Below are 112,783 nucleotides of genomic sequence, written 5' to 3'. Positions count from 1 at the left end.
CCAGCAGCACCCGGGCCTCGGCATCGGCCATCTCCGCGACCAGGGCCACGGGCACCGACGTCGGGTCGACCGCCGCCAGCGCATTCGACAGCTCGTTCTCGGCGGCCTCCCTGCCGTGGCGCGGAGCCCGCTCGGCGGCGTCGGCCAGCGCGGCCAACCGGCGTCCGGCGGAGGCGTTCCCGTAGGCGTCGGTCGCCACGGCGCGGGCCACCACGGCGCGGCGAGCCAGGATGCCGTCGAGAGCCTGCCAGGACAGGTCGTAGCGGACGTGCAGACGGTCGAGTCGGTGCGCGGTCTGGAACGCCCAGATGCCGCCGATCAGCAGCACCGCCGCCATCAGCACGAGGGCGGCGACGACCAGCCAGGTGATCACGCCATGTCCTTGGCGGCTTCGCGCTCGGCCTTCGCCGTTGCCCTCGCGGCGCGACGGCCGGGCGGCTTGGCCGCGGTCGGTTCGCCGTCGACCCTGCCGTTGTCGTGGGTGCCCTCGACCCGGACCTTCGCCCCGGACCCCGACACCGTCTCGTACACCCGCAGGATCTCGTGCGCGACCACCGACCAGTCGTAGCGGCGCACCGCCCGGGTGGCGGTCTCGACGTACTGCTCGCGGGCGGCGTCGTCGCCGAGTATCTCGACCAGGGCCACGGCCAGGGCCGCCGGGTCCTCGACCGGCACCAGACGACCCGCGGCGCCGTCCTCGAGCACGCGCCGGAACGCGTCGAGGTCGCTGGCCACCACCGCGGTGCCCGCCGCCATCGCCTCGACGAGCACGATGCCGAAGCTCTCCCCGCCGGTGTTGGGCGCGCAGTAGACGTCCGCGCTGCGCATCGCCGAGGCCTTGCCGGCGTCGTCGACCATCCCGAGGAAGCGCATATGGCCGGCCAGGTCGCCCGCCTCTTCGGCAAGCTCCTCCTCGTCGCCACGGCCGACGACGAGGATCTCCACGTCGGGGAACGCCTGCACCAGGGCCGGCAACGCGGCGAGCAGCAGGGTCATACCCTTGCGCGGCTCGTCGAAGCGGCCGAGGAACAGCACCGTCCGACCGGGTCGCGGGTAGCCGTCCAGGGGCGGGGCCGAGGCGAAGGAGTCGACGTCGACGCCGTTGGGGATCTCGACGGCGTCGGAACCCAGCGCCTCCATCTGCCAGCGCCTGGCCAGGTCGGAGACTGCGATGCGCCCGACGATCTTCTCGTGCCAGGGCCGCAGAATCCCCTGAAAGACGCTGAGCGTCAACGACTTCGTGGTCGACGTGTGGAAGGTTGCGACGATCGGCCCCTCGGCGATCATCAGGGCCAGCATGGACAGGCTGGGCGCGTTGGGCTCGTGGATGTGAAGCACGTCGAAGTCGCCGTCGACGAGCCACCTCTTGACCTTGCGGTGCGTAGCCGGGCCGAATCGTAGCCGCGCCACCGACCCGTTGTACGGAATGGGGATGGCCTTGCCGCCCGAGACGACGTAGTCGGGCAGGCGAGCCTCCGGCGAGGACGGCGCCAGCACGCTCACGTCGTGGCCGTAACCGCGCATCACCTCGGCGAGCTGCAACACGTGGGCCTGCACGCCGCCCGGCACGTCGAACGAGTAGGGGCACACCATCCCTATCCGCATGGCTAGCCCTGCCCAAGCCGGGCGCGACGGGTGTCCGACAGGTCGGCGATCCACTGGGGCTGCAGCATGTGCCAGTCGGCGGGATGGGCGGCGATGTTGGCGCCGAACCGGTCGGCCAGCGCCTGCGTGACGGCCTGGACGTCTCCGGAGGAGGTGTCCAGCGGCGCGCTGATCTCGGTGACGGCGACGTCGGGGGTGTAGTAGGAGTGCACCGGCAGCAGCGCGGCACCGGTCGCCATGGCCAGCTTGGCGGGCCCGGCGGGCAGCATCGTCGGCTCACCGAAGAGGTCGACCCGCACACCGGCCTTGGTCAGGTCACGGTCCGACATCAGACACACCAGCCCGTTGCCGCGCAGCCTCTCGGCGAGGACCTCGAAGGGGGGCCGCTCGCCACCGGTCAGCGGCAGGACCTCGAAGCCGAGACTCTCCCGGTAGTCGAGGAACCGCTTGTAGAGCGACTCGGGTTTGAGGCGTTCGGCGACGGTCGCGAACCGGCCGTAGGTGTTGGTCAGCCACACCCCCGACAGGTCCCAGTTGCCGCTGTGGGGCAGCGCCAGGATCGCACCGCGGCCGGCGGCCAGCGCCGCCGCGACGTGTTCGCCGCCGGTGGCCGCCGCGTCGAGTTCGCGGGCCAGCACCCGGTGGTCCATGGACGGCAGCCGGAACGCCTCGCGCCAGTAGCGCGCATAGGACGCCAGCGACGCGCGGACCAGGTCGCCCGGTACGTCGGCGGGCGCGACGCCGATCACCCTGGCGAGGTTCTTGCGGAGCTGTTCGGGGCCGCCACCGCGGGCGGCATACAGCGCGCCGGCCTCGAAGGCGTTGCGAGCGGCGAACTCCGGCAGTGCGCGTACCAACCGCCACCCGGCGGCGTAGCCGAGGTCGGACAGTTGGCCGCCGAGGGGAACCCGGACACCACGCACCCGCGGCAACCCCGCAGACGGCGTGCTCACGGCTCGCTCGTTTCCTCTGCCGAGCCGTTGGACGGCGGACTGGTCGGGATCGGCTCGGCCGCACCCGGCGAGACGCGCACCGAGTACAGGCGCTGCCCCAGCGTGACCAGACTGGCCACGGCCAACGCCCACATGGAGACGGGAAGCAGCCACGGCACGTGCAGGAACGACACCCCGGACAGCCCGGCGCCGGCAAGCACGATGATGAGGCGCTCCGGGCGTTCGATGAAGCCGCCGTCGCCCTTGAGTCCGTTGGCCTCGGCCCTGGCCTTGACGTAGGAGATCACCTGCGAGGTGACCAGCGAGATCATCGTCGCGACGGTCAGCGAGGCGCTGTGGATCCCAAAGGTGGCCCACCACAACAGGCCACAGAAGATCGCGCCGTCGGCGACGCGGTCGCAGGTCGCATCGAGGACACCGCCGAAGGGCGTGCTGAACCCCCGTTCGCGCGCCATCGCGCCGTCGAGCATGTCGGCCAGGACGAAGACGAACACCGCGAAGGCGCCCCACCACAGCTGGCCGATGGGGAACAGCGTCAACGCGGCGATGACGGTTCCCGCGGTGCCGATGACGGTGATGCCGTCGGGGGTGAGCCCCATGCGCAGCGAGGCCTTGGCCACCGGCCGGCTCAGCTTCGCGTAGGCCGCCCTGGTCAACAGATAGAAGTCGCTCACGACTGAGCCGTCCACTCGTCTGCCAGCAACTGGCGGGTGTCGCGTAGCAACTGCGGTATGACCTTGGAGCCGCCGATGATGGTGATGAAGTTGGCGTCCCCGCCCCAACGCGGCACGACGTGCATGTGCAGATGCTCGGCGAGGCTGCCGCCCGCCGAGTGCCCCAGGTTGAGGCCGACGTTGAAGCCGTGCGGCCGCGAGACGGCCTTCATCACGCGGATGGCCTTCTGGGTGAAGGCCATCAGCTCCGCGCTTTCGGCGCCACTGAGATCCTCGAGTTCGGAGACCCGTCGGTATGGCACCACCATGAGGTGACCAGGGTTGTAGGGGTAGAGGTTCAAGACGGCGTAGACGAGTTCGCCTCGGGCGACCACCAGGCCGTCCTCGTCCGACATCGCCGGGATGTCGGTGAACGGCTCCGAGGAACCGGCCGAGCCCGTGCCGCCCTGCACCTTGGCCTCGGCGATGTAGTTCATCCGGTGTGGGGTCCACAGCCGTTGCAGGTGGTCGGGTTCGCCGATGCCACGGTCGGTGATCGTGTTCTCCGGGTCCACCGTCACACCGGAATCCCTTCGGCGACCAATTCTGCAGTGGGAGCTGCGTTCTCACGCCGGGCGATCCAGTCGACGATGGCCGTGACGGCGACGTCGCGCGGGACGCCGTTGATCTGCGAGCGGTCACCGAACCGGAAGCTCACCGCGCCCGCCTCGACGTCGCGGTCACCGGCCAGCAGCATGAACGGCACCTTCTGATTGGTCTGGTTGACGATCTTCTTGGCCATCCGGTCGTCGCTGGAGTCGACGTCGACGCGAACCCCGTGTGACTTCAGTTGCGCGGCAACGTCTTCCAGGTAGGGCACGAAGGCGTCGGCGACGGGAATGCCGACCACCTGAACTGGCGCGAGCCAGGCCGGGAAGGCGCCTGCGTAGTGCTCGGTCAGCACCCCGAAGAATCGCTCGATGGACCCGAACAGGGCGCGGTGAATCAGCACCGGCCGCTGCCGGCTCCCGTCGGCCGCGGTGTACTCCAGCTCGAAGCGCTCGGGCATGTTGAAGTCCAGCTGGATGGTCGACATCTGCCAGGTGCGTCCGAGGGCGTCCTTGACCTGCACGGAGATCTTCGGCCCGTAGAACGCCGCGCCGCCCGGGTCGGGCACGAGGTCCAGCCCCGAGGCCTCGGCGACCTCGCGCAGCGTGTCGGTGGCCTCGTCCCAGTCCTCGTCGGAACCGACGTACTTGTCGGGATCCTTGGTCGAGAGCTCCAGGTAGTAGTCGTCGAGGCCGTAGTCGGCGAGCAGGTCGAGCACGAACTGCAGCAGCGAGGTCAACTCACCGCGCATCTGCTCGCGGGTGGTGTAGATGTGCGCGTCGTCCTGGGTCATGCCCCGGACCCGGGTCAGCCCGTGCACCACACCGGACTTCTCGTAGCGGTACACCGAGCCGAATTCGAAGAGCCGCAACGGAAGTTCGCGGTAGGACCGCCCACGTGCCCGGTAGATCAGGTGGTGCATCGGGCAGTTCATCGGCTTGAGGTAGTAGTTCTGACCCGGCTTGCGCACGGTGCCGTCGTCGTTGAGCTCCTCGTCGACGTGCATCGGGGGGAACATGCCGTCGGCGTACCACTCGAGGTGACCCGAGGTGATGTACAGGTGCTCCTTGGTGATGTGCGGGGTGTTGACGAACTCGTAGCCGGCCTGCTCGTGCTTTCGCCTGGAGTAGTCCTCGAGTTCGCGGCGGATGACGCCACCCTTCGGGTGGAAGACCGGCAACCCCGAGCCCAGTTCGTCGGGGAAGCTGAACAGGTCCAGTTCGACGCCGAGCTTGCGGTGGTCGCGGCGCTGGGCCTCCTCGATGAGTTCGAGATGGCGGTCGAGCGCGTCCTGGGACTCCCAGGCAGTGCCGTAGATGCGTTGGAGGCTGGCGTTGGCCTGGTTGCCGCGCCAGTACGCCGCCGAGCTGCGGGTGAGCTTGAAGGCCGGAATGTACCGGGTGGTCGGAATGTGCGGTCCACGGCACAGGTCGCCCCAAATGCGTTCCCTGGTACGAGGATTGAGGTTGTCGTAGGCGGTCAGCTCGGTGCCGCCGACCTCCATCACGTCCGGGTCGCCGGACTTGTCGTCGACGAGCTCGAGCTTGTATGGCTCGTCGGCGAGATCCTCTCGGGCCTCGTCCTTGGACGAGTACACCCGGCGGTCGAACAGCTGCCCGTCCTTGACGATTTGGCGCATGCGCTTCTCCAGCGCGGTGAGGTCCTCCGGGGTGAAGGCGCGTGGCACCTCGAAGTCGTAGTAGAAGCCGTCGGTGATGGGCGGCCCGATGCCGAGCTTGGCCTCGGGGAAGAGACCCTGGACTGCCTGGGCCAGGACGTGCGCGGCCGAGTGCCGGATCACGCTGCGGCCGTCCTCGGTGTCCGCGGCCACCGGGATCACCTCTGCGTCGGCGTCGGGAATCCACGACAGGTCTCGCAGCTGGCCCTCGGCGTCGCGCACGACGACGATCGCGTCGGTGGCTCCTCGACTGGGCAACCCGGCGTCACGAACCGCCGAGCCTGCCGTGGTCCCGGCAGCGACCCGGATCGGGGCTGCTGGGGCAGTGCTGGCGACGGCGGTCATCGGTGGGTCTCCTCGTAAGGGGGTTACGGCGCGTTGGACGCGACCATGGTATCGGTGCCGGTGCGCGATGAACGCTCAAGACCCCAGGCCGAGGGGACTCTTCAGCCACGGCTGTTCGAGGCCGAACAGACCGGCGACGAAGCTGAGCGCACCGAACAACCACAGGGTCGCCACCACGACGGCCGCGGTCAGCACGACGCCGAGCACCTTGACCCACAGACCCTGGGCGGCGAACCACTCCATGACGCGGTCGTAGCGCTCCTTGGTGAACCGCAGCAGGCGGTGCGCCCATTCGAACTCGGTGGCCAAGATGCCCAGCCCGAGGAAGACGATGGCCCACCCCGGACCCGGGTAGGGAATCGCGAGGATGCCCAGGCCCAGCACCACCAGCCCGACCACCCCGACCACGATGCGGTAGGTCAGGTCGTAGGCGGGTCGTTCGCGCAGCCCGTCGCGCCACCGCGCCCAGCGGCGCTTCGCCACGGCGAGCCTGCTCACGGTTGCCCCGGCAACAGCGTGAGGAACAGCGCCTCGGCCTCACACAGCACGGCGTCGCCGTCCTGGAGGCGGCCGGTGAGGAAGATCTTCCGGCCGTCGATCCGGTCAATGCCCGCGTCCACTCGCAACTCCTTCTCCACCGGCACGATCCTTCGGTAGTCGACGTGCAGGAAGGCAGTGCGCTGCCGCGGGCTCTCGCTGAGCTTGAACGCGGTGTACCCCAGCAGCGAGTCGAACAGCAGCGCAAGTGCACCTCCGTGCACGGCGCCGTTGCGACCGAGGTGGAACCGGCGGAAGCGCGCCGTTCCCGTGACGCGGCCGTCGACGGCGCGCAGATTCACCGGCACCTGCATGATGTTGCCGCGGTTGGGCAGGTCCATCCGCCGACCCGAGGGCGACCGCCACTCGTCGGCGTCGTGTGGTGCCAGCAGCGCGTTGACGTCCTCGATCAGGTCGGCGGCCCGGGTCACGACGTCGTCGGGAGCGTCGGCGCTGCGGGTCAGGTCCTGCAGCGTGCGCACGGCTTCGACGAAGCGCCCGTAGTCGGGGCCGCCGCTGGTGGTGGGCACCGGCGGGTTGAATCCGCCGCCGGTGCGGATGTCGGATCCAGCAGGGTCGGGGTGGGGCGCCACCCGACAACCGTATTGCCTCGGCGTCGACCGCGGCTCACCCGGTTCCTACTGGTCGGTGTCGTCCAGCGCGGCGAACTCCTCGTCGGTGAGGGTGACCTCGGCCGCCAAGACGTTCTCCTCGAGGTGCGCGACCCGTGAGGTGCCGGGGATCGGCACCATCACCGGGGACCGCTTGAGCAGCCAGGCCACGGCCAGCTGCGAGGGCTTCACGCGATGTCGGGAGGCGATGCGCTGCAGCGGGCCACCATCGGCGACGAGCGGTCCGGAGCCCAGCGGCGCCCACGGAATGAATGCGATGCCCTGGTCCTCGCAGGCCTGCAGCAGCGGGTCGGCGGTGCGCTCGGCCATGTTGTAGCGGTTCTGTACCGAGGCGATCGAAGCGACCCCCTGCGCGGCCGCCAACTGCTCGGCGGTGATCTCCGAGAGCCCGATGTGACGGATCTTGCCTTCCTTCTGCAGCGCGGCGAGTTCGCCGACCTGATCCTCGGCGGGGAACTTGGAGTCGATGCGGTGCAGCTGGAAGAGGTCGATGCGGTCGGTGCCGAGCCGACGCAGGCTCATCTCGACCTCTTGGCGCAGGTACGCGGGGAAGCCGAGCGGTGTCCACTGGTCCTCCCCGGTCCGGACGAGCCCGGCCTTGGTCGCGACGACGAGGCCGTCGCGGTACGGGTGCAGCGCCTCGCGGATCAGTTCCTCGGCCACGTAGGGGCCGTAGGAATTGGCGGTGTCGAAGAAGTCGATGCCGAGTTCGACCGCGCGGCGCAGGACCCGGACGGCCTCGGCACGGTCGTCGGGTGGTCCCCAGATGCCGTTGCCGGTCAGCCGCATGGTGCCGAATCCCAGCCTGTTGACGGTGAGATCGCCACCAATGGTGAACGTTCCGGATGCACCTGCGACGGATCGAGTGGTCACGTTCTCGACGGTACAGCCGTGGGTGGCATGGTGGGGTGGGTGAAATCCTGCGACCTCGCCGGCCTGCCACTCACCTACGCCGAGGTGGGCGCCACCGCCGGTCCGCTACCACCGGGATACCACCACCTGCAGGCGTCCTCGGTCATCGGGCACGGGCGGGCGAGGTTCGACGAGGCCGCCGCGAAGGTGATGCGTTGGGGCATGCTGCGCGGTGCCGGACTGCACGTCGAGGCGACGACGGAGGTCGCGGCCGTCGGGTCGGAGGTCGTCGTGGGCCTCGGGCCCGTGCGGGCACCGTGCCGGGTGGTCTACGTCGTCGACGAACCCGACCGCCGGGGCTTTGCCTACGGCACCCTCCCCGGCCATGCCGAGAGCGGGGAGGAACTGTTCGCCGTCCGGTACGACCCGGCCGACGAATCGGTGCACGCGGAGATCTGCGCCTTCTCGCGACACGGCACGTGGTGGAGCAGGTTGGCCGGGCCGGTGGCGTCCTTGATGCAACGCGTGGTGAGCAAGCGCTATCTGCGGGCGCTCTAGGGTGGTTTCACGATGAAGGTGCACCATCTCAACTGCGGGACGATGGACTCCCCCGGTGCGCCGACGATCTGCCACGTCCTGCTGCTCGAGACCGACGGGGGGCTGGTGCTGGTCGACTCCGGGTTCGGATTGCTCGACTGCGCGGACCCGCGTCGAATCGGTCCCTCGCGCCACGTGATCCGCCCACGTTTCCAGGTGCACGAGACGGCGGCCCACCAGGTGGAGGCCATGGGCTTCGAACGTTCGGACGTCCGCCACGTCATCGCCACGCACTTCGACGTCGACCACGTGGGCGGCATCGCCGACTTCCCGGATGCCCAGATTCACGTCACCGCCGCGGAGGCGCTCGGGGCCACGAGGCCGCCGACGCGCATGGAGCGGTTCCGCTTTCGGCCGGCGCAGCGGGCTCACGGCCCCCACCTCGTGGAGCACGAACCGATCGGCGAGAAGTGGCGCGGCTTCGCCGCCGCCAAGGAACTGGACTCCATCGCCCCGGGCATCGTGCTGATCTCGTTGCCCGGTCACACCCGTGGGCATGCCTGCGTGGCGGTCGACGCGGGTCACCGGTGGGTACTGCATTGTGGCGACGCGTTCTACTACGAGGGCACCCTCGACGGTCGCTCCCGGGTGCCGTTGGGCCTGAAGTGGTCCGAAATGCTCGTCGCCTACGACCGAAAGGCCGTGCGGGACAACCATTCCCGTCTCGCCGAACTGTACGCCCACCGCGATCCGGAGCTGATGATCGTCTCGGCTCACGACCCCCGCCTGCTCGCCGAGGCCGTCGCCACCAACGGGTGACGCGCGCGTGCGGGATACTGGCGCCATGTCCGATCGCAACGTTCTCGGTGGCCCGCTGGACCCGTGTGGCACCGACCCGCTCACCGGGTTCCACCGCGACGGTTGCTGTTCGACGGGACCCGAGGACGTGGGGCTGCACACCATCTGCGCGGTGGTGACCACCGAATTCCTCGAGCACCAACGCGGCATCGGCAACGACCTGACGACGCCGATGCCGCAGTACCGGTTCCCCGGGTTGGTGCCCGGTGACCGGTGGTGCGTCACCGCGGTGAATTGGCTTCGTGCGCAACGCGATGGCGTCGGCACGCCGGTGGTGCTGGCCGCCACCCACGAACGCACCCTCGAGGTCGTGCCCCTCGAGGTGTTGCGGGAGCACGCGGTCGACGTCCCCGACGATCCCGGCGGCCTCTGACCCCGCGCGCCCGTATCCGACTTGGCCTCACCCCGAGCAGATGTCTTCGGCCACCGCGGGTCGACGCCGACACTGGGGTGGTGACCTGCGCCAACGTGCCGATGCGTCGTCCGCGGACTCGACGGCGCGGGTGCCGTCGCGGGTCCGAACCGGAATGACGCGAACGCGCGACGGCGTTGTGATGGTGTCCGTGACCGAAAGGGAGAACGCCCGTGCCCGGTAGTTCCGACCTGCTTCACCTCGCCGTCGCGTTGGACGGCACGGGGTGGCATCCCGCCTCGTGGCGCGAGCCCGACGCCCGCCCGGCCGACCTGCTGACGGCGGGCTACTGGACAGATCTGGTCACCGAGGCCGAACGTGGCCTGCTGGACTTCATCACGATCGAGGACGGGCTGGCCCTGCAATCGGAGCATCCGCTGCGGGCCGACGACCGCACCGACCGGGTGCGTGGACGGCTCGACGCCACCCTGATCGCCGCGCGGGTGGCCCCACGCACCCGTCACGTCGGCGTGGTGCCGACGGTGATCGCGACCCACACCGAACCGTTTCACGCCTCGAAGGCCATTGCGACCCTGGACTACGTCAGCTCGGGCCGAGCCGGGGTGCGGATCCAGGTCTCGGCGAGCCCCGAGGCCGCCAAGCACTTCGGCCGCCGGGTGCCGACACCAGACGGCGGAGCCGAACTCTTGAGCGAGGCAATCGATTACGTCGAGGTGATACGCCGGTTGTGGGACAGCTGGGAGGACGACGCCGAGATTCGCGACGTGTCCACGGGGCGCTTCGTCGACCGCACGAAGCTGCACTACGTCGACTTCGAGGGTCGCTGGTTCTCGGTCAAGGGGCCGTCGATCACGCCGCGCCCGCCGCAGGGCCAGCCGATCGTCGCCGCGCTGGCGCACGTCGACGCGGCGTACCGGCTCGTCGCGGCGGGCGCGGACGTCGGATTCGTCACCCCGCACGACGCCCGGGAGACGACCGCCATCGTCGAGGAGATCGCCGGCCACCGCGCGGACGGTCCGCCGGTGCGCGTGTTCGCCGACCTGCTGGTGTTCCTCGACGACACGGCCGCCGCAGCGCGATCGCGGCGCGACCGGCTCGACGAGGTCGCCGGGCGGCCGCTGCGCAGCGACGCCGAGATCTTCGCCGGGACGCCGGCCGAGCTGGCCGATCTGCTCGAGCAGTGGCACGACGCCGGCGCCGACGGATTCCGGCTGCGGCCGGCCACCGTGCCGCACGACCTGTTGCAGATCACCGACGGGCTGGTGCCTCGCCTTCAGGCGGCTGGTTCGTTCCGGCCGTCGTACGCGGGCACCAGCCTGCGTGACTCGCTTGGATTGTCCCGACCCGCCAACCGGTACTCCACCGCTGCGACCCCCTAGGAATCTCGTATGTCCAAGCCCGTGAAGCAGATTCACCTCGCCGCGCACTTCCCCGGGGTCAACAACACCACGGTGTGGAGCGATCCGGCCTCCGGGAGCCACATCGACTTCGGGTCGTTCGTCCACTTCGCCCAGACGGCGGAGCGCGGCAAGTTCGACTTCATGTTCTTGGCCGAGGGCTTGCGTCTGCGTGAGCAGGGCGGCGAGATCTACGACCTCGACGTCGTCGGGCGGCCCGACACGTTCACGGTGCTGGCCGCGCTGGCCGCCGTCACCGACCACCTTGGCCTGACGGGCACGATCAACTCGACGTTCAACGAGCCGTACGAGGTAGCCCGGCAGTTCGCGTCGCTGGACCACCTGTCCGACGGACGGGCGGCGTGGAACGTCGTCACGTCGTGGGATGCGTTCACCGGCGAGAACTTTCGGCGCGGTGGGTACCTGGCCGAGGATCAGCGGTACGAACGGGCGGAGAGCTTCCTGGCGGCCGCCCTCACTCTGTTCGACTCCTGGCGGGGTGACGAGATCGTCGCGGACCAGGCTGGCGGCATCTTCCTCGACGACGCGGCGGCCGGTTCGTTCACCTACTCCGACGCGCACTTCGACATCGGCGGCCGGTTCAACGTACCCCGCAGCCCGCAGGTCAGGCCGGCGATCTTCCAGGCCGGCGACTCCGACCGCGGCCGCGAATTCGCCGCTGCGGCAGCCGATGCGATCTTCTCGCGGCACGGCACCCTGGAGGACGGGCAGGCGTTCTACGCCGACGTGAAGGGCCGTCTGGCCAGGTACGGCCGCCGCCACGACCAACTGCTGATCCTGCCGGCGGCGACGTTCGTCCTCGGCGACACCGACGCCGAGGCTGCCGAGATCGCGCAGGAGGTGCGGCTGGCTCAGGTGTCGCCGCAGACGGCCGTCAAGTTCCTCGAACAGCTGTGGAACCGGGACCTCTCCGACCACGATCCGGACGGTCCGTTGCCCTCGGTGGATCCGGTGGTCGGCGAGAACACCATCGCCCGCGGTCGCGCGAGCGTGCGGATGTACCGCGATCCCGTCGCGACGGCCCGCGAATGGCGGGCCAGGGCGGAGGCCGAGGGGTTGACCTCTCGCGAGCTGATCGTGGAGGTCACCGGACGCCAGAACTTCGTCGGATCCGCACGGACGATCGCCGACCGGATCGACCACCTCGTCCAGGCCGACGCGAGCGACGGCTTCATCCTGGTGCCGCACGTCACGCCGGGGGGACTCGACCCGTTCGTCGACCAGGTGGTGCCGTTGCTGCAGGAACGCGGCACGTTCCGGTCCGAGTACGAGGGCACCACGCTGCGCGACCACCTCGGCCTCTCCGCGCCGGTGGGCACACTCGGCGCGGCGTCGGCCGTGTGAGACGGAGCATCCCCAGGACGGCGGTTTACGATCGGAGTTTGCCGGCCTGAAGCAAGGACACCGTGGTGCAGACGAACTCCGAAGTCATGGCGGCGCCGTCGCGGCCGGCCGGCACGAACCACACCCCCCCATTTCGCGCGGCGCTGGTGCTCGGCGCACTGGGAGTGGTGTTCGGCGACATCGGCACCAGCCCGATCTACACCCTGCAGACGTTGTTCGATCCCGCCGACCCCCACCCGGTGCCGATCAACGTGGACAACGTGTACGGCATTGTGTCCCTGATCTTCTGGTCGGTGATGATCATCGTCACCCTGACCTACATCACCCTGGTGATGCGCGCCGACAACGACGGCGAGGGCGGCATCATGGCGCTCATCACGATGCTCAAGCATGGTGCGGCCTCACGCGGCCGACGCACCGCGGCGGTGCTCGCGGCGCTCGGATTGTTCGGCGCGTCACTGTTCTTCGGCGACAGCATGATCACCCCGGCCATCTCGGTGCTGTCCGCGGTCGAGGGCATCAAGACCGTCACCCCGGATCTGCAGGACTGGGTGGTGCCGATCACGGCGGTGATCATCGTGTGCCTGTTCCTGGTTCAGCGCCACGGCACGGCGAAGGTGGGCCGGTTCTTCGGTCCGGTGATGATCCTGTGGTTCGTGTCGATCGGCGCTTTCGGCATCGGGGGCATCGTCGGCCATCCGGAGATCCTCAAGGCGATCTCCCCCACCTACGCGGTGTCGTTCATGTTCGGGCACTTTCACATTGCGTTCTTCGCGCTGGCGGCGGTCGTCCTGGCCGTCACCGGCGCCGAGGCGCTCTATGCCGACATGGGCCACTTCGGCCGGCGGCCCATCACCTTGGCGTGGTTGTTCGTCGTGCTGCCGGCGCTGGTGTGCAACTACTTCGGCCAGGGCGCGTTGATCATCGGCGACCAGCGCAACGTCAGCGCCCCGTTCTTCCTGCTGATGCCCGACGGGGCCCGGCTTCCCATGGTCCTGCTCGCCACCGCGGCCACCATCATCGCCTCGCAGGCCGTGATCACCGGGGCGTTCTCGGTGGCGGCGCAGGCCGCGAAGCTCGGTCTGCTGCCCCGACTGCGGGTCGTGCACACCTCGGCGTCGGCCTACGGCCAGGTCTACGTGCCCGCGATCAACTGGATGCTGATGGTGTCGGTGCTGATCCTGGTGTTCGCCTTCGAGAGTTCGGCCAAGCTGGCCTACGCCTACGGCATGGCGGTGATCGGGACCATCACCATCGTCACCCTGCTGTTCTTCTATCTCGCGCGCACCCGGTGGGGCACGCCGCTGTGGATGGTCGTCATCGGCGGGGGCGCACTGCTGGGAGTCGACGCGCTGTTCTTGGCGGCCAACCTGACCAAGCTGGTGCACGGCGCCTGGCTGCCACTGTTGATCGCCGTCGCGGCGTGGACCGTCATGATGACCTGGGAGCGGGGGCGCAAGCTCGTCACCGCGGCCCGGGAAGAAGCCGAGGGCCCGCTACGGGAGTTCATCGACGGGCTGTCGAAGTACGACCCACCCCTGTCGCGGGTGCCCGGCACCGCTGTGTTCCTCAACCGTGGCATGGAGACCGCGCCCCTGGCGATGCGGGCCAACGTCGAGCACAGCCACGTGCGCCACGAACACGTCGTCATCATGACCATCGAGACCGAACCCGTGCCGCGCATCCCAGTCGACGAACGCACCGAGGTCGACTCACTCGGCCTCAACGAGGACGGAATCGTCCACGTGACGGCAAGATTCGGCTACATGGAACCGTCGGACGTCCCGGCCGCGCTGCGACTGCTGACCGCCGCGGAGACCGAGGGCGCGATCGACGTCGACGAGGCGTCGTTCTTCCTGTCCAAGCTGGAACTCGACGCGAGCCCCGAGCCGACCATGGCGCCGTGGCGCAAGCGGCTGTTCATCGCGACGTCCTATCTCACGGCCGACGCGGCGGACTTCTTCCACCTGCCCCATGACCGCACGGTCGTCATGGGGTCGCGCATCGAGTTCTGAGCGCGCTCAGGGGTGCACGACTGGCGACACGTCGCCGCTGCGGTCGGAGTCCCGGGCCTGGCTCCGCAAGACCGGGGGGCGCCATCGCTGCGGCAGCCGCCACAGGACCGCGGCGAGCAGTGCGACGACGCCCACCGAGCTGGCGACCATCAGTACTACGGGCATGGCCGGCGCGAAGCTCTCCAGCAGCATGTAGACGCCGAAGATCAGGAACAGGGCGGCCGCGGAGATCTGGATCAACCGCTCGGGGAGGTGCTTGCCGGCCACCGCGCCGACGATGATCGCGAGGCCGTCGGCGGCCACCATGCCGAGGGTCGAGCCGATCCAGACGCCGACCCAATCGTTGTCCGCGGCGAGGGTGATGGTGGCCAGCATGGTCTTGTCGCCCAGTTCGGCGAGCAGGAACGAGGAGGTGACGACGAAGAACGCCGGGGCGGCCGCCTTCTGGGCGCGGCTGGCCTCGGCGTCGGAGAGCTTGTCACCCCGAAGCGTCCACAGGCCGAACACGACGAACATGACGCCGGCGATGACGCCGAGCAGATGTGTGGGCAACGCGGCGCCCAGGTAGTGCCCGATCGCGACGGACAGGATGTGCACGATCGTGGTCGCGGTGGTGATCGCGGCGAGCACCACCCACCAGCGGTAGCGCAGCGCGAACACCATCGCCATCAACTGAGACTTGTCGCCCATCTCGGCGACGAAGATCACGGCGAAACTGAGTAGCAGAGCGGCGAACACCCGGAACTCCTTGGTCGGTGGGCGTCGCGGGGGTTGGGTACCTCCGGCCGACGACCCAATGGTCACAGCGGCCGAAGGTCTCGCCCACCGGTGAGATTCCGGTCTCGGCGGCCGGGCGGCGCGAGCGCTGCCAGCATGTCGACTGCCGAGTTGGGGGCTACTCCCCTTCGTTGCCAAGAACATACCCGGCCGCATCCGGGATGTGCAACTCGGATGAGGTGAAACATCAACGGAAACAATGACTTTGGGCACCATGGTCGGTAAAGTTCGGGTACCCGGATCCTCTTCGTCGGGGTTGCCACGAGGTATCTCCGGGGGGCGAGCCGCCGGACTTCGGGAACCGACACGACGACGCTCGGTGGTGCTGACGCGACGGTTGAGGCTCCTGTGACGAGCACCGGAACGGGGGTCGTCGTGCGCCTGCGCGTCGTGCGATCCGCGGTCGGTGCCGTGCCCTATCTTGGACCGTCGGCGACGAACGAAGGGAGGTGGACGTCACGTGGACGGCGCAGCCGAGACGACGGCATCCGAGCTCCTCGAACTGAATCGCGAGATCCAGGCTTCCCCCACCATTCGACTGCTGAGCACCCTCAACCTGGGCGTGTACGGCACGCTGATGGAACGCCACCTCGGCGAGGGTGTGGTCGGCGAGCCCGACCTGGTGGTCCGGCTGGAGCGTGACCTCGAGCAGCTGGGGCGCCCCGGCGGCGAGCAGTCAGGCCTGGCGCTGATCAAGTCGTGGGCCAGCCAGGGCTGGCTGCACCGCGTCGCCGACCAGCGCTCCGGCGTCGAGCGCAACCTCTGCTATCTGACCCAGGATGCGCGCCGGGCGTTGGACTTCCTGCGCGGGCTGCGCCGCCAGGACACCATCGCCACCGGCGGTTCCATCACCGGCATCGCCGCGCGCCTCAAGCAGGTCGCGCTGCGCGTCGGCAACGACCCCGATCGGATGCGCGCTGGCATCGAGTCCGAGATCGCCGCGTTGCACGCCGCACTGGAGGCGCTCGACCGCGGTGACGACGACGTGGCCGGGCCCGAGCCCGACCTGACCGACGCCTACGACGAGGCACGCGCCATCGCCCTGCAGATGGAGCGGCTGATCACCGACATCGGCCAGTACGGCACGATGATCGAACAGGCCACCGCCGCGCTCGACGAGCCGATCGACGGCAATCTGGAGTACCGCGACCGGCAGCGCCAGATGTACGCCGACTACCAGGCGGCCTGGGATTCTCAGGGCCGCGATTCGCACCGCGCCTTCCTCCGGATGATCAACGACCCCGACCAGCGCGCCGAGTTCGAAGCCGACGTGGCGGCCGTCGCCGAGGCCCTGCCGGCGCTCGATCCGGCCCTGCGCAAGGTGATGGCGGGATTCTTCGAACTCGTCGGGCACCAGATCGACGAGGTCGAACGCATCCAGCAGCGCTGCGCCCAACGCGTGAAGCGCTTCACCGCATTCGGCACCCTCGAGCAGAGCCGCGGCGTGGCACGTCAGCTCAACGAGGCCATCGGCGCCGCCCGCACCCTGCTGAAGTCGTCGCTGACCGACTCCCGCCTCGACCTGGAACTGCCCCTGGCCCGGCACGCCATCAGCTCGGTCGGGGCGCTGAGCTTCCGCATCGGCGACCTGTCCAACCCCCGACCGGCCCGCCCCGCCGAGGGCGAGGTCGACCTGTCCAGCTTCGCCGCCCTGACGACTCAGGTCGACGCCCCGGCGATGTCGGAACTGATCAACACCGCACTCGCCGAGGGACCGCTCTCGCTGTCCGACGCCGTGGACATGCTGGAGTCGGCCTACCTCGGCCACGTCATCGTGCTGTGGTCTTGGGCCCTCAAACAACCCGTCCCCACCAGCCCGCACGCACGCACGACGGCGTCGACCACGGTGCGCTTCCAGTCCCTGGACGGTCGCGACCGTGAGATGGAGGTTCCGCACCTGATGTTCACCGAACCCGTGTCGAGTCTGCTGGGAGCCGCGTCGTGAGCGACCCCGAATCCGCGGCCCACGACTACTCGGGCTTCTCGGCACTGCCGCAGGTCGACCAGTCGGCCCGACCCCCGCACCAACGCCGGCCGCGCTTCGACGGTGACGTCAGCGAGCTGCCCGACCGCGCGTGCTGGGCACTGCAGCACCTGCTGACCCGGCGCTACATCAGCGCCGAGACCGAACGCGACCTCTACACGTGGGTGCTCGAGTACCGCAGCCAACTCACCGTCCGGCTCTCCGAACTCGACCTCGTGCTCAAGATCGTCGACGGGGTGGAGGTCGCCTTCGTCGAACAGGCTCGCTACGAGTCGGCCCGCGGGGTCAAGCTGTTGCGCCGCGAGCCGCTGGGCACCTACGACTCCATCCTGGCTCTGCACCTGGCCCAGATGATGCGCGCCTCCGGTGACGACACCGTGCTGATCAGCCGTGACGAGGTGCACGGGTTGTTCGCCGGTGTACTCAACGACGTCGACCGCGACGCCGTCACCTTCACCGCCAGGATCGACGGCGCGATCGCCCGGCTGACGGGCCTGGAGATCCTGCGCAGGAGTCGAGACGACGAGGACAGCTACACCGTCAGCCCGGTCATCACCGCGGTCATGACGGCGTCGGTGATCAGCGAGTTACAACAGCAGTTCGAATTGCTCCTGCGCGGTGGAAGCACCGGCCTGCCAAGCGAAGTGGACGTGTCACTGGATGTCTGAGCAATTTCACCTGTCCCGCCTCCAGGTCGTCAACTGGGGCGTGTTCGACGGCTACCACTCCATCCCGTTCAGTGAAGGCGGCGCGCTGATCGCCGGCGCGTCCGGCAGCGGCAAGTCCTCACTGCTGGACGCCATCTCGCTCGGGTTCCTTCCGTTCAACCGCCGCAACTTCAACGCCTCGGGCGACAACTCCGCCGCCGGGTCGAGCGCCGGGCGCCGCACCGTCGACAAATACGTCCGCGGGGCGTGGGGCCAGCGCAGCGAGGCGGGCGCCAGCAAGGTCATGTACCTCCGTGGCGACGGCGCCGCTTGGTCGGCGGTGGCGGTCACCTACACCAGCAACACCGGCCGGTCCGTGACCGGGTTGGTACTCAAATGGCTTACGGGCGAATCGCGTTCGGATTCTTCGAGCCGGTTCGTGCTCGCCGACGGCGACCGTGACGTCGAGGACGTCTGCAACCGGTGGGCGTCGAACCGGTTCGACGCGAGCGTGTTCAAGGTTCGGGGCGAGCGAAGCGACGGGGAGGATTCGGGCTGGCGATTCTCCACCAAGGTCGAGTCTCAGTACCTGGCGCAGCTGTACGCGACGATCGGCATCCGCGCCTCCGACGCCGCCCAGCAGCTACTCGGAAAGGCCAAGTCGCTCAAGAGCGTCGGCGGTCTCGAGCAGTTCGTCCGCGAGTTCATGCTCGACGAGCCCAGCAGCCTGACCCGTTTGCCCGACGCGCTCAAGCAGATCGACCCCCTCGTCGACGCCCGCGAGCTGCTCGCCGTCGCGCAACGCAAGCGCAAGATCCTCGGCGACATCGAGAAGATCCAGCAGCGGTACGGCTCGGAGTCCTCCGATCTCGGCATCATCGACCTAGTCGACCAGCCGATGGTGCGGGCCTACACCGACCACCTGCGGCTCGCACAGGCACCGGCGCAGATCGACTCGCTCGACGCCACCATCGACCAGCTCGGCAACGAGTACGAGGACGTGACCAGGTCGCTGAATCTGGCCAAGGCCGAAGCGGATTCGCTCAACGGTCAGATCAGCGGATCCAGCGCCAGCATCGGTCCACTGCAGTCGCAGGTCGCCGCAGCCGAGGCGCAGGCCGAGGAAGTCTCCCGCCGCCGGGCCACTTACGAGGCCATGCTCGCACCGCACGACGTCCGAATCCCCGAGACCGCCGACGAATTCTGGAATCTGCGCGAGGAACTCAGCACGCAGGCCAACGAGATGCTCGCCCGGCTGGACCGCGGCCGGGAGGCCTCCACCGACGCCGAGTACGCCCAGAAGCTCGCGAGGATCGCCCGAGACGACGCCGCGAAGGAGCTACGCCGGGTGGAGCACGTCGGGTCGGCGCTGCCCGAGTCGGCCATCACCATGCGTGACCACATCTGCGCCGCCGTCGGCGTGACGTCCGATGAGCTGCCCTACATCGCCGAGCTGATGGATCTGCGGCCCGAACACGGGCGCTGGCGCGTGGCCGTGGAGAAGGTGCTGCGTGGCGTCGGCTTGCGACTGCTGGTACCCGACTCCCACTACGCGGCAGTACTGCGATTCGTCAACGACACCAACATGGGCGGACGGCTACAGCTGCATCACGTGCGCGCGAAGTTCGTCGGCGCCCAACCCGTGGAAGCCGAACCGAATACCTTGGCGGGCAAGCTGTTCGTGGTCGACGACCACCACCCCTGCGCCGCCGAGGCAGCAGATGTCGTCGCCGCGGCGGGCGACCACGTGTGCGTCGACGTCCCGGACGTGTTCCCCCGCTTCCGCCGGGCGGTCACCGACACCGGCTTGTACAAGGACTCCGACCGTCTGGCCGTCAAGGACGACCGGCGCCCACTTCGCCAGTCGGACTACATCTTCCAGGGTGACGTCGCCGCCAAGATCGACGCACTCACCGTCGACTTCGCCATGGCCGAGGAGGCCTACCACCAGGCCCGTAGCGCCGCGGATGCCATCGCCGCGGAACGCCAGCAGTGGCGTGACCGGGCGGCGGCGTGCAAGGCGATCTGCGAGCAGTTCCCCCAGTGGAACCAGGTCGACGTCGACTCCGCCGACGGGCACGCCGACCGGTTGCGCGACCAGTACGAACTATTGCTCGCAGAGCATCCCGACATCGAAGCCCTCAATGCCCGCGCCGAGGAATGCTGGCAGGAGATCCAGACCTTGATGACGCGCCGCGGGGCGATTCAGACCCGTCGCGACGACCTCGACCAGAGGCGCACCCGCCTGCTCGAACTCGTCGAGCGCCTCACCCCGGCGTTCGTGTCGGAGCCGTTGACCGAGCTGTTGAACCGCTACGCAGGCGACGTGCCGGTGACGCTGGAGTTGCTCAACCCCGAGCCGCACCGCGAGGCGGTCTTCACCGCGATCCGGCGGGAACGCGAGCAGTTGCGCGAGAGCCGCCGGCGTTCCTACGACGAACTGGCCCGCATCCTCAACACCTTCGACACCGCGTTCCCCGACGCGATCCCCAACGACAGCGACGCCTTCGACGAGCGCGTGCACGACTACGTGGCACTGTGCCGTCACATCGACGAGCGGGAGCTGCCCGAGGCCTACGAGCGGATGATGCGTCTGGTCACCGAGCAGGCGCCGGACGCGATCCTGACCCTGCACCGCGTCGCCGAGCAGGAGACGCGCCGCATCAGCGAGCAGATCACCCGAGTCAACACCGGGCTGGGCGCGGTGGAGTTCAACCGCGGCACCCGGCTGACGCTGCGCGCCACCCCGCGCAGCCTGACCGCGGTCGCCGAACTCACCGACATCGTCAAGGCCATCTCCCGGCGGATCGCCGAGGTCGGGCTGGGCGACAAGCAGGCGATCCTCGACCAATACGCCGACATCCTGCGGCTGCGCAACCGGCTGGCGTCCACCGCGCCGGAGGACAAGGCCTGGACGCGCGACGCACTCGACGTGCGCAACCGGTTCACCTTCGACTGCGCCGAGTGGGACGTCGCCACCGAGGAACTGATCCGCACGCACAGCAATGCCGGCGACAATTCCGGCGGCGAGCAGGAGAAACTGATGGCCTTCTGCTTGGCCGGCGCACTGAGCTTCAACCTGGCTGCGCCCTCCAGTGTGGAATCAGACGAAGCCAACCGACCGGTGTTCGCGCAGCTGATGCTCGACGAGGCGTTCTCCAAGTCCGACCCGCAGTTCGCCCAGCAGGCACTGCAGGCGTTTCGCAAGTTCGGCTTCCAGCTCGTCATCGTCGCCACGGTGCAGAACGCCACCACCATTCAGCCCTACATCGACAGCGTGGTGATGGTCTCCAAGGCCGACGCCAGCGGCCGCAACGCCCGGCCGGTCGCGACGGTGTCGACCAAGACCATCTCCGACTTCACCGCCCTGAAGCAGGACATGGTGGCCTCGGCCGCCGCCGCGCGGGTGCCGGCGACGGTCTGAGGTCTGCTACCAGAACGGGTGCCCCGCCGCAAGGGTCCGACGGAGGAGATCGGCGCCGACGGGACCGGCCCGACGGCGGATTCGCCAGCCAGGCATGCACCGAAGACTCGAGGGGTCCGCTCGACCGACCACCACCCCTGGAGAACACGTGTCCGCCCTGTCGCGCCGCCGATTCTTGCTCGGCCTCGCCGCGAGTCCCGTCGTCTTGTCACCCTCGTGCTCCGCGGTACGCGATTCGGTTGCCGCGCCCGGTAATCGGACCCGCCCGCTGCCCATCCCACCGCTGGCCGCCTCGACCCTCGCCGCCGACGGCACCCGGGTCTTCAGCCTGCGCGCCGCACCCGGACGCACCGCGATGGTCGCGGGCACGAGCACGCCGACGTGGGGATTCAACGGCTCGATCCTGGGGCCCACCCTTAGGGCGCGCAACGGTGAGACCGTTGCCGTGGAATTCGAGAACGCGCTGCCGGCACCGACCACCGTGCACTGGCACGGCATGCACCTACCGGCGCGCTGCGACGGCGGCCCGCATCAGATGGTCGCCCCCGGCGCCCGGTGGCGGCCCGCGTGGACGGTCCGACAACCCGCCGCGACGCTCTGGTATCACCCACATCCCCACGGTGACACCGAGAAGCACGTCTACCGCGGTCTCGCCGGCCTCTTCCTCGTCGACGACGACGAGTCACCCGACGACCTGCCCCACGACTACGGCGTCGACGACGTCCCGCTGATCATCCAGGACCGCCGGTTCACCGAGACCGGCGCGTTCGACGAGTCCGACTCGACCGACGTCGGGCTCCTCGGGGACACGATCGTCACCAACGGCATTGCCGGCGCTCATCTCTCGGTCGTCACGGAGCGCGTTCGGCTGCGTGTGCTCAACGGCTCCGGCGGCCGACTCTACGACCTGGGTTTCGCCGACGACCGCGAGTTCCACGTGATCGGCAGTGACGGCGGACTGCTGCCGGCGCCGGTGCCGGTCCGCCGACTTCGGCTGAGTCCCGGTGAGCGCGCGGAGATCGTCGTCGATGTGTCGCCCGGCCGTCCGACGTCGTTGCGGTCGTTCGCATTCGAGGACTATGCGGGACTGCCGCCCGCCAAGGCCCGACGATTCGGCCTCGAGGACACCTTCGAGATCCTGGAACTGCGACCCGCCGCGACGCTGCGCCGCAGCGCCGGCCTCCCCGCCACGCTGGCGAGGTTGCCCGCGACGCCGTCACCCGACGCGGGCCTACACCGGTCATTCGACCTTCAGTGGTTCATGATCAACGGCAACCGAATGGACATGAACCGCATCGATTTCGCCGCCACCGTCGGCAACGACGAGATCTGGACCGTTCGCAACGTCGACGACTGGCCGCACAACTTTCACGTGCACGACACGCAATTTCGGATCATCGACGTCGACGGCGCGCCGCCACCGCCGCACCTCGCGGGGTACAAGGACACCGTGTACGCCCCGCCGGGACGAGCGATTCGGCTCGCGGTCCGGTTCGGCGACTACACCGATCCCACGTCTCCGTACATGTATCACTGCCATCTCGCGATGCACGAAGACCACGGCATGATGGGTCAGTTCCTCGTCCTCGCCCCCGGCGAACGTCCCGCCCCGATGGACATGCCGGGTCACTCCATGCGGCGGCAGCCGTAGACCGCGAGCTGAACACGATTTGCCGACCCGGTCTTGTCCATCAGATTCGCGACGTGCGTCTTGACCGTGCTCACCCCGAGGTGCAGGCGATCGGCGATGTCCTGGTTGGACATACCGTCGACCACCAACGGCAGCACGTCGCGTTCCCGAGCCGTCAGTGGCACCTGCTCGGGCGCCGGGTCACCGGCGGGTGTGGCGTCGACCGCGCGGTCGACGAGCCGCCGCAGCAGGTGCGGCGACAGCGGGTAGTCCCCGTCGGCCGTCCGGCGGATGGCGTCGGCGAGATCGGCGGGGCTGGTGTCCTTGACCAAAAACCCCGCCGCACCGGCGGTGAGCGCCGGGTAGAGGTGCTCGTCGTCGTCGAAGGTGGTCAGCACCAACACCTTCGACTGCTGGCGGGCCGACGTGACGAGACGGGTGGCGGTCACGCCGTCGAGACCCGGCATCCGAAGATCCATCAAGACCACGTCGGGCGCCAGTTCCGCGGCCAACCGGACGGCCTCCGCACCGTCGGCGGCCTCCCCGACCACCTCGAGGTCCTCGGTGGCCTCGCACAACATGCGCAACCCAGCCCGCACCAGTCTCTGGTCGTCGACGACGAGCACGCGGATCCTGGTCACTCGGGTGCACCCAGCGCGGTCGTCGAGGATGCCGGCAACCACGCCTCGACCACCCAGCGCGGCGGATCCCGTCGCACGTCCAACCGCCCGCCGACCAAGTCCAGACGCTCTGCCATGCCGATGAGCCCGTGCCCGTCGGCGGTGGGCGATGCCGCGTCGTCGACCGTGTTCTCCACGCGTACGGTCACACCACCGTCGAGGCCGTCGACGAGCACCTGCACCGGGTCGCCGCGATCGGAGTGCTTCATCACGTTGGTGAGCGCCTCCTGAACCACGCGGAGAAGCGTCAGGCGCGCGAGGGCGTCCAACCCCCTCACACCACGGTCGCAGCGCGACACCACCGTGAATCCCGCCGCCCGCGTCCGTGCGACGGCCGCCTCGATCTCGGTCCACACCGCCTCGGGTTCGATCATCGCGACCTCGCCGAGCGCCGGATCGCGCAGCGCCGCCTGCAATCGGCGGATGTCGGCCAGCGCGTCGGCGGCGGTGTCGTGCACGTCGGCCAGCACCGCAGACACCCGCGGGTCGAGGCCCTCGAACACGTGCTCGGTGACGCCGACCCGCACCACGATCGAGGCCATGTGGTGGGCCACGAGGTCGTGCAGTTCGCGGGCCATCACCGTGCGCTCCTGGGCGCGTACCGCCGATTCTGCTGCGAGCCTTCGCATTTCGGCATCAGCAGCCCGTTCTCGGTAGGTCGCGGCCAACCGTCGCTGCGCCCGCAGGTACAGCCCGAGCAGTAATGGCAGCCCGACGCCAGCCGCGATGGCCACTGCGTTGGCGGCGTTCCACAGCGGGGTGTGGTCGTCGAGCCAGGTGCCGATCACCATCGCCGCCAACCAGGTCGCGGTGACCGTCGCGACCACCAGGTTCCGGTCGCAGCGGGTGGCCACCTCGGCGAGGGTCAGCACGCCGAGGTAGGGAATCAGTCCCGAGAGACCCCATGCCTCGGCGGCGAACAGTGGTACCGCAAACCCCGAGACGAGCACTGCGGTCGTCGCGGGCCACCACCGCCCCAGGACGAAGACCGCGCCGGCGCCGAGCGACAACGCCCAGTAGCTCGCCGTGACCCGGAACTCCCCGGGAAAGGTGCTGGCCGACAAGCACACCGGCACCAGCAACAGCGGTATCAGTCGCCAGAGCACACCGCGCCACGACGGGTGCGACGTCACGGCCACCACCGCACTCTCAGATGTACATCGCGGGATCGATGTAGTAGTTCGGGTCGACGCCCTCTTCGCGTTGCTTCTCGGTCCGCACGCGCACGACGGCGGGGATGCCGGTGGCGATGGAGCCCGCGGGCACGTCGCGCGTCACGACGGCGTTGGCGCCGATGGCACTGTCGTCCCCGACGGTCAGCGGGCCGAGGATCTTCGCGCCCGCACCGATGGTCACGCGGTGGCCGATCGTGGGATGACGCTTGACTTGCTGCAGCGTCCGGCCGCCGAGGGTCACCCCGTGATAGACCATCACGTCGTCGCCGATCTCGGTGGTCTCCCCGATCACCACGCCCATGCCGTGGTCGATGAAGAAGCGCCGGCCGATCGTCGCGCCGGGATGAATCTCGATGCCGGTGAGGAAGCGGGTCAGCTGCATGAGCACCCGGGCGGGTCCGCGCAACCTCGGGTTCGCCCACATCCGGTGTCCCAGCCGATGGGACCAGATTGCGTGCAATCCCGAGTAGACGAGGGCGTTCTCGAGGTCACCGCGCGCGGCGGGATCGTGCGCCCGCGCGTTGCGCAGGTCCTCGCGCAGGGTCGACAGCAAGCTCACGTGGCGGTCAATCCCTGATGTGGTCGAACAGCACGGTGGAGATGTAGCGCTCGCCGAAGTCGCAGACGATGGCGACGATCAGCTTGCCGGCGTTCTCCGGCCGCTTGGCCAGTTCCAGTGCGGCCCAGATGATCGCACCGGAGGAGATGCCGCCGAGGATGCCCTCCTCGGTGCCGAGTTCACGGGCGACTCGGACGGAGTCCTCGAGCGTGACGTCGATGATCTCGTCATAGCTCTCTCGGTCGAGGATCTCGGGGACGAAGTTGGCGCCGATGCCCTGAATCTTGTGCGGCCCGGCCTCGCCCTTGGTCAACAGCGGGGAGTCGATCGGCTCGACGCCGACGATCTGCACGTCCGGTTTGCGGGCCTTCAGGACGTGTCCGACTCCGGTGATCGTGCCGCCGGTGCCGATCCCGGCGACGAAGACGTCGACCTTGCCGTCGGTGTCGTCCCAGACCTCCTCGGCGGTGGTCGCCTCGTGGATCGCCGGGTTGGCGGGGTTGGCGAACTGGTTGGCCGACACCGCGTTCTCCGTCTCGGAGATGATCTGCTTGGCCCTCGCCACGGCCCCGGCCATGCCCTCAGATCCCGGGGTGAGGACGATCTCGGCACCGTAGGCCCGCAGCATCACCCGCCGCTCGGTCGACATCGTCTCCGGCATCGTCAGGATCACCTTGTACCCACGCGCCGCGCCGACCATCGCCAGCGCGATGCCGGTGTTGCCGCTGGTGGCCTCGACGATCGTGCCGCCGGGCTTGAGCTCCCCCGACTTCTCCGCGGCGTCGATTATGGCCACGCCGATGCGGTCCTTGACGCTGTTGGCCGGGTTGTAGAACTCCAGCTTGGCCACGACCTGCGCACCGAGCCCATCAGTCAACCGGTTCAGCCGGACGAGCGGGGTGCGCCCGACCAGCTCGCTGACGTTCTCGTAGATCCTGCCCATGGCTGACCCTTCGTCATGGCCGGTCGGCACCGGCGACTCCCCCGAGTTTATGCGTGACGGATTCGTGCCAGGTTCGCGGCGTAGGTTCCGGCGGCGGCGGGAATGCCCGAGGGGGTCGCCGCGGTTGTGTCGGCACGGACGAGAGGAGCTGCGGCGTTGACCGTCACCAGTGGAGCCGCGGTGGGATTCCGCTCCGAGCGAGGGCCCGTGCTGATCTCGGTCATGCTGAGCACGGGGCTGGTGGCCATCGACTCCACCGTGCTCGCGACGGCGGTGCCGTCGATCGTCGGTGAGCTGGGCGGCTTCCACCAGTTCCCGTGGTTGTTCTCGGCCTACCTGCTGGGCCAAGCGGTCACTACGCCGATCTACGCCAAGCTGTCCGACGTCTTCGGTCGCAAGCCGATCCTGTTGCTGGGGGTCGGATTGTTCCTGCTGGGCTCGATCCTGTGCGCCGCGGCATGGAACATGCTGGCGCTGATCGTCTTTCGAGCGGTGCAGGGTTTGGGCGCCGGCGCCGTGCAACCGACGGCGATGACCATCGTCGGCGACGTGTACACCGTGGCCGAACGCGCCAGAGTGCAGGGATATCTCGCCAGCGTGTGGGCGATCTCGTCAGTGGTCGGACCGATGCTGGGCGGGGCGTTCTCCCAACTGGGAATCTGGCGTGGCGTGTTCCTCGTCAACATTCCGCTGTGTCTGCTGGCGGCGTGGATGTTCAACCGGCACTTCCACGAGACCGTCGAGCGGCGGCACCGCTCGGTGGATACCACCGGCGCGGTGTTGCTGGCCTTGGCGATGACCGCCCTGGTGCTGGGCGTCCTCGGTGGTGGCCAGAGTTGGGCCTGGAACTCCCTGCCGAGCATCGGAGCGTTCACCGTGGGCGCGGTGCTGCTCGTCGCGTTCGTGCTGGTCGAGCGACGGGCCGCGGAGCCGATCCTGCCGCTGTGGGTGTTCTCGCGGCGGTTGTTGTGCGCCACCACGATCGTCGCCTTCGGCGTCGGCGCCATCCTCATGGGGCTCACGTCGTACGTGCCCACGTTCCTGGAGGGGTCGCTGGGCGTCGAACCCATCGTCGCCGGTCTCGCGTTGGCGGCCTTGACCATCGGTTGGCCCGCGACCGCGGCGATCGCCGGAAGATTCTATCTACGTTGGGGTTTCAAGTGGACCGCGGTGATCGGCGTGACGCTGGTCATCGTCGGCGCGACGGCGTTGGTGACCACCGTCGGCCGGCCCGACGTGGCGGTCGTGGCCGTGGCGTGCCTGGTGATGGGCGGCGGCATGGGGTTGCTCGCCGTGCCCACCTTGATCGCCGCACAGTCCAGCGTGGAGTGGGCGGAGCGCGGTGTGGTCACCGGCAACAACATGTTCGCCCGCTCGCTGGGCAGTGCCATCGGCGTCGCGATCTTCGGAGCCATCGCCAACTCGATCTTCGGCGCCGGGGACATCCACGCGGTCGGGCCGGTGGCCATTCAGGCGGGTTCGGCGGCGGTGTTCACCGGGGTCCTCGCCGTCGCCGTGGCGACCGCCGTCGCCGTGATCGCCATGCCCCGAACGCCGGTGACGCCGGTGACCTCCGCGGCGGAGTAGCCCGGGGCGACCCTCACCGCACCAGCACCTCGAGTTCTGCGCGGTAGCGCGCCCGGTCCTGTTCGCTCAGCGGCGGCGCGAACTCGACGACGATGGTCTCGAGCTGGAACAGATTGTGCGACGCCGCGTAGTCCTGCGCCTTGGCCGTGGTGGCGAAGGACTTGACCCGCACGGTGTCGGTCACCACCGACTGCTGACATCCGCTGGCGACGCATTCCTGGGCGGTGGCGTCCACGGGGTTGGGTGCGCTCAATCCCGCTTGCACCAACGCGTTCACGACACCACGGGCACTGAGCGCGCCGAGTTCGCCGCCCCGGGTGGCGGTCGCGGACAACGTCGTGGACTGCGCGACGGCCGACGACGCGGGAGGTGGATAGCCCGGAAGCTTGCTCGAACACGCGCCGAGCCCGCCCGCCACCAGCACGCCGAGAACGAGGACCCGGACGGGCCCGAGATCAGACAAGGAAGTCACCACCCGGCGCGACGGCGGGCTCGCCACCGGCTCGGGTGAACGCGGTGAGCGCGCGCACCAGACCGTGTCGGTCGTCCTCGGGCATCGTCGCGACGATCTCGGCGAGGAGCCGGCGCCGTTCGGAGGTGACGGCGGCGACCACCCGGCGACCGCGCGCGGTGAGGTCGACGACGAGTTCGCGGCGGGAGTCGGGATTGGGACGTCGGTCGATGAGCCCGGCCCCGACGAGCCGTTCCACCATCCGGCCGGTCGTCGAGGGTCGGACGTCGAGCAGACCGGCCAGGGTGGCCAGGTTGACCGGCCCCCGCGTCGACAGGATCACCAGGGTGCGGAACTGGGCGATGGTGAGCGTGTCGTCGTTCTCGGCGATGGAGCGCGACGCGATGGCCACCAGCAGCCGGGAAGCCGTCAGCAGAGCGTCGGTGATCGCGTCCACCGAGTCCCGCGCGTCGACGACGTCACTCGTCGGCATGTGACCCCCTCCGTCCAACTCGGCCTCGCCCGAGGCTATGAGCAACTGTTGCATACTGCAATGGTGAACATGGACGCCGCGCCATCGCCCGACCTCGCCGCCGTCTTGGCGGCGTGGATGGCGTCACCGGTGGCCGACCTGCTGATCGTGCTCGGCGTGGGGGTCTACCTGGCCATGCTGATCCGGCTACGCCGACGCGGGCAGCGGTGGGCGCCACTGCGCACCTCGGCGGCCGCGGCCGCCGTCGTCCTACTGGTGCTGGTGGTCAACGGTCCCCTGGCGGTGTACTCGCACCATCTGTTCTGGGTGCACATGATCGTGCACTTGATCCTGATCACCGTGGTGCCGGCACTTCTCGTCTGGGCTCAACCCATTCGGCTGTTGCACGACGTCGGCGGTCCGCTCGGCGACCGCGTCGACCGCGCCCGCCACGGACGGACCTTCCGGTGGCTCATCTCGCCGCGGGTGACGGTGCCGCTCTACGCCGCGGTGCTGGTGCTCACCCACCTCACCGGATTCCAGGAGGCGATGAGCCAGCACGAGTGGATCCACGACGGAGAGCTGGTCCTCTACCTCGTCGCCGGCTACCTGCTGCTGCTGCCTCTGGTCGGCGACGAGTTGACCACCGAGCCACCCCTGGCCCACCTGCTCAGATTCGTCGTGCTCGCCATCTGCATGTTCCCCGACACCCTGGTGGGGATCATGCTGATGATGACCAGCACTCCCCTGGCACCGGCCTACGCCGCATCACGGGATTGGGGCCCGTCGGCCCTGGTCGACCAGGCGACCGCCGGGGCCGTCATGTGGTTCGGTGGTGACGGATTGATGATGGTGCTCATGGTGATCGTCGGCGGCCGCTGGGTCGCCAGCGGCGACCGCACCGGCACCAGCCTCGGGCCCTGGCTCGACGGTGTGCGCAGAGGCGCGACCCTCGGCACCGACACGACGTCTGACTCCTCGGTCGACCTGGATGACGACGATGCCGCCCTGGCGGCCTACAACGCCCGCCTCGCCGCCCTGCACGACTCGACCCGCCGCGGGCACTGACGATCGGCGCGGACCGACCACCCCTGCGGATCGCCGCGCTGCGATACCGTGAACGACGTCCGCGCTCCCGCCACGAAGGCGAGCGCGGTCATCGGTCCGGCTGGGAGGACGCATCGCCGTGACGCGCATGGCCGGGCTGGTGCTGGCCGAGCGATTCAAGCTCAAGCGGCTCATCGGGTTTGGCGGCACGGGTCAGGTCTGGGAGGCCACCGAGTTGCCGACCCGCAAGCTCGTCGCCCTGAAGATCCTGCGCGACGACGTGGCCGAGGATCTGGTGACCCAGGCGCGTTTTCGCCGGGAGGCCGACACCGTCGCCTCGCTCGACCACCCGGGCATCGCCCGCTTCGTCGACTATGGCCACGTCTTCGATCCCTCCCCGTCCGGTGGGCGGACCATCACCTATCTGGCCACCGAGTTCATCCGGGGTGAATCCCTCAGTGCGCTGATCCACCGCTCCGAGCGGCTGCCGGTGGGGCGGGCCCTGAACGTGCTGGAGGGCGTGGCCCGCGCGCTCGGGCACGCCCACGCCGCCGGGGTGGTACATCGCGACGTGAAACCCAGCAACATCCTGGTCACGAAGGACGGTGCAGCCAAGCTGACCGACTTCGGCATCGTGCGGGTGCTGGGCGAAGCCACCCTGACTCACGTCGGGACGGTGATGGGCACCGCGCGGTACATGTCCCCCGAGCAGGCTCGCGGTGACGTGGCAACCGCGGCCAGCGACGTCTACTCGCTCGCCGTCGTCGGATACGAGATGATCACGGGCACACCGCTGTTCGCCGGCCAGGATCCGCTGTCGATCGCGATGAGCCACATGGAGGACGAGCCGGCCCTGCTGCCGGACACCGCCGGCGCGCCACTGCAGGCGCTCGTCGCGCAGGCCTTGCAGAAGGATCCCCGCCGCCGGCCCTCGAACGGGACGGAGTTCGCCGAGGAGATCGCCGCCGCGAGGAGGCCAACCGTCCCACCTACGAAGCCAGCCGACGGATCGGCTCGGACGAAGCGAATACTCGAACGAATGAAGGGCTTTCGTCGCAGCTGACGTGGTGGTGGGCGCTACGTCCGCGGCCAAGTCCAGCAGCCCCGAGCCGAGGCCGCTCTGATGTGGGGGCACCTGCCCGCGGCCCGAGCGGCGTCCGTCCCGGTGGCCGAATGACCACCCCGCACGATTAGCCCGAAGTGGCGGGCTCAGCTAAGAGTTTGCCAGGGTCTCGCGCACGCGACGCTCGACCAGTAACGGCACGAAATCGCGAATCTTGCTGTCCTCGAACCGTTCGTGCGCGGCCTGTACCGCCGACTGGATGCGGTCAGCGGGCAAATCGATGTATCTGCTGGTCAGACGCTGTTCAACCTGCGACAGCGCGGCCTGTTCACTCAAGCTAGCCATGTGTCGAAGTGTGCGCCCGTCACCCCATCGCGTCAACCGAGTGTTCATCTGCCGTCCACCAAGTCTGCCATTGACGAGCAATCATTGGAATTTGGTGAGACGATGCCGACATGTCCAGTGACGCCGAGGTCGAGCAGGCGCGGTCCCTTCTGCGCGAACTCGACGACCAGGTCGAGAAGGTGTCGAAGAAGCTCGAAATCGTCGAACGCCGCAACCGGCGCCTGTCGGCACGCGGGATCGCCCACGTCCACCGCCAGCAGTCCGAACTGCGCCGCGACCTGTACGAGGCGCACCGGTTGATCGACGGCCTGCATCGCCGCTACCCGCAGACCCAGCCGAACCGCATCGCCGTTCCACCTCGCTGAGCAGCCCGTGCCCCATCGATCTGGGGTCGAAGGGTGGTCAATACCATTGCGAGACAAACGCTCTCATCGGCGTAGGCGGCTGGACGCCATCCGTGCGCCGGCGTCGGGAGGCCGGATTGCACAGTTGCACCGATCGGTGTACTTTCGCCAGCAGTAGTACACCGATCAGTTTTCCATCTCAGGAGGATCCACATGACATCGTTGGCTGGCCAGACAGTGCTCGTCACGGGAGCGAACCGCGGCATGGGCCGGGAGTACATCGGACAGTTGCTCGAGCGCGGAGTGACCAAGGTGTACGCCGCGGCGCGTGACCCGCAGTCGGTCGACGAAGCCGATCCCCGCGTGGTCGCGCTCCCCCTCGACGTCACCGATCCGGCGTCGATCGCCGCCGCGAGTCAGGCGGCGCCGGACGTCAGCGTGCTCGTCAACAATGCCGGTATCTCGCGCGCCCGATCGGTCCTCGACCCCGACACCTCTGATCTGCGTGCGGAATTGGAGACCAACGTGTTCGGACCGCTGGCCTTGGCGTCCGCGTTCGCCGACCGGATCGCCGAACGCTCCGGTGCCATCGTCAACGTCTCCTCGGTGCTGGCCTGGATGCCCATCGGCGCGAGCTACGGGGTCACCAAGGCCGCCATCGCCAGTGCGACCGACTCGATGCGCGTCGAGCTCGCGCCCCGCGGCGTTCAGGTCGTCGGCGTCTTCTTCGGGCTGGTCGACACCGACATGGCCAGTTTCACCGACCTGCCGAAGGCCGACCCGGCCGACATCGTCCGACAGGTCCTCGACGGTATCGAGGCCGGCGATCTGGAGGTCCTCGGCGACGACATGACCCGCGCCGTGCGTGCCGAACTCGGCAAGCCCATCAGCGAGCGTTCCGCCGGTATGGCGCCGTCGATCTTCTAGCGCGACGAATTCGCCGCCAAGGCGCCGGACTTCGCCGGGTAGGCCGTCGGCGACGGCTTCCGTCGCCGACCGCCGCTGCTCGAGTTGCGCACCGCCGCGATCGCCGTCCGGAGGCCCCGGCGTCGCCCGGAGGCATCGGTCCCCGCGAAGTGAGGACCGAGGCCGTCGAACATCCGCTCACTTCGCGTCTCCGGCGCGTCGTGCTCGGTGTCGTTGAGGAATCTGTCCGGAAGGGACAGCTTGGCGATGGTGCGCCAGGACTTCGCGTACTGCACCACGAAGGATCCTGTGGTGTAGGGCAAGTCGTAGTCGTCGCAGATCCGGCGCACCCGGGCCGATATCTCGTGCAAGCGGTTGCTCGGCAGATCCGGGAAGAGGTGGTGCTCGATCTGGTAGCAGAGGTTGCCGCTCATGAAGCGCAGCACCGGACCGTTGTCGAAGTTGGCGCTGCCAAGCATCTGGCGCAGATACCACTGTCCCCGCGATTCGTCGACCATGTCGGTCGTGGTGAACTTCTCTGCGCCGTCGGGGAAGTGGCCGCAGAAGATGACCGCGTTGGTCCAGATGCTGCGGGCCACGTTGGCGACGGCATTGGCGGTCAGGGTGGACCTGAAGGAGGCGCCCGGGGACAGCGCCGTCAAGGCCGGAAACGCTGCGTAGTCCTTGACGAGTTGGGTGGCTGCCTTCCTTGCGAACTCGCGGGCGCGGACGACGCCGGCCGCCCGGTCACCGGAGTTGCGCACGATCTCGCCCAACTCCACGTGCTGCAGGCCCATTCCCCACTCGAAGCCGACGGCCAGCAGGGCGTTGTAGACCAGGTTGCCCAGGTTGGCCGCGGTCCACGGTTGGTCCCGCGTGACGCGGATGACGCCATAGCCGACGTCGTCGTCCATGCCGAGGATGTTCGTGTACTTGTGATGCATGAAGTTGTGGGTGAAACGCCAGTGCTTCGAGACGTTGACCATGTCCCACTCCCATGTAGAGGAGTGAATCTCGGGATCGTTCATCCAATCCCATTGGCCGTGCATGACGTTGTGGCCGATCTCCATGTTCTCGATCACCTTGGCCACGGCGAGGGTCGCGGTACCCGCCCACCACGCCGGCCGCCGGGAGCCGGCGGCCAGCATCAGCCGGCCGGCGAATTCCAGGGCGCGCTGTGCGGCGATGGTGCGGCGGATGTAGCGGGCGTCGCGCTTGCCCCGCGAGTCTTCGATCTCACGACGGATGGCGTCGAACTCGACACCCAATGCCTCGATGTCCGCCTCGGTGAGGTGAGCAAACCGAGCAACGTCCGCGATTGCCACGCCGTCCCCTTCCGTTGACCGAACAGTGCCACCGTAGCGAGAACCCTGCCCCGGCGTCTGTGCCGGACGTCACCATCGGCGCGGCGTCACCATTTCGTCGATTCTTGGGTCGGCCCCCCCTTGCCCGAACGGTTGATATATACCATTCGGTATACTACGGTCGATCCCGATACGACTACCCCCGTCGGTATGACGTAGGTGCCGCCAACTGCGTGCACTCCTCGAAAGGATCCCGAATGACCTCCCTGCGCGACCCACTGACCCTGCCCTGCGGCCAGGTATTGCCGAACCGGGTGATGAAGGCCGCCCTCAGTGAGGGACTGGCCGACGGGCGCAACGCACCGGACCACCGCCTGGAGACCCTGTACACCACCTGGAGCCAGGGCGGCTTCGGCCTGATCGTGACCGGCAACGTCATGGTCGACGGCACCCAACTTGGCGAACCCGGCAACGTCGTCATCGAGGACGAGCGACACCTCGACGCTCTCTCGCGCTGGGCGAAGACCACCAAGGACGCCGGAGTGCCGATCTGGGTGCAGATCAATCACCCTGGTCGACAATCGAACCCGCTCGCCCTCGGGCACGTCCCGGTGGCCCCGAGCGCGGTCGCGCTGAGCTTCCCCGGCGCACCGACCCCCCGGGCGCTGACGGCGGCCGAGGTCGACGACATCGTCGACCGCTACGCCACCACTGCGCAGGTGTGCGAGACGGCCGGGTTCGACGGCGTCCAGATCCACGCCGCCCACGGTTATCTGGTCGCCCAGTTCCTCTCCCCGTTGACCAATCTTCGCGATGACGAGTGGGGCGGCGACCCTGCGCGCAGGATGCGCTTCCTCCTGGAGATCGTGCGTCGGACGAGGGCCAGGGTCTCCCCCGGGTTCGCCGTCGGAATCAAGCTCAACTCCGCGGACTTCCAACGCGGCGGCTTCACCGAGGACGAGTCGCGCGCCGTGCTGGCCGCGTTGGCCGGTGAAGGCGTCGACCTGTTCGAGATCAGTGGGGGCAGCTACGAACAACCCGCCATGATGGGAACGGCGGCGGCCAGCACCCGGTCTCGCGAGGCGTACTTCCTCGAATACGCCCGCACGGCACGCAACCTCATCGGCGACGTCCCCTTGGCCGTCACCGGTGGGTTCCGGAGCCGCAGCGCGATGTCCGAGGCGGTGTCGAGCGGGGAGTGCGACGTCGTCGGCCTCGGCCGACCGGCCGCCACCACCCCCGACGCCGCGCAGCGAATCCTCGAGGAGCGAGACGAGGTGCTGGCGTCACATCAGGTGCGAGCCGGGATGCGCGGCGTTCTGGGGCGATTCGTCGACCTCAAATCGGTCGACGGACTGCTCGATCTCAGCTGGCACACCGACCAGTTGCACCGCATCGGCGGGGGCCGGCAGCCCGACCTCGAGCGTGGTCGCATCGCAACGGCGGTCGCCATGGTGCGGCGCAACGGCCGGACCTCGTTCGGCAGCAAACGCGGACTGTAGGGACACCCCGTGGCGCCGCTGGCCCACGAGTAAACCCATCGGTACCCTGGAGTGATGACGACTCCACGTGCCACCCCCTCCCCCAGTCGGCGAGGCGGACGTGGCGCGCGTCAGCGCATCCTGGACACCGCCGCCGACCTGTTCTATCGCGAGGGCATCAACGCCACCGGTGTCGAACGACTCGCCAGTGAGGCGGCAGTGTCCAAGAGGACGCTCTACCAACACTTTCCGAGCAAGGACGCGGTGGTCGAGGAATATCTCCGGGCGTTCCGGGAACGAGTCGGCGAACCCGTCCGGTCCGATTCGACCACCGCGCCCACCGACCCACGCTCGTGCTTGCTCGCATTGTTCAAGGCGCCGTCACCCACCGGTCGGATGCGCGGTTGCCCCTTCCACAACGCCGCCGTCGAAGCCGCCGAGGACATGCCGGCAGTCCACGAGATCGTGCGCAACCACAAGCGCGAGTTCGTGGACGGTCTGGTCAGGCTGTCGAAGCAGGCGGGTGCGCGGAACCCTCGAGCCCTCGGGAATCAGCTTGCGGTGCTGTACGAAGGGGCAGCGGCGCTGTCGACGTCGCTCGACGAGAGTGCGCCCTGGACGCATGCCCGTCGGGCTGCGCAGACGTTGGTCGACGGCGCCGTCGGTCACTAAGGACGTGCGCTCACCCGGCTCGCCGCCAAACGAGCGCGTCGGCGGCGGATCGCACTAAACCGTCAGCGTTGACTGTTTGGGCATCACCGGCTAGCTTCGGCGGGCATGACCACGACGATCACTGCGCACGACGTTCGGCGTACGCAGGATGAGATGTCCCACGACACCTGGCTGCCGGAAGAGACGGTCGAGCTGCGCCAGCGGGCTCGCCGAGCCGTCGCCGAGAAACTCGCACCCGTCGCCCGGCGCATCGGCGCGCAGGAGGAATCCGTCGCGAATTTTCCCTGGGACGCCTTCCGGGGCCTGGCCGAAGCAGGCCTGTTCGCCGTGCCCTTCGACTACGGCATCGGCGCCGGACTGCGCCACCCGATGCTGGGAACCTGCACCGTCACCGAGGAGATCGCCTACGAGTCGTCGTCGATGGCGGGGGTCTACGACGGACAGTGCATCCTGGTGCCCCAAGCCCTGAGCTTCGCCTCCGAGGACCTTCGGGAAAGCTTGCTGCCCAAACTCGTCTCAGGCGAGGAGGCCTTCTCCTTCGCCACCACCGAACCCGACGCCAGCAGCGACCTGTCGGTCGCCACGCTCGAGACCGTTGCCGAGGACACGGGCTTGGGCTTCGTCGTCAACGGCCGAAAGCGCTGGATCACCAACAGCATCGTCGCGTCGTGGGCCGCGGTGCTGGTGCGCACCGGATCGCAGATGAACATGCTGCTGATCGCGCTCGACAGTCCCGGCGTGCGCATCGGTCCGCCCGACTTGAAGATGGGTCATCGCGGGCAGATCACCGCCGACATCGTGCTTGAGGACGTCGCGGTGCCGTACGAGAACCTGCTGGGCTCCCCGGGCGGTGGTCTGGCGGTGGCCTTGTCGTGCCTGACGCGGGGTCGCATCGGCATCGGGGCAGCCGGGGTCGGCGTCGCCCAAGCCGCCCTCGACCTGGCGGTCCACCGGCTGCGCACGCGCAAGGCATTCGGCGGCCCACTGGGCAAGATGCAGCACTGGCAGTTCAAGATGGCCGAGCGGGCCACCGAGATCGAGTGCGCGAGAATGCTTTACCAGAAGGCGGCGACCCGACTCGACGAGGGTGACCGGTCCGCCGAACCCGAGGCGGCGATGGCCAAGGCCTACGGAACCCGGGTCGCCGTCGACGTGGTCAGGGACGCCATGCAGATTCACGGTGGCTTCGGCTTCGCGCGCCAGATCGGCGAAACCGGCGAGTCCGTTCGGCTCGAGGAGCTCTACCGGGATGCCAAGATCCTGGAGATCTTCGAAGGGGCAAACGAACTGCAGCAGTGGGTCATTGCGCGCAAGTTGATCGGTCGCGACGTCACCGGATGACCGACCGCCGCCCGACGACGGCCGTCCGACCCCAGCGCGCCCAGCAGGAACGCAGCCGCATCGCCAAGCAGCGCATCCTCGACGCGACGGTGCGGGTGCTGGTCGACCACGGATACGCCAACACCACGACGCTGCGCATCCAAGACGAAGCCCAGGTGTCACGTGGCGGGCTGCTCAACCACTTCCCGTCACGGGATGCCCTGGTGGTCGCCGCAGTCCAGCACCTCGCCACCGAGCGAATACAGGCCCTAGGATCGCGGACGTCCTGGCCCGAGGATCTCGCGGACCGCGTCGACGAGGCGGTCGATGCGATGTGGGCGACGTACTCGCAGTCCTACTTCTGGGCATCAGTCGAGTTGTGGGTCGCCTCGCGAACCAAACCCGAGCTGCGAGAGGCACTGCGACCGGCTGAGCACACCACCGGCGAGATGGTCCGCACCTTCACCGACGCCTTCTTCGGCACGACCTTGACCGCCCGCCCGTCCTATCCCATGGTGCGCGAACTGCTCAACACCAGCATGCGTGGCGTCGCCCTGACCTATGCGTTCGAGCCGCGCGACCCCAGCCGCGATCCGCACCTCGCCACGTGGAAGTCCGTGGCCGCCAACCTACTGCTCACGGCGGATTGAGGGGCCCCCACCAGCGGTGGTCATGGTGCGATAGGCCCTCGGGCTCATGCCCTTCCACCGACGAAACGCCTGCGAGAAGCTCGACACCTCCCGATAGCCGAGCCGGCGGGCCGTCTCGGTCACCGGCACCCCGCTGGCCAAGAACTCTCGGCGAAGCCCTCCCGGATGGACCCGCGTTCTCCAAATCCGCCTACTGTTCGAGCAAGCACGCCGACGGATGATCATTCCCGGTCGCAGGACCCGGGCCGCCGTGCTGGCCAACAGGTTCGCGCCCGCCCTCGCCGACACCGTGGCGAGGCGTCGGATGGCCAAGGCGCAGAGCACGTTCCACAAGGGGCGCGACCATCCCGCCTGATGATCACGACCCGGCCGTGGCCGACTGCTCCCCCCACGTCGCGGTGGCTCCGGACTCGCCGATGCGATACACCTGGACCGCGGTCGCCACACTCGCGATCGCGACGACCGCCGCCAAGGTCCACGAGATCACCGGCTTCAGCGCCTTGCCGCGGACCTCTCGGACGTGGATGACGGCCAGCAGGACTGCCGCGACCATCAACGCGACGGCGAAGTAGATCATCGTGTCACCGAGTTCGGTGTGCACGTGGAGCAATGGTGAGCGGCCCACCTGGTCCTCGAGCCATTCCCCGGCGTCGGTGGTCAGCGGTGTCAGCACCATGGTGAGCGCCGCCAGCGCGAGCACCAGCCAGACCAAACGCTCCCGCGCGGCCCGCCACACAGGCGCACAGCACGGCCAGGACCGCCGTCAAGGGGGCCAACACGACGATGAAGTGAACCAGCAACGCGTGTGCCGGCAGACCGTTGACCGTGTTCATGTGCTCGCTCTCATCAGTGTGCCAACCCGATCGCAACACTGCCGAATGTAACACCCGCTACAGTCCACGGTGTGCCGAAGACTGATGAACTTCAGTGGCTCGTCCTCGTGGTCCGCGTGCCCGCCGAGCCCTCGCGCCATCGCGTGGCGGTGTGGCGAGAGTTACGCCGCACGGGCGCAGTCGCATTGGGACAGGGCGTCTGGATGGTGCCGGACGTGCCGGCCTTCGCCGGGGGCATCACGCGCACCGTCGAACTGGCGCAGCGGGGCGACGGTGACGTGACGGTGTTGACCGCGGTGGGACGCGACGAGGGCGATTCCTCCCGCCTGGAGACGATGTTCACCGATCAGCGGACCGAGGAATGGGCCGAGTTCATCTCGGAGTGCGGCAAGTTCGACGCCGAGATCGACCACGAGATTCGGATCCGGAAGTTCACCATGGCCGAACTCGAGGAGGAGGAGCAGAGCCTCGAACGCCTGCGGCGCTGGCATCGCGAGCTGGCGGCGCGCGACGTCTTCGGCGCGCCCACGGCTCAGGAGGCGACCCAGCAGTTGAAGCACTGCGCACAACGCCTCGACGACTACACCGAGCGGGTCTTCGCCGCGCTCCACCAGATGTGAGGCCACGCCCGTGAACGGATCGGCCGCGCTCTTCGTCACCGTCTTCGTCGCGTGTCTCGTGGAGGCCGTCGAAGCGCTGACGATCGTGCTGGCGGCGGGGACGGCCCGCGACTGGCGGTCGGCCCTCACCGGCGCCTGTGCCGGCGTGACGGTCCTCGTCGTCGGTCTGGTCGTCCTCGGGCCGGCGATCTCGCTGATACCGCTCGACGGGCTGCGCCTCGTCGTCGGCGGATTGCTGCTGATCTTCGGCCTGCAGTGGTTGCGCAAGGCGATCTTGCGCGCCAGCGGACACAAGGCAATTCACGACGAAGAGCTGGCCTATCGGTCCGTGGTCGCCGAGGCCCGGGGAGCGCCCACCTCCGCTCGGGCCATGGTGCCCGACTGGTACGCCTTCACGCTGTCGTTCAAGGGCGTGTTCCTCGAAGGCGTCGAGGTCGCGTTCATCGCGCTGACCTTCGGGGCCAATCAGGGCCGGCTCCCGCTGGCCGTCCTGGCCGCCGCGGCTGCGGTGGTCGTCGTCGCCGCCGTGGGCGCCGCGGTCCGGGCGCCGCTGGCGAAGGTGCCGGAGAACGCCATGAAGTTCGGCGTGGGTGTGATGCTGACGGCCTTCGGAATCTACTGGGGTGCCGAGGGTGCCGGTGCCCAGTGGCCGGGTGAGGACGTGGCGCTGGTGTTCTTGGTTCCCGCGGTCGCGCTCTACGCAGGAGCCCTGGTGATCGTGTTCAGGCGCACGGCACCGGCTGCCGCGGACGACGTCGTCGCAGAGGGTGATCGACGATGACGGGACTGCGCGCCGTCCTCGCCTTCTGGTACGACTTCCTCGTCGGTGACGACTGGCGGGTCGCAGCGTTGGTGGCGGTGGCATTGGCCGCCACCGTGACGATCGACCACGTCACCGGGGACGGGCCATGGTGGATCCTGGTGGTGGCGGTCATGGCGGCCCTACCCGCGAGCATCTACCGGGTGACGCGCCGGCGGCGCTGAGCCGTCCCCCTAGCCCTTTCCTCAGCCACCGAATCAACCTCGAACATGTTCCTTCGCAACCTGATTGGCGGCAGCACGATCGTCGGTGCGATGCTGGCCAGCACTACCGCAACCGCAGCTGCCGATCCTCCGAAGTGCACGGCCGCCGACCTGGCCGGCGTGATGTCCGGCCTCAACGCTGATGGTCCCGGCTGGTATCGAACCGGCGACCTTCCGAGCGTGAGATGGTTCAAGGCACAGGCGTTTTCGCTCTTCGCTGGTCACAGCGGCGCAAATCGGCCGACTTCGACCCCTCGGAGCACCTGCTCCGAGGAATTGGCACCATTGTGAACCCATGGCTCTGCCGATCGGCGCCCGATGCTCGTCGAGCGCCGTTCGACCGTCGAACAGGCCCTCCGTGTGGCCAGGCAGCTCATCGCGTCCGGCCACGCATCGCGTGCGACATCGGGCGTTCAAGCAGACACCGAGGTGTGGCCACCACCAACGGCCTTCCCGCGGCCCTACCAGTCCATGTCGCCCGACGAGGCTTAGCCGCCCCGGTCACCGTGTCGATGACGCCGCGGTTTCTGTGAGTACATGTGGGCGTCTGCCGCCCGTAGCAGCGCGTCGAGTCCCTCGGAGGTCCCATGACTCCAGCCCACCGACGCCGTGAGCCTCCTGACGACCGAGATACACGGATAGTCACCGGTCAGCTCGCGGCGAACGGCGTCTGCTTGACGACTGACGTCCTCGGCACTCGAGCCACGGCACAGCACGACGAATTCATCGCCACCGATGCGGTAGGCCACATTCGTCGGCTCCACGACACGGGCCAGCAGCCGCGCGGCGTGCGCGAGAACCACGTCTCCCGCGGCGTGCCCAAGATCGTCGTTGACGGCCTTGAACCCGTCCAGGTCGACGTAGACGATTCCCAGCGGCGACTGGCGCACCGCCCGCCAGTCATCGACGTCGTCAGCGAGGGCGTGCCGGTTGCGCAATCCGGTGAGCTGATCGGTCAAGGCGAGGCGCTCGAGTTCGGCCTCGGCATGTCGTCGTGCGGTGACGTCGTTGAACTGGGCCACGATGACATCGTCACCGCCGTACACACCGGGAACCAAGACGGCGTTGCGCTGCATCCAGATGACGGACCCGTCGCGCCGGACGTAGCGACGCTCAGATGACACCTGCGACGCCGAACCGTCCCGCAACGCCATGAGGTCGGACTCAGCAGACGGCCGATCCTCGGGGTGGACGAGATCTCGAAAGTCCCTGCCGACCAACCCTTCCGGCGGATGCCCGAGTAGGGCACACAAGGAAGGATTTATCTGCAAGATGAGCGCGCCGGTGGTGACGACCACCTTGCCGAACGGAGCATTGGCCATGCTGATCTCGAAGAGCTTGATTGCCTCGTCCCGTGCGCGCTCGGCCTCGACTCGCGCGGTGACATCGCTGACGAGCACATAGAAACCCACGACACACCCGTCCACGACGTCGGGCAGGTACGACGCCTGGGTATAGCGCGTCCTCCCCTGCTGGTCGACCAGGGTGCGATCGAACGACTGCTCCTCCCCCGCCAACGCCTTCCGGATGTACGGCAGGTTCAACGTGTAGACCTCGTCCCCGAGCACCTCGCGAATATGGCGTCCACGTACCTCCCCCGGAGTCATCCCGAAGAAGTCGACGTAGGCACTATTGGCGATGACGTTGCGCAGGTCTCGATCCCAATACCCGATCAAGGCCGGCAACCGATCCAGCACTGCACTCAAACGCCGCGCATCGTCTTGCAGACTCGCGGCGTCCCAACCATCCCCCGACGCCAACTCGCCACTCGAGCCGGGGGCCGGGGCCGTCATCGTCGGAAAATAGCCCACCGCGGACCCGGCGGCACCCTACTTCGCAATATGGTCACGGCCACGCTAGACGACCGGTCTGCGCCCGACACGCCGCAACCCCCAAGATCCCCATGACGATGTCGTGGCCTGGCACGGGTGACCAAGCGAGGTCGTCGTGACCACGTCGGCCTCGACTCCCTTCGACAGCCCTCGAGAGCGTCGGCACCATCTAGATCTGTTCCGCGCACCGCAGCCGACAATGACCCGCAGTATCAGTCGACGGTCGCGCGGACCGCCTGCGGGTCAGCGTTGCGCATGGCCAGAAACGCGGCATGTTCCTCTGGAACAGTCCGTCGCCAGACCTCCGAGAGATGTTGCGGCCACGGCAGGTTGGTGCGGTGCGGAGCGAACGTGCCGCCACGGGCCTTCACCGACGCCAACTCGTGTGGATCGCCGATCAGGAGGTCTATACCGGCTTCACAGACAGCCCTAGAATACTGCTCTTACTGGTGGTCCCGGCTGGTATCGAACCAGCGACCTTCCGCGTGTGAGGCGGACGCTCTCCCACTGAGCTACGAGACCGAGGGGCGCCCCGGTCGATGACCGGTGAACGACGTCGAACATTATCACGCACGGCCGCGGTCCCGGAATCGGCGAGCGCCCATCCCCGGCGGTAGGAAGATCGCCTGCGGCGCGGCCACATTCTCCGGCGTGCCGAACCCCCTGATGCCCAACGCCTTTTGCGCCGCGCCTGGATCGAACGGGTCGGACGGACCCGCGCGCGACCCCTCGTCACGGCGACCACGCCGCCAAACCACGACGCTCGAGGGACGGGCTTTCGGTCGTGTCGTCGAGATTTGTGATGCTGAGCGTCGATGCACTATCGTCGTGCTTCGCAGAGAGCGACGATGTCGCTCGAAGCATGCGGATGTAGCGCAGTTGGTAGCGCACAACCTTGCCAAGGTTGGGGTCGCGGGTTCGAATCCCGTCATCCGCTCGATGGTGCAGACGCATCAACCCCAGCGGTGGAGTGGCCGAGTGGTGAGGCAACGGCCTGCAAAGCCGTGCACACGGGTTCGATTCCCGTCTCCACCTCCAAGATGGGTCCCGCGCGATTAGCTCAGCGGGAGAGCGCTTCCCTGACACGGAAGAGGTCACTGGTTCAATCCCAGTATCGCGCACCAGTTAGTTGCCTGATCAGAGGCTTATGGAGCCTCAGCACAGACGCCAAGTAGGGTGTTCTCTTCCGAATCAATCGATGCCGCCTCCGCCCTATCGCGGTTTGCCCTGAGAGAGGCGACCGAATTGTGCACCGAACCATGTTGGTGGCGTCACGAACCTGTCACGTCAGTCTGCCCGCAACGTGGAATGCATGGACTGTCAATGCAGCTGCAAATGGCATGGCAACACGAACCTCTCTCAACTGGACCATGTGCGCAGCCGCCGCAGTGGCGCTCGCAATCGCGCCGACGTCCACCCTCACGTCCACCACCGCGTCAGGCCCGGCCGGCAGCTGCTACAGCGGGGCCACCAATCTCAACCCCTACGGAAACAGCTGCACACTCCCGGGTCCTGTGAGCAAGGTCCGCGGCTCAGCCCCCGACGCCAACGCCATCATCGCCTGTCGAAACCACCCGGGCTGCCTCGCCACCTACGTCAACGGCCCCTAGCCGCTGGCGGCCCGCGGACGCCACCAAACGAGACCCGCATCGTGACCCCGCGTCGGCATCAAGCTGGCGCTCGTCACCATAGACTTCTGATGCATGACCGCGTGGTCAAGTTCAGTTCCGTTATCGCGCAACATGGTTCGCTGGTGATGCGGTTTTGGCGTCATGATCGATCCTCATTGACCCGGACGGCGCCAGTCGACCACGGGTCGGCCTGTGCGGTCGCTACGCCCTGTGCCGCCGCGCGGCGTCAGACCACAGCAGCTCGGTGACGTCGTTGACGTGGATCAGCAGGATGGGGTCCGAGGCCCGAAGGAGCAGCGTCGACACCGTCGTGCGCACGGGAAAGCCCTCGGCATGAGACCACTCGACGATGGTCTCGCCGGTGTCGAGCAACGAATCCATGCACTCTTTCGCAGATCGACTCATCGAGTCGTCCGCGAGCAGGGACGGGAGTGCCTGCGCCACGAGCGACGCCACGTCCTCGAAGCCGAGCATCGCGCAGGCGGCGGCGTTCGCGTAGACCAAGGTGCCGTCATGGCCGAGTCCGATGACCGGGGTGGGCATCCTGTCGAGCAGCGTCCTGGCCGGAAGCTGCTGCAAGAGTTCGTCCGGCGTCGCGGGCGACGGCTTCCCACGCCGTTCGCGGAGCGGCTTGCCATCGTGCAGTTCGTGCATCGAACACTCCAGTTCGCCGTCGCGGACCTCACTGGCGAGCGGGTGTCTTGGCCAACCGCTTCAAACACTAACGCTCGGGAAGAACTCGGTCCACCACGATTGCGTCGATCTCGATCAGCCGAAACGCAACGAGGCGGCGCCGCGTCGTGTTCGCTGTCATCAGCCGCCGCGGTCGGGGTTCGACTACCAAGTCCGCCAATCCGGAGTGGCGTCGTCGCTGGCAACGTCGCGCCCATTGGTGGGGCGCGTGGTTCAACCGTGTCGCGGCGAAGCCCCGGCCGTGCCGGTCCGTCGCGTCGCCGAACGACGGCGCCCCAGGTGGTACCCACGCCAAACTGCCAGCAGAGTCTCAGCGAAAGAACGCGTACCTTTTGAATCGTTTCATGAAAATTCGCGTACGGTGGTGGGCGGGACATCCGCAGTCCCCCCACTGCGGATTTCCAAGCCTTTGGCGGTTCACCTCCCCCCCGAACCGCCAAAGGCGTCCCCAACCGCAGACTCGCGAGCGCCAGCCGATCATGGCCGTCTCACAATCGCTTTCACGCCGCTAGGCTCGCCCGGCGGTGCCCTGGACAGCCGTTTCGGCAAACCGGCTGCGCACTATCGCCTCGCACAATGGTGATCTCGGCTGCATTCGAGCCATCGCATTGGGGCAATGCATGGGCATCAGATTCAGCGCACGCGACGACACCACCAGGCGCGGGACGCAGGTCATCGACGCCGAACTTCGCCGGCTGGCCGCACTTCGGCGCGGCGCCGGGGTACGTGGCGGCCCACTGCCGGCCAACCACCGAATCGACGAGCTCCTCGACGAACCGACTGTCCCCCGTCGGCTCCCCGATCCGGCGGGAGCGGGCACCGTCTCGACGCTTGCGAACCTCGACGCCCTCGACGCTCGGCTGACCCGTTGGGGCGTGAGGCCCGACTGGCCATGTTTCGAACGGGCCCATCGGTGGCATCCCCACGGCACGTTCGGACGAGAGCCGGACACGATTCACCAACGAGAGGGTTGATTGTCATGAGTGCTCTGGATAAGGCGAAGAACAAGGTCGACGACTTGGGCGGCCAGGCCAAGGAAGCGGCTGGCAAGGCGAGCGGCGACAAGAGCACCGAGAACGAGGGCAAGGTCGACCAGGTCAAGGCGAACCTCAAGGACGCCGGCGAAAAGGTCAAGGACGCCTTCAAGTAAGTCCCCTGCACGCACCGGTCGGCCCGTCGCCAACATGGCGACGGGCCGACTTGCCATGTCCGGTACTTGACGCGACAACCGACGACAGGTTGACTTACCCCGCGGTAAATTCGCTGGCAGCGAACTTCAGGGGACAAGTGACTGGTGTACTGGTGTGGGGCTACCTCGGTGGCTGGCTGCTGACGTCGACGATGGCGGTCCTGACCGCGTCACGAGCTAAGCGCCCGCGGTGGCTCAGTCTGCTTGCCGGCGCCGTCTGGCCGGTCCTCGCCGTGGCCGTCGCGCAAATGGTCGCCATCGCACTCATCGCCACCCTCATCCGATCCACCGAGCAGGAACTCGTCGGCACGTCCAACGTCACGTCCGACGACCACTCGACATTTGTGAAGACGGTCTAAGCTGTCGGTCATGTGGGTGAAGAAGGCAGCGACCGCTGCAGTGCTGGTCCTCGCCGCTCTGGGCACCGTGCCCGGCACTGCGGCCGCCGATCCGTCGGACCCGCCGGCACCCACCCCGCCCCCCGACGCGGCCGCCAGCGTGGCACCAACCACGACCCCTGGTCCGGCCCCCGCCGCCGCCGCCGGAGTCCCTGCCGCCGGCGGACCCAAGACCTCCATCGACGCCGACGGCACCTATGCGGTCGGCACCGACATCGCCCCGGGCGTGTACACCTCCGCAGGTCCCGTCGGTGACGGCACGTGCTTCTGGAAGCGCCTGGGCAACCCCGATGGTGCGACCATCGACAACGCGCTGACCAAGAAACCGCAGACCGTCACGATCGACCCGACCGACAAGTCGTTCAAGACCAACGGGTGCCAGCCGTGGCAGCTGTCCGACGCACCCGCACCACCGCAGGCCTCCGGGCTGGGTCCTGCACTCGCCGGCCTGCAGCTGCAGGCCTACATGGCCCAGCTCAACGCCCGCGCCGCGGCGTCCGGACAAGCTCCGCCGCCCTAGTCCGCGCCGGCGTCTGACACCATCGACGCCATGGCCGATCGCATCGAAGTCCAACGCACCATCGCCGCACCTCCGGCAGCCGTCTTCACCGTCCTCAGCGACCCGCAAGGTCACGTGGCCATCGACGCGACGGGCATGTTGCAAGACGCCGACGGTGACCCCGTGACCGCCAGCGGTGACAGTTTCGTCGTCCACATGGACCGCGAAGCCCTCAACGACTTCCCGATGGGCAAGTACGACGTCACCGTGTCGATCACCGACTACGAGGCGGACCGACACATCGCCTGGACGATCTTCGGCAAGATCGAGCCGCCGATTGGTCACGTCTACGGGTACCGCCTCGAGGCCGAGGGCGACGGCACACTCGTCACCTCCTACTACGACTGGTCCGACATCCACCAGAAATGGCGAGACTCCGGCATCTTCCCGGTCATCTCCGAGGCGGCGCTACGCGGCACGCTCGGCATCCTCGACCGCACGGTGCGCCGGGGATACCCGCGCGGCTGACGGCCACCGAACGGGAATGAAATGAGCCCGGATGCGGTACAAGAGATCATGAAACTCGACGATTCCGCCCGCGACCTGATCGGCGCCGGGGCCGACGCCACGCTGGTCACCATCAACCCGGACGGCAGCCCGCAGGTGTCCGTGGTCTGGGTGGCGTTGCAGTCGACACCCGACGGCGACGAACTCGTCAGCGCGCACCTCAGCGAGTACAAGAAGACGCGCAACATTCGGCGTGACGGACGTGTCGCAGTCACCATCATCGGTCCCACTCCCCCCGGCCAGCAGGCGCCCTATCTGTCGGTCAGCGGCACGGCGAGAATCGTCGAGGGCGGCGCACCGGAGTTGCTCACCGAACTGGCCGAGGCCATGCTCGGCTCCAGCGAGCACTTCCCCCCGAAGGACGCGACCGGCGGACTGCTCACGCGAATCCGCATCGAGAAGGTCGGCGGCATCGGCCCCTGGGCGTCCTGAGCCCCGAACGCGCCCTCGGCGTCGAGGCGGTGTGCAATCATGCGAGGATGCGCCGCTGGTTAACGATGTTGGTCGCCGCCATGGCGGTCACCGCCGGGGTGGTCGTGTCGCCCGCGCCCGAGGCCGCGGCCGTCGCGCCGATTGGCCGGCTCGGCGAGGTCCTGCACGTGGACTACATGACCGTGGTGGCCGACGTCGCCGTCACCAGCGTGGACTTGGTCGACGTGCCGCCTGGATTCGGTTATCCCCCACGCGGACCGCGCTATCAGGTCTACCGCGCCAACATCACCGTCCACGTCATCAAGGCGCCCAACCCGTACATCACGTCGCTGTTCTTCGACTTCGAGGGCGTGACCCCGATCGCCGACGCCTACAAGCCCCGCAACACCGACGTCCCCGACGACATCCGCGCGGTGCTGCAGAACGCGCCCCCCGGTTCCACGGTCAGCGGCGGCGTGTACTGGGACGTGTACCGCGACCTGGTCACCAACGTCATGCTCCTCGACAAGGCAACGGGCACCCACCTCGCCCAATGGAACCTCACCTGACCCTGGCATGCCCCTCGACGTGACCCCGGCCCGCGAGGTCGACCTGACGGAGTTGGCCGACGTCGCCGCCCGGACGTTTCCCCTGGCCTGTCCGCCGACCACCCGCGCGGACGACATCGCAGCCTTCATCTCCGAGAACCTCTCCGCCACCCGCTTCCGCGACTACCTCACCGACCCCGACCGCGTCGTGCTCGCCGCGCGCGAGGACCAACGAATCTCGGGGTACGCCATGCTGATTCGAGGCGTGACCGCCGACGACGACGTCCAGAAGGCCGTGCCACTGCGGCCGGCCGTCGAGCTGTCCAAGATGTACGTGCTGCCCGACGGCCACGGCGCCGGCGTCTCGGCGGCCCTGATGACCGCCGCACTCGAGACGTGCCGAGCACTGGGCGCGGCCTGTGTCTGGCTAGGCGTCAACCAGCAGAACCAGCGCGCGCAACGCTTTTACGCCAAGCACGGCTTCGAGGTCAACGGCACCAAGACGTTTCGGGTGGGCGGCCGCGTCGAGAACGACTACGTGATGGTGCGCCCGCTGTCGGACTAGTGCCCACCGGCGGCGGTCAAGGCCAACAGGCGCGACGTCGCGCGGAGGTACTTCTTGCGGAACCCTCCCGCCAACATCTCCTCACTGAAGACCGTGTCGAGCTTGGTGCCCGAGGCCACCACCGGGATGCCCGCGTCGTAGAGCCGGTCGGTCAGCGAGACCAGACGCAGCGCGACGCTCTGGTCGTCGAGCGGGTGCACCCCGGTGATGAACACTTGCGCGACACCCTCGATCAGCGCCTGATAACGCGAGGGGTGCATGGTCGCCAGATGCGCGCACAGCGCGTCGAAGTCGTCCAGCGTCGCACCCGTCACGCCGGCGGCCTCGTCTCGCACCTCGTCGTCGGACGGCGGGATTGGTGCGGGCGGCAGATCGCGGTGACGGTAGTCCGGGCCCTCGATCCGCACGGTGGTGAAGATGGCTGCGAGCGTGTTGATCTCACGTAGGAAGTCCTGGGCGGCGAACCGGCCCTCGCCCAGTTGCTCGGGCAGCGTGTTGGACGTCGCCGCCACCGACACCCCGCGCTCCACCAACGCCGAGAGCAGCCGTGAGATCAGGGTGGTGTTACCGGGGTCGTCGAGCTCGAACTCGTCGATGCACAGCACCACGTAGCCGGAGAGCAGCTCGATGCACTCGACGAACCCGAACACTCCCGCGAGCTGTGTCAGCTCACCGAACGTCGCGAAGGCGGCGGGCCCGGCGTCGGCGGCCCGCAGCGCGTAGTACGTCGACGCCAACAGGTGGGTCTTGCCGACGCCGAAGCCACCGTCGAGGTACATCCCGACACCGGGCAACGCCTCTCGCTTGCCGAACAGCTTCTTCTTGCCAGCTCGCCGGGTCACGGCCTGCTCGCAGAACTCGCGGCACTTCTGCACCGCCTCCGACTGCGACGGCTCGCCGGGATCCGGCCGGTAGGTGTCGAACGCGACGTCGGCGAACGTGGGCGGTGGCACCAGACCCGCGACCAGTCGCTCGGGCGTCACCTTCGGGTGCCGATCGGTGAGATGGTCGACGTCGTTGGCCCCAGACATGAGGGAACTGTATCGACGTGCTGCAATGGTCAACGTGTCCGATCCCGATGCTGCGACTGAGCTCACAGAGCTAGGCCCCCGGGGCGGCGGGTTCGACACCGACGACGGACGGCTCGCCGCCTTCTACTCCTACCCTGAGAATCTGGATCGCTGCTGGGTGCGGGCCAACATGATCTCCAGCCTCGACGGCGGCGCCACCGACGACGGAAAGTCCGGCGGCCTGGCCGGTCCCGGGGACCGCGCCATCTTCTCCCGCATGCGACAGGAGGCCGACGTGATCCTCGTCGGCGCATCCACCGTGCGCATCGAGAACTACTCCGGTGCCCACATGTCGCTGGCCGAGCGGCGCGAACGGCAGGGCCGCGGGCAGACCGAGGTGCCGCCGATCGCCGTGGTCACCCACTCCGCGGACTTCGACCACGACGCCCGGCTCTTCACCCGCACCGAGGTGCCGCCGCTGATCGTGACCTGCCACGACACCGTGCCCGATGCCCGATCGCGCTTCGGCTCGACCGCCGAGGTGGTCGACGCCTCCGGCTCTCATCCCGACCGCGTCGACCCGACCGTGATGCTCGAAACCCTCGCCGAGCGCGGGTTGCGGCGGGTGCTCACCGAGGGTGGACCGTCGCTGATCAGTCTGCTCACCGAACACGATCTCCTAGACGAACTGTGCGTCACCATCGCGCCGATCCTGGTCGGTGGGGCCGCCCGCCGCATCGCCTCCGGGTCGGGGGAAGCCCACACCCGGATGCGTCGGAGCCACCTGTTGACCGACGGCGAGGGCTATCTGTACACGCGCTACGTCAAGGACGCGTCGGGCGGGGAGTAGCGCGCCGATCGCTAATGTGGTGACCATGCACCGGGATCGTCAGCTGCTCAGGTCCCTCTGTCTGCCCGTCGTCGCGGCCGTCGTCCTGGCCGGCTGTGCGCCGGGCCTCGCCGCCAACCCGCGCTTCGCGACCGACACCGGCGCCGGGCCGCAGGGCGCCCCCGAGACCACGCCGGCCGCCGCCGGACCGCCGGCGATCGAGAAGCCCAAGAACGACTTGAACTGGCAGGACTGCACGGCGCGGACGTTCTCCCAGGCGGCCGTGCCCGCGGTGCCCGGCGTGAGCCTGGACTGCGCCACCTACGACGCCGACCTCGACTCGATCAACGGCGCCACCGGGACGCTCACCATCGGCGTGGTCCGCGCGAGGTCGACCGCCACCCCCGCCGACGCAGGCCCCCTGGTCATGACCACCGGCAGTGACCTGCCGTCCTCGACGCAGCTGCCGGTGTGGCTGTCCCGCGGCGGCGCCGACGTGCTCAAGACCAACCCGATCGTCTCCGTCGACCGCCGCGGCATCGGCACGTCAGGCGCGCTGGACTGCCGTGACCTCTACAGCCGCCAGGAGATGCTCGACCAGGCGCAGTTCGCGGCCGGCAACGATCCCGTCGCCAATCTGAGCTCCATCGTCCAGACGGCGACGCAGAGCTGCACCGACGCGATCGCCCCCGGCGACTCGGCCTATGACAACGCCCACGCCGCCGAGGATCTCGAACGGTTGCGCAGCACCTGGGACGTGCCGACCCTCGCCCTGCTGGGCGTCGGCAACGGCGCGCAGGTGGCGCTGGCCTACGCGGGCTCACACCCCAACAAGGTGTCACGCCTCGTCCTGGACTCCCCTCTGCCGCTTGGCATCGCCGCCGAGGCACGGGCCGAACAGAAGGTCAAGGGTCAGCAGGCGGCGCTCAACGCGTTCGTCGCGCAGTGCGTCGCCTCGTCCTGCGCGCTGGGACCCGACCCCAAGGGCGCGATCGACGCAATGCTCGCGGCCGCCCGTGCGGGCACCGGCCCCGCCGGCGCCTCGGTGGCCGCCCTCACCGACGCCATCGCCACCGCCCTGGCGTTTCCCCGCGGCGACTTCGTGGCGTCGACGACGGCACTGGCCACCACCCTCGCGGCGGCCCGCGGCGGTGACGTGGCCGGACTGAACGGGTTGATCAACGACGCGCAGACCCAACGCGAGACCGACGGCCAGTTCGTCAACGGCTGCAGCGACGCCCTCAACCGGCCGACGCCCGACCGGGTGCGCGAACTCGTCGTCGAGTGGGGCAAGCTCTACCCCGAGTTCGGTACCGTGGGCGCACTCGACATGGTCAATTGTCTTGCCTGGCCCAGTGGTTCGACTCCCCCGGATCCGCAGAACCTCAAGATCCCCGTCCTTCTGCTCGGGGTGCAGAACGACCCGGTCGTCGGCAACGAGGGCGTTGCCGCCGTCGCGGCCACCATCATCAACAGCGGCGCGGCGAACCGGCGCGTGATGTGGCAGGGCGTCGGCCACGGGGCCAGCATCTACTCCACGTGCGCCGTCCCACCCGTGCTCTCCTACCTCGGCTCCGGCAAGGTTCCCGAGACCGACACGTACTGCCCCGCCTAGTTCGACACCCGCGGCGTCCGGTGTACGGTGCGCTGGTGGCGGTAGCTGACACGTTGATCAACGCATTCCGACCCCGCACCTCACCGCCGAATGTCGCGAACGTTCTGCGCTCGGTGCTGTGGCCCGTGGCCCTCCTGTCGATCGTGCATCGCAGCTATGTGCTGGCCACCAATGGGTACATCACCGACGACTTCGGTCCGGTCTACCGCGCGGTCATCAACTTCAAGCTCGGGCTCGACATCTACAACGAGCACTTCGACCAGGTAGACCCGCACTATCTGTATCCGCCCGGCGGCACGCTGCTGCTGGCCCCATTCGGCTACCTGCCCGTCGACGCGTCGCGGTACTGGTTCATCACCTTCAACACCATCGCCATCCTGCTGGCCGCGTACTTCCTGTTGCGGCTGTTCGGCTTCACGCTGGCGTCGGTGGCCGCGCCCGCCCTGCTGCTGGCGATGTTCTGCACCGAGAGCGTCACCAGCACACTGGTGTTCACCAACATCAACGGCTGCATCCTGCTGGGCGAGGTGCTGTTCCTACGATGGTTGCTCAGCGGCAAGGTCGGCCACGAATGGCTGGCCGGCGCCGCCATCGGGCTGACGCTGGTGGTCAAGCCGTCCCTGGCGCCGCTGCTGCTGCTGCCGATACTGAACCGGCAGTGGCGCCCGCTGGTGCCCGCCGTCGGGGTGCCGCTGGTGTTCAACCTGGCGGCATGGCCGTTGGTCAGCGACCCCATGGGCTTCGTGCGCAACACCGTGCCCTACATCTTCTCCGTCCGCGACTACTTCAACAGTTCGATTCAGGGCAACGGCATCTACTACGGCCTGCCGTCGTGGTTGATCCTGCTGCTGCGCGTGGTGTTCCTGGCGCTGGCGGTCGGCAGCCTGTGGCTGCTCTACCGGTACTACCGGCAGCGCGACCAGCTGTTCTGGATGGTGACGTCGTCGGGCGTGCTGTTGATCGCGACGTTCCTGGTGACCTCGCTGGGCCAGGGCTACTACTCGATGATGCTGTTCCCGTTCCTGATGTCGGTGGTCCTGCCCAACTCGGTGATCCGCAACTGGGTGGCGTGGCTGGCGATCTACGGCTTCATGACGATGGACCGCTGGCTGTTGGTGCACTGGCTGACGACCGGTCGTTTCCTGGAGTACATGAAGATCACCTACGGCTGGTCGCTGATGCTGATCGTGGTGTTCTGCGTGCTGTACTTCCGCTACCTCGACGCCAAGGCCGACGGCCGCCTCGACGAGGGCATCGACCCGCCGTACATGACGCCCGATCGCGACCGCGCTAGCGTGGAGTGATGACTGCTCCGAAAGTTCAGCTGACCGACGACGAATGGCGCACGAAGCTCTCGCCTCAGGAGTTCGCCGTGCTGCGGCAGGCCGGCACCGAGCGTCCGTTCACCGGTGAATACACCGACACCAAGACCGAGGGCGTCTACCAGTGCCGGGCGTGCGGTGCGGAGATCTTTCGCAGCACCGAGAAGTTCGAATCCCATTGCGGCTGGCCGTCTTTCTTCGATCCCGCCGATTCGGACGCGGTCATCTTGAAGACCGACGACTCGGGCGGCATGCACCGCGTCGAAGTGCTGTGCGCCAACTGCCACAGCCACCTCGGTCACGTCTTCGAAGGCGAGGGCTACCCCACCCCGACCGATCAGCGGTACTGCATCAACTCGATCTCGATGAAGCTGGTTCCCGCGACGTAGATCGCCGCCGTCAGGGCAGTCGGGCGACGAGTTCCTCGACGCCGACGCGTGGACCCGTGAAGAACGGCGTCTCCTCGCGCACGTGCCGACGGGCGTCGGTGTAGCGCAGCTTCCACATCAGTTCGACGATGCGACCGAGGTCCGGACCCTCGAAGGCCAGGATCCACTCGTAGTCCCCGAGCGCGAAGGCCGGGACGGTGTTGGCACGGACGTCGGGGTACTCCCGTCCCGCCATGCCGTGCTCGACGAGCATCTTGCGGCGCTCGTCGTCGGGCAGCAGGTACCACTCCAGTGACCGCACGAATGGATACACGCAGACGTAGTCGCCGGGCTCCTCGCCGGCGATGAACGCCGGCACGTGGCTCTTGTTGAACTCCGCGGGCCGGTGCAACGCCACCACGCTCCACACCGGCTCGCTGGCCAGCCCGAGGGGCGTGCGGCGGAAGGACGAGTATGTCTTCTGCAGGTCCTCGACCCGCTCGGCGTGCGTCCAGATCATGAAGTCGGCGTCGGCCCGGAAGCCCGCCACGTCGTACAGGCCGCGTACGACGACGCCGTGCTCCTCCTGCTGCTTCAGGAAGGTGGCGGTCTCGTCGACGACGGCGGCGCGATCCTCGCCGAGCGCCTCCGGCCGCACCGCGAACACCGAGATCATCATGTAACGCGTCATCGAGTTCAGGGCGTCGTAGTCGAGCTTGGCCATACCGACTATCGTGCCACGCCTTGCCTCGTCAGCGCCGCGGCCGCCCTGGTGGCGGATCCCACACACGCCGGAACGCCGATGCCGTCGAGGTAGGCCCCCGCCACCACCACACCTGGCGGCAGACCCGCCCGGATCTCGGCGACCAGACCGGCGTGCCCCGGCCCGTACTGCGGCAGGGCGTCCATCCACCGCTGCACGCGGCAGTCCACCGGGTCCGACGTCACGCCGAAGACCGTCGACAGGTCCTCGGCCGCCCAGGTGAGCAGTTCCTCGTCGCCTACGTCGCGCGCGATGTGGTCGTCGACGCGTCCGAACGACAGCCGCACCAGCTCCACGCTGCTGCGCCGGCCCCACTTGCGCGACGTCAGCGTCATGGCCTTCGAATGCAGCCGTTCACCGCCGGCCACCAGCACGCCCGATTGCTCCGGCAGCGGGGTGCCCCCCGGAAGCGCCAGCACCACCAGTGCCGAGGACGCCGTTCCAATGCGTCGAGCCGCGGCCGCCGTCCGCGGCGCCACGTCGTCGACGAGCGTGGCCAACCGTGGCGCCGGCACGGCGAGCACCACGCCGTCGGCATGCCAGTGCCCGCCCTCGTCGTCCACGAGGGTCCAGGTGCGCCCGTCCCGGTTCAGTCGCCTCACGCCGACGTGCATCCAGTCGACCGCCGCGTGGCGCACCAACGCGTCGAGCAGCACTGCGTAACCGCCGGCGACGGCTCCGAACACCGACCCGGGCATCGGCGGCGGCAGTGCCTCGCGGACCGCGTCGGTGAGATTGCCTGCGCCCCGGTCGAGCGCGGCTGCCAGCGTCGGGACGGCGGCCCGGAGCCCGATCGTCGCCGAGGATCCCGCGTAGACCCCGCCCAGCAGAGGGTCGACGGACCGCATCACCACCTGCGCGCCGAAGCGGTCACCGACCAGCTCCGCGACGGTGGGGTCCGCGCCGGTACGCCACGAGAACGGCCTCGAGCGTTCGTCGGCAATCCGCGCCAGCGTGGCGTCGTCGACCAGCCCCGCCATGGACGACGCCTGGGCGGGGATGCCCTGCAGCGTGCCCTGCGGCATCGTCCGCAGTCGGCCCTCGGCGAAGATCAGTGGCCGCACGCCGGTGGTGCCGATCTGCCGGTCGGCCAGGCCCAACTCGGCCAGCAGCGCCGTCACTTCGGGGCGCCGCGCCACGAAGGCCTCGGCACCGACGTCGACGGATTGGCCGCCGATGCGCTCGGTGCGCAACGCCCCGCCGAGTCGGTCGGCCGGGTCGAAGAGGGTGATCGAGGCGTGCGGACCCGCCGCGAGCCGAAGTCGGTAGGCGGCAACCAGACCCGAAATACCACCGCCGACAACGGAATAGGAGAGCGGCGAAGACGCCGGACTCACAAGGCGTGCACCAGCGCCACCGCCTCGGTGATGACGCCCGGGTCGGTGGGCGGCAACACGCCGTGGCCCAGATTGAAGACGTGACCCGTGGCGCCGGCGTCGACGGCGCGGCGCCCGTCCTCCACGACGTTGCGCACTGCCCGCTCGACGACCGGCCAACCGGCCAACAACACCACCGGGTCGAGGTTGCCCTGCAGTGCGCACCCTGGACGCACCCGCCCCGCGGCGTCGGTCAACGACGTGCGCCAGTCCACGCCGACCACCGGCTGGTCTCCCACCGACACCGCCTCGGACATGGCGCCGAGCAGCTCGGCCGTGCCGACCCCGAAGTGCGTCATCGGCACGCCCTCGCCGGCCAGCGTCTCGAAGACCCTCGCACTGTGCGGCAGCACGTAACTGCGGTAGTCGGCGAGTGACAGCGTGCCCGCCCACGAGTCGAACAGCTGAATGGCGTCGACGCCGGCGTCCAACTGGGTCTTGAGGAAGCCGATGGTGACGTCGGTGAGGGCACTCATCAAGGCGTGCCAGACGTCGGACTCCCCCAGCATCATCGCCTTGGTGCGTTCGTGGTTGCGGCTGGGCCCACCCTCCACCAGGTAGGACGCCAGGGTGAAGGGGGCGCCGGCGAAGCCGATCAGGGGCACGTCGCCCAACGCGGTGGTCAGCAGCGACACGGCCTCGGCCACCGGCGCGACCGCGTCACGGTCCAGCGGGGTCAGCGTCGCCACGTCGGCGGCGACCCGGATGGGCTGGGCGATCACCGGGCCCACGTCGGGCACGATGTCGACGTCGACGCCGGCCGCGCGCAGCGGAACCACGATGTCGGAGAACAGGATCGCCGCGTCGACGCCATGGCGCCGAACAGGCTGCAACGTGATCTCGGTGATCAACTCGGCGTCGAAGCACGCCTGCATCATCGTGTTCTTCGCCCGCAACGCCCGGTACTCCGGCAGGGACCGCCCAGCCTGCCTCATGAACCACACGGGCAAACGGCTCGGTTTACGGCCTGCGGCCGCGGTCAGATAGGGCGACTCGGGCAGGTCACGACGGGTACTCATCGACTCCCATGCTGCCATGCAGTCACACTTCGGCGCGCCTTCGCTGCCCGTTGTCCGAATCGGCTAGCGTCAAACCCCATGACCACCGTCGAGCCGGCTCAGTTCCGGGCAGCGGTGGAGGCAATGAATGCCACCACCGTCCGGCCCGAGATCGAGCTCGGCCCGATCCGGCCGCCACAGCGCCTGGCGCCGTACAGCTATGCCCTGGGGGCCGAGGTCCGCCACCCCGAGACCACCGTCGTGCCCGAGCGATCCGAGGGCGACGCGTTCGGCCGCTTGATCCTGCTCCACGACCCGGAGGGCGCCGAGGCCTGGGACGGCACCATGCGTCTGGTGGCCTACATCCAGGCCGACCTGGACTCCACCGAGGCCGTCGACCCGCTGCTGCCAGAGGTGGCGTGGAGCTGGCTCGTCGACGCACTCGCCGAACACGACGACCACGTCACCGCCCTCGGCGGCACCGTGACCGCGACGACGTCGGTGCGCTACGGCGACATCTCGGGTCCGCCACGGGCGCACCAGCTGGAACTGCGCGCGTCGTGGACGGCGACGAATCTTGAGCTGGGGCCCCACGTGCAGGCGTTTTGCGAAGTGCTCGAACACGCCGCCGGCCTTCCGCCAGCCGGGGTCACCGCCCTGGGCGCCCGCACGCGCGCATGACCGACGGCGAGAACGCCGACGATGCCCGAGACGACGCGGACACCGGCGACGGGCAGGGCACTGGGGACGTCGCGGACCTTCCGGATTCGCCAGAACCCGAGGCCACTCCCCTCCTGACCCCCGCCGACGGCGTACCCGAACTGGCCGTCACCGCCGACCAGATCCTCGCCGCCGCCGAACTCCTGGTGTCGGGCCACGGCCCGTTCGCCATCGACGCCGAGCGCGCGTCGGGCTTTCGCTACTCCAACCGCGCCTACCTGATCCAGATCCGGCGGGCCGGTGCGGGTTCGGTGCTGATCGACCCGGTCAACCACGGCGAAGATCCCCTGATGGTGATGGCGCCGCTGGCCGACGTCCTCGACACCGACGAGTGGATCCTGCACGCCGCAGACCAGGATCTGCCGTGCCTGGCCGAGTTGGGCATGGTGCCCCCGCAGCTCTACGACACCGAATTGGCGGGCCGGCTGGCCGGTTTCGACAGGGTCAACCTGGCGGCGATGGTGCAGCGGCTCCTCGGACTGCAGCTGATGAAGGGTCACGGGGCGGCCGACTGGTCCAAGCGCCCGCTGCCCGCCGAATGGCTGATCTACGCCGCGCTCGACGTCGAGGTGCTGCTGGAGCTGCGCGAAGCCGTGGCCGCCGAACTCGAGGCCCAGGGCAAGACCCGTTGGGCCGCAGAGGAATTCGAACATCTGCGGACCTACGTCGCGGCGCCCACCCGGCGCGACCGCTGGCGCCGGACCTCCGGCATCCACAAGGTGAAGAACCCGCGGACACTGGCCGCGGTCCGCGAACTGTGGACCACGCGCGACCACATCGCGCAGCGCCGTGACATCGCACCCGGTCGCATCCTTCCCGACGCCGCCATCATCAGTGCGGCGACGACCGATCCCGACACCGTCGAGAAGCTGGTCGCCCTCCCGGTGTTCGGCGGGTCGCGTCAGCGGCGCAGCGCCGGGGTGTGGCTGGAGGCCTTGGCGCGAGCGCGCACCACCGAGGACCTTCCGACGGCGTCCGAACCCGTCACCGGTCCACCCCCGGCGGTGCGATGGAGTCGGCGCAAACCCGAGGCGGCCGAACGTCTCGACCGCGTGCGGGCCGGACTCGCCGAACTCTCGCAACGCGTGTCGGTCCCCGCCGAGAATCTGCTGACCCCCGACCTGGTGCGCCGCCTGGTGTGGGACTGGCAGCCGGTGGCCCACGCCGACAAGGCCATCGACGCGTTCCTGGCCGAGGCGGGGGCGCGCGCCTGGCAGCGGGAGTTGACGGTGCCGGTGTTGACCGAGGCATTGACGGCGCCACAGACACCGTCGGCCGAGGAAACCCAGCCCTCCTAGGCATGACGCGGCGCGGACAGGGAGCACTTCGTGGACGAACCCGCGGTCATCACCGGCGACGACGTCGATCCGCGCGACGCCAGGGTTCGTCATGAACTGGCCACGGTGTCCTACCGCCTGCCCGACGCGGCAGCAGCCAAGGAGGGCGTCGACGGCTGGCTGCGGGCACCCGAGTCGCGCGGTCGACTCCTGGGGTCGTGGGAAGCCGAGCACGGCGTACTCGGCCGGGTCTACGTCCTACGCGAGTTCGACGACGACGCCGAGCTAGCCGCCGAACGGATGCGGGCCGCCCACCACGTTGCGCCGTTCGGCGCGGGCGCCCACCTCACCGACCTGACGATGCAAGGCTTCGCTCCGTTTCCCTTCATGCCGAGGGTGGTCACGGGCTCGTTCGGCTCGGTCTACGAGATCCGTGACTATCACCTCGTGCCCGGTGGGCTGCCCGCGACGATCGAGGGCTGGCGTGTGGCGCTGCCCGGCCGTCACCGAGTCGACCCGATCGCCGTCGTGATGTACGCCCTCGACGGACCCGCCCGCATCGTGCACATCTGGCCGTTCTCGGGACTCGACGAGCGCGTCGAGGTCCGTCGACGTCTCTACGAGGCAGGCGACTGGCCACCACCGGGCGGGCCCGAGCACATCATGGAGGCGACCTCGACGATGGCGTGGCCGCTGCCGGGTTCACCCCTGCACTGAAGCGCCTATGCGGTGCGCGCGCTCCACTCCACGGTGCGCTTCGGCGTCGCCTCGGCCAACGCCCGTCGGGTGGCCTCTGCATCGAAGTCCTTGCCGTACACCGGGGTTCCCGGCTGCTGACGCCAGGACTCCGAGATCGAACCGGCGTCGACGGGATCGAACCCGAGCCGGTCGACCAGGTCGTGGACGAGGTCGCGGCCGGGGCCGTCCGCACCGGCGACGGGCAGGGCGATGCGGTTGGGGGTGCCGGCGGGAACGCCCTTCTCCAGCAGGTGCTTCCACCAGATGCCGTTGAACACCTTGTACACCGGTGCGCCGATCTGCTCGGCGACCCACGCGCTCTCGACCTGGCCGTCCTCGATGCCGGCGATCTCACCGTCGCGCTGCTGCGGGTAGTAGTTGTTGGTCTCGATCACCGGGACGCCGGGCTTGCGCGCGTCGACGATTCCCTCGGCCAGATCGGGAACGTTCTTCTGCGGGATGCTGAGGATGACGAGGTCGGCGTCGGTGGCGGCATCCTTCGCCCAGACTGCCGTAGCGCCGGTCTCCGTCGCGAGTTCCGACAGCGTCTCCGGCGACCGCGAATTGGCCACGGCCACTTCGTGCCCCAGTTGGCGCAGCCGCCGCGTGAGCGTGCCGCCGATCTGCCCTGCTCCGATGATGCCGATCTTCACGAGGTGCCTCCGTTGGCTCGGTGGTGCGACGTGACCGCGGGGCGGCCACGGTGAGGTTCAACCGGCGTGCACCCCGCGCGCATTCCTCCTCGGCGCCTCAGATCGCGGCGACCCGGTCCACGTGGGCCAAGAAGTGGCGCAGGACGTCCTCGGGAGCCTCGATCTGGGGCCAGTGCGCGATGTCGTCGGAGAGCATCACCACGTCGGGATCGGGAATGACGTCGAGATAGCGCTGGGCCATGTGCCGCCCCGAATTCGGGTCGCTCGGACCGTCGATCAGACGCATCGGCACGGCGGTCTCCCGCATCGCCCGCACCCAGCGGTTGCGGTGACGGTAGCGGTCGGTGACGAACCGGCCGACCTTGTGGCTGACCCGTGCGCCGTCGTTGAAGTCCAAGATCTGATGGAACTGCTCGAGTTGGCGGGGCGTCGGCTTGGTGTTGACCCCGAACATCTCGTCGAGCGTGCGATCCACGACCCGACGTGCCAACGCGCTGCCCTGAAATCGACTGGTCATGTCGCCCAGCGGGGTTCGCGACATCAACTTCTGCAGCAGCCGCGGCGTGTAGGCCTCGTTGAACAGCCCGCCGTTGAGCCAGGTGATCGACTCGATCACCGGCACTCCGTAGGCGTTGTCACCGGCCTCGTACCGGGCGAGCAGCTCCTGACCCACGGAGTCCCCCAGGTCGTGCGCCAAGACGTGACAGGAGTCGACGCCGAGGTGTAGTAGTAGCGCCTCGTGCATGTCGGCGTGGTCGGGCACGGAGTACTCGTAGGCCACGGGTTTGTCGGAGAAACCCATCCCGATCATGTCCGGCGCGATCACGGTGAACCGCCGCGTCAGCGTCGGCCAGATGAGCGACCAGTCAAAGGAACTGAACGGATATCCGTGGATCAGCAGTAGTGCCGGACCGGTGCCCTCGACGCGGTAGAACACGTCGAAACCCAGATAGTCGAAGTACTGACCGGTGGTCTTCCAGCGCTCCAGTTCGGCATCCATGGGGCGAAGCCTAGGCCCGCGGGTAGGGGGCTACTCGACCCGGTCGCTGACTTCGGACTCTCCGATCGAGCTGCCGAGCGCGGCCACCCAACCGGTGATCTGGCGGGCGACGTTCTGATCGGTCAGGCCAAGATCGGCCAGCACCTCGTTGCGCGAGGCATGGTCCTGGAACTCCTGGGGGACGCCGACGTCACGGCAGGGCACGTCGATCTCGTTGCGCCGCAACGCCGCTGACACCGACGACCCGATACCGCCGTGCAGGCCGTGGTCTTCGAGCGTGACGACCAACTTGTGCGCCACAGCGAGCGGGCCGAGCATCTCGGGCACCGGCAACACCCAGCGGGGGTCGACGACGGTCACCCCGATGCCCTGATTGCGCAGCCGCTCGGCCACCGACAACGCCATCGAGGCGAACGATCCGACAGCCACCAGCAGCACGTCCTGGCTGAACCCGTCGGCCGGGACCGCCAGCACGTCGACGCCGTCGCGGCGTTCCACGGCGGGAATGTCCTCGCCGACGTCGCCCTTGGGAAAGCGGATCGCGGTGGGACCGTCCTTGACGTCGAGGGCCTCGCCCAACTCCTCGCGCAACCGGGTCGCATCCCGCGGCGCCGCCACCCGCATGCCGGGTACGACGCCGAGGATCGACATGTCCCAGACGCCGTTGTGACTGGCGCCGTCGGGTCCGGTCACCCCGGCGCGGTCGAGCACCATCGTGACCGGAAGCCGGTGCAGCGCAACGTCCATCATCATCTGGTCGAAGGCCCGGTTGAGGAACGTCGAATAGATCGCGACCACCGGGTGCATGCCACCCATCGCCAGACCCGCCGCCGACGTCATCGCGTGCTGTTCGGCGATGCCGACGTCGAAGAAGCGATCCGGGAAGCGTTTGCGGAACGCGCTCAGACCGGTCGGCCCGGGCATCGCCGCGGTGATGGCGACGACGTCGCGGCGTCGGGTGGCCCGCTTGATGAGTTCATCGGAGAAGACCGACGTCCAACCGGGCGCGGCGACCGACGTCGCGAGCCCGGTCTGCGGGTCGATGATGCCGGTGGAGTGCATCTGCTCGGCCTCGTCGGACTCCGCGGGGCCGTAACCCATGCCCTTGCGGGTGGCGACGTGGACGATGACGGGGGCGTTGAACCCGCGCGCATGCCGCAATGCGGCCTCGACGGCGTGCTCGTCGTGGCCGTCGATCGGGCCGACGTACTTGAGCCCGAGGTCGGTGAACATCACCTGCGGGGACAAGGCGTCCTTGATGCCGGCCTTGACGCTGTGCATGCACTGGTACCACACCTCGCCGATGAGCGGCAGCCCGCGGACGGCCTTGCGCCCCTCCTCCAGCAACCGCTCGTAGCCGGGCTGCAGGCGAAGGGCGGCCAGGTGGTCGGCGAACCCCCCGATGGTCGGCGCGTAGCTGCGGCCGTTGTCGTTGACGACGATGATGACGGGCCGCTTGGAGGTCGCGATGTTGTTGAGCGCCTCCCAGCACATGCCGCCGGTGAGAGCGCCGTCGCCGACGACGGCGACCACGTGACGGTTGCGGTGACCGCTGAGTTCGAAGGCCTTCGCCAAACCGTCGGCGTAGGACAGCGCGGTACTGGCGTGGCTGGACTCGACCCAGTCGTGCTCGCTCTCGCTGCGCGACGGGTAGCCCGACAGCCCGCCCTTCTTGCGCAGGTTGTCGAAGTCGGCGCAGCGGCCGGTCAACATCTTGTGGACGTAGGCCTGGTGGCCGGTGTCGAAGATGATCGGATCGTGCGGCGAGTCGAACACCCGGTGCAGTGCGAGCGTCAACTCGACGACACCCAGGTTGGGGCCGAGATGTCCGCCGGTGGCAGCAACCTTGTGAATCAAGAATTCGCGGATCTCGAGGGCGAGGTCCTTCATCTGTGATTGCGACAGGTTCTGCAGATCAGCGGGACCGCGGATCTCTGAGAGCATCACTTGAGTTTACGCACGGGACGGTCGTCGAGCCCGTCAAGGTTCGTAGACGTCGGGCACACCGTCGCCGTCTTCGTCGACCATTTCGCGCTGGTGAATCCGCCGGTAGACGGCATTGCGGCTGACCAGGACCACGGCTGCCAGCGCACCCGCCACCACCGACCCGACGAGGACCCCGATCTTGGCGTCGGCGCCCGTCACCGTGCCGTAACCAAAGGCCAGCTCACCGATGAGCAACGACACGGTGAAACCGATTCCCGCCAGCAGCGCGACCCCGAGCACGTCGCGCCAGGCCAGGTCGTCGTCGAGCTGGGCCCTGGTGAACTTGGCCAGCAAGAATGTGGTGCTCAACACACCCAGCGGTTTGCCCAGCACCAGCCCGGCCATCACGCCGATCGTCGCGGCGTGGCCCAGTGCGTCGCCGAGACCCGACCACCCGCCGACCGTCACCCCGGCGGCGAAGAACGCGAACACCGGAACCGCGACGCCGGCCGAGATCGGTCGCATTCGATGTTCGAATCGCTCGGCGAGGGCGTGCCGCCCGAGGACGGGCACCGTGAAACCGAGCACGACGCCGGCCACCGTCGCATGGATGCCGCTGGCGTGGACCAGCGCCCACGTCACGGCGGCCAGCGGGACCAGAACCCACCACCGGGTGAACCCCCGTTGCACCGCGAACGCGAACGCACCGCCGGGCAGCAGGGCCAGCGCCAGCGGGCCAACCGCGAGGTGATCGGTGTAGAAGAAGGCGATGACGGTGATCGCCAGCAGGTCGTCGACCACCGCCAGCGTGAGCAGGAAGGTCCGCAACGCGGACGGCAGATGGGTCGAGAGCACGGCGAGCACGGCCAGGGCGAAGGCGATGTCGGTGGCGATGGGCACCGCCCACCCGCCGAGGTTCTCGCGCTCGCCCGCGACGAGGTTGACACCGAGGAAGATGGCCGCGGGCACGGCCATGCCCCCGACGGCGGCGGCGATCGGAAGCGCCGCGCGCGCCGGGTCGCGCAGGTCCCCTGCGACGAACTCACGCTTCAGTTCGACGCCGACGACGAAGAAGAAGATCGCCAGCAGTCCGTCGGCAGCCCACGACGACACACTCAGCCGGAGGTGCAGCGACTCTGGCCCGAAGGCGAACTCCGACACGGCGCGGTAGGCGGCCGCCCACGGGGAGTTGGCCCACACCAGCGCCGCCCCCGCGGCGGCGAGCAACAGCATGCCGCCCACGGTTTCGCGTCGCAGAATCTCCGACGCTCGACTGGCCTCGGGCCACGAGCCGCGACTGAACAGACGCGACGACTTGCCGGAACCAGCCACGTTTCCCCTCGGGTAGACAGCGTCGAACGACCGCCGACCAGACTTCCCGGCACACCGGTGCCAACCCTAGACGACGCTCACCGCGCGTGGGCGACGACCGCGTCGGCGACCTCGGCCAGCTCGGCCGGTCGCCGACCGAACGCGTTGCCGCTCCGGGTTCGCACCCTCTCGAAGATCACTTCCGACGGCGCGCTGAGCAGGACGACGTGGTCGAAGCGCGGGTAGAACCCGACCTGGTTGCGCGTGGTGCCCGCGACGACGAGGACGCCCCGAGGGTCGTCGGCGGACAGCAGGTGACCAGCACGCGCTTCACGCGCGGGACAACACCGCGACGCACTCCACGTGGTGGGTCAGCGGGAACGAGTCGAACACCCGGATCTGCTCGACGGTGTAGCCGTGCCCGCGGTAGAGGCCGACGTCGCGAGCGAAGGACGCTGCCTCGCAACCGATGTGGACGATGCGCGGCACCTCCGCTGCGGCGAGCAGGTCGACGACCTCGCGCCCGGCACCGGTGCGGGGAGGATCGAGCACGGCGACGTCGGCACGGCGGCGCTGGGTGGTCAGGGCGCGGCGTACCGATTCGGTGAGCACCTCGACCCAGCCGAGGTCGGCCAGAGCGCTGCGCGCGGCCTTGGCCGACCCTCGGGACACGTCGACGCTGAGCACGTGTCCCGTCGGCCCGACCGCGCCCGCCAGCGTCGCGGCGAATACGCCTGCGCCGCCATACAAGTCCCACGCCGTCATGCCCGGGGTCAGATCCGCCCACTGCTCGACCAACGCACTGTAGGCGGGGGCGGCGTCACGGTGCGCCTGCCAGAACGCGGTGACCGGCACGCTCCACGTCCGGTCTCCGACCCGGTGGGTGGCCTCGTAGGACCCCTCGACCACCTGCGTCGAGGCCTTGCGGTCGGTCCGCGGGCCCGTCTGCACGACGTGACGGGCCCCCGCGTCGTCGAGCACCACGTGCAGTTGCGCACCTGGCGGCCACGTCGCGACGTCGAGGCCCGTGAGCATGCCGTCGGGCACCTGCGCACACGACAGGTCGGTGACCAATTCCTCGCTGTGGTAACGGTGAAACCCCGCCCGCCCGGCCTGCGTGCCACCGGTGGCGACGTCCAACCGCACCCGCGTGCGCCATCCCGTCGGCCCCGTCGACCCGACTTCTTCGGCAGCCCCCGCCCAGTGGTGCCCGCCGAGCCGTTCGAGCTGGTTGGCCACCACGTCGCCCTTGAGTTGGCGCGCGGCCTCGGGCGTCGCGAACGCCAGGTCGCAGCACCCCGATCCGTCGACGCCGGCGATGGGGCACATCGAGTCGACGCGGTCGGGTGACGCTTCGATGATCTCGACTGCGTCTGCGTGCCAATGACTTCCGCGTTCGGACACGACGCGTGCCCGGACCACCTCGCCAGGCAGTGCGTACCGCACGAACACGACGCGGCCGTCGTGGCGGGCCACGCAGCTGCCGCCGTTCGCCGCAGGCCCGACGGTCAGCGTCAGCTCGCTCAAGTGAGGAACCCGCGACGGGCGTCACCGGGCGCCGGCTGCTCGTCGACGACCTTGAGCCGCTCCGAGGAGCTCAGCTGCCACGGCACCGAGGTGACCATGACGTTGGGCTCGAAGAGCAATCGGCCCTTGAGACGCAACGCACTCTGGTTGTGCAACACCTGTTCCCACCAGTGTCCGACGACGTACTCGGGGATGAACACCGTGACCACGGTCCGCGGCGAGTCCTTGATGATCCGCTGCACGTAACTCAGGATGGGCCTGGTGATTTCACGGTATGGCGAGGCGATGACCTTGAGCGGCACCGTGACTTCGCTGACCTCCCACTTGTGCACCAGCTCGTGGGCCTCCTCGTCGTCCACGTTGACCGTGATGGCCTCGAGCACGTCGGGTCGGGTCGCCCTGGCGTAGGCCAGCGCGCGCTTGGTCGGCAGATGCAGGTTGGACACCAGCACGATGGCGTGGTTGCGGCTGGGCAGCACCACGTCACCCTGTTCGGCGGCGCGGGCCTCCAGTTCGGACGAGACGGTCGCGTAGTGCTTGTGAATCAGCTTCATGAGCCCGAACAGCGCGCCCATGGCGAGGATCGCGATCCATGCGCCCGCCCGGAACTTGGTCACCACGACCACGATCAGCACGGCGCCGGTGCACAACAGACCAATCGCGTTGATGACGCGGGACCGTTGCATCCGGCGCCGCTGGGTGGCATCGGTCTCGACCCGCAGCAACCGGGTCCAGTGCCGGACCATGCCGATCTGGCTGAGCGTGAAACTGACGAACACGCCCACGATGTAGAGCTGAATCAGTGCGGTCACCTCGGCACGGAACGCCACCACGAAGGCGATGGCCGCGAAGGCGAGGAACAGGATGCCGTTGGAGAAGGCCAGCCGGTCACCGCGGGTGTGCAGCTGCCGGGGAAGGTAGCGGTCCTGCGCCAGAATCGATCCCAGCACGGGGAAGCCGTTGAAGGCGGTGTTGGCGGCCAGCACCAGGATCAACGCGGTGACCCCCGCGATCAGATACAGGCCCACCGGAAAGTCGTGGAACACCGCGTCGGCCAGCTGCGCGATCAAGGTCTTGGGGTGATACCCCCCTGGCGCGCCGACGAGCTGGTCGACGCTGTCGACCACCTTGGCCCCGGTTGCCTTGGCCAACACGATGATCCCCATGAACAACGAGACCGCGATGGCGCCCAGCAGCAGCAGCGTCGTGGCCGCATTGCGCGACTTCGGCTTCTTGAAGGCGGGCACCCCGTTGCTGATGGCCTCGACACCGGTCAGCGCGGCGCAACCCGACGAGAACGCCCGTGCCACCAGGAACACCATTGCGAAGCCGAGCACGTCACCGTGTTCGGACTTGACGGTGAAGTTCGCCGTCTCGGCCTGCAGGTGGTCGCCGAGCACGAAGATCTGGAACAGTCCCCAGCCGACCATGACGTACATGCCGATCATGAAGGCGTAGGTCGGGATCGCGAACGCCGTCCCGGACTCCCTGATGCCGCGCAGGTTCAGTGACGCGAGCAACAGGATGGCGGCCACCGCGAAGAGCACCTTGTGCTGGGCGATGAACGGCACCGCCGAGCCGATGTTGGACATCGCCGACGCCATCGACACCGCGACCGTCAGCACGTAGTCGACCAGCAGCGCGCTGGCCACCGTCAGGCCCGCGGTCGGGCCCAGGTTGGTGGTCACCACTTCGTAATCACCGCCGCCGGACGGGTAGGCGTGCACGTTCTGGCGGTAACTGGCGATGACGACGAGCATCACCGCGGCGACCGCCAGACCGATCCACGGCGCCATCGTGTAGGCGCTCAGACCTGCCACGGAGAGCACGAGGAAGATCTCCTCGGGCGCGTAGGCCACCGACGACAACGCGTCGGAGGCGAACACGGGCAGGGCGATTCGCTTGGGCAGCAACGTGTGCCCCATCGCGTCGCTGCGGAAGGGTCTACCCAGTACCAACCGGCGAGCAGCGGTAGAAAGCTTGGACACGAGAGCCAAGAGTAAGCCCACGGGCGAATGGCTGTAGCGTTCCGAGTGCGCAGGTTCGCCACAATCCGTTTCTGCCGAACCACTGGGAGGATCGACGCGTGCGTGTAGTCGTAATGGGATGCGGCCGAGTTGGCGCGTCGCTGGCCGATGGCTTGGCTCGCATTGGCCACGAGGTCGCGGTCATCGACCGCGACGGCACCGCCTTTCACCGGTTGTCCCCCGAATTCCCCGGGGAACGCGTCCTCGGGATGGGATTCGACCGCGACGTGCTGCTGCGAGCCGGTATCGAGGGCGCGGGTGCGTTCGCCGCCGTCTCCTCCGGTGACAATTCCAACATCATCTCCGCGCGCGTCGCCCGCGAGACCTTCCGCGTCGAACGCGTCGTCGCCCGCATCTACGACGCCAAGCGTGCCGCCGTCTACGAGCGCCTGGGCATCCCGACGGTGGCGACCGTGCCGTGGACCACCGACCGACTGCTCAACGTGCTGACCCGCGAGACCGAGACCACCAAGTGGCGGGACCCCTCGGGCAACGTGGGCGTCACCGAACTGCCGCTGCACGAGGGCTGGTTCGGCCGGCGGGTGACGGCTCTGGAGTCGGTCACCGGCGGCCGTGTGGCGTTCATGATCCGCTTTGGCACCGGGCTGCTCCCCGACAAGAAGACCGTGATCCAGGCCAGCGACCAGGTGTACATGGCCGCCATCTCGGGGCACGTCGCCGAGGCGATCGCGATCGCCGCGCAACCACCGGGCGAGGACGCCGATGACCAGTGACCGACCAGGAAGGATCTCGTGAAGGTCGCCATCGCAGGGGCCGGTGCCGTCGGCCGGTCCATCGCCAGGGAACTCGTTGACGCCCACGACGTCACACTGCTGGAACGCAACCCCGATCACGTCGACACCGAGGCCATTCCGGCCGCGCACTGGCGTCTCGGTGACGCCTGCGAGCTGACGCTGCTCGAGGCCGTGGGGCTCGAGGACTTCGACGTCGTCATCGCCGCCACCGGCGACGACAAGGCCAACGTGGTGCTCAGCCTGCTGGCCAAGACCGAGTTCGCGGTGCCGCGGGTGGTGGCCCGGGTCAACGATCCCCGCAACGAGTGGCTCTTCGACGAGGCGTGGGGCGTCGACGTCGCGGTGTCGACTCCCCGGATGCTGGCCTCGCTGGTCGAGGAGGCGGTGTCCGTCGGCGACCTGGTGCGCCTGATGAGCTTCCGCAAGGGGCAAGCCAACCTGGTCGAGATCACACTGCCCGACGACACGCCGTGGGGTGGGAAGGCCGTCAAACGCCTCGAACTCCCCCGCGACGCCGCCCTCGTGACCATCCTGCGGGGCGCCCGCGTGATCGTGCCCGAGGACGACGATTCGCTCGAGGGCGGCGACGAACTGCTCTTCGTCACCACCGACGAGGTCGAGGGCGAACTACGCGAACTGCTGCTGCGCCCCCACTGATCCGTCAGTCCGACGCGGCCAGCGCCGGCGGCGGTGTCGCCCGGTCGTGGCAGCGCGCCGCGGCCTCCGGTGAGACCCGGCCCAGGTCGCACTGCCGGTTGCTGATGCCGATCGCCGACACCACCCCGGCGATCGCGAACAGCGCGGCCACCGTCACCGCGCCGAGGCGGAAACCGGCGAAGTCCATTGCCGTCGGGCCCGTCTCGCCGGACGAACCGCCCACTCCGACGATCACCCCGGTGAACGCGATCGCGATGAGCCCGGCCACCCGCGAGACCGCGTTGTTCACCGCCGAACCGATCCCGCTCTGCGCCGGGTCGACCGCGGCGAGCACCGCCGCGGTCAGCGGTGACACCGTGACCGAGAGCCCTACGCCGAACACGATCAGGCCCGGCAGCATCTGCGTCCAGAAGTCGAAGGGCATCCGGGCCGTGGCCATCAGCAGGAAACCGCCCGCCGCGATCAGCGGGCCGACACCCATGAAGATCCGGGGCCCGTGCACGCCGGCCAGCGTGCCGAAGCGCCGGGCCAGCAGAAACGACAGCACCGGCAGCGGTAGCGTCGCCAGGCCGGCCAGCGCCGCCGACAGGCCCACCGTCTCCTGCAGGAACAGGGCGACGAGCAATGTGCCGAGGGACACCGCCGCGTATAGGAACACCGTCGCCAGGTTCCCGACCGCGAAGTTGCGAGATGCGAAGAGCTGCAACGGCATGATCGGGTTGGTCACCCTGCGCTCCCAGAACGGGAAGGCGATCAGGCAGGCCACGCCGACGACGAACGCCACGACCACCGCGGGGTGCGACGGCCCGAGGCGCTGCTCTTCGATCAGGGCGTAGACCGTCCCGGTCAGCCCGACGGCGCACAGTGCCGCACCCGTGACGTCGACGCGGCCGGGTCGACGCGCGTTCAGCGCGGGGTCACCCCGCAGCCTCGACGTCAAATAGAGGGTGGCGGCCACCGGCAGCACGTTGATCCCGAAGACCCACCGCCAGTCCAGAGTGTCCACCAGCACGCCGCCCAGCGGCGGTCCCACCACGAACGCGGTGCCGGTCCACGCCGTCCAGGTACCGATCGCGGCGGCCTGCGTGGCCCCGGCGAACCGCGAGTTGATCATCGCCAGCGAGCTGGGTACCAGGAACGCCGCCCCGACACCCTGCAGGCAGCGCGCTCCGACGAGGATCCAGCCGGTCGGGGCCAGCGCACATAGCAGCGACGCGACGGCGAATACGGCCAGTCCGACGCGCAGCACCGCCAGCCGGCCGAATTGGTCGGACACCGCTCCGGCGACGAGGATCAGCGCGCCCAGGGCCAGTAGATACCCGTCGACGACCCACTGTTGCAGGGCGAGTCCGCCGCCGAACTCGGCCGCGATCGCGGGCAATGCCAGGTTGACCACCGACCCGTCGAGGAAGGCGACGAACGACGCCAGGACCGCAACGGCGATCACCGTGCGATCGGTCGCGTCGCGACGGTCGGTGGTGGTCAGTCGGCCCGCGCCTCTTCGGCGTCCGGTTGCGCGTCCTCCTCGGCGTGCAGGGCCCGCTGCGCGGTCCGGATCGCCAGGTAGGTGGCCAACGCGGCCACGGCGGTCAAGGGCCAGCCCATCGCGATGCGCGCGACCCCGAGCAGACCGGTCTGGTCGTCGTCGTAGAGACGGTTCTGCACGAGGAACCGAGCACCGAACACCAACGCCCAGACGACGGTGGCGATGTCGAACGCCGTCAGCGCGCGACGGTTGCCACGCCAGTTGCGGTCGCGCCCGTTGACCCAGCCCCAGGCGTAGCCGACCGCGGGGCGTCGAAACAGGACCGACAGCGCGAAGACGGCGGCGTAGATCAGCGACGACCAGATGCCCAGCAGGAAGTAGCCCTTGGACTCGCCGACGAGGTAGGCGATGAGCGCACTGACCCCGACGGCGAAGAAGCCGGACACCGCGGGTTGCAGCGTCTCGCGTCGAATCAAGCGCCAGACCAGGATGAGCGCGGCCACGCCGAGCGCCGCGACGATCGCCCAGGTGAGACCGAAGAACGAGGAGACGGGCACGAACACCAGGACGGGTAGAGACGAGTAGATCAGACCGCTGACGCCACCCATCTGCGCCAGGACGGCCTGAGCACTGAGCTTGTTCTCGGGTTCATCGGGCGTCTGCGCCTCGATCTCATCCGCCGACCCCGTGTCGGGGTGGGTCACTTCTGGATCTCGTAGTGCGGGTTGTAGATCGCCTTCGTCCCGTTCTCGAGGTTGCCGAGCCGACCATGCACCCGCAGGGTTCGACCGGATTCGATGCCGGCGATGCGCCGCTGGCCGAGCCAGACCAACATCACCGCGTCGGTGCCGTCGAACAGTTCGGCCCGGACGCCGCCCGCACAACCCTTGGCGTTGGTCTCGACACATCGCAGCGTGCCGACCATCGTCACTTCCTGGCCGCGCCGGCAGTCGATCGCCTTCTGCGCGCCGGTGTTGGCGGCTTCGTCACTGAGTTCCTCGACGTCTTGCTGCTCGGGGTCCTCGGTGAGGCGCCGCGTGAGCCGACGTAGATAACCTTCGGCCGTAGCCATGGTCTCTCCTACTCAAGTGGTGAATCAACCGTTGACCCACCTCTTAACCAACGCCACGGTAGACCTCTTGGTTCCGATTTGCCACGTGGCGCACAGGGTGCTCGTCTACCCTTCCGCGAGCCGTTCTAGTCCCTTCCCGTGGACGTGATCTGACGCACACGGCACGATCGGACGATGGCGGTCTCCCTGCGTGGTGTCTCGGTGGTGCTGCTGCCGGGCACCGGATCCGACGACGACTACGTCTACCGCGCGTTCCGTGACGCCCTGCACGACGTCGGGGCGTCAGTGGTGACGCCGCCGCCGGACCCGACCCGGCTCGTCGACGGCTACCTCGGAGCCCTCGACGAGGCCGCCAGGCAGGCGCCGATCGCCGTCGGTGGAGTCTCGCTCGGCGCCGCGGTGGCGGCAGCGTGGGCACTCGCGCACCCCACCAGCGCGGTGGCCGTGCTGGCCGGCCTGCCCGCATGGACGGGTGCACCGGATGACGCGCCGGCCGCGCTTGCCGCGCGGTACTCGGCGAGCGTGCTGCGCCGCGACGGGCTCGCCTCGGCGATCAGTCAGATGACGGAGTCCAGCCCTGCCTGGCTGGGAGCCGAACTGACACGGTCGTGGGTGGGTCAATGGCCCGGGCTGCCCGAGGCCATGGACGCCGCGGCCGGCTACGTGGCCCCGACGACGCGGGAGTTGGAGGGGTTGACGGTGCCGATGGGCATAGCCGCGGCCACCGACGATCCCATCCACCCGTTGGAGGTGGCCCTCGAGTGGGCGGCCGCGGCTCCCGTGGCGGCGCTGCGGACCTTCACCCTCGACCAGTTGGGCGCCGACCCCGGGGTGCTGGGGGCGGCGTGCATCGCCGCCCTGGCAGAGCTGTGATCAGCCGCCGGTGATGGTGCGCAGCTGCTGCATCGCCGTGCCCTGCTCGCTGCGGCGCGCCGCCGGTTCGGCCGGCGGGGGCGGCGCCAGCTGCTGGCCGGCGAGGCGGGCCTGCTCGGCCATCATCTGCTCGGCTCGGGCCCGCAACCGCGCAACGAGGGCCTCGGAGAGCTGCAGGGGAAGCATGTTGCGCACCGGTTGCGGGGTGTCTCCGCGGCGAACGACCGTGTCCAACAGCGCATTTCGCAGATCTCGCGCGATCGCGTCGGCGGTCTCGGGGGAACCGACCGCGGCGCCGCGCACCATCCAGCGATAACCGTCGACCCCGACGAAGCGCATCACCACGGGCTCGGGGCCGTTGGTCATGTGGCCCACGACTTCACGCCCCCACGGCCCGTCGTGGATGGCCACCTCGGCGCCTTCCTTGCGCAGCGAGTCGGCGACCTCGGTGACCACCTCGCGCCACAGGCCACCGGCCTTGGGCGCCGCGTAGGCCGTCACGTTGTAGCGGCCGTTGGACGTCACCATCCACGCCATGGTCGGGACGCCCTGCTGGTTGACTTCGACCGCGAGCTCGGCGGATTCGTTCTCGGGGATCAACACCGCACCGAGGTCGTGACGTCCGACCAACGCGGTCTCCGCATCGTCGAAGTCCTCGATGTCGAACGGTCCGTCGAGGTCGTCGTCGACGGTGGGATCGACCGCGGCTACCTCGGTGCCGCTGCCCTCACCCTGGTCGTCGCTCTTGCGCTTGCCGAATGCCATCACAAACTCTCGTGTCCGCCGGAGGAACCGTGGCCGCCTGCGCCACGGGTGGTGTCAGCCAGCCCGGCCTCGTCGAAAGACGCGACCTCGACCAACTCGGGTAGTTCGACCCGCTGAACCAGAAGCTGAGCGATGCGATCGCCGCGCCGCACGATGATCGGCTCGTCGGGGTCGAGATTTATCAGAGTCACCTTGATCTCCCCTCGGTAACCCGCGTCGACGGTACCGGGGGTGTTGACGATCGAGAGCCCGACTCGCGTGGCGAGTCCCGACCGCGGATGGATCAGGCCCACCATTCCGAAGGGGATGGCCACCGCGAGCCCGGTGGGAACCAGGGCACGCCGTCCGGGAGCGAGCACGATGTCGACCGCGCTGTAGAGGTCGACGCCGGCGTCACCGGCATGCGCCCGCGTCGGCAGGGGCAGGTCACGGTCCAGCCGCACGACCGCAAGAGAGGTGGACACGACCACGGAGATTACTCTTGGCCGGGTGTCCGACACGCGCGCAGCCACCGAAACGGTGCGTTACCACGAGCGACTGAGGGTTCCCCTGTGGTGGTGCCTGCCCGCGTTCCTGCTGGCCGCCATCATCGCCTACGAGGTGAACCTCGGCGTGCGGTCGCTGCCGAACTGGCTGCCCTACGCACTGTTGCTTCCCGTGGCGGCGGCGGTTCTGGTGTGGCTGGGGCGGGTCGAGGTCCGCGTGGTCAGCACGTCGGACGGTGACGGGGCGGCCACCGAGCTCTGGGTCGGTTCGGCGCATCTGCCCGTGTCGGTGATCTCGAGGTCGGCGGAGGTGCCGACGTCGGCGAAGTCCGCGGCGCTCGGCCGCCAGCTCGACCCCGCGGCCTACGTCGTGCACCGGGCGTGGGTCAAACCGATGGTCCTCGTGGTGCTCGACGATCCCGACGACCCGACGCCCTACTGGCTGGTGAGTTGCCGCCGCCCGGACCGCGTCCTGGCGGCGCTGCGTAGCTGACGGGTCAGGCGGCGCAGTCGGTGCAGATCATCATGCCGCCCCTCTCGCTGGCCAGACGGCTGCGGTGGTGCACGAGGAAACAGCTGGAGCAGGTGAACTCGTCGGCCTGCTTCGGCACCACGCGCACCGACAGCTCCTCGCCGGACAGGTCCGCCCCGGGCAGTTCGAATGACTCGGCGGACTCGGACTCGTCCACGTCCACGACGGCCGATTGGGCCTCGTTGCGCCGTGCCTTCAGTTCCTCGAGCGAGTCTTCGGAAACGTCGTCGGTCTCTGTGCGCCGGGGAGCGTCGTAGTCGGTAGCCATCTCATCCCCTCCTTGTCGTTCCGTCGCGGTGCGACAGAGCTTTGTACCAGCGCTGAACGCATCCGCCAAATGATTCGTGCCCGAGGCGGCGCCAGATTGATTGTGATTTATATCACGAGACAAAAGACCTGGTGACGACCGCTGAGCACCCCTGCCCTTACAGTGCAGGGGTGGTAGCGCAGATCACCTCTGGTACGGCCTTCGACAAGCACGGTCGGCCATTTCGTCGACGGAACGTCATTCCGGGCATCGTGGTGCTGGTGGCGCTCGCCGTCGTCACCCTGACCGTGTGGGTCATCGCGTTCAACCAGACGCCCGACGTGCGGCAACAGGCCGCCTGCAACCCACCGCCGCCCATGGCCGACGCCACCCAGACCGCGCTCGGGGAACCGGTCACGCCCACCACCATGATGGACGTCACCCCCACCAAGCTCGCCGACACCAAGATCCGCGTGCTCAACGCCAGCGGCCAGGGCGGGCAGGCCGGCGAGGTCGCCGGAGCCCTCCGCGACCTGGGGTACGCCCCGCCGACCGCGGGCAACGACACCGTCTACGAGAACACCCGACTGCAGTGCCAGGGCCAGATCCGGTTCGGACCGTCCGGTCGCGCCGCCGCCGCGGCGCTGTGGCTCGTCGCGCCCTGCACTGAACTCTTCCAGGACCAACGCCCCGACGACACCGTCGACCTGGCCATCGGCACCGAGTTCTCCGACGTCAGCCACAACGACGACATCGACGCCGTGCTCGCCAGCCTGCGCCCCGACGCGACCCAGCCGGCCGACTCCGCGCTCATCAAGAAGATCCACACCGCCGCCTGCTGACGCGGCCTCCCTACATCGCGCCGGCCCGGCCTCCCTACATCGCGCCGGCCCGGCCTCCCTACATCGCGCCGGCCCGGCGCAGGACCTCGTCGAACTCCTCGGCTATCCCCGCCGCCGCGGCGACGATCAGTCCCGGCTCGCGACCGTCGTCCTCGACTACCGGCAGATGCAACCTCACACCCGCCTCTTCGGCGATCAGCGCACCCGCCGCCCAGTCCCAGACGTTGACTCCGAGCTCGTAGTACGCGTCGAGCCGACCTGCGGCCACCATGCACAGGTCCAAGGCGCACGAACCGACGCGCCGAACGTCGCGGACGACCGGGATCAACCGGGCCAGCACCTCGGCCTGGATGCGTCGTCTCTCGGGCGCATACCCGAACCCGGTGCCCACCAGGGCCATCGACACGTCGACGACGGCGTTGCACTGCAATCGCGTCGTGGTGTCCTCTCGCGTCAGGTAGGCGCCGCTCCCTCGCGCCGCGGAGAAGATCTCGCCGGTCGGCACGTTCGCCACCGCGCCGGCCACCGACCGGCCGTCGACCTGCACGCCCACCGACACCGCGTAGGCCTCCAGTCCGTAGAGGAAGTTGACCGTCCCGTCGATGGGGTCGAGCACCCACGTCGGCTGGCCGCTGTGGCCGACGGCCGAGCCGCCCTCCTCCTCCCCCACGATTGGATCGCCGGGACGCAGCTCGGCCAGACGCTCGCGAAGGAGCCGTTCGGTCTCGGTGTCGACGATCGTCACGGGGTCCGTCGGCGTGCTCTTGGTCCGCGTCGCAGCGGCGGCGTCGCCCGGGGAGCCGGCGCCGAACACCTCGGTGCGGCGACGCCGGACGAACGCGGCGGCCTCCTCGGCGAGCTGTTCGGCGACGGCGCGCAGATGGTCTGGATCATGGTCGACGGTCACCCTTCCATCGCAACACATCGCTCGTGGCGAGGCACTAGGGTGTGGTTGGCGTCGCACCTGACGGCCGCTTGCAGAGGAGCGCTCAATGACCGAGAGTTCAACCCCCGCATCGAGTGACGGCGGTTCCCCGCGGCGAGGCTTCGGCGTCGACGTGGGCGGCAGCGGGGTGAAGGGCGGCATCGTCGACCTGGACACCGGTCGGCTGATCGGCGAACGCTACAAGCTCGCGACCCCGCAGCCGTCGACCCCCGACGCCGTGGCCAAGACCATCGCCGCGGTCGTCAAGGAATTCGACTGGGACGGCCCCCTCGGCGTGACCTATCCCGGCGTCGTCACCGGCGGCATCGTGCAAACCGCAGCCAACGTCGACAAGGGCTGGATCGGCATCAACGCCCAGGAGGTGATCGGCGCCGAACTCGGCGGCCGACGGGTCACCGTCCTCAACGACGCCGACGCGGCCGGTTTGGCCGAGGAGAAGTTCGGCGCAGGCAAGGACAATACCGGCGTGATCGTCCTGCTGACGTTCGGCACAGGCATCGGCTCGGCGGTGATCCACAACGGTGTGCTGTTGCCCAACACCGAGTTTGGCCATCTCGAAGTCGACGGCAAGGAGGCCGAGCATCGCGCCGCGTCCTCGATCAAGGACGCCAAGGAGTGGAGTTACGAGCGCTGGACCAAGGAGGTCACCAAGGTGCTCGTCGCGATCGAGAACGCGATCTGGCCGGACCTGTTCATCGCCGGCGGCGGCATCAGCCGTAAGGCCGAGAAGTGGATTCCGATGCTCAAGAACAGGACGCAGGTGGTCGGGGCGGCCCTGCAGAACGAGGCCGGCATCGTCGGCGCCGCCATGGCGGCCGACGCCGCGGCCGGCTAGTCGTCGGCGAGCTCTCCGGCGCGGCTGGCGAGTTCGGAACGAGTGCGGACGGCCAGTTTGCGGTACACGCTGCTGAGGTTGTGCTCGACGGTCTTGGGACTGATGAACAGTGCCGTGGCGATGTCCTTGTTCGACTTGCCCGTCGCCGCCAGCCTGGCCACCCGCAACTCCGACGGGGTGAGCTCGGACTGACCGGTGCGCGGGGCATCCGCCCGCTCGAGTTCGGCCCCAACCCGTGTGGCCCACAACGAGACACCGAGTTCCTCGAACGTGTCGAACGACTGACGTAGCATCGCCGTGGCCAGATTCTTCTTCCGCTGGCGCCGCAACACCTGGCCGAGGAACAACTGGGTGCGTGCGCGCTCGAACGGCATGGCCAGTCGGTCGTGGTGCGCCAGAGCCAGCCGCAGCGTCTCCTCGGCCTCGGCGAGGTCTCCCGATGCCGCCAGCAGCATGCTGCGACCGCGGGCACCCGAGGCCAACATCCACGGTCGATCCACCTCGGCGCCGTGCCGTTCCAGTGACTCCACCAGCGGCAGCGCCTCGTCCACGCGGCCAAGGTTGACCATCGCCTCCACGGCATCCGGCAGGTAGGACGCCGGGAAGACCACCGGCGCGACCCCGTCGCCACGGCCAGACAGCAAGGGCTGCAACACGTTAAGGGCCTTCTCGTAGTTCCCCAGCGACACCTCGAGGAATCCGAGGGCAATCAACGGCCACATCGTCAGGAACGGAGCCCCACATTGATGGGCCCCGGCGATCGCGACGCGGGCGTCCTCGCGTGCGGTCCGCTCGCGTCCCAGGTACGCCGCGGCCAGCGCGCGTTGAGTTCTGCCGACGACGACGGGGTAGCCACCGCCGAGCTGTTCCCCCCGGCGCATCACGTCCTGCGCCACGTCGGCCGCCACCGAGTACCGGCCCAGCCAGGTGTAGACCATCGCCAGATGGCCCGAGACGAACACCAGATCCGCGTCCGACCCCATGTCGAGGCACCGCCGCCGGGCGGCGACGAGACCGGCGAGCCCCTCCTCGAGTCCACCGATCCACGACAACGTCACCGCGGAGATGACGCTGGCCCGGCAGGGCGCCGAAACGTCGGGGTCGGGCGCCTCGAGTTCCTCCGCGCGGGCCAAGGCTGCGCCGTCGCGCCGCAGCCCGCGGGCGCAGTCGAGCATCACGCTCAACGCGAGCGCCTGACTGATCAGCTTTCCGTCGCCAAGCCGTTCGGCGTGGTCGACTGCGACGCTCGCCGCGGCCCGCGCCTCGTTCGGATGACCGGTCATCGAGTGCGCCCGCGACAGCAGCACGTTCGCCTCGACCAGAACCGCCGGATCGTCGGACGCGTGGGCGACGGCCTCGAGCAGCAGCGGCAGCGCTCCCGCATAGTCGTGCTCGGACATCCGGGCCTCGCCGAGCAGGTTGAGCGCCGCGGCGCGCGGTGCTCCCAGGGCGAAGCCGTCGAGGGCCGGCTCGATCGTCTTGCGGGCTCGCCGCGTGTCACCGGCCCGGAGGTGCTGCTCGGCCGCTCGAAGCCGACGGGTGGGCGTGTCGCCGCCAAGTCCGATGGCCAGCTCGTACAGATCGGCGGCCGCCGCCGCGGCTCCACGACCCACGGCGGCGCAGGCCGCGTCGTCGAGCGCGTGCAGGGTGGCCGGATCGGCGCTGGCCGCACCCAGCGCCATGTGGCGGGCCTTGAGTTCGGGCCGCTTCTCCACGGCGGCCAGTGCCCGGTGCATCCGCCGGCGGCGGGCGGGACCGGCGTGGGTGTAGATGCCACGGGCCAGCAGCGGATGTGCGAACACCACGCTGTTGCCGTCGAGTCGGACGATGCCCTCGCGCTCGGGCCCCTCCAGCAGTTCGACGACCCGTTCGACGGGCAGTCCGGTGGCCTCGGCGATGAGGTCGACCGTCGCGTCGCCCACCGAGCACGCCGCCAGCAGCATGTCCCCGACCAGTCCGTCGAAGTGCTCGGTGCGCAGCCGCACCAATTCGGTGAGGGTGTTCGGCAGGACCGCGTCCCCGAGCGACGACCGGCCGTCCACGCCCCGGGCCAGTTCGAGGGCGTAGAACGGATTGCCGCCGGACACCTCGGCGATGCGGACCATCGTGGGTCGCGGGAAGGCCTTCCCGAACCGTTCCAGGATCATGATGTGCAGGGCGCCCAGGCTCAGCGGCCCGACTCGAACCCGGTGGATCGCGCCCGGCGCCTGCAGGTGAAGCCACTCCGCCGGGTCGGGTTCGGTGGAATGCGCGCGGCCGGTCAGCAGCAGCCCGATGGACCCGCTCAGACGTCGCGCGGCGAAGGCCAAGACGGCCTGACTGGACACGTCGAGCCATTGGACGTCGTCGATCGCCAGCAGGATCGGCTGTCGGGCGGCCATCGCGACGAGGACCGCCGCCAGGGCCGATCCGGTGACCCGCTGGTCGGTGGGCGGTCCGTCGGCGTCGGTGCGGAGCAGCACCCGGTCGACGGCGACGCGCTGCAGGTCGGTCAGACCCGCCAGGACAGCTGGCTCGACGTCCTGAAGCAGGTCGGCCACCGCGGCGTAGGCCAGCACCGACTCCGCCTCGTCGGCGCGCGTCGAGAGCACCAGGAAGCCGTGTTCGCGGGCTCGTTCCAGACCGTCGAGCCACAGAGTGGTCTTGCCGATGCCCGGCTCTCCGGCGATCACCAGGGCAGATGGCGACGTGCCGGCGGCGCCAAGCAGGTCGTCGACCGCTTGGCGCTCCCCCGAGCGACTCACCGATGCCACGGGCACGCACCCATCATTGCAGCTAGCAAAGAATAGTGTGCAACCTAGCCCGAATCGACCGGTGTCGATCTCGGGGGCTTCCATATCGTCACCGGCCCGTCCATCGCGTCCATCTGCGCGCCGACGTTCCAATACCGGCGATCGTGGCAATTGGTTGTCCCACGGGGCCAACCGACGGAGACTGGCGCGAACCAGCGGCGACGCCACGCACGCGGACAGCCAATTCGTCGCTCGTAGCGGCAGTTCCCCACTCTGTCGTTACAATGGTGAACGGCGGCCTCATCACGGATGGCGGCAGGTATCCGAGCAGATAACAAACGCCATCAACTGACAGACGACGTTTTACGGTGGCGCACGCCCACGCTACCGATCGCAAGACCGAAGGGGTGCACGTGGCAGCGACGAAGGTAAGCCCGGCGATCGAGGAGCCGGTGAAGCGCACCGCCACCAAGGCTCCCGCCAAGAAGGCTGCGGCCGCCAAGGCCGCCGGAGGCGCCGCCCCCGCCAAGCGGGCCGCGAAGGCGCCCGCCAAGAAGGCGGCCGGGCCGCGGGCCAAGAAGTCCGCCGACGCGGGAGAGGTCTCCACCGGCGAGGTCCTGGAGACGGGCGAAGAACTCGAAGCCGAGCCCGACGTAGACCTCGAGGCCGACGTCGAACTCGAGGACCTCGAAGTGGTCGAGGTCGACGACGACGTGGTGGTCGAGGGGGCCGCGGCCGACGCCAAGCCCGCCAAGGACGGTGCCGACGACGCCGTGGCCGACGACGACATCTCCGAGCCCTCCGAGAAGGACAAGGCCTCCGGCGACTTCGTGTGGGACGAGGAGGAGTCCGAGGCGCTGCGGCAAGCTCGCAAGGACGCCGAACTCACCGCCTCCGCGGACTCGGTGCGCGCCTACCTGAAGCAAATCGGCAAGGTCGCGCTGCTCAACGCCGAGGAGGAAGTCGAGCTGGCCAAGCGCATCGAGGCCGGCCTGTACTGCACCCAGAAGATGGCCGAGTTCGCCGAGGCGGGCGAGAAGCTCACCACCGCTCAGCGACGGGACTACCTCTGGATCTGCCGCGACGGCGACAAGGCCAAGAATCACCTGCTCGAGGCCAACCTGCGCCTCGTGGTCTCCCTCGCCAAGCGCTACACCGGCCGCGGCATGGCCTTCCTCGACTTGATCCAAGAGGGCAACCTGGGTCTGATTCGTGCGGTCGAGAAGTTCGACTACACCAAGGGTTACAAGTTCTCGACCTACGCCACGTGGTGGATTCGTCAGGCCATCACCCGCGCCATGGCCGACCAGGCCCGCACCATTCGCATCCCGGTGCACATGGTCGAGGTCATCAACAAGCTCGGTCGCATCCAGCGTGAGCTGCTGCAGGATCTGGGCCGCGAGCCCACGCCCGAAGAGCTCGCCAAGGAAATGGACATCACGCCGGAGAAGGTGCTGGAGATCCAGCAGTACGCGCGTGAGCCCATCTCTCTGGATCAGACCATCGGCGACGAGGGTGACAGCCAACTCGGTGACTTCATCGAGGACTCCGAGGCCGTGGTGGCCGTCGACGCGGTGTCCTTTACCCTGTTGCAGGATCAGTTGCAGTCGGTGCTCGAGACGCTCTCCGAGCGCGAGGCCGGCGTCGTCCGACTGCGGTTCGGCCTCACCGACGGCCAGCCCCGCACCCTCGACGAGATCGGCCAGGTCTACGGCGTCACGCGCGAGCGGATCCGTCAGATCGAGTCCAAGACGATGTCGAAGTTGCGCCACCCGAGCCGCTCCCAGGTGCTGCGCGACTACCTCGACTGATCTGCGCCGTGATGGTGGCCGCATGACGACATACCGCGTCAACGTGTCGTCGGGTTCGGCCTTCGAAGCCGAAGTCGGGTACTCCCGTGCCGTCAGAGTGGGACCACTCGTCGTCGTGGCGGGAACCACCGCGCCGGGACCTGACGTCACCGCACAGGCGCGAGAGATCTTTCGGCGCATCGAGACTGCGCTCGTCGATGCGGGGGCGTCCATGTCCGACGTCGTTCGCACGCGGATGTTCGTCACCGACATCGCGTCGTGGCGCGAGGTCGGCGCGGTCCACGCGGAGGTGTTCGGCAGCGTGGCACCGGTGGCGACCATGGTCGAGGTGTCGGCGCTCATCGCCCCCAACCTGCTGGTCGAAGTCGAGGTCGACGCCTACCTGTCGGAGTGAGTCCATTTGGCGAATCTGCCCTCGCCGTCGGGCACGTACGGGGTGACACTCGTCACAGCGTCCAAGGGGATTGGCCCGTACAAATGCGGGAACAGCATCGCCGCCGGATCGGACGGTACGCCGGGCTCCCAGCGCACCGGATCGCGGAAGATCTCGGGATTCAGTCGGAGCACGATCATGTCCCGCCGCCCGGCGTAGAGCCGGTTCGCCGGAAGATGCACCTGCTCGGGCGCGGAAAGATGAACGAAGCCTTGGTCGTCTAGCGACGGTGGTCGGCGTTCTCCTGCGGCCTGCGCGGCGTCCCACTCCTCGGTGGTGCACAGGTGGAGCAGTTCGGGGGGCGTGGAGGCCATGCGACCAGTCTGCCCTCGGAAACGTTCCGCGGGTGAGACACGACACACCGGTGAACGACCGGGGAACAAGGCCGGAAGTGAAAACGTCTGACAGAGTGGAAGAAAGCACCAAGCAGATATGGAGGAGGCGCCATGAACGCAACTCTGACCAGCCCCGAGCTGACCCGGGCTGATCGCTGCGACCGATGCGGCGCCGCCGCCCGTGTCGTCGCCAAACTGCCGTCGGGTGCCGTCCTGCTGTTCTGCCAGCACCACGCCAACGAGCACGAGGCCAAGTTGGTCGAGCTCGCCGCCGTGTTGGAGACCAGCAAGGTCGATTCGTAATCAATCACTAAGCCACCACTGCGCGCACGATCGCGCGTCGTCGTGAATGCTGGTGTGGTCATGAACGACGAGCACACGCCAGCCAAGCCGTCCCGCCGCCACGCGTGGCCCGTCTTGAAGCGGACCCTTGGAAAGAGTTGGGACGACTCGATCTTCTCGGAGTCGGCGGCGGCGGCATTCTGGAGTGCGCTGTCACTGCCGCCGCTGCTGCTCGGAATGCTCGGCAGCTTGGCGTACATTGCTCCGCTCTTCGGTCCGAACACCCTGCAGACCATTGAAGATCGTCTCGTAAGCACCGCGGGAAATCTGTTCTCCCGCAACGTCGTCAACGAGATCATCGCTCCGACGGTCTCCGACATCGTGGCGGGGGCGCGAGGTGAAGTCGTCTCGCTCGGCTTCGTCATCTCTCTGTGGGCGGGTTCGTCGGCGGTGTCGGCCTTCGTCGACTCCGTCGTGGAGGCGCACGACCAGACCGAGTTGCGCCACCCAGTTCGCCAACGTTTCTACGCCCTCGGCCTCTATGTGATCGGGCTGGTGTTCATCATCGCCACCGCGCCACTCCTGGCGATCGGGCCCATGAAGATCGCCGAGCACATCCCGGACGATTGGCAGTACGTCCTCAGTTACGGCTACTACCCCGTGCTGCTGGTCGCGCTGGTGATCGCGATCACGATCCTCTACCGGGTGGCCCTGCCCCGGCCACTGCCCTCACACCGCCTGGTCTACGGCGCGATCCTGGCGGCGGTGGTGTTCCTGGTGGCGACATTGGGGCTGAGGATCTATCTGACCTGGATCACCGCGACCGGTTACACCTACGGTGCGCTGGCCACGCCGATCGCGTTCCTGCTCTTCGCGTTCTTCCTCGGCTTCGCCATCATGATGGGCGCCGAACTCAACGCCGCCATCCAGGAGGAGTGGCCCGCCCCGCAGACGCATGCTCGGCGACTCAAGGGCTGGCTGGAGGACAAGGCCGACGAGCGCAACGGCGAGCGCCCGGGTGCTACTTCTTGAGTTGCTCGTAGATCCGTTTGCAGTCGGCGCAGACCGGCGAGCCCGGCTTGGCGGACTTGGTCACCGGGAACACCTCGCCGCACAGTGCGACGACGTGGGTGCCCTCCACGGCGCTCTGGACGATCTTGTCCTTCTTGACGTAGTGAAAGACCTTGGGAGAGTCGTCATCCGTCCCGTCGTCGACGCGTTCGTCGGTGTCGGGGCGCTCGATGGTCTGGGTGTCCATGAGTTCATTGTGCCCGGGAAGCGATCTGTAAGAAACCGGACCGATTGATGACGACCGATGTGTGGAACAGTGGAGTCATGAAACAAGGCCCAGAGCTGAGTTTCGACGACGATGGTCGACCAGTTCTCATCACGCGCGCGGCGTTGTCCTACGAGGAACAGCATCGCGAGAGGGTTCGCAAATACCTCAAGATCATGTCGTGGCGGGTACCGGCACTCCTTGGCGCCGCGCTCGCGTATGGAATCTGGCACAACGGGTTGATCTCGCTGGGCATCCTGGTGGCGTCGATCCCGCTGCCGTGGATCGCCGTGCTGATCGCCAACGACCGCCCCCCGCGCCAGGCCGAGGAACCGCGCCGCTACGAGGACAAGGGCCGCATTCCCCTGTTCCCCACCGCGGAGCGCCCTGCGCTGCAAGCCCGCACCAGGCCGGCGCCGCAACCCGATTCGGCGCAATGGCAGCACGACGTTCCCTGATGTGGAAGTTCTTCGTGCTTTCTCAGGAGAATCTCAGGTCGACGGCCAATAACTGCAGGTCAGGACGTGTGAAACCGTAGCCTCGCGGGAACTCTTGGAGCGATACGAGCGTTGTAGCTCATGACAGTTCCAGCAGAGCAGGAGGCCGTAATGGCAAACGCCACCGCAAGCCGCATCGATTCCGATCTGGACTCCCAGAGCCCAGCCGCGGACCTCGTGCGGGTGTATTTGAACGGCATCGGCAAGACTGCGTTGCTGAACGCAGCCGACGAGGTCGAACTCGCCAAGCGCATCGAGGCGGGGCTCTACGCACGTCATCTGCTCGAGACCAAGAAGCGCCTCGGAGAAAGCCGCAAACGCGAACTCGCCGCCATCGTCCGCGACGGTGAAGCGGCACGTCGGCATCTCCTCGAGGCCAACCTGCGACTGGTGGTATCGCTCGCCAAGCGCTACACCGGGCGCGGCATGCCACTGCTCGACCTGATCCAAGAGGGCAACCTCGGCTTGATCCGCGCGATGGAGAAGTTCGACTACGCCAAGGGATTCAAGTTCTCGACCTATGCGACGTGGTGGATTCGACAGGCCATCACCCGCGGCATGGCTGATCAGAGCCGCACCATTCGGCTGCCCGTGCACCTCGTCGAGCAGGTCAACAAGCTCGCCCGGATCAAGCGCGAGATGCACCAGAACCTCGGCCGCGACGCCAGCGACGAGGAATTGGCCGAGGAGTCCGGCATTCCGGCCGAGAAGATCGCCGACCTGCTCTCGCACAGCCGCGACCCGGTAAGCCTGGACATGCCCGTCGGCAGCGACGAGGAAGCGCCCCTGGGCGACTTCATCGAGGACGCCGAGGCCATGTCGGCGGAGAACGCGGTGATCTCGGAGTTGCTGCACACCGACATCAGGCACGTGCTCGCCACGCTCGACGAGCGTGAGCAGCAGGTCATCCGGCTGCGTTTCGGCCTCGACGACGGTCAGCCGCGGACCCTCGACCAGATCGGCAAGCTGTTCGGGCTCTCCCGCGAACGCGTGCGCCAGATCGAACGCGAGGTGATGGCGAAGCTGCGCCACGGCGAGCGCGCCGAGCGGCTACGGTCCTACGCCAGCTAGGCCCACTGGAACCGACGACGACACGATGCCCGCCGCGCCTGCGGCGGGCATCGTGTCGTCCAGCCGGCTCCCGGCCGTGCTGCATCCCAGTTCAGGCGCCGTCACCGGTAGACTCGTCATCCAACGGAGGGCTGCGAATGAACGACCTGATCGATACCACCGAAATGTACCTGCGGACCATCTACGACCTCGAGGAAGAGGGCGTAGTGCCGCTGCGGGCCCGCATCGCCGAACGTCTGGAGCAGAGTGGCCCCACCGTCAGTCAGACCGTGTCGCGAATGGAGCGCGACGGCCTGCTGCACGTGGCCGGTGACCGTCACCTCGAGTTGACCGACAAGGGCCGCGCGCTGGCCGTCTCGGTGATGCGCAAGCATCGCCTGGCCGAGCGTCTTCTCGTCGACGTCATCGGCCTGCCGTGGGAAGAAGTGCACGCCGAGGCGTGCCGCTGGGAACACGTCATGAGCGAGGACGTCGAACGGCGCCTGGTCCAGGTGTTGGACAACCCGACCACCTCGCCGTTCGGCAATCCCATTCCCGGGCTCGCCGAGCTCGGGGTCACGATGACCGACGCCGACGACGTCAGCCTGGTGCGCCTCACCGAGTTGCCGACGGGCTTTCCCGTCGCCGTCCGGGTTCGACAGCTCACCGAGCACGTCCAGGGCGACGTCGAGCTGATCGCCCGGCTCAAGGACGCCGGCGTCGTCCCCGATGCCAGGGTCACCGTGCAGGTGAGTGACCACGGCAGCGTGTTGATCGTCATCCCCGGCCACGAACAGGTCGAGCTGCCCCACCACATGGCCCACGCCGTCCGGGTGGAGAAGGTCTAGCCTGCCCGCCTGCCCACGCCTTGGCGCGGCGGTAGGCGGACCCCGAGCCGCTTGGCCAACCGGTAGCCGGTCTGCGCGAGTTCACGGATCTGTTCAGGCCGCATCCCCGACTGCAGCGCCTGATCCAGCATGACCGCCATGCGGTGATTACCGTCGGCGCTCAGCGCCGCCTCCAGCGACACCCCCGCCAGGGGGCCGTCACCGCGGGCGTAAGCCGAAAAGGCAAGCAGGACAAGCGCTTCCACACGCCACGGGTCGGGCAACGATCGCGCCATCAAGGCCCACAACGCCTCGGCGCGGTCAGCTTCCCGCCCCACGGCGAGCGCGTAGAGCGTGTCGCGGACGCGGGTATCGGCGACGGCGCAGCCCACCGCGGCGAGGTCGTCGTCGCCGGGAAGCATGCCCTCCGAGAGCCCGCGCGCCACGGCCATCGCGTGTTCGACGTCATGGCGGGCGTCGGCATCGGGGCGTAGCTCACCGTCGTGTTCGGCCCGCAGCAGCGCCATCCGCAGACCCTCGGCGCGTACGGGGTCGACCGCGACGACGGCCTGCAACTCGGTGCGCCGCGCGTACAGACGGCGCCCGTCGAGTACTGCCGCAGCTGCCATCGGCGACGACATCGGGTCGTCGACCGTCCCCGAGCCGGGCTCGCCGTCGGCGCGGTGCCACCGCCCACCCGCCTCCAGCCGATCCACCACATAGGTGGCCAGCAGTTCGACACCGCGGTCGGCGAGCTGTGCGTCCAGCATCGCCGCCCACCACTGGTGGTCTCCGACGCACATGCGGCACGCCGCGCCGTCCTCGTCGACGATCACGGCGACGGCCGCGGCCGACCCGCTCGTTGCGGCCACGTCGACCATCTGGTCGAGCGGGTCGGCGACGTCGTCGCACAGGTCCATGCGCATGACGCAGCCCAACTGGCCGTCTTCGAAGGTGACCAGGACCAAGGAGTCCTCCGGCACGAAGCCGAGGACGGCGGGTAGGGCAGCCAGCAGTGCGGCGGGTCGGCTCGGGTGGAACTCGGAGGTGCGAAATGTCGTCATGGGCGCAAACCTGGCAGCCGCCACCGTCGCCAGCGGGCCGCGAAACGCGTCGGCTCGGGCCGGCTGTGGACGAACGGGCGTCTGGGGATGAGCCTCCTCGCAGCCCCCGGCTACGCCCGTTGTTCACCTGACGTTGACGTACCCGGCATGCAAGATGACATCGGGCGGCGTACACCTGTTCGTCATGGGTTCCATGCGTGAATACGACCTCGTCGTCATCGGGTCCGGCCCCGGCGGGCAGAAGGCCGCCATCGCCGCGGCGAAGCTCGGCAAGACCGTCGCGGTCGTCGAGCGCGGTCTGATGCTCGGCGGCGTGTGCGTCAACACCGGCACCATTCCGTCCAAGACTCTGCGCGAGGCCGTGGTCTACCTCACCGGGATGAGCCAGCGGGAGCTCTACGGAGCCAGCTATCGGGTCAAGGAGAAGATCACCCCGGCTGACCTTCTGGCCCGGACCCAGCACGTCATCGGCCGCGAGATCGACGTCGTCCGTTCGCAGTTGATGCGCAACCGCGTCGAGCTCTACGTCGGGCACGCGCGCTTCCTCGACGCCCACACCGTGGCGGTGGAGGACCCCGGTCGCGCGGAGAGCATTTCGGTGTCCGGCCGCAACATCGTCATCGCCACCGGCACCAAGCCGCTACGACCCTCCGGTGTCGAGTTCGACGACTCCCGGGTGCTGGACTCCGACGGAATCCTGGACCTGAAGACCATCCCGACCTCCATGGTGGTCGTCGGGGCGGGCGTCATCGGCATCGAGTACGCGTCGATGTTCGCCGCACTGGGCACCAAGGTCACCGTGGTGGAGAAGCGGCCCACCATGCTCGACTTCTGCGATCCCGAGATCGTGGAGGCCCTGCGCTTTCACCTGCGCGATCTGGCCGTCACCTTTCGGTTCGGCGAGGAGGTCACCGGGGTGGACGTCGGATCGACCGGCACCGTCACCACGCTGGCCAGCGGCAAGCAGATCCCGGCCGAGACCGTGATGTACTCCGCCGGCCGGCAGGGCCAGACAGAGCATCTCGACTTGGCCGCCGCCGGGCTCGAGGCCGACGCCCGCGGCCGGATCTTCGTCGACGACGACTACCAGACCAAGGTCGACCACATCTACGCCGTCGGCGACGTGATCGGGTTCCCCGCACTGGCCGCCACGTCGATGGACCAGGGCAGGCTCGCGGCTTACCACGCGTTCGGAGAGCCCGCGCACGCCATGACGGACCTGCAGCCCATCGGGATCTACTCCATCCCCGAGGTGTCCTACGTCGGCGCCAGCGAGGTCGACCTGACCAAGGACTCGATCCCCTACGAGGTTGGCGTGTCCCGCTACCGCGAACTGGCCCGCGGCCAGATCGCCGGCGACTCCTACGGCATGCTCAAGCTGCTGGTCTCCACCGAGGATCTCAAACTCCTCGGGGTGCACATCTTCGGCACCAATGCCACGGAGATGGTGCACATCGGCCAGGCGGTGATGGGGTGCGGGGGCACAGTGGAATACCTCGTCGACGCGGTCTTCAACTACCCGACGTTCTCCGAGGCCTACAAGGTCGCGGCGCTGGACGTGATGAACAAGCTGCGGGCACTGAGCCAGTTCAAGGCCTGATCAGCAGTCGTCCTCGAAGGCCGACGGGGCGTCGTCGGCCGGTCCCCCGGCCTCGGCCCGCACGAGCAGGTCGAGCACCGCCGTGCCGAAGGGGGGCGTGTAGGAGACGGTCTCGTCGCATCCCCCGCCGTCCAGACCTCCGGTGACGCCGACGACGGTGCTGCCCGTCAACCAGGGCGACCCGCTGGTGCCGTCGACGAGACCGGCACATCGGATCTCGGGATAGCCGCGGTCCATCGCGACGCGGGCGGTGCATCCCACCGGTGCTCCCCCGACGCCGAGTCCGTAACCAGTCACGGCGACGTCGACGCCCGCGGATGGGCTCGACCCGAGCGTCAGCCCGCCGCCGACCGCGCTCTCGACCGACGCGTCGTCGGGCCGACTCACCCGGACGACGGCGAAGTCGGCGAGCGGATCCTGCGCCGCCATCCAGCGCGGGTCCAGATAGACCTCGTCCACGTGCCAGAACTGCTGCGGGGCCGCACTGTCGGAGAACGCGGGCACGAACCACCCCTCGACCCCGCCGACCATGCAGTGCGCCGCGGTCAAGATGAGGTCGGCCGTGCTGGAGTGCACCACGGAGGCCGAACACGTGTGCAGCGACTGCCCGCCGAGGAATATCGCCCCGACCCGCGGATTCGGTGCCTCGGGTACCGCGGTGACGGTCGCCACGACCGTCGGCGTCCGCGACGTCACGTGCGACGCCGAGGAGGTCGTCGTCGACTGCGACGACGAGCCGGGCGCACCGCACGCCGCCACCAGAACCGCCACGGCGGCGAAGGAAACGAGGCTGGCGTGACGCATGATCGTCTGATCTTGCCCGATGAAGCTGGATGGGGCCGGGCGTGGCGGAATGGCTCCCCACCCACCGGTTGTTCCACCCAAGCGAGGGGCCGCACTGGCGGGATCCGCGAAGTGCGGGACACTGGAGGTCACGAGGAGGCGAGGCCGCATGGCTGATCACCCAGAAAATCCTGGACAGCACTATCAACCAGAGCAGACCGGCATCTACGAGCTGGAGTTCCCCGCTCCGCAACTGTCGTCGGAGGACGGTCGCGGGCCAGTGATGATCCACGCGCTGGAGGGATTCTCCGACGCAGGCCACGTGATCAAGATCGCCGCGGCGCATCTCAAGGACTCGCTCGACACCGAACTGGTTGCGTCGTTCGCGATCGACGAGTTGCTGGACTACCGCTCCCGGCGCCCGCTGATGACGTTCAAGACCGACCACTTCACCCACTACGACGATCCCGAGCTGAACCTCTATGCGTTGCACGACAGCGTCGGCACGCCCTTTCTGCTGCTCGCCGGTCTCGAACCCGACCTCCGTTGGGAGCGCTTCATCACCGCCGTGCGGTTGCTGGCCGAGCGTCTCGGCGTGCGTCAGGTCATCGGCCTCGGCACCATTCCGATGGCGGTGCCGCACACCCGGCCGATCACGATGACCGCGCACTCCACCGACAAGGACCTGATCGCCGAGCACCAGCCGTGGGTGGGCGAGGTCCAGGTGCCCGCCAGTGTGTCCAACCTGCTCGAATACCGGATGACCCAGCACGGTCACGACGCCGTCGGCTACACGGTTCACGTGCCGCACTACCTGGCCCAGACGGACTATCCCCCGGCCGCCGAGGCACTCCTGGAACAGGTTGCCAAGACGGCGTCGCTGCGTCTTCCCCTGGGACCGCTGGCCGAGGCGGGAATGGAGGTCCACGGCAAGATCAACGAACAGGTATCCTCGAGTGAGGAGGTCGCTCAAGTGGTGACCGCGCTGGAGCACCAGTACGATGCTTTCGTTGCTGCCCAAGAGAACCGATCCCTGCTGGCGCGCGACGAGGACTTGCCGAGTGGCGAGGAGCTCGGCGCCGAATTCGAACGGTTCCTCGCCGAGCAGACTGGCGACGACTCCGCGGGCGGGGACGGCGAGAGCAGGTCCTGATCGGCCGCCCGACCGGTACCGGTCGAGTCGGCCCCGACGACGAAGTTGGTAATCGTGACGGAGCGAAAGCCCAATCTACGGCCCGTGCGCGAGCTCACTCCGACGCTGCACTACAAGACCATCCACGGGTATCGGCGCGCATACCGGATCGCCGGCTCCGGGCCGGTCATCCTGCTCATTCACGGCATCGGCGACAATTCCACCACGTGGAGCACGGTGCAATCCAAGCTCGCACAGCGGTTCACGGTCATCGCGCCCGACCTACTGGGCCACGGGAAGTCGGACAAGCCCCGCGCCGACTACTCGGTGGCGGCCTATGCCAACGGCATGCGCGACCTCCTCAGCGTTCTGGGCGTGGAACGGGTGACCGTGGTCGGACATTCACTCGGCGGGGGTGTCGCGATGCAGTTCGCGTACCAGTTCCCGCAACTCGTCGACCGGCTGATCTTGGTGGGCGCTGGCGGGGTGACCAAGGACGTCAACGTGGCGTTGCGCATCGCCTCGCTCCCCCTTGGCACCGAGGCTCTGGCCCTGCTGCGCCTACCGCTGGTGTTGCCTGCCCTACGACTGGTCGGGCGCCTCGGTGGGCCGCTTCTCGGTTCAACCGGGGTCGGTCGCGACATTCCGGACATGCTCAGGATCTTGGCCGACCTGCCCGAGCCCACGGCATCGTCGGCGTTCGCCAGGACCTTGCGCGCGGTGGTCGACCGGCGCGGACAGGTCGTGACCATGCTCGATCGATGTTATTTGACCGAATCCGTTCCCGTACAACTGATTTGGGGCTCTCAGGACTCGGTGATCCCGGTCAGCCATGCCCGGATGGCCCACACCGCGATGCCCGGCGCCCAACTCGAGGTGTTCGAGGGATCGGGCCACTTCCCCTTCCACGACGACCCCGACCGCTTCGTCGAGGTGGTCGAGAAGTTCATCGGGGCGACCGACCCCGCGGTCTACGACCAGGAGGCGTTGCGCGATCTGCTGCGCGCCGGGGTCAGCGAAGGCGGACTCACCGGGTCGATCGACACCCGTGTCGCGGTGCTCGACGCCCTCGGCGCCGACGAGCGAAGCGCGACCTGACCACTGACTGGTCGCCCCCACGTAGCATCGCGTCATGACCTTGGACGTGACCGTGTTACGGGTCTTCGCCAACGCCGACGGTGAGTACGGCAACCCGTTGGGTGTCGTCGACGCCAGCCTGGTACCGCCGCCGGACCGGCAACGAGTCGCGGCCCAATTGGGTTACAGCGAAACGATCTTCGTCGACCTGCCATCGGCGGACGCGACGACCACGACGGCGCACGTCTTCACCCCGACGGTGGAACTCCCCTTCGCGGGACACCCGACGGTGGGTGCGTCGTGGTGGCTGAAGGAACGCGGCACTCCCGTCAACACGCTTCAGGTACCCGCGGGGGTGGTGCCGGTGGCCTACGACCGGTACGCCGACGGCGAGTTCACCGCGGTCAGTGCGCGCGCGGACTGGGCGCCCGACTTCGCGATCTACGACATGGGCTCGGTCGACGAGGTGCTTGCCGCCGATCCCGACGACTACCGCGACGCGGTCGAGCACTACATCTGGGCGTGGGTCGACGAAGGCGAGGGACGGATCCGTTCGCGAATGTTCGCCAGCGACCTGGGCATTCCGGAGGACGAGGCCACCGGCGCCGGCGCGGTCCGCATCACCGACCGTCTCGGCCGCGACCTGATCATCACCCAAGGCAAGGGTTCGGAGCTTCGGACGGGGTGGAGCGCAGACGGCTGGGTGACGGTCGCCGGCCGGGTCGTCGACGACGGCGTACGCCGACTCGACTAGGACGTCAGGTCGACGCCACGCCCCGGTGGGCGCGCAGCGCCTCGATCTCGCGTTCGAAGTCTGCCGCCGACGAGAACGACCGGTAGACCGACGCGAAGCGCAAGTAGGCCACTTCGTCCAGGTCGCGAAGCGGGCCGAGAATGGCCAAACCCACCTCGTTGCTGGGGATCTCCGGCGAACCGGCGGCACGCACGGCATCCTCCACCTGCTGGGCCAACAGGTTCAGGGCGTCGTCGTCGACGTCGCGGCCCTGGCAGGCGCGTCGCACACCCTTGATGACCTTTTCGCGGCTGAACGGTTCGGTGACACCGCTGCGCTTGACGACCGCGAGGACGGCGGTCTCGACGGTGGTGAACCGACGGCCACACTCCGGGCAGGACCGGCGGCGTCGAATCGCCTGGCCCTCATCGGCTTCGCGCGAATCCACCACCCGCGAATCGGGATGACGGCAGAACGGACAGTGCATCTCCGCTCCTTCGCCGCACGAACCTACTCCGGTCGCATACGAGCCTACCGTTGCACGGCAGCGATATTGACGGCGCATGCCGGGGATCACCCAACCGGCGCGATGAGCGTCTGCCCGGCGTCGACCGCGGCCGTCTTCAACTCGTTGAGGTCGCGGATCTCGTCGACCACCGCACCCACCGAGGCGTCGGGGGCAATGCGCTGGGCCAGCTGCTCCAGCGATTCGCCGGCCTGGACCTGCACCACGGCGAGCCGCGGCGGGGTGGTGGCGGGCGACTCCGGGGCCGCCATCTCCGCAACGAGTCCGAGCCACACCGTGATGGCGGCCGCGACGAGTGCCAGCAACACGGTCGCCAGCGGGGTGACCTTCTTGCGGCGGTGGGACGCCCGTGACATCAGGACACCGGTGCCCCGGTAGTCGATGGGCGTACCCGCGGGCCGGTGCGGCTGCGGACCGCGCCGCGCACCAGGCGAGGTACGCCGCACCGGCCGCATGGGCCGCACGACGAGGTCGGTGGGGTCTTCTCGGGTGATGATCGTCATCTCGCGGGCCTTTCCAGTGGGTCTCGGTTCGCTCTTGTGTTCGAATGTTAATCGCTCAGGTGTTCGATGACTAGAACACGTGATCGAACTGTTGCAAACCGTAGCGGGACCCACCGACAAGTCCGCGCGTGACGACTGGAGCGCGACACGCGTCGAACACATGTTTGATTCCGTGCCGTGGGGCGACTACATTCGGCGCCATGAGCGACAGCAACGACACGGTTCTGACCGAACGTCAGCGCACCATCCTGGAGGTCATCCGCACGTCGGTGATGACCCGTGGATATCCGCCCAGCATCCGCGAGATCGGCGACGCCGTCGGTTTGACCTCGACGTCGTCGGTCGCCCACCAACTCCGCACGCTGGAGCGCAAGGGCTACCTACGTCGCGACGCGAACCGGCCCCGCGCCGTCGACGTCCGCGCGGTCGACGATCCGTCGCGGCAGCCTCCCGCCACGGTCACCACCGACGTCGCCGGGTCCGACGCACTGCCCGTACCGACGTTCGTGCCAGTCTTGGGCCGCATCGCGGCCGGCGGACCGATCCTGGCCGAGGAAGCCGTCGAAGACGTCTTCCCACTGCCGCGTGAACTCGTCGGCGAGGGTTCCTTGTTCCTGCTGAAGGTGGTCGGCGAATCGATGGTCGACGCAGCGATCTGCGATGGTGACTGGGTCGTGATCCGTCAGCAGAACGTCGCCGACAACGGCGACATCGTGGCGGCCATGATCGACGGCGAGGCCACCGTCAAGACCTTCAAACGCACGAGCGGCCAGGTGTGGTTGATGCCGCACAACCCGGCCTTCGACCCGATTCCCGGCAACGACGCAGCCATCCTCGGCAAGGTGGTCACCGTGATCCGCAAGGTCTAGCTCACCGCTAGCCCTTGGCGAAACCGTTCGTCAGCGCGAATTCCTCACTGGCGAACCATATCTCGGGTTCGACGTCGTCGTACCCGCCGCTGCCCGGTGTCCAATACAGGCCCGTCTTGGTATCGGCCTTGATCGGATACCCGGAGGGGGCGTCACGGTCACCTCGGGCGAGTCGCAGCGACGGCTCGGCCACCACCGGCTCCGCGAGGTGGATGGCCGCATGCCGACCGCTGGGCGGGCCACTGTCGAATTCCGGTTCGGGCTGCGCCTCATCGTCCACGACGGGCTCCTCGACGACGGGCTCGACCATGATGACGGGATCGGCGGTGGTGACGGAATCAGGCTCGTCCAGATCGGAGAACCACGGCGCCTCGGGTTCGTCCCCGGTCGTCGCGACGATCGGTGTCGGGGCGGTGTCGATGGCGTCCTGGTCGTCCGACAGATCGGCTACGAAGCCGTCGTGGGTCTCCCCGTCGGCCGTCGGGGAACCGTCCCCGTGCTCATCGGCGGGCATCGCCCAGCTGCTGCGTCGCCCCTCCGAGTCGGCGCCGTGCTCGCCCACGGGGATGGGTCCGGAGTGTTCCTCCAGGTAGTCGTCCTCGTCGTAATCGTCGTCGTAATCGTCGTCGAACTCGTCGCGCGAGGCGCGGTCATGGCGGCGGCGGTTCAGCAGCACGGCGGCCGCCACCACCCCGATCAGGATCAGCACCGGCACGATGCCCAGCAGCCACCACACGTTGGGCCGGAACCACCCGGACCCGCCGTCCGAGCTCGCGGCGGGGGCGGCCGACGCCTCCGGCGACGTGGCACCGGGCACCTCGAGCCCCTTGAGCTGAGACTGCAGGCTGGCCGGCTCGGTGGTGAACTCGTTGGTCGTCTTGTTCCACGAGACGGCACCGCCGCTGAACTTCTGGGTGACGACGTCGCCGTCGACGCTCTGGTCGGCCGTCGGAGCGCCCAGCTGCCCCGTGGCGCCACCGAGCTTCGTCCAGGCCGCGTTCATCGCCCCCCGCACGATCACCGCGCCGAAGTCGGGCGTCCAGAAGATCACCGGCTTGTCCGCGGCAGCGAAGCTGGCGACCTTGCTCATGGGCGCCAGACCACCGTCGGTTTCGTCGCCGGTGGGGAATCCGAGGTCACCCTCGGGCCCGCCCACGCTTTCGTACTTGGCCAGTACCTGTCCGGTCAGGACGTTGGCGCCCGTCGCGGGGCTGTAGTAGATCTTGCCGCCCGCGAAGTTCTGGCCGGCGCCGTCGGACCCGATGGCGTACTGGTCGCCGTCGGAGGCGCCCAGCGGCCCCAGCGGACCGCCCGCTGCCCTGCGCGCCGTGGCGATGGCCGTCGTCACGTCCCCGGGAATCTCCAGCCCGGCGAGTTGGTCGGCCAGCTCCGGCGGAACGGTGGTGAAGGCGTTGGTCTTGCGGTTCCAGGTGATCTGGCCGCCGGTGAAGGTTTGGCCAATCTCGTCGCCGCGGTAGGTCTCGTCGTCGGTGGGGACGCCGAGCACCCCGGCCGAACCGCCCAGCTTGTCCCACGCGGAGTTGACCGCGCCGCGCACCACGTGCGCACCCGTGTCGGGAGTCCAGAAGATCACCGGACGATCGGCCGCGCTGAAGGTCGTGTTCCGGCTTCCCGGTGCCTTGCCGTCCCCTTCGTCGATGGTCGGAAAGCCGAGGTCGCCGTCGGCCGGCCCGCCCAACGCCTGATACTCGTCGAGGATTGCGCCGGTCATGGCATGCGCACCGGTTTCAGGGGTGAAGAAGATCTTGCCGCCGGCGAAGTTCTGGCCGAAGCCGGCACCCGCCGGATACACGCCGCCGTCCTTGACGCCGAGGGGTCCGGTCGGACCCCCGCCGGCGTCCCAGGCCTGGGTGATCGCGGAGTCGGCGTCGCCCTCGGGCGTGGCCGCCGCGAGGGGTGCGACGAGCAGCACCGCACCCATCACCGCGACGACGACGACGCCTGCGCGTCCGATCGTCCTGCCGAGCCGGGTTCCAAGCCCCGTCATTGCGTGTCCTCCCCAACGAGTTGCGCCGGACTCCCGTGAGTTCCGCGTGCGTCAACTTTGCGTCAGCCGACGTCCATCTTGAGGGATATCCAACCCGTCGGGGCATGTGTCGCGCCAACGGGCCGGCCCAACACGGTGCAGGAAAGTGCGCTAGACACCCAGGCTGCGGCCGATGATCTCCTTCATGATCTCGGTGGTCCCGCCGTAGATCGTCTGAATGCGGGCGTCCAGGAAAGCCCTGGCCACGGGATATTCACGCATGTAGCCATAGCCGCCGTGCAGCTGCAGGCAGCGGTCGTTGAGCTTCACCTGAGCCTCCGTGGCGTACCACTTCGCCATCGCGGCCTGCTCGACGGTCAACTTCTCCTCGAGGTGCAGTCTCACGAACTCGTCGACCATCATCCGGACCACGGTGGCCTCGGTGGCCAGCTCCGCGAGGGTGAACCTGCTGTTTTGGAAGCTTCCGATGGGCTTGCCGAACGCCTTGCGGTCCTTGGCGTACTGCAGCGTCTGCTCGAGCACGGCCTCCATGCCGGCGGCGGCCATGACGGCGATGCTGATGCGCTCCTGGGGCAGGTTCTGCATCAGGTAGACGAATCCCGACCCCTCCTCGCCGAGCAGGTTCTCAGCCGGTACGTGCACGTCGGTGAAGGACAACTCCGCCGTGTCCTGCGCCTCGAGGCCGATCTTGTCGAGATGGCGCCCGCGTTCGAACCCCTCCATCCCCCGCTCGACGACGAGCAGCGAGAAGCCCAGCGCGCCCTTCTCGGGATCGGTGCAGGCGACGACGATGACCAGATCGGCGTTGATGCCGTTGGTGATGAACGTCTTCGAGCCGTTGAGCACCCAGCTGCCGTCCTCCTGCTTGACGGCTCGGGTCTTGATGCCTTGCAGGTCGCTGCCGGTGCCCGGCTCGGTCATGGCGATCGCGGTGATGTACTCACCGGAGCAGAAGCCGGGCAGCCAGCGCTGCTTCTGCTCCTCGGTGGTCAGGCGCAGGAAGTACGGTGCCATGACGTCGTTCTGCAAGGGAAAGCCCAGTCCGCTGAAGCGGCTGGCCGACGTTTCCTCGGTGACGATGACGTTGTAGCGGAAGTCGTCGTTGCCGCCGCCGCCGTACTCCTCGGGCACGGCCATGCCGAGGAACCCCTGCTTGCCGGCCTCCAACCACACCTGCCGGTCGACGATCTTGTTCTTCTCCCACTCGTCGTGGAACGGCGCGACGTGCCGCTCCAGGAACGCGCGGTAGGACTCGCGGAACATGTCGTGCTCCGGCTCGAACAACGTGCGGTCGTACTTGACGGCGCCCATGGCCGACCTCCGTAGGGGGTGAGGGGTGCGAGGTGAGTGGCCTCGACGATATACCACCCAACCGGATGGTTGGCGGATCGCGACCGTGGCGAATTGGTGACCGTCCGCCGATGCCCGCGGCACCCTAGGATCGGCCTGATGGCGAACCCTCCGACGTCACTGACCCACTGGGGTGCGTTCACCGCAGACGTCCGCGACGGCGACATCGCGTCGGTCCAACCGTTCTCCGCCGACGCCGACCCCTCTCCCCTTCTCGGCAATCTCGCGGGCTCGATCCGGCACCGCTCCCGGGTGCAGACACCCGCCATCCGCCGCGGCTGGCTCGAGGACGGGCCAGGCCCCACGACGCGCCGCGGGTCCGACGAGTTCGTGGCCGTGTCGTGGGACGAGCTCACCGAACGGCTCTCCGACGAGCTTCGTCGCATCGTCGACGTCCACGGCAACGAGGCCATCTACGGCGGGTCCTACGGATGGGCCAGTGCCGGCCGCTTCCACCACGCGCAGAGCCAGGTGCACCGGTTCCTCAAGATGCTTGGTGGATATACGTTTTCGCGTCACTCCTACAGCCTGGGTGCGACGGGAGTCATCATGCCGCGCGTCGTCGGCACCCACGACGACCTCTTCCAACGCTCCACCTCGTGGGACGTCGTCGCCGAGCACACCGAGCTGATCGTGGCCTTCGGTGGCATCGGGGTGAAGAACGCCGCCGTCAACGCCGGTGGCACCACCGAGCATCCGACCCGCCATGGGCTGCAACGGGTTCGCGACCGCGGCGGCCAAATCGTGTCGGTGAGCCCGCTGCGCGACGACACCACCGGCGACTGCGACTGGCTGGCCCCCGTGCCCGGCACCGACGTGGCGATCATGCTGGGACTGGCCCACGTATTGGCCACCGAGGGACTCGCCGACCGCGCCTTCCTCGACGGCCACTGCACCGGCTACCCGCGCTTCGAGCGGTACCTTCTGGGCCTCGACGACGGGGTGGCCAAGTCGCCGGGGTGGGCGGCCGAGATCAGCGGGGTTCCCGCCGAGACGCTGGTGGCCCTGGCCCGCCGCATGGCGGCCGCGCGGACGTTGGTGACGGTGAGTTGGTCGCTGCAACGCGCCCGCCATGGCGAGCAAGCACCCTGGATGGGACTGACGCTCGCCGCGATGCTCGGCCAGATCGGCGTGCCGGGCGGCGGATTCGGCCACGGGTACGGATCGCAGAACGAGGTCGGCATGGCGCCGATCCGCTGCCGATTGCCCACGCTGCCACAGGGTCTCAACCCGGTGTCGACGTTCATCCCCGTGGCCGCGGTCAGCGACATGCTGTTGCACCCCGGCGAGGAGTTCGACTTCAACGGCCGCCGACTCACCTACCCGGACGTCAAGTGCGTGTACTGGGCCGGCGGAAACCCGTTCCACCACCACCAGAATCTGCCCCGGCTTCGCCGCGCCCTCGGGCGGGTCGACACCGTCGTCGTGCACGACCCGTACTGGACCGCGATGGCCAAGCACGCCGACGTCGTCGTGCCCTCGACGACGCCGTTCGAACGCGACGACTACTCCGGGTCGCGCAACGACCCGCGTCTGATGGCGATGCCTGCCCTCGCCGAGCCGTACGCCCAGTCCCGCGACGACTACGCGACGTTCTCGGCGATGGCCGACAGACTGGGGTTCGGCGGCGAGTTCACCGAGGGCCGCACCGCCCACGAATGGCTGGTGCACCTGTACCAGACCTGGTCGGCCCAGCTCGACTTCGAGGTGCCGACCTTCGACGAGTTCTGGGCCGCCGGGCACGTCGTGCTGCCGACCGAGGACGGACTCTCACTGCTGGCCGATTTCCGGGCCGACCCGGCGGCCCACCGCCTCGGCACACCCAGCGGGCGCATCGAGATCTTCTCCGAGGACATCGACGGGTTCGGCTACGACGACTGCGCGGGCCATCCCACGTGGTACGAACCGGAGGAATGGCTCCGCGGACCCCGGGCGGCGATCTATCCGCTGCACCTGCTGGCCAACCAGCCCGCGACGCGCCTGCACGGTCAGCTCGACGGCGGGAAGACCAGCCTGGACGCCAAGATCCACGGGCGCGAACCGATTCGCATGCACCCCGACGATGCGCGCGACCGCGGCCTCGTGGCGGGCGAGGTGGTGCGGGTGTTCAACGACCGCGGCGCGTGCCTGGCCGGAGTCGTCGTCGACGACGATCTGCGGCCGGCGGTGGTGCAGTTGTCGACCGGCGCCTGGTACGACCCGCAGGACCCGGCCGACCCGGACGCGATGTGCGTGCACGGCAACCCCAACGTCCTCACCGCGGACGTCGGCACGTCGTCGTTGGCCAAGGGCTGCACCGGCGCTCACGTGCTGGTGGAGGTGGAACGGTACGACGGCCCGCTGCCACCGGTACGCGCCCACCAACCGCCAACCCTCCTCGGGCGGCCCGAAGGCCACCCGAGGGTCGACGACTAGGAGCCGGTCTGTGCCCGGCCGGAGCCGGAGCGCGAACGACGGGGACCGCCGCCGCGACGAGCGTCGCCGCCCGGTCGACCGCCGGCCGCGTTGCCCCGGAACGGAGCACCGTTGCCGCGGCCCGATCCACCGGTGCGACGGTTGCCACCGCGCGAGGTCGGCGGCGTGGCCGGGCGCACCGGCGGCTCGCGGTGGGGTGCGATCTCGCCGACGAGTTCGAGAACGCTCGCCGAGTCCGCTCGCACCTGCTGCGGCGCCGCGGTGATGCCGGCCTTTCGCAGCAATTGCTGGGTGTCCCTGCGCTGGTCGGGCAGCACGACGGTCACGACGTCGCCTGCGCTGCCGGCGCGTGCGGTCCGCCCCGACCGGTGCAGGTAGGCCTTGTGCTCGACGGGCGGGTCGACGTGCACGACGAGTTCGACGTCGTCGACGTGGACGCCGCGTGCGGCGATGTCGGTGGCGACGAGCACGCGCGCGTCACCGGAACTGAACGCCGCGAGGTTGCGGTCGCGGGCCGGCTGGGACAGGTTGCCGTGCAGGTCGACCGACGGAACCCCGGCGTCGGTGAGCTGCTTGGCGAGCTTGCGCGCCTGATGCTTGGTGCGCATGAACAGGATTCGGCGACCGGTGCCCGAGGCGAGCAGGTGCACCAGCTGAGTCTTCTCCTGGGCACCGGCGACGTGGAACACGTGGTGGGTCATGGCCACCGGCGGCGCGTCGATCTCGTCGACGGAGTGCGTGACGGGGTTGCGCAGGAAGCGGTTGACGAGCTTGTCGACGCCGTTGTCCAGGGTCGCCGAGAACAGCAGCCGCTGACCGTTGGCCGGGGTGGCCGCCAGGATGCGCGTCACGCCGGGCAGGAAGCCGAGATCGGCCATGTGGTCGGCCTCGTCGAGCACGGTGATCTGCACCGAGTCCAGCGAGATGTGGCGTTGCTTCATCAGGTCTTCCAGACGTCCGGGGCAGGCGACGACGATGTCGACGCCGGCGCGCAGTGCGGACACCTGACGGCTCTGGGAGACCCCGCCGAAGATGGTGGTGACGTTCATGCCGAGCGCGGCGGCGAGCGGCGCGATGACGGCGGTGATCTGGGTGGCCAGCTCGCGGGTCGGCGCGAGCACCAGACCGGTCGGTTGCGACGGGCGGCGGTGGCCGCCGGCCAGGCGCGACACCAGCGGGATGGAGAAGGCCAGCGTCTTGCCGCTGCCGGTCTTGCCGCGGCCGAGCACGTCGCGCCCGCCGAGCGTGTCGGGCAGTGTGCCGGTCTGGATCGGGAACGGGCTGGCGATGCCCTGGTCGGCGAGGACGCGGCTGACGCGCTCTGGCACACCGAGGGATTCGAAGGTGGGTGCAGCTGAAGTCATGTGTGTGAAGTGCCTTTCGGGCATGGGTGCGGCCGCGTCTGCGCAAGACGTAGAGGGGTCAGGCGAATCCGTGGCTCGATGGGCGAGATTGCCGGTGGGCAAAATCGATCGCCGCGAGAAGAGCTAGTGCTATGCACTGATCACCGATGTGCAGTGGGCCACGTCACTGTGGCCGAAAGCACCGGGAAGATCGAGCGTTCCACGACGTGTTGACGGCGCGAAGCGACACCAACATCGACTCGAACTCTACCGCACGCGAGGGCCGTTGCCGCCGTAGCGGCCTACAACGTGACGAAGTCGGCAAGTGCGGCGGCCAGTGCCGCCGGTACGCGTGCCTTCAACCGGGTGCCGGTCTCGGTGTGCTCGGTCGCGTCGACCCGACCCTCGGCGTGCATGCGGGCGATGAGTTCACCACGTTCGTAGGGAATCGTGACGTCGACGGTGACGTCGGTGGGCTCGACCATCTCGCTCATCCGGCTACGTAGACGGTCGAGTCCGTCGCCGGTGCGGGCCGAGACGAATACGGCGTCGGGCAGCGCGCGTCGCAACTGCGCCAGGCCGAGACCCGTCGCGGCGTCGGTCTTGTTGACCACCAACAACTCTGGGGGTGGGGCGATGTCGTACTCCCGCACCACCTCGTTGACGACCTGACGGACCGCGTTGACCTGAGCCAGCGGGTTGACGTCGGAGCCGTCGATCACGTGGATCAACAGATCGGCGTCGACGACCTCTTCCAGCGTCGACCGGAAGGCCTCCACCAACTGGGTGGGCAGGTGCCGGACGAACCCGACGGTGTCGGTCAGGACGAAGGGCCGACCGTCCTCGAAATATCCACGGCGCGTAGTGGGTTCGAGCGTGGCGAACAACGCGTTCTCGACGAGCACGCCCGCGCCGGTGAGCGCGTTGAGCAGACTCGACTTGCCCGCGTTGGTGTACCCGACGATGGCGACCGACGCCGCGTCACTGCGCAGCCGGCGCCCGCGCTGCGTGTCACGGATCTTCTTCATGTCCTTGATCTCGCGCCGCAGCTTGGACATTCGTTCGCGGATCCGGCGTCGGTCGGTCTCGATCTTCGTCTCACCGGGTCCGCGGGTGCCCACTCCCCCGCCGCTGCCGCCGGCGCCGCCACCTTGGCGCGACATCGACTCGCCCCAGCCGCGCAGCCGCGGCAGCATGTACTCCATCTGCGCGAAGGCGACCTGAGCCTTGCCCTCGGCGGAGGTGGCGTGCTGGGCGAAGATGTCCAGGATCAGCGCGGTGCGGTCGACGACCTTGACCTTGACCGCCTTCTCCAGCGCGTTGAGCTGCCCGGGGGTCAGTTCGCCGTCACAGATGACGGTGTCGGCGCCGGTCGCCACGACGACGTCGCGCAACTCCTTGGCCTTGCCCGAGCCGATGTAGGTTCCCGCGTCTGGCTTGTCGCGCCGCTGCACCATGCCCTCGAGGACCTCGGAGCCGGCCGTCTCGGCGAGTGCGGCGAGTTCGGCCATGCTGGCATCGGCATCGGCAGCGGTCCCGTCGGTCCAGACGCCGACCAGGACGACGCGTTCGAGCCGCAGTTGCCGGTATTCGACCTCGGTGACGTCGGTCAGCTCGGTGGACAGGCCTGCCACCCGGCGCAGCGCCGAGCGGTCGTCGAGGTCGAGTTCGCCCGTGCTGGGCAGTCTGGGAGTCGTCATGTAGTTGGAGATATTGCCCCTCTTAGGTGGTCTCGTGCATCCGAATTTTCACAGCTGGGCTCGCCACCAGTGCTCCGACAGCTCGCCCTGGGCCACCATCACCGACGGTCCGCGAAGGTGGCTGGTGGCGTCGGTGACCGTCACGGTCACCTCCCCGCCGGGTATCCGCACGGTGAGCGTGCCCGTCTCATCGCCCCGATGACGAAGGGCGGCGACCGCGGCCGCCACCGTTCCCGTTCCGCACGAACGGGTTTCGCCGACCCCGCGCTCGTGCACCCGCATCGTCACCACGCCGCCGACCGGTGCGGTGAGCACTTCGACGTTGACGCCGTCGGGAAAGAGGCCCGCGTCGAAGGTGACCGGCGCGGCGACGTCGAGGTCGGCGAGCTCCGGGACGCTGAGTGAGCCGTCGACGCAGGCCAGGTGCGGGTTTCCGACGTCGACCGCCACCCCGTGGAATTCACGTCCGCCGACCGTGGCCGTCGCCGTGCCGAACGCGTTGGCCTTGCCCATGTCGACCGTGACGTCGGCGGACAGGTCGGTGACATCGCGCAGCACCACCTGACGCGGTCCGGCCAACGAGCCGACCACGAATTCGTCGCGGTGCTCGAGTCCGCTCACGCGCAGATAGTGGGCGAACACCCGCACGCCGTTGCCGCACATCTGGGCGATCGACCCGTCGGCGTTGCGGTAGTCCATGTACCAGTCGTCGGGGGCGACGCCGTCGGGAATCCGGTCGAAGACGCCGGCGGCCAGGGCGGCGTCGGCGGTGGTGACCCGCAGGACGCCGTCGGCGCCGAGACCGCGGCGGCGGTCACACAGCGCCGAGACCGACCCCGGGGTCAACGTCACGCGGGCGCCGACGTCGGGCAGCACGACGAAGTCGTTCTCCGTCCCGTGCCCCTTGGCGAACATCACCTGATCAGGATACGTGTCGCCACAGTGCGAGGACGGCGTCGAGGTTGCCGGCGGCGGACCCGTCGAACCAATGGATGCGGTGGTCGCGGCGAAACCAGGATCGCTGTCGCCGCACGTAACGCCTGGTGCCCAGGAAGGTCCGCTCCCTGGCCTCGGCGAGCGCGGCGTCGACGTCCCCGTCCCCGGGGGTCTGGCCGAGCGCGTCGAGCACCTGTGCGTAACCCAGGGCCCGTGAGGCCGTCGTCCCCTCGCGCAGCCCGCGCCGCTGCAGCGCCGCGACCTCCTCGACCAGGCCGTCGTCGAACATCGCGTCGGTACGGCGCCGCAGTCGGTCGTCGAGACACTCTGTCTCCCAATCCAATCCGACGATCAACGTGTCCCAGCGGGGGTCGCCGATCACCGGCGCGCTGGCCGCGAACGGCTGGCCCGTCAACTCGCCGACCTCCAGCGCGCGCACGATGCGGCGGCCGTCGGTGGCCAGGATCGACGCCGCGGCCTCGGGGTCGAGGGTGGCCAGTTCGGCGTGCAGGGCGGTGACGCCGACGTCGGCGAGCCTGGCCTCCCACCGGGCGCGCACGCCGGGGTCGGTCGCGGGGAACGCCCACTCGTCGAGCAGCGACTGAACGTAGAGCATGGAGCCGCCGACGATCACCGGCACCGCCCCGCGAGCCAGGATGCCCTCGACGTCGGCGGTGGCCGCGGTCTGGTAGCGACCGACGGTCGCGGTCTCGGTGACGTCCAGGACGTCGAGCTGGTGGTGCTCGATCCCCCGTCGGCGGTCCACCGGCAGCTTCGCGGTGCCGATGTCCATGCCGCGGTAGAGCTGCATCGCGTCGGCGTTGACGATCTCCCCGCCGAGCCGCTCCGCGAGGTCCAATGCCAAGTCGCTCTTGCCGGTGCCCGTCGGCCCGACGACGGCGACGGGCCGGGTGGTCGCGGTGGGGGTCACCGCCGCCAGGTCCCGACCGCGTACCCGACGCCGTAGGGGGCGCCGCGGTACAGCTCGCCCGTGCGCCACGGCGAGGACCCGGCCAGACCAGCGAGCACCTGGTAGGCCACCCGGCCGACGACGGCGTCGGGCAAACGCGTCAGAGCGTCGACGTCGCCCGCCGCGAGCGCGTCGTCGAGGCCGGTCTGGACGGCGACCGACGCGGGGTCGTACCCGCCCGGCGCCGAGGCGGTGAGCGTGTTCGCCCCGTCGGCGACGACCAGCACCCCGACGGGATCGGAGATCGCGTCGGCCTCGGCGCGCAGGGCCCGGCCGCGGGCCAGTGCGGCCTCGACGGTGTGGTCGTGGGCGTAGACCCACGCCTCGGCGCTGGCCGCCGATGCGTACGTCGTGCGGATCCACGCCGCGACGAGGGCACACAGCGGCAGGGGCTTCGGGGCGGCGGCGACGTGCTCGGACAGCGCGACCCGGACGTCGGCGCCGTAGCCACCGAAGGTTCCTACCGTCGCGGGACCGATCACGTCGTCTCGCGCGCCGACACCGACGACGAACCAGCGGTCGGGCAGCTCGGCGGCCGCGTGCGCCACCGCGGTCGCGAGATCGCGCAGTTCAGGGGCCGCGCCGGTCGCCAGTTCGGGGACCAGGACGGGCGCCGACGGGACGTGGGCGATGGCGGTGAGCACGCCTTCACGCTAGCCAGTGCGGTGGCCGGGGAGCCCCTCGAGGGCAACTGCTCGTGCAAAGCCGTGGGCGCACCCCGGCCCAACCTGTTTGAATGTCACGAGCAAGCCATCAGGAGCACAGGCGCCGCGTTGCGCGGCAGGAGCGTGGGTCACCCACGCGGAGGGCACGAGGTTCGAGAACATGACGACGAGCGAATCCAGCGACGCACCAAAGCCCACACCCCGGCCCGTGCCCCGGCCAGGACCTGCGCGCCCGGCGCCGCGACCAGGCGCCGCCCCGGCGGCGGTGGTGGCGCCGCCGTCCGGCGATCCGCACCGCTTCGGCCGCGTGGACGACGACGGCACGGTGTGGCTGGTGACCGCCGACGGCGAGCGCGTCGTGGGTTCGTGGCAGGCCGGCGAGCACGAAGCCGCCTACGCCCACTTCGGCCGGCGCTACGACGACCTGGCCACCGAGGTGGCGCTGATGGAGCGCCGACTGGCCTCGGGCACCGGCGACGCCCGCAAGATCAAGGCAGCCGCCGCCACACTGGCCGAGACGCTGCCGACGGCGTCGGTGCTCGGTGACGTCGACGCCCTGGCCGCTCGCCTCGACGCCATCGTCGAGCAGGCCGATTCCCATGCCGCCGAGGAACGTCAGAAGCGCGACGAGCACCGGGCGGCGCAGACCGCGCGCAAGGAGGCGCTGGCCGCCGAGGCCGAGGACATCGCAGTCAACGCCACCCAGTGGAAGGCCGCGGGTGACCGGCTGCGCGAGATCCTCGACGAGTGGCGCACGGTGACGGGCCTGGACCGCAAGACCGACGACGCGCTGTGGAAGCGCTACTCGGCGGCGCGCGAGACGTTCAACCGCCGCCGCGGCTCCCACTTCGCCGAGCTGGACCGCGAACGCGTGGGCACCCGCCAGGCCAAGGAGGCGCTGTGCGAGCGCGCCGAGAAGCTCGCCGACTCGACCGACTGGGGCGCCACGGCGGCGACGTTCCGCGACATGCTGACGGAGTGGAAGGCGGCCGGCCGCGCCGCCAAGGACGTCGACGACGCCCTGTGGAAGCGGTTCAAGGCCGCCCAGGACAAGTTCTTCAAGGCACGCAACGCCGTCAACGCTGAGCGGGACGCGGAGTTCGAGGCGAACGCCACGCTGAAGGAGGCGCTGCTCGCCGAGGCCGAGGCCATCGACCTGTCCAACCCGGAGGCCGCCCGGACGGCGCTGCGTACCGTGGGCGCCAAGTGGGACGCCGTCGGCAAGGTTCCCCGCGAGAAGGCGCCGGAGTTCGAGCGCCGAATGAAGGCCGTCGAGAAGAAGATCCGCGACACGACGTCATCCGGTGGTGGCACCGACCCGGAGGCACAGGCCAGGGCCGATCAGTTCCGGCTGCGCGCCGAACAGTTCGAGCAGCAGGCCGTCAAGGCCGAGGCCGCCGGTCGCACGAAGGACGCCGAGCAGGCCAGGGCCAGCGCGACGCAGTGGCGAGAGTGGGCCGAGGCCGCCGTGGCCGCGCTGAGCAAGAAGCGCTAACCGGCGCCCGGCTCGGGCCCCGGCGCCGAGGGGCCCCGCTTCTCGGGCGGTCCTTGGCCGAGGTCCAGGATCGTCGTCCGCTGGCGTTCGGCGGCCAAGCGGCGCCGTTCCTCCTCGGCGGCGAGGTGGACCGCCGTGCGCGACCAGACCACCCGTGCCCAGTGGAACGACAGCAGGATGACCGCGATCCACGCGACGATCAGACCGATGCCCGGGCCGGGATGCGGCTCGGCGACCGTCTGCCGCGACCAGACCGCCAGCATCCCGATCGGGCATGCCACGGCAGACCCCGCCAGCGCGATCCAGGCCAGGCCCCAGCGGCGGGTCAGCAGCGCCAGGATCGAGAACCCGACGCTGAACACCAGGATCAGCCAGGTGAACACGCGTGAAGGCAGGGCGATGGCCTCGCGTAGGGCGGCGTCGGAACCGACCAGGACGTCGAGCCCCCGGGCGCTGCCGGTGTGGGGCAACACGAACGAGAGCAGGATGACGAAGACCAGGACGGCGACCACCAAAGCCCGTGCGCCCGGGTCGATTTCACGGGCCACCCGGCGTTCGGCCTCTTCGATGTCGCCCTTGAACTCGTCGAAGTTCGGCTGACGCTCCTCGCGGCTCATCGGCTGCACCCGGCCGTGACGGGTTGCGCCGGCGGCATGCCGATGCGCGGCAGCCCGAGACCGACGGCCTTCGTGCCGCCCGTGGTGACCTGACGGCCGGCCTCGTGGGCGTCACCGGCTCTGGTGCGGCGGTGCTCGAGGAGGACGGCGTCGGCGATGAGGTGGTGCGGTGCGGCGCTGGTCACCGTGGTGGTGACGACGTCACCCGGACGGACGTCGCGCCCGCCGGGGGCGAAGTGCACCAGCCGGCCGTCGCGGGCCCGGCCGGACATCCGGGCGGTGGCGACGTCCTTGCGTCCCTCCCCGGTGGCGACGAGGAGTTCGACTCGCGTACCGATCTGGGCGGCGTTCTCCTCGAGCGAGATTCGCTCCTGAAGTTCGATCAGGCGCATGTATCTCTCTTGCACGACGGCCTTTGGTAGTTGGTCGGGGAGGTCGGCGGCGGGGGTTCCCGGCCGCTTGGAGTACTGGAAGGTGAACGCACTGGCGAAGCGGGCCCGCTCCACCACCTCGAGGGTGGCGGCGAAGTCGTCCTCGGTCTCGCCCGGGAATCCCACGATCAGGTCGGTCGTGATGGCCGCGTGCGGGATGGCCGCGCGCACTCGGTCGATGATGCCGAGGTACCGCTCGGCGCGGTAGGACCGCCGCATCGCCCGCAGGATGCGGTCCGAACCGGACTGCAGCGGCATGTGCAGCGTGGGGCACACGTTCGGAGTGTCGGCCATCGCCTCGATCACGTCGTCGGTGAACTCGGCCGGGTGCGGCGAGGTGAAGCGCACGCGCTCCAGACCCTCGATGCGGCCGCAGGCGCGCAGCAGCTTCGCAAAGGCGCCGCGATCGGCCGGCTGGTCCCGCCAGGTCGTCGGGTCCTCGCGCAGGCGCTCGTCAGTGGCGAACGACACGCCGTAGGCGTTGACGTTCTGCCCCAGCAGCGTCACCTCCACGACACCCTGGTCGACCAGGGACTGCACCTCGGCGAGGATGTCACCGGGTCGCCGGTCGGTCTCCTTGCCACGGAGGGACGGCACGATGCAGAACGTGCAGGTGTTGTTGCACCCGACAGAGATGGAAACCCAAGCCGCGTAGGAGGATTCACGCGAGGCCGGCAGCGTGGAGGGGAACTCCTGCAGCGACTCGACGATCTCGACCTGCGCCTCCCGGTTGTGCCGGGCCCGGTCGAGCAATGCCGGCAGCGACCCGATGTTGTGGGTGCCGAAGACGACGTCGACCCACGGCGCCCGGACGAGCACCGCGTCTCGATCCTTCTGCGCCAGGCAGCCACCGACGGCGATCTGCATGTCCGGGTTGGCCTCCTTGCGGGGCACCAGGTGGCTGATGTTGCCGTACAGCTTGTTGTCGGCGTTCTCCCGGACCGCACAGGTGTTGAACACCACGACGTCGGCGTCGGCGCCGTCGGGTGCGCGCTGGTAACCGGCCTGCTCGAGAAGGCCGGAAAGGCGCTCGGAGTCGTGCACGTTCATCTGGCAGCCGTAGGTGCGCACCTGGAAGGTGCGCGCGGACGCACCGTTGGCCACCGTCGAAGTCACCCCCCGATCCTACGGCGGGCCCAGCTGCAACCAAACTTGCCGGACGTGGCGCCGGACCTCCGGGTTCGTCCAGAGCCCTGCCAGCTGATCGTTACCTGGGTAAGGTCTGTGCGCATGCAGACCGACAGGTCGGAGGCCGACGCACTCGAGCCGACTCCGACGACCGCGCCGATGATCTCAATCAAGGGCGTCAACAAGCATTTCGGGAGTCTTCACGTCCTCAAGGACATCGACCTCGAGGTGGATCGCGGCCAGGTCGTGGTGGTGCTGGGACCGTCGGGCTCGGGCAAGTCGACGTTGTGCCGCACCATCAATCGGCTCGAACCGGTCGACTCGGGCACCATCGAGATCGACGGCGAGAAGTTGCCCGAGGAAGGCCGCAAACTCGCTCAGCTGCGCTCCGACGTCGGCATGGTGTTCCAGTCCTTCAACCTGTTCGCGCACAAGACGATTCTGCAAAACGTGACCCTCGCCCCGATGAAGGTCCGCAAGTCCTCCAAGGACGAGGCACACGCGGCGGCGATGGCGTTGTTGGAGCGCGTCGGGATCGCCAACCAGGCCGACAAGTACCCCGCCCAGCTCTCGGGTGGTCAGCAGCAACGCGTGGCGATCGCCCGCTCGCTGGCCATGCACCCCAAGGTCATGTTGTTCGACGAACCCACCAGCGCGCTGGACCCCGAGATGATCAACGAGGTGCTGGCCGTGATGACCTCCCTCGCCGAGGACGGCATGACCATGGTGGTGGTGACCCACGAGATGGGCTTCGCCCGCCGCGCGTCCAACCGGATCGTGTTCATGGCCGACGGCGCCATCGTCGAAGACGCCGAACCTCAGGAATTCTTCTCCAACCCCAAATCCGAACGCGCCAGGGACTTCCTCGGCAAGATCCTCAACCACTGAACGCTCGGCGAAAGGAATACTGCTGTGCCCTCACGCAAGCCGTCTCTTCGATTCAGGGTGGTCGCCGCCCTGGCGCTCGCCGTCGCACTGCCACTGTCGGTCACCGCGTGCGGTGGCGGGGGCTCCGGCGGTGACGACGGCAAGATCGTCATCGGCACCAAGTTCGACCAGCCCGGCCTCGGGCTGAAGAACCCCGACGGGACGATGAGCGGGTTCGACGTCGACGTCGCGACCTACGTCGCGGGCCAGCTCGGCTTCACCCCCGACAAGATCGAATGGAAGGAATCCCCTTCCGCGCAGCGCGAGACACTGATCCAGAACGACCAGGTCAAGTTCATCGCGGCGACCTACTCGATCACCGACGCCCGCAAGGAGAAGGTGTCCTTCGCCGGCCCGTATCTGGTCACCGGGCAGAGCCTGCTGGTCAAGGCCGACAACACCGACATCACCGGACCCGATTCGCTGCAGAACAACAAGAAGCTGTGCTCGGTGTCGGGGTCCACACCTGCCCAGCGCATCAAGGACAAGTACCCGGGCGTGCAGTTGCAGCAGTACGACACCTACTCCGCCTGCATCGAGGCGCTCAAGAACGGCGCGATCGACGCGGTCACCACCGACGAGGTCATCCTGGCCGGTTACGCCGCCCAAAGCCCCGGCACGTTCAAGATCGTCGGGCAGCCGTTCTCCGAGGAGAACTACGGCATCGGCCTCAAGAAGGACGACACCGACCTCCAAACCAAGATCAGCGACGCGATCACCAAGATGGAGAAGGACGGCGACTGGGCCAAGGCGTTCGAGAAGAACCTCGGCCCGGCTGGCATCGCGACGCCTGCGCCGCCGGCCCTGGCCAAGTGATTCGCCGGCCCTGACGCAGCGGAGAAAACGTGGAGATCTTCTCCGAATATCAAGCTCAGATCTTCGAGGCGTTCTGGACCACCATCCAGTTGACGGTGTTCTCCGCCGTCGGAGCGTTGATCCTCGGCACGGTGCTGGCCGCGATGCGGCTGGCACCGGTGCCGATGCTCAACTGGGTGGGCACCACCTACGTCAACGTCATCCGCAACACCCCGTTGACGCTGATCATCCTGTTCTGCTCGTTCGGACTGGCCCAGACGTTGGGCATCACCCTGGTCGACTCACAATCCAGGACCTCGATCGAGGACAGCAACTTCCGCCTGGCCGTCCTGGGCCTGACCGTCTACACCGCGGCGTTCGTCTGTGAGACGGTGCGCGCCGGGGTGAACACCGTCCCGCTCGGGCAGGCCGAGGCAGCCCGCTCACTCGGGTTCACCTTCGGTCAAAACCTGCGGATGGTGATGCTGCCGCAAGCCTTTCGCGCGGTCGTCATCCCCCTGGGTTCGGTGCTGATCGCGCTGACCAAGAACACCACGATCGCCTCGGCCATCGGCGTCGCCGAAGCGGCGTTGCTGATGAAGGAGATGATCGAGAACACGGCCGCCCTTGCCACCATCGGCGCCATCTTCGCGTTGGGCTTCGTGATCCTGACTTTGCCGCTGGGCTTGTTGTTCGGCTGGCTGGGCCGACGGTTGGCGGTAGCACGATGAGCGGCGCATCGGTCCTCTTCGACGCCCCGGGTCCCCGTGCCCGGGTGCGCAACCGGGTCATCAGCGCCGTCACGGTGGTACTCGTGGCGGCCGTGGCGTGGGTGGTCT

At 68.7% G+C, this 112,783-nt stretch carries 115 protein-coding genes, 4 tRNA genes and 2 pseudogenes (2 of these 121 only partly in view); 65 read left to right on the top strand and 56 right to left on the bottom strand.

The genetic code is table 11. The features are described 5' to 3' along the window. The 9 genes from ABZ195_RS03580 to ABZ195_RS03540 all read right to left on the bottom strand — a co-directional run. Positions 1-373, bottom strand: the start of a protein-coding gene (locus ABZ195_RS03580; protein ID WP_355214872.1) for an NUDIX hydrolase. It extends 656 nt beyond the left edge of the window; 373 of the gene's 1,029 nt are visible here — the first part of the coding sequence; its start codon is at positions 371-373; its stop codon lies off the left edge, out of view. Then, positions 370-1,605, bottom strand: coding sequence for a glycosyltransferase family 4 protein (locus tag ABZ195_RS03575; RefSeq protein WP_355214870.1), 1,236 nt, complete (start codon positions 1,603-1,605; stop codon positions 370-372). Before ABZ195_RS03575 ends, ABZ195_RS03580 begins: the two co-directional genes overlap by 4 nt. 2 nt (positions 1,606-1,607) lie before the next feature. Then, complete coding sequence (locus tag ABZ195_RS03570) at positions 1,608-2,528, bottom strand: phosphatidylinositol mannoside acyltransferase (protein ID WP_355214958.1); 921 nt, start codon at positions 2,526-2,528, stop codon at positions 1,608-1,610. Positions 2,529-2,554: 26 nt separating this feature from the next. After that, positions 2,555-3,232: a phosphatidylinositol phosphate synthase gene (pgsA, locus tag ABZ195_RS03565; RefSeq protein ID WP_355214868.1), complete on the bottom strand. Its 678-nt coding sequence runs from the start codon at positions 3,230-3,232 to the stop codon at positions 2,555-2,557. Next, positions 3,229-3,792, bottom strand: coding sequence for an HIT domain-containing protein (locus ABZ195_RS03560; RefSeq protein ID WP_355214867.1), 564 nt, complete (start codon positions 3,790-3,792; stop codon positions 3,229-3,231). The genes pgsA and ABZ195_RS03560 overlap by 4 nt, the downstream gene beginning before the upstream one ends. Continuing rightward, the gene (gene thrS, locus ABZ195_RS03555) at positions 3,789-5,843 is read right to left on the bottom strand and encodes a threonine--tRNA ligase (RefSeq protein WP_355214865.1); all 2,055 of its coding nucleotides are present in this window, start codon (positions 5,841-5,843) and stop codon (positions 3,789-3,791) included. The genes ABZ195_RS03560 and thrS overlap by 4 nt, the downstream gene beginning before the upstream one ends. 75 nt (positions 5,844-5,918) lie before the next feature. Continuing rightward, positions 5,919-6,341 (bottom strand): TIGR02611 family protein, encoded by a 423-nt coding sequence (locus tag ABZ195_RS03550; protein WP_355214863.1) that lies wholly within the window; start codon positions 6,339-6,341, stop codon positions 5,919-5,921. After that, positions 6,338-6,973: a PaaI family thioesterase gene (locus ABZ195_RS03545; RefSeq protein ID WP_355214861.1), complete on the bottom strand. Its 636-nt coding sequence runs from the start codon at positions 6,971-6,973 to the stop codon at positions 6,338-6,340. The genes ABZ195_RS03550 and ABZ195_RS03545 overlap by 4 nt, the downstream gene beginning before the upstream one ends. Before the next feature lie 45 nt (positions 6,974-7,018). Then, on the bottom strand, positions 7,019-7,885 hold the full coding sequence (locus ABZ195_RS03540; protein WP_355214859.1) for an aldo/keto reductase: 867 nt from the start codon (positions 7,883-7,885) through the stop codon (positions 7,019-7,021). A 39-nt stretch (positions 7,886-7,924) separates the two neighbouring features. Here ABZ195_RS03540 and ABZ195_RS03535 point away from each other — a divergent pair, with 39 nt between their 5' ends. The 6 genes from ABZ195_RS03535 (at position 7,925) to ABZ195_RS03510 (ending at position 14,409) form a co-directional block, all read left to right on the top strand. Continuing rightward, a complete protein-coding gene (locus tag ABZ195_RS03535) occupies positions 7,925-8,422 on the top strand; it encodes a DUF1990 domain-containing protein (RefSeq protein ID WP_355214857.1) in 498 nt (165 codons plus the stop codon). A 12-nt stretch (positions 8,423-8,434) separates the two neighbouring features. Continuing rightward, entirely contained in the window at positions 8,435-9,220 is a 786-nt protein-coding gene (locus tag ABZ195_RS03530) for an MBL fold metallo-hydrolase (protein WP_355214855.1), read from the top strand. 25 nt (positions 9,221-9,245) lie between these two features. Further along, complete coding sequence (locus ABZ195_RS03525; RefSeq protein WP_355214853.1) at positions 9,246-9,632, top strand: DUF2237 domain-containing protein; 387 nt, start codon at positions 9,246-9,248, stop codon at positions 9,630-9,632. Between the two features lie 212 nt (positions 9,633-9,844). Continuing rightward, positions 9,845-11,011, top strand: a complete 1,167-nt coding sequence (locus ABZ195_RS03520) for an LLM class flavin-dependent oxidoreductase (RefSeq protein WP_355214852.1) — start codon at positions 9,845-9,847, stop codon at positions 11,009-11,011. Between the two features lie 9 nt (positions 11,012-11,020). Continuing rightward, positions 11,021-12,394: an NtaA/DmoA family FMN-dependent monooxygenase gene (locus ABZ195_RS03515; protein ID WP_355214850.1), complete on the top strand. Its 1,374-nt coding sequence runs from the start codon at positions 11,021-11,023 to the stop codon at positions 12,392-12,394. Positions 12,395-12,480: 86 nt separating this feature from the next. Then, positions 12,481-14,409, top strand: a complete 1,929-nt coding sequence (locus tag ABZ195_RS03510) for a potassium transporter Kup (protein ID WP_355214956.1) — start codon at positions 12,481-12,483, stop codon at positions 14,407-14,409. A 6-nt stretch (positions 14,410-14,415) separates the two neighbouring features. Here ABZ195_RS03510 and ABZ195_RS03505 read toward each other — a convergent pair whose 3' ends face one another. Further along, complete coding sequence (locus tag ABZ195_RS03505) at positions 14,416-15,147, bottom strand: TMEM165/GDT1 family protein (protein WP_355214848.1); 732 nt, start codon at positions 15,145-15,147, stop codon at positions 14,416-14,418. A gap of 499 nt (positions 15,148-15,646) precedes the next feature. On the opposite strand from ABZ195_RS03505, the gene ABZ195_RS03500 reads away from it, so the two are divergent. The 4 genes from ABZ195_RS03500 (at position 15,647) to ABZ195_RS03485 (ending at position 22,892) form a co-directional block, all read left to right on the top strand. Beyond that, entirely contained in the window at positions 15,647-17,131 is a 1,485-nt protein-coding gene (locus ABZ195_RS03500) for a DUF3375 domain-containing protein (protein ID WP_355214846.1), read from the top strand. Further along, a complete protein-coding gene (locus tag ABZ195_RS03495; protein ID WP_355214844.1) occupies positions 17,128-17,838 on the top strand; it encodes a DUF4194 domain-containing protein in 711 nt (236 codons plus the stop codon). The genes ABZ195_RS03500 and ABZ195_RS03495 overlap by 4 nt, the downstream gene beginning before the upstream one ends. After that, on the top strand, positions 17,831-21,241 hold the full coding sequence (locus ABZ195_RS03490) for an ATP-binding protein (protein WP_355214843.1): 3,411 nt from the start codon (positions 17,831-17,833) through the stop codon (positions 21,239-21,241). The genes ABZ195_RS03495 and ABZ195_RS03490 overlap by 8 nt, the downstream gene beginning before the upstream one ends. A gap of 148 nt (positions 21,242-21,389) precedes the next feature. Beyond that, positions 21,390-22,892, top strand: a complete 1,503-nt coding sequence (locus ABZ195_RS03485) for a multicopper oxidase domain-containing protein (RefSeq protein ID WP_355214841.1) — start codon at positions 21,390-21,392, stop codon at positions 22,890-22,892. On the opposite strand, the gene ABZ195_RS03480 is transcribed toward ABZ195_RS03485, so the two are convergent. Genes ABZ195_RS03480 through cysK form a run of 4 tightly spaced genes read right to left on the bottom strand, consistent with a single transcriptional unit; the run spans position 22,868 to position 26,228 of the window. Next, a complete protein-coding gene (locus ABZ195_RS03480) occupies positions 22,868-23,512 on the bottom strand; it encodes a response regulator transcription factor (protein ID WP_355214839.1) in 645 nt (214 codons plus the stop codon). The genes ABZ195_RS03485 and ABZ195_RS03480 overlap by 25 nt on opposite strands. Continuing rightward, positions 23,509-24,690, bottom strand: coding sequence for a histidine kinase (locus ABZ195_RS03475; protein ID WP_355214837.1), 1,182 nt, complete (start codon positions 24,688-24,690; stop codon positions 23,509-23,511). The genes ABZ195_RS03480 and ABZ195_RS03475 overlap by 4 nt, the downstream gene beginning before the upstream one ends. Positions 24,691-24,700: 10 nt before the next feature. Continuing rightward, complete coding sequence (gene epsC, locus ABZ195_RS03470; RefSeq protein WP_355214835.1) at positions 24,701-25,285, bottom strand: serine O-acetyltransferase EpsC; 585 nt, start codon at positions 25,283-25,285, stop codon at positions 24,701-24,703. 7 nt (positions 25,286-25,292) lie between these two features. Further along, a complete protein-coding gene (gene cysK, locus ABZ195_RS03465; protein ID WP_355214833.1) occupies positions 25,293-26,228 on the bottom strand; it encodes a cysteine synthase A in 936 nt (311 codons plus the stop codon). 156 nt (positions 26,229-26,384) lie between these two features. On the opposite strand from cysK, the gene ABZ195_RS03460 reads away from it, so the two are divergent. Continuing rightward, positions 26,385-27,815 (top strand): MFS transporter, encoded by a 1,431-nt coding sequence (locus ABZ195_RS03460; protein WP_355214831.1) that lies wholly within the window; start codon positions 26,385-26,387, stop codon positions 27,813-27,815. Positions 27,816-27,828: 13 nt separating this feature from the next. On the opposite strand, the gene ABZ195_RS03455 is transcribed toward ABZ195_RS03460, so the two are convergent. Beyond that, positions 27,829-28,278: a hypothetical protein gene (locus tag ABZ195_RS03455; RefSeq protein ID WP_355214829.1), complete on the bottom strand. Its 450-nt coding sequence runs from the start codon at positions 28,276-28,278 to the stop codon at positions 27,829-27,831. Then, entirely contained in the window at positions 28,271-28,759 is a 489-nt protein-coding gene (locus ABZ195_RS03450; RefSeq protein WP_355214954.1) for a MarR family transcriptional regulator, read from the bottom strand. Before ABZ195_RS03450 ends, ABZ195_RS03455 begins: the two co-directional genes overlap by 8 nt. 69 nt (positions 28,760-28,828) lie before the next feature. On the opposite strand from ABZ195_RS03450, the gene ABZ195_RS03445 reads away from it, so the two are divergent. After that, positions 28,829-29,806: a cytochrome c oxidase assembly protein gene (locus ABZ195_RS03445; RefSeq protein ID WP_355214828.1), complete on the top strand. Its 978-nt coding sequence runs from the start codon at positions 28,829-28,831 to the stop codon at positions 29,804-29,806. A 127-nt stretch (positions 29,807-29,933) separates the two neighbouring features. Beyond that, positions 29,934-30,848 (top strand): serine/threonine-protein kinase, encoded by a 915-nt coding sequence (locus ABZ195_RS03440; RefSeq protein ID WP_355214952.1) that lies wholly within the window; start codon positions 29,934-29,936, stop codon positions 30,846-30,848. Positions 30,849-30,998: 150 nt separating this feature from the next. Here the strand turns inward: ABZ195_RS03440 and ABZ195_RS03435 are convergent, their stop codons facing one another. Then, complete coding sequence (locus ABZ195_RS03435; RefSeq protein WP_355214826.1) at positions 30,999-31,193, bottom strand: three-helix bundle dimerization domain-containing protein; 195 nt, start codon at positions 31,191-31,193, stop codon at positions 30,999-31,001. A gap of 110 nt (positions 31,194-31,303) precedes the next feature. Between ABZ195_RS03435 and ABZ195_RS03430 the strand changes: the two genes are divergently transcribed. Together ABZ195_RS03430 and ABZ195_RS03425 are read left to right on the top strand one after the other, a co-directional pair. Continuing rightward, on the top strand, positions 31,304-31,558 hold the full coding sequence (locus ABZ195_RS03430) for a hypothetical protein (protein ID WP_355214825.1): 255 nt from the start codon (positions 31,304-31,306) through the stop codon (positions 31,556-31,558). 192 nt (positions 31,559-31,750) lie between these two features. After that, positions 31,751-32,464 carry an SDR family oxidoreductase gene (locus tag ABZ195_RS03425; RefSeq protein WP_355214823.1) on the top strand — a complete coding sequence of 238 codons (714 nt, stop codon included), beginning with the start codon at positions 31,751-31,753 and terminating at the stop codon, positions 32,462-32,464. Here ABZ195_RS03425 and ABZ195_RS03420 read toward each other — a convergent pair. Continuing rightward, positions 32,461-33,768, bottom strand: coding sequence for a fatty acid desaturase (locus ABZ195_RS03420; RefSeq protein WP_355214821.1), 1,308 nt, complete (start codon positions 33,766-33,768; stop codon positions 32,461-32,463). The genes ABZ195_RS03425 and ABZ195_RS03420 overlap by 4 nt on opposite strands. A 236-nt stretch (positions 33,769-34,004) precedes the next feature. Here ABZ195_RS03420 and ABZ195_RS03415 point away from each other — a divergent pair, with 236 nt between their 5' ends. From ABZ195_RS03415 to ABZ195_RS03400, 4 genes are all read left to right on the top strand, one after another. Beyond that, a complete protein-coding gene (locus ABZ195_RS03415; protein ID WP_355214820.1) occupies positions 34,005-35,249 on the top strand; it encodes an NADH:flavin oxidoreductase/NADH oxidase family protein in 1,245 nt (414 codons plus the stop codon). 54 nt (positions 35,250-35,303) lie between these two features. Further along, positions 35,304-35,900 carry a helix-turn-helix domain-containing protein gene (locus tag ABZ195_RS03410; protein ID WP_355214818.1) on the top strand — a complete coding sequence of 199 codons (597 nt, stop codon included), beginning with the start codon at positions 35,304-35,306 and terminating at the stop codon, positions 35,898-35,900. Between the two features lie 105 nt (positions 35,901-36,005). Next, on the top strand, positions 36,006-37,241 hold the full coding sequence (locus ABZ195_RS03405; RefSeq protein WP_355214816.1) for an acyl-CoA dehydrogenase family protein: 1,236 nt from the start codon (positions 36,006-36,008) through the stop codon (positions 37,239-37,241). Beyond that, the gene (locus tag ABZ195_RS03400) at positions 37,238-37,870 is read left to right on the top strand and encodes a TetR/AcrR family transcriptional regulator (protein ID WP_355214814.1); all 633 of its coding nucleotides are present in this window, start codon (positions 37,238-37,240) and stop codon (positions 37,868-37,870) included. The genes ABZ195_RS03405 and ABZ195_RS03400 overlap by 4 nt, the downstream gene beginning before the upstream one ends. On the opposite strand, the gene ABZ195_RS03395 is transcribed toward ABZ195_RS03400, so the two are convergent. After that, positions 37,850-38,095, bottom strand: coding sequence for a helix-turn-helix domain-containing protein (locus ABZ195_RS03395; protein ID WP_355214812.1), 246 nt, complete (start codon positions 38,093-38,095; stop codon positions 37,850-37,852). The genes ABZ195_RS03400 and ABZ195_RS03395 overlap by 21 nt on opposite strands. Between ABZ195_RS03395 and ABZ195_RS03390 the strand changes: the two genes are divergently transcribed. Continuing rightward, positions 38,088-38,225: a hypothetical protein gene (locus ABZ195_RS03390; protein ID WP_355214811.1), complete on the top strand. Its 138-nt coding sequence runs from the start codon at positions 38,088-38,090 to the stop codon at positions 38,223-38,225. The genes ABZ195_RS03395 and ABZ195_RS03390 overlap by 8 nt on opposite strands. 3 nt (positions 38,226-38,228) lie before the next feature. On the opposite strand, the pseudogene ABZ195_RS03385 reads toward ABZ195_RS03390, so the two are convergent. After that, positions 38,229-38,703: pseudogene (locus tag ABZ195_RS03385) on the bottom strand (DUF2231 domain-containing protein). Between the two features lie 71 nt (positions 38,704-38,774). Here ABZ195_RS03385 and ABZ195_RS03380 point away from each other — a divergent pair. The 3 genes from ABZ195_RS03380 to ABZ195_RS03370 are packed head-to-tail and all read left to right on the top strand — an operon-like array spanning position 38,775 to position 40,307. Continuing rightward, positions 38,775-39,323 (top strand): Chromate resistance protein ChrB, encoded by a 549-nt coding sequence (locus ABZ195_RS03380; protein ID WP_355214809.1) that lies wholly within the window; start codon positions 38,775-38,777, stop codon positions 39,321-39,323. A gap of 10 nt (positions 39,324-39,333) precedes the next feature. Further along, positions 39,334-40,104: a hypothetical protein gene (locus tag ABZ195_RS03375; protein ID WP_355214807.1), complete on the top strand. Its 771-nt coding sequence runs from the start codon at positions 39,334-39,336 to the stop codon at positions 40,102-40,104. Next, the gene (locus tag ABZ195_RS03370; protein ID WP_355214806.1) at positions 40,101-40,307 is read left to right on the top strand and encodes a hypothetical protein; all 207 of its coding nucleotides are present in this window, start codon (positions 40,101-40,103) and stop codon (positions 40,305-40,307) included. The genes ABZ195_RS03375 and ABZ195_RS03370 overlap by 4 nt, the downstream gene beginning before the upstream one ends. Positions 40,308-40,834: 527 nt before the next feature. On the opposite strand, the gene ABZ195_RS03365 is transcribed toward ABZ195_RS03370, so the two are convergent. Continuing rightward, positions 40,835-42,139: a PAS domain S-box protein gene (locus ABZ195_RS03365; protein WP_355214804.1), complete on the bottom strand. Its 1,305-nt coding sequence runs from the start codon at positions 42,137-42,139 to the stop codon at positions 40,835-40,837. A 486-nt stretch (positions 42,140-42,625) separates the two neighbouring features. Beyond that, positions 42,626-42,700: transfer RNA gene (locus ABZ195_RS03360), tRNA-Val, on the bottom strand. Positions 42,701-43,042: 342 nt separating this feature from the next. On the opposite strand from ABZ195_RS03360, the gene ABZ195_RS03355 reads away from it, so the two are divergent. From ABZ195_RS03355 to ABZ195_RS03345, 3 genes are all read left to right on the top strand, one after another. Next, positions 43,043-43,115, top strand: a tRNA-Gly gene (locus tag ABZ195_RS03355). Between the two features lie 27 nt (positions 43,116-43,142). Further along, a tRNA-Cys gene (locus ABZ195_RS03350) sits at positions 43,143-43,216 on the top strand. An 11-nt stretch (positions 43,217-43,227) separates the two neighbouring features. After that, positions 43,228-43,302 (top strand) — tRNA-Val (locus ABZ195_RS03345). A 708-nt stretch (positions 43,303-44,010) separates the two neighbouring features. On the opposite strand, the gene ABZ195_RS03340 is transcribed toward ABZ195_RS03345, so the two are convergent. Continuing rightward, the gene (locus tag ABZ195_RS03340) at positions 44,011-44,463 is read right to left on the bottom strand and encodes a PAS domain-containing protein (RefSeq protein ID WP_355214803.1); all 453 of its coding nucleotides are present in this window, start codon (positions 44,461-44,463) and stop codon (positions 44,011-44,013) included. Between the two features lie 659 nt (positions 44,464-45,122). Between ABZ195_RS03340 and ABZ195_RS03335 the strand changes: the two genes are divergently transcribed. From ABZ195_RS03335 to ABZ195_RS03300, 8 genes are all read left to right on the top strand, one after another. After that, positions 45,123-45,476 (top strand): hypothetical protein, encoded by a 354-nt coding sequence (locus ABZ195_RS03335; RefSeq protein WP_355214802.1) that lies wholly within the window; start codon positions 45,123-45,125, stop codon positions 45,474-45,476. 5 nt (positions 45,477-45,481) lie between these two features. Beyond that, the gene (locus tag ABZ195_RS03330) at positions 45,482-45,652 is read left to right on the top strand and encodes a CsbD family protein (RefSeq protein WP_355214800.1); all 171 of its coding nucleotides are present in this window, start codon (positions 45,482-45,484) and stop codon (positions 45,650-45,652) included. Positions 45,653-45,789: 137 nt separating this feature from the next. After that, a complete protein-coding gene (locus tag ABZ195_RS03325; protein WP_355214799.1) occupies positions 45,790-46,050 on the top strand; it encodes a hypothetical protein in 261 nt (86 codons plus the stop codon). 10 nt (positions 46,051-46,060) lie between these two features. Next, on the top strand, positions 46,061-46,609 hold the full coding sequence (locus ABZ195_RS03320) for a hypothetical protein (protein WP_355214797.1): 549 nt from the start codon (positions 46,061-46,063) through the stop codon (positions 46,607-46,609). Positions 46,610-46,639: 30 nt separating this feature from the next. Then, entirely contained in the window at positions 46,640-47,116 is a 477-nt protein-coding gene (locus tag ABZ195_RS03315) for an SRPBCC family protein (protein ID WP_355214795.1), read from the top strand. A 48-nt stretch (positions 47,117-47,164) separates the two neighbouring features. Further along, a complete protein-coding gene (locus tag ABZ195_RS03310) occupies positions 47,165-47,587 on the top strand; it encodes a PPOX class F420-dependent oxidoreductase (RefSeq protein ID WP_355214793.1) in 423 nt (140 codons plus the stop codon). Between the two features lie 47 nt (positions 47,588-47,634). Beyond that, positions 47,635-48,135, top strand: coding sequence for a hypothetical protein (locus tag ABZ195_RS03305; RefSeq protein WP_355214791.1), 501 nt, complete (start codon positions 47,635-47,637; stop codon positions 48,133-48,135). Between the two features lie 7 nt (positions 48,136-48,142). Continuing rightward, on the top strand, positions 48,143-48,679 hold the full coding sequence (locus tag ABZ195_RS03300; protein ID WP_355214789.1) for a GNAT family N-acetyltransferase: 537 nt from the start codon (positions 48,143-48,145) through the stop codon (positions 48,677-48,679). Here ABZ195_RS03300 and zapE read toward each other — a convergent pair. Further along, positions 48,676-49,710 carry a cell division protein ZapE gene (gene zapE / locus ABZ195_RS03295; RefSeq protein ID WP_355214787.1) on the bottom strand — a complete coding sequence of 345 codons (1,035 nt, stop codon included), beginning with the start codon at positions 49,708-49,710 and terminating at the stop codon, positions 48,676-48,678. The genes ABZ195_RS03300 and zapE overlap by 4 nt on opposite strands. A gap of 25 nt (positions 49,711-49,735) precedes the next feature. Between zapE and ABZ195_RS03290 the strand changes: the two genes are divergently transcribed. The 4 genes from ABZ195_RS03290 to msrB are packed head-to-tail and all read left to right on the top strand — an operon-like array spanning position 49,736 to position 53,844. Beyond that, positions 49,736-50,539 (top strand): pyrimidine reductase family protein, encoded by an 804-nt coding sequence (locus tag ABZ195_RS03290; RefSeq protein WP_355214950.1) that lies wholly within the window; start codon positions 49,736-49,738, stop codon positions 50,537-50,539. Positions 50,540-50,564: 25 nt separating this feature from the next. Next, positions 50,565-52,133: an alpha/beta hydrolase gene (locus ABZ195_RS03285; RefSeq protein ID WP_355214785.1), complete on the top strand. Its 1,569-nt coding sequence runs from the start codon at positions 50,565-50,567 to the stop codon at positions 52,131-52,133. Positions 52,134-52,153: 20 nt separating this feature from the next. Continuing rightward, a complete protein-coding gene (gene aftC, locus ABZ195_RS03280) occupies positions 52,154-53,437 on the top strand; it encodes an arabinofuranan 3-O-arabinosyltransferase (RefSeq protein ID WP_355214784.1) in 1,284 nt (427 codons plus the stop codon). Continuing rightward, a complete protein-coding gene (gene msrB, locus ABZ195_RS03275) occupies positions 53,437-53,844 on the top strand; it encodes a peptide-methionine (R)-S-oxide reductase MsrB (RefSeq protein WP_355214783.1) in 408 nt (135 codons plus the stop codon). The genes aftC and msrB overlap by 1 nt, the downstream gene beginning before the upstream one ends. Before the next feature lie 10 nt (positions 53,845-53,854). Here the strand turns inward: msrB and hemQ are convergent, their stop codons facing one another. The 3 genes from hemQ to hemE are packed head-to-tail and all read right to left on the bottom strand — an operon-like array spanning position 53,855 to position 56,981. After that, positions 53,855-54,547: a hydrogen peroxide-dependent heme synthase gene (gene hemQ / locus ABZ195_RS03270; protein WP_355214782.1), complete on the bottom strand. Its 693-nt coding sequence runs from the start codon at positions 54,545-54,547 to the stop codon at positions 53,855-53,857. Positions 54,548-54,552: 5 nt separating this feature from the next. Further along, a complete protein-coding gene (locus tag ABZ195_RS03265) occupies positions 54,553-55,923 on the bottom strand; it encodes a protoporphyrinogen oxidase (RefSeq protein ID WP_355214780.1) in 1,371 nt (456 codons plus the stop codon). Continuing rightward, the gene (gene hemE, locus ABZ195_RS03260; protein WP_355214779.1) at positions 55,920-56,981 is read right to left on the bottom strand and encodes a uroporphyrinogen decarboxylase; all 1,062 of its coding nucleotides are present in this window, start codon (positions 56,979-56,981) and stop codon (positions 55,920-55,922) included. Before hemE ends, ABZ195_RS03265 begins: the two co-directional genes overlap by 4 nt. Positions 56,982-57,059: 78 nt before the next feature. On the opposite strand from hemE, the gene ABZ195_RS03255 reads away from it, so the two are divergent. From ABZ195_RS03255 to ABZ195_RS03245, 3 genes are read left to right on the top strand one after another with little or no spacing between them, the layout of a single operon-like run. Next, positions 57,060-57,641, top strand: coding sequence for a DUF3000 domain-containing protein (locus ABZ195_RS03255; RefSeq protein WP_355214777.1), 582 nt, complete (start codon positions 57,060-57,062; stop codon positions 57,639-57,641). Next, the gene (locus tag ABZ195_RS03250) at positions 57,638-58,978 is read left to right on the top strand and encodes a ribonuclease D (RefSeq protein WP_355214775.1); all 1,341 of its coding nucleotides are present in this window, start codon (positions 57,638-57,640) and stop codon (positions 58,976-58,978) included. The genes ABZ195_RS03255 and ABZ195_RS03250 overlap by 4 nt, the downstream gene beginning before the upstream one ends. 30 nt (positions 58,979-59,008) lie before the next feature. After that, positions 59,009-59,674: an NIPSNAP family protein gene (locus tag ABZ195_RS03245; RefSeq protein WP_355214774.1), complete on the top strand. Its 666-nt coding sequence runs from the start codon at positions 59,009-59,011 to the stop codon at positions 59,672-59,674. 5 nt (positions 59,675-59,679) lie between these two features. On the opposite strand, the pseudogene ABZ195_RS03240 reads toward ABZ195_RS03245, so the two are convergent. The 6 genes and pseudogenes from ABZ195_RS03240 to ABZ195_RS03215 all read right to left on the bottom strand — a co-directional run. Beyond that, a pseudogene (locus ABZ195_RS03240) lies at positions 59,680-60,360 on the bottom strand (NAD(P)-binding domain-containing protein); the annotation flags it as partial. A gap of 85 nt (positions 60,361-60,445) precedes the next feature. Further along, complete coding sequence (locus tag ABZ195_RS03235; protein ID WP_355214772.1) at positions 60,446-61,348, bottom strand: alpha/beta hydrolase; 903 nt, start codon at positions 61,346-61,348, stop codon at positions 60,446-60,448. A 30-nt stretch (positions 61,349-61,378) separates the two neighbouring features. After that, positions 61,379-63,292, bottom strand: a complete 1,914-nt coding sequence (dxs, locus tag ABZ195_RS03230) for a 1-deoxy-D-xylulose-5-phosphate synthase (protein ID WP_355214770.1) — start codon at positions 63,290-63,292, stop codon at positions 61,379-61,381. 36 nt (positions 63,293-63,328) lie between these two features. Beyond that, positions 63,329-64,606, bottom strand: coding sequence for a Na+/H+ antiporter NhaA (gene nhaA, locus ABZ195_RS03225; RefSeq protein ID WP_355214768.1), 1,278 nt, complete (start codon positions 64,604-64,606; stop codon positions 63,329-63,331). Between the two features lie 309 nt (positions 64,607-64,915). After that, on the bottom strand, positions 64,916-66,112 hold the full coding sequence (locus ABZ195_RS03220) for a class I SAM-dependent RNA methyltransferase (protein ID WP_355214766.1): 1,197 nt from the start codon (positions 66,110-66,112) through the stop codon (positions 64,916-64,918). After that, positions 66,109-68,100 (bottom strand): APC family permease, encoded by a 1,992-nt coding sequence (locus tag ABZ195_RS03215; protein ID WP_355214764.1) that lies wholly within the window; start codon positions 68,098-68,100, stop codon positions 66,109-66,111. The genes ABZ195_RS03220 and ABZ195_RS03215 overlap by 4 nt, the downstream gene beginning before the upstream one ends. Positions 68,101-68,198: 98 nt before the next feature. Here ABZ195_RS03215 and ABZ195_RS03210 point away from each other — a divergent pair, with 98 nt between their 5' ends. Further along, complete coding sequence (locus ABZ195_RS03210; RefSeq protein ID WP_355214762.1) at positions 68,199-68,873, top strand: TrkA family potassium uptake protein; 675 nt, start codon at positions 68,199-68,201, stop codon at positions 68,871-68,873. Positions 68,874-68,891: 18 nt separating this feature from the next. Then, positions 68,892-69,551: a TrkA family potassium uptake protein gene (locus ABZ195_RS03205; protein WP_355214760.1), complete on the top strand. Its 660-nt coding sequence runs from the start codon at positions 68,892-68,894 to the stop codon at positions 69,549-69,551. Between the two features lie 4 nt (positions 69,552-69,555). Here ABZ195_RS03205 and ABZ195_RS03200 read toward each other — a convergent pair whose 3' ends face one another. The 3 genes from ABZ195_RS03200 to ABZ195_RS03190 are packed head-to-tail and all read right to left on the bottom strand — an operon-like array spanning position 69,556 to position 72,109. Then, positions 69,556-70,998, bottom strand: coding sequence for an MFS transporter (locus ABZ195_RS03200; RefSeq protein WP_355214758.1), 1,443 nt, complete (start codon positions 70,996-70,998; stop codon positions 69,556-69,558). Positions 70,999-71,033: 35 nt separating this feature from the next. Next, positions 71,034-71,708, bottom strand: coding sequence for a DUF3159 domain-containing protein (locus ABZ195_RS03195; protein ID WP_355214948.1), 675 nt, complete (start codon positions 71,706-71,708; stop codon positions 71,034-71,036). Positions 71,709-71,737: 29 nt separating this feature from the next. Beyond that, positions 71,738-72,109 (bottom strand): OB-fold nucleic acid binding domain-containing protein, encoded by a 372-nt coding sequence (locus tag ABZ195_RS03190; protein ID WP_355214757.1) that lies wholly within the window; start codon positions 72,107-72,109, stop codon positions 71,738-71,740. 174 nt (positions 72,110-72,283) lie between these two features. Between ABZ195_RS03190 and ABZ195_RS03185 the strand changes: the two genes are divergently transcribed. Continuing rightward, on the top strand, positions 72,284-72,982 hold the full coding sequence (locus ABZ195_RS03185; protein ID WP_355214755.1) for an alpha/beta hydrolase: 699 nt from the start codon (positions 72,284-72,286) through the stop codon (positions 72,980-72,982). Here the strand turns inward: ABZ195_RS03185 and ABZ195_RS03180 are convergent, their stop codons facing one another. Beyond that, positions 72,983-73,747: a DUF3710 domain-containing protein gene (locus tag ABZ195_RS03180; RefSeq protein ID WP_355214753.1), complete on the bottom strand. Its 765-nt coding sequence runs from the start codon at positions 73,745-73,747 to the stop codon at positions 72,983-72,985. Further along, a complete protein-coding gene (gene dut, locus ABZ195_RS03175; protein WP_355214751.1) occupies positions 73,747-74,211 on the bottom strand; it encodes a dUTP diphosphatase in 465 nt (154 codons plus the stop codon). The genes ABZ195_RS03180 and dut overlap by 1 nt, the downstream gene beginning before the upstream one ends. 25 nt (positions 74,212-74,236) lie before the next feature. Between dut and ABZ195_RS03170 the strand changes: the two genes are divergently transcribed. After that, positions 74,237-74,725, top strand: a complete 489-nt coding sequence (locus ABZ195_RS03170) for a DUF3093 domain-containing protein (protein ID WP_355214750.1) — start codon at positions 74,237-74,239, stop codon at positions 74,723-74,725. Between the two features lie 4 nt (positions 74,726-74,729). On the opposite strand, the gene ABZ195_RS03165 is transcribed toward ABZ195_RS03170, so the two are convergent. Continuing rightward, positions 74,730-75,032, bottom strand: a complete 303-nt coding sequence (locus ABZ195_RS03165) for a DUF4193 domain-containing protein (protein ID WP_355214748.1) — start codon at positions 75,030-75,032, stop codon at positions 74,730-74,732. A 170-nt stretch (positions 75,033-75,202) separates the two neighbouring features. Between ABZ195_RS03165 and cei the strand changes: the two genes are divergently transcribed. After that, complete coding sequence (cei, locus tag ABZ195_RS03160) at positions 75,203-75,853, top strand: envelope integrity protein Cei (RefSeq protein ID WP_355214746.1); 651 nt, start codon at positions 75,203-75,205, stop codon at positions 75,851-75,853. Between the two features lie 58 nt (positions 75,854-75,911). Here cei and ABZ195_RS03155 read toward each other — a convergent pair whose 3' ends face one another. Beyond that, a complete protein-coding gene (locus ABZ195_RS03155; protein ID WP_355214744.1) occupies positions 75,912-76,778 on the bottom strand; it encodes an inositol monophosphatase family protein in 867 nt (288 codons plus the stop codon). 67 nt (positions 76,779-76,845) lie between these two features. On the opposite strand from ABZ195_RS03155, the gene ppgK reads away from it, so the two are divergent. Continuing rightward, on the top strand, positions 76,846-77,634 hold the full coding sequence (ppgK, locus tag ABZ195_RS03150) for a polyphosphate--glucose phosphotransferase (protein ID WP_355214742.1): 789 nt from the start codon (positions 76,846-76,848) through the stop codon (positions 77,632-77,634). Here ppgK and ABZ195_RS03145 read toward each other — a convergent pair. Next, on the bottom strand, positions 77,631-80,387 hold the full coding sequence (locus tag ABZ195_RS03145) for an AAA family ATPase (protein WP_355214740.1): 2,757 nt from the start codon (positions 80,385-80,387) through the stop codon (positions 77,631-77,633). The genes ppgK and ABZ195_RS03145 overlap by 4 nt on opposite strands. A 392-nt stretch (positions 80,388-80,779) precedes the next feature. Between ABZ195_RS03145 and ABZ195_RS03140 the strand changes: the two genes are divergently transcribed. Continuing rightward, a complete protein-coding gene (locus ABZ195_RS03140; RefSeq protein WP_355214738.1) occupies positions 80,780-82,177 on the top strand; it encodes an RNA polymerase sigma factor in 1,398 nt (465 codons plus the stop codon). Positions 82,178-82,199: 22 nt separating this feature from the next. Next, entirely contained in the window at positions 82,200-82,571 is a 372-nt protein-coding gene (locus tag ABZ195_RS03135) for a RidA family protein (RefSeq protein WP_355214736.1), read from the top strand. On the opposite strand, the gene ABZ195_RS03130 is transcribed toward ABZ195_RS03135, so the two are convergent. Continuing rightward, complete coding sequence (locus tag ABZ195_RS03130) at positions 82,556-82,924, bottom strand: DUF952 domain-containing protein (RefSeq protein WP_355214734.1); 369 nt, start codon at positions 82,922-82,924, stop codon at positions 82,556-82,558. The genes ABZ195_RS03135 and ABZ195_RS03130 overlap by 16 nt on opposite strands. A 132-nt stretch (positions 82,925-83,056) precedes the next feature. On the opposite strand from ABZ195_RS03130, the gene ABZ195_RS03125 reads away from it, so the two are divergent. Together ABZ195_RS03125 and ABZ195_RS03120 are read left to right on the top strand one after the other, a co-directional pair. Beyond that, positions 83,057-83,248: a hypothetical protein gene (locus ABZ195_RS03125; protein ID WP_056548606.1), complete on the top strand. Its 192-nt coding sequence runs from the start codon at positions 83,057-83,059 to the stop codon at positions 83,246-83,248. Between the two features lie 60 nt (positions 83,249-83,308). Further along, on the top strand, positions 83,309-84,259 hold the full coding sequence (locus ABZ195_RS03120; protein WP_355214733.1) for a YihY/virulence factor BrkB family protein: 951 nt from the start codon (positions 83,309-83,311) through the stop codon (positions 84,257-84,259). Here the strand turns inward: ABZ195_RS03120 and ABZ195_RS03115 are convergent. Continuing rightward, positions 84,249-84,485, bottom strand: coding sequence for a DUF3039 domain-containing protein (locus tag ABZ195_RS03115; RefSeq protein WP_263998155.1), 237 nt, complete (start codon positions 84,483-84,485; stop codon positions 84,249-84,251). The two genes, ABZ195_RS03120 and ABZ195_RS03115, sit on opposite strands and share 11 nt — an antisense overlap. 77 nt (positions 84,486-84,562) lie before the next feature. Here ABZ195_RS03115 and ABZ195_RS03110 point away from each other — a divergent pair, with 77 nt between their 5' ends. From ABZ195_RS03110 to ABZ195_RS03100, 3 genes are all read left to right on the top strand, one after another. After that, complete coding sequence (locus tag ABZ195_RS03110) at positions 84,563-84,961, top strand: DUF3099 domain-containing protein (protein ID WP_355214731.1); 399 nt, start codon at positions 84,563-84,565, stop codon at positions 84,959-84,961. 120 nt (positions 84,962-85,081) lie between these two features. Further along, positions 85,082-86,071, top strand: coding sequence for a sigma-70 family RNA polymerase sigma factor (locus tag ABZ195_RS03105; RefSeq protein ID WP_355214729.1), 990 nt, complete (start codon positions 85,082-85,084; stop codon positions 86,069-86,071). Positions 86,072-86,208: 137 nt separating this feature from the next. After that, a complete protein-coding gene (locus ABZ195_RS03100; RefSeq protein ID WP_355214727.1) occupies positions 86,209-86,898 on the top strand; it encodes an iron dependent repressor, metal binding and dimerization domain protein in 690 nt (229 codons plus the stop codon). On the opposite strand, the gene ABZ195_RS03095 is transcribed toward ABZ195_RS03100, so the two are convergent. After that, entirely contained in the window at positions 86,895-87,941 is a 1,047-nt protein-coding gene (locus tag ABZ195_RS03095; RefSeq protein WP_355214725.1) for a DUF4192 domain-containing protein, read from the bottom strand. The genes ABZ195_RS03100 and ABZ195_RS03095 overlap by 4 nt on opposite strands. 193 nt (positions 87,942-88,134) lie before the next feature. Between ABZ195_RS03095 and sthA the strand changes: the two genes are divergently transcribed. Beyond that, the gene (sthA, locus tag ABZ195_RS03090; protein ID WP_355214947.1) at positions 88,135-89,541 is read left to right on the top strand and encodes a Si-specific NAD(P)(+) transhydrogenase; all 1,407 of its coding nucleotides are present in this window, start codon (positions 88,135-88,137) and stop codon (positions 89,539-89,541) included. Here the strand turns inward: sthA and ABZ195_RS03085 are convergent, their stop codons facing one another. Next, complete coding sequence (locus ABZ195_RS03085; protein ID WP_355214724.1) at positions 89,542-90,345, bottom strand: trypsin-like serine protease; 804 nt, start codon at positions 90,343-90,345, stop codon at positions 89,542-89,544. A gap of 148 nt (positions 90,346-90,493) precedes the next feature. Here ABZ195_RS03085 and ABZ195_RS03080 point away from each other — a divergent pair, with 148 nt between their 5' ends. Genes ABZ195_RS03080 through ABZ195_RS03070 form a run of 3 tightly spaced genes read left to right on the top strand, consistent with a single transcriptional unit; the run spans position 90,494 to position 93,287 of the window. Continuing rightward, positions 90,494-91,477 (top strand): PAC2 family protein, encoded by a 984-nt coding sequence (locus ABZ195_RS03080; protein WP_355214722.1) that lies wholly within the window; start codon positions 90,494-90,496, stop codon positions 91,475-91,477. Positions 91,478-91,531: 54 nt separating this feature from the next. Continuing rightward, positions 91,532-92,554: an alpha/beta hydrolase gene (locus ABZ195_RS03075; protein WP_355214720.1), complete on the top strand. Its 1,023-nt coding sequence runs from the start codon at positions 91,532-91,534 to the stop codon at positions 92,552-92,554. A gap of 34 nt (positions 92,555-92,588) precedes the next feature. Then, positions 92,589-93,287 carry a PhzF family phenazine biosynthesis protein gene (locus ABZ195_RS03070; protein ID WP_355214718.1) on the top strand — a complete coding sequence of 233 codons (699 nt, stop codon included), beginning with the start codon at positions 92,589-92,591 and terminating at the stop codon, positions 93,285-93,287. 4 nt (positions 93,288-93,291) lie between these two features. Here the strand turns inward: ABZ195_RS03070 and nrdR are convergent, their stop codons facing one another. Continuing rightward, on the bottom strand, positions 93,292-93,753 hold the full coding sequence (gene nrdR, locus ABZ195_RS03065) for a transcriptional regulator NrdR (protein ID WP_149478881.1): 462 nt from the start codon (positions 93,751-93,753) through the stop codon (positions 93,292-93,294). Between the two features lie 86 nt (positions 93,754-93,839). Beyond that, a complete protein-coding gene (locus ABZ195_RS03060; protein ID WP_355214716.1) occupies positions 93,840-94,295 on the bottom strand; it encodes a LysM peptidoglycan-binding domain-containing protein in 456 nt (151 codons plus the stop codon). Between the two features lie 200 nt (positions 94,296-94,495). Here ABZ195_RS03060 and lexA point away from each other — a divergent pair, with 200 nt between their 5' ends. Then, positions 94,496-95,164 carry a transcriptional repressor LexA gene (gene lexA / locus ABZ195_RS03055; protein ID WP_355214714.1) on the top strand — a complete coding sequence of 223 codons (669 nt, stop codon included), beginning with the start codon at positions 94,496-94,498 and terminating at the stop codon, positions 95,162-95,164. A 7-nt stretch (positions 95,165-95,171) separates the two neighbouring features. Here the strand turns inward: lexA and ABZ195_RS03050 are convergent, their stop codons facing one another. Next, on the bottom strand, positions 95,172-97,172 hold the full coding sequence (locus ABZ195_RS03050; protein ID WP_355214712.1) for a hypothetical protein: 2,001 nt from the start codon (positions 97,170-97,172) through the stop codon (positions 95,172-95,174). Positions 97,173-97,322: 150 nt separating this feature from the next. After that, entirely contained in the window at positions 97,323-98,483 is a 1,161-nt protein-coding gene (locus ABZ195_RS03045; protein ID WP_355214710.1) for an acyl-CoA dehydrogenase family protein, read from the bottom strand. A 138-nt stretch (positions 98,484-98,621) separates the two neighbouring features. On the opposite strand from ABZ195_RS03045, the gene ABZ195_RS03040 reads away from it, so the two are divergent. Beyond that, positions 98,622-100,937: a molybdopterin guanine dinucleotide-containing S/N-oxide reductase gene (locus ABZ195_RS03040; RefSeq protein WP_355214708.1), complete on the top strand. Its 2,316-nt coding sequence runs from the start codon at positions 98,622-98,624 to the stop codon at positions 100,935-100,937. Here ABZ195_RS03040 and ABZ195_RS03035 read toward each other — a convergent pair. From ABZ195_RS03035 to ABZ195_RS03015, 5 genes are all read right to left on the bottom strand, one after another. Continuing rightward, positions 100,934-102,301, bottom strand: a complete 1,368-nt coding sequence (locus ABZ195_RS03035) for a DEAD/DEAH box helicase (protein WP_355214707.1) — start codon at positions 102,299-102,301, stop codon at positions 100,934-100,936. The two genes, ABZ195_RS03040 and ABZ195_RS03035, sit on opposite strands and share 4 nt — an antisense overlap. A gap of 281 nt (positions 102,302-102,582) precedes the next feature. Then, positions 102,583-103,980: a GTPase HflX gene (gene hflX / locus ABZ195_RS03030; protein ID WP_355214705.1), complete on the bottom strand. Its 1,398-nt coding sequence runs from the start codon at positions 103,978-103,980 to the stop codon at positions 102,583-102,585. Positions 103,981-104,028: 48 nt separating this feature from the next. Further along, the gene (dapF, locus tag ABZ195_RS03025; RefSeq protein WP_355214704.1) at positions 104,029-104,898 is read right to left on the bottom strand and encodes a diaminopimelate epimerase; all 870 of its coding nucleotides are present in this window, start codon (positions 104,896-104,898) and stop codon (positions 104,029-104,031) included. Between the two features lie 4 nt (positions 104,899-104,902). Beyond that, the gene (gene miaA / locus ABZ195_RS03020; protein ID WP_355214702.1) at positions 104,903-105,847 is read right to left on the bottom strand and encodes a tRNA (adenosine(37)-N6)-dimethylallyltransferase MiaA; all 945 of its coding nucleotides are present in this window, start codon (positions 105,845-105,847) and stop codon (positions 104,903-104,905) included. After that, on the bottom strand, positions 105,844-106,530 hold the full coding sequence (locus ABZ195_RS03015; RefSeq protein WP_355214700.1) for a hypothetical protein: 687 nt from the start codon (positions 106,528-106,530) through the stop codon (positions 105,844-105,846). The genes miaA and ABZ195_RS03015 overlap by 4 nt, the downstream gene beginning before the upstream one ends. A 181-nt stretch (positions 106,531-106,711) precedes the next feature. Here ABZ195_RS03015 and ABZ195_RS03010 point away from each other — a divergent pair, with 181 nt between their 5' ends. Further along, complete coding sequence (locus tag ABZ195_RS03010; RefSeq protein WP_355214698.1) at positions 106,712-108,046, top strand: DUF349 domain-containing protein; 1,335 nt, start codon at positions 106,712-106,714, stop codon at positions 108,044-108,046. On the opposite strand, the gene ABZ195_RS03005 is transcribed toward ABZ195_RS03010, so the two are convergent. Together ABZ195_RS03005 and miaB are read right to left on the bottom strand one after the other, a co-directional pair. Next, positions 108,043-108,663 carry a hypothetical protein gene (locus tag ABZ195_RS03005; RefSeq protein WP_355214697.1) on the bottom strand — a complete coding sequence of 207 codons (621 nt, stop codon included), beginning with the start codon at positions 108,661-108,663 and terminating at the stop codon, positions 108,043-108,045. The two genes, ABZ195_RS03010 and ABZ195_RS03005, sit on opposite strands and share 4 nt — an antisense overlap. Continuing rightward, complete coding sequence (gene miaB / locus ABZ195_RS03000; RefSeq protein ID WP_355214695.1) at positions 108,660-110,210, bottom strand: tRNA (N6-isopentenyl adenosine(37)-C2)-methylthiotransferase MiaB; 1,551 nt, start codon at positions 110,208-110,210, stop codon at positions 108,660-108,662. Before miaB ends, ABZ195_RS03005 begins: the two co-directional genes overlap by 4 nt. A gap of 171 nt (positions 110,211-110,381) precedes the next feature. Here miaB and ABZ195_RS02995 point away from each other — a divergent pair, with 171 nt between their 5' ends. The 4 genes in view from ABZ195_RS02995 to ABZ195_RS02980 are tightly spaced (at most 29 nt apart) and all read left to right on the top strand, a layout consistent with a single transcriptional unit that may run on beyond the window. Next, positions 110,382-111,110: an amino acid ABC transporter ATP-binding protein gene (locus ABZ195_RS02995; protein ID WP_355214945.1), complete on the top strand. Its 729-nt coding sequence runs from the start codon at positions 110,382-110,384 to the stop codon at positions 111,108-111,110. A 24-nt stretch (positions 111,111-111,134) separates the two neighbouring features. Continuing rightward, complete coding sequence (locus ABZ195_RS02990) at positions 111,135-111,965, top strand: glutamate ABC transporter substrate-binding protein (protein ID WP_355214693.1); 831 nt, start codon at positions 111,135-111,137, stop codon at positions 111,963-111,965. Positions 111,966-111,994: 29 nt separating this feature from the next. Next, positions 111,995-112,675: an amino acid ABC transporter permease gene (locus ABZ195_RS02985; RefSeq protein WP_355214691.1), complete on the top strand. Its 681-nt coding sequence runs from the start codon at positions 111,995-111,997 to the stop codon at positions 112,673-112,675. Continuing rightward, positions 112,672-112,783 carry the 5' end (the start) of an amino acid ABC transporter permease gene (locus ABZ195_RS02980; RefSeq protein ID WP_355214689.1) on the top strand. The gene runs 776 nt beyond the window's last position, so only the first 112 of its 888 coding nucleotides appear in the window; the start codon lies at positions 112,672-112,674; its stop codon lies off the right edge, out of view. The genes ABZ195_RS02985 and ABZ195_RS02980 overlap by 4 nt, the downstream gene beginning before the upstream one ends.

This window comes from Mycobacterium sp. NPDC006124, assembly GCF_040614235.1.
Taxonomy (GTDB): domain Bacteria; phylum Actinomycetota; class Actinomycetes; order Mycobacteriales; family Mycobacteriaceae; genus Mycobacterium.
Note: the sequence above shows the minus strand (reverse complement) of the source record. Positions and strands in the feature narration are given on the sequence as shown.

Bases quoted from the DNA above. Each gene is read 5' to 3' on its own strand.
- ABZ195_RS03575 (WP_355214870.1), bottom strand. From the start codon at position 1,605: ATGCGGATAGGGATGGTGTGCCCCTACTCGTTCGACGTGCCGGGCGGC.
- thrS (WP_355214865.1), bottom strand. From the start codon at position 5,843: ATGACCGCCGTCGCCAGCACTGCCCCAGCAGCCCCGATCCGGGTCGCT.
- ABZ195_RS03530 (WP_355214855.1), top strand. From the start codon at position 8,435: ATGAAGGTGCACCATCTCAACTGCGGGACGATGGACTCCCCCGGTGCG.
- ABZ195_RS03525 (WP_355214853.1), top strand. From the start codon at position 9,246: ATGTCCGATCGCAACGTTCTCGGTGGCCCGCTGGACCCGTGTGGCACC.
- ABZ195_RS03515 (WP_355214850.1), top strand. From the start codon at position 11,021: ATGTCCAAGCCCGTGAAGCAGATTCACCTCGCCGCGCACTTCCCCGGG.
- ABZ195_RS03510 (WP_355214956.1), top strand. From the start codon at position 12,481: ATGGCGGCGCCGTCGCGGCCGGCCGGCACGAACCACACCCCCCCATTT.
- ABZ195_RS03490 (WP_355214843.1), top strand. From the start codon at position 17,831: ATGTCTGAGCAATTTCACCTGTCCCGCCTCCAGGTCGTCAACTGGGGC.
- cysK (WP_355214833.1), bottom strand. From the start codon at position 26,228: ATGGGCAGGATCTACGAGAACGTCAGCGAGCTGGTCGGGCGCACCCCG.
- ABZ195_RS03450 (WP_355214954.1), bottom strand. From the start codon at position 28,759: ATGCCGACGAGTGACGTCGTCGACGCGCGGGACTCGGTGGACGCGATC.
- ABZ195_RS03445 (WP_355214828.1), top strand. From the start codon at position 28,829: ATGGACGCCGCGCCATCGCCCGACCTCGCCGCCGTCTTGGCGGCGTGG.
- ABZ195_RS03440 (WP_355214952.1), top strand. From the start codon at position 29,934: ATGGCCGGGCTGGTGCTGGCCGAGCGATTCAAGCTCAAGCGGCTCATC.
- ABZ195_RS03435 (WP_355214826.1), bottom strand. From the start codon at position 31,193: ATGGCTAGCTTGAGTGAACAGGCCGCGCTGTCGCAGGTTGAACAGCGT.
- ABZ195_RS03430 (WP_355214825.1), top strand. From the start codon at position 31,304: ATGTCCAGTGACGCCGAGGTCGAGCAGGCGCGGTCCCTTCTGCGCGAA.
- ABZ195_RS03425 (WP_355214823.1), top strand. From the start codon at position 31,751: ATGACATCGTTGGCTGGCCAGACAGTGCTCGTCACGGGAGCGAACCGC.
- ABZ195_RS03415 (WP_355214820.1), top strand. From the start codon at position 34,005: ATGACCTCCCTGCGCGACCCACTGACCCTGCCCTGCGGCCAGGTATTG.
- ABZ195_RS03410 (WP_355214818.1), top strand. From the start codon at position 35,304: ATGACGACTCCACGTGCCACCCCCTCCCCCAGTCGGCGAGGCGGACGT.
- ABZ195_RS03405 (WP_355214816.1), top strand. From the start codon at position 36,006: ATGACCACGACGATCACTGCGCACGACGTTCGGCGTACGCAGGATGAG.
- ABZ195_RS03400 (WP_355214814.1), top strand. From the start codon at position 37,238: ATGACCGACCGCCGCCCGACGACGGCCGTCCGACCCCAGCGCGCCCAG.
- ABZ195_RS03390 (WP_355214811.1), top strand. From the start codon at position 38,088: ATGATCATTCCCGGTCGCAGGACCCGGGCCGCCGTGCTGGCCAACAGG.
- ABZ195_RS03395 (WP_355214812.1), bottom strand. From the start codon at position 38,095: ATGATCATCCGTCGGCGTGCTTGCTCGAACAGTAGGCGGATTTGGAGA.
- ABZ195_RS03370 (WP_355214806.1), top strand. From the start codon at position 40,101: ATGACGGGACTGCGCGCCGTCCTCGCCTTCTGGTACGACTTCCTCGTC.
- ABZ195_RS03365 (WP_355214804.1), bottom strand. From the start codon at position 42,139: ATGACGGCCCCGGCCCCCGGCTCGAGTGGCGAGTTGGCGTCGGGGGAT.
- ABZ195_RS03340 (WP_355214803.1), bottom strand. From the start codon at position 44,463: ATGCACGAACTGCACGATGGCAAGCCGCTCCGCGAACGGCGTGGGAAG.
- ABZ195_RS03335 (WP_355214802.1), top strand. From the start codon at position 45,123: ATGGGCATCAGATTCAGCGCACGCGACGACACCACCAGGCGCGGGACG.
- ABZ195_RS03330 (WP_355214800.1), top strand. From the start codon at position 45,482: ATGAGTGCTCTGGATAAGGCGAAGAACAAGGTCGACGACTTGGGCGGC.
- ABZ195_RS03320 (WP_355214797.1), top strand. From the start codon at position 46,061: ATGTGGGTGAAGAAGGCAGCGACCGCTGCAGTGCTGGTCCTCGCCGCT.
- ABZ195_RS03315 (WP_355214795.1), top strand. From the start codon at position 46,640: ATGGCCGATCGCATCGAAGTCCAACGCACCATCGCCGCACCTCCGGCA.
- ABZ195_RS03310 (WP_355214793.1), top strand. From the start codon at position 47,165: ATGAAACTCGACGATTCCGCCCGCGACCTGATCGGCGCCGGGGCCGAC.
- ABZ195_RS03305 (WP_355214791.1), top strand. From the start codon at position 47,635: ATGCGCCGCTGGTTAACGATGTTGGTCGCCGCCATGGCGGTCACCGCC.
- ABZ195_RS03300 (WP_355214789.1), top strand. From the start codon at position 48,143: ATGCCCCTCGACGTGACCCCGGCCCGCGAGGTCGACCTGACGGAGTTG.
- zapE (WP_355214787.1), bottom strand. From the start codon at position 49,710: ATGTCTGGGGCCAACGACGTCGACCATCTCACCGATCGGCACCCGAAG.
- ABZ195_RS03290 (WP_355214950.1), top strand. From the start codon at position 49,736: ATGGTCAACGTGTCCGATCCCGATGCTGCGACTGAGCTCACAGAGCTA.
- ABZ195_RS03285 (WP_355214785.1), top strand. From the start codon at position 50,565: ATGCACCGGGATCGTCAGCTGCTCAGGTCCCTCTGTCTGCCCGTCGTC.
- msrB (WP_355214783.1), top strand. From the start codon at position 53,437: ATGACTGCTCCGAAAGTTCAGCTGACCGACGACGAATGGCGCACGAAG.
- hemQ (WP_355214782.1), bottom strand. From the start codon at position 54,547: ATGGCCAAGCTCGACTACGACGCCCTGAACTCGATGACGCGTTACATG.
- hemE (WP_355214779.1), bottom strand. From the start codon at position 56,981: ATGAGTACCCGTCGTGACCTGCCCGAGTCGCCCTATCTGACCGCGGCC.
- ABZ195_RS03255 (WP_355214777.1), top strand. From the start codon at position 57,060: ATGACCACCGTCGAGCCGGCTCAGTTCCGGGCAGCGGTGGAGGCAATG.
- ABZ195_RS03250 (WP_355214775.1), top strand. From the start codon at position 57,638: ATGACCGACGGCGAGAACGCCGACGATGCCCGAGACGACGCGGACACC.
- ABZ195_RS03235 (WP_355214772.1), bottom strand. From the start codon at position 61,348: ATGGATGCCGAACTGGAGCGCTGGAAGACCACCGGTCAGTACTTCGAC.
- dxs (WP_355214770.1), bottom strand. From the start codon at position 63,292: ATGCTCTCAGAGATCCGCGGTCCCGCTGATCTGCAGAACCTGTCGCAA.
- ABZ195_RS03190 (WP_355214757.1), bottom strand. From the start codon at position 72,109: ATGGCTACGGCCGAAGGTTATCTACGTCGGCTCACGCGGCGCCTCACC.
- ABZ195_RS03185 (WP_355214755.1), top strand. From the start codon at position 72,284: ATGGCGGTCTCCCTGCGTGGTGTCTCGGTGGTGCTGCTGCCGGGCACC.
- ABZ195_RS03180 (WP_355214753.1), bottom strand. From the start codon at position 73,747: ATGGCATTCGGCAAGCGCAAGAGCGACGACCAGGGTGAGGGCAGCGGC.
- ABZ195_RS03165 (WP_355214748.1), bottom strand. From the start codon at position 75,032: ATGGCTACCGACTACGACGCTCCCCGGCGCACAGAGACCGACGACGTT.
- ABZ195_RS03155 (WP_355214744.1), bottom strand. From the start codon at position 76,778: ATGTGTTGCGATGGAAGGGTGACCGTCGACCATGATCCAGACCATCTG.
- ppgK (WP_355214742.1), top strand. From the start codon at position 76,846: ATGACCGAGAGTTCAACCCCCGCATCGAGTGACGGCGGTTCCCCGCGG.
- ABZ195_RS03135 (WP_355214736.1), top strand. From the start codon at position 82,200: ATGACGACATACCGCGTCAACGTGTCGTCGGGTTCGGCCTTCGAAGCC.
- ABZ195_RS03130 (WP_355214734.1), bottom strand. From the start codon at position 82,924: ATGGCCTCCACGCCCCCCGAACTGCTCCACCTGTGCACCACCGAGGAG.
- ABZ195_RS03125 (WP_056548606.1), top strand. From the start codon at position 83,057: ATGAACGCAACTCTGACCAGCCCCGAGCTGACCCGGGCTGATCGCTGC.
- ABZ195_RS03120 (WP_355214733.1), top strand. From the start codon at position 83,309: ATGAACGACGAGCACACGCCAGCCAAGCCGTCCCGCCGCCACGCGTGG.
- ABZ195_RS03115 (WP_263998155.1), bottom strand. From the start codon at position 84,485: ATGGACACCCAGACCATCGAGCGCCCCGACACCGACGAACGCGTCGAC.
- ABZ195_RS03110 (WP_355214731.1), top strand. From the start codon at position 84,563: ATGAAACAAGGCCCAGAGCTGAGTTTCGACGACGATGGTCGACCAGTT.
- ABZ195_RS03105 (WP_355214729.1), top strand. From the start codon at position 85,082: ATGACAGTTCCAGCAGAGCAGGAGGCCGTAATGGCAAACGCCACCGCA.
- ABZ195_RS03100 (WP_355214727.1), top strand. From the start codon at position 86,209: ATGAACGACCTGATCGATACCACCGAAATGTACCTGCGGACCATCTAC.
- ABZ195_RS03095 (WP_355214725.1), bottom strand. From the start codon at position 87,941: ATGACGACATTTCGCACCTCCGAGTTCCACCCGAGCCGACCCGCCGCA.
- sthA (WP_355214947.1), top strand. From the start codon at position 88,135: ATGCGTGAATACGACCTCGTCGTCATCGGGTCCGGCCCCGGCGGGCAG.
- ABZ195_RS03085 (WP_355214724.1), bottom strand. From the start codon at position 90,345: ATGCGTCACGCCAGCCTCGTTTCCTTCGCCGCCGTGGCGGTTCTGGTG.
- ABZ195_RS03080 (WP_355214722.1), top strand. From the start codon at position 90,494: ATGGCTGATCACCCAGAAAATCCTGGACAGCACTATCAACCAGAGCAG.
- ABZ195_RS03070 (WP_355214718.1), top strand. From the start codon at position 92,589: ATGACCTTGGACGTGACCGTGTTACGGGTCTTCGCCAACGCCGACGGT.
- nrdR (WP_149478881.1), bottom strand. From the start codon at position 93,753: ATGCACTGTCCGTTCTGCCGTCATCCCGATTCGCGGGTGGTGGATTCG.
- ABZ195_RS03060 (WP_355214716.1), bottom strand. From the start codon at position 94,295: ATGACGATCATCACCCGAGAAGACCCCACCGACCTCGTCGTGCGGCCC.
- lexA (WP_355214714.1), top strand. From the start codon at position 94,496: ATGAGCGACAGCAACGACACGGTTCTGACCGAACGTCAGCGCACCATC.
- ABZ195_RS03050 (WP_355214712.1), bottom strand. From the start codon at position 97,172: ATGACGGGGCTTGGAACCCGGCTCGGCAGGACGATCGGACGCGCAGGC.
- ABZ195_RS03045 (WP_355214710.1), bottom strand. From the start codon at position 98,483: ATGGGCGCCGTCAAGTACGACCGCACGTTGTTCGAGCCGGAGCACGAC.
- ABZ195_RS03040 (WP_355214708.1), top strand. From the start codon at position 98,622: ATGGCGAACCCTCCGACGTCACTGACCCACTGGGGTGCGTTCACCGCA.
- ABZ195_RS03035 (WP_355214707.1), bottom strand. From the start codon at position 102,301: ATGACTTCAGCTGCACCCACCTTCGAATCCCTCGGTGTGCCAGAGCGC.
- hflX (WP_355214705.1), bottom strand. From the start codon at position 103,980: ATGACGACTCCCAGACTGCCCAGCACGGGCGAACTCGACCTCGACGAC.
- ABZ195_RS03010 (WP_355214698.1), top strand. From the start codon at position 106,712: ATGACGACGAGCGAATCCAGCGACGCACCAAAGCCCACACCCCGGCCC.
- ABZ195_RS03005 (WP_355214697.1), bottom strand. From the start codon at position 108,663: ATGAGCCGCGAGGAGCGTCAGCCGAACTTCGACGAGTTCAAGGGCGAC.
- ABZ195_RS02995 (WP_355214945.1), top strand. From the start codon at position 110,382: ATGATCTCAATCAAGGGCGTCAACAAGCATTTCGGGAGTCTTCACGTC.